Annotated in this window: 65 protein-coding genes and 1 tRNA gene; 41 read left to right on the top strand and 25 right to left on the bottom strand. The window is 43.6% G+C overall.

Annotated elements, in window-relative coordinates; translation table 11 throughout:
- The 5 genes from NCI00_RS25605 to NCI00_RS25585 all read right to left on the bottom strand — a co-directional run.
- On the bottom strand, nt 1-591 hold a 591-nt coding region (locus tag NCI00_RS25605), incomplete at its 3' end, for an efflux RND transporter permease subunit (RefSeq protein WP_253532407.1).
- Nucleotides 588-1874, bottom strand: a complete 1287-nt coding sequence (locus NCI00_RS25600; protein WP_253532406.1) for an efflux RND transporter permease subunit — start codon at nt 1872-1874, stop codon at nt 588-590. The genes NCI00_RS25600 and NCI00_RS25605, both read right to left, overlap by 4 nt.
- A gap of 7 nt (nt 1875-1881) precedes the next feature.
- On the bottom strand, nt 1882-3369 hold the full coding sequence (locus NCI00_RS25595; RefSeq protein ID WP_253532405.1) for a multicopper oxidase family protein: 1488 nt from the start codon (nt 3367-3369) through the stop codon (nt 1882-1884).
- A gap of 35 nt (nt 3370-3404) precedes the next feature.
- Complete coding sequence (locus tag NCI00_RS25590) at nt 3405-3968, bottom strand: helix-turn-helix domain-containing protein (protein ID WP_253532404.1); 564 nt, start codon at nt 3966-3968, stop codon at nt 3405-3407.
- 120 nt (nt 3969-4088) lie between these two features.
- Nucleotides 4089-4529: an HYC_CC_PP family protein gene (locus NCI00_RS25585; protein WP_253532403.1), complete on the bottom strand. Its 441-nt coding sequence runs from the start codon at nt 4527-4529 to the stop codon at nt 4089-4091.
- Between the two features lie 432 nt (nt 4530-4961).
- Here NCI00_RS25585 and NCI00_RS25580 point away from each other — a divergent pair, with 432 nt between their 5' ends.
- The 3 genes from NCI00_RS25580 (at nt 4962) to NCI00_RS25570 (ending at nt 6593) form a co-directional block, all read left to right on the top strand.
- Complete coding sequence (locus NCI00_RS25580) at nt 4962-5390, top strand: hypothetical protein (RefSeq protein ID WP_253532401.1); 429 nt, start codon at nt 4962-4964, stop codon at nt 5388-5390.
- A 69-nt stretch (nt 5391-5459) separates the two neighbouring features.
- Nucleotides 5460-5954, top strand: a complete 495-nt coding sequence (locus NCI00_RS25575; protein WP_253532399.1) for a TlpA family protein disulfide reductase — start codon at nt 5460-5462, stop codon at nt 5952-5954.
- Nucleotides 5955-5975: 21 nt separating this feature from the next.
- Entirely contained in the window at nt 5976-6593 is a 618-nt protein-coding gene (locus NCI00_RS25570) for a thioredoxin family protein (protein ID WP_253532397.1), read from the top strand.
- A gap of 53 nt (nt 6594-6646) precedes the next feature.
- Here the strand turns inward: NCI00_RS25570 and NCI00_RS25565 are convergent, their stop codons facing one another.
- Together NCI00_RS25565 and NCI00_RS25560 are read right to left on the bottom strand one after the other, a co-directional pair.
- Nucleotides 6647-6976 carry a YnfA family protein gene (locus NCI00_RS25565; RefSeq protein WP_256498315.1) on the bottom strand — a complete coding sequence of 110 codons (330 nt, stop codon included), beginning with the start codon at nt 6974-6976 and terminating at the stop codon, nt 6647-6649.
- A complete protein-coding gene (locus NCI00_RS25560) occupies nt 6973-7260 on the bottom strand; it encodes a hypothetical protein (protein WP_253532395.1) in 288 nt (95 codons plus the stop codon). Before NCI00_RS25560 ends, NCI00_RS25565 begins: the two co-directional genes overlap by 4 nt.
- Nucleotides 7261-7352: 92 nt before the next feature.
- On the opposite strand from NCI00_RS25560, the gene NCI00_RS25555 reads away from it, so the two are divergent.
- On the top strand, nt 7353-7757 hold the full coding sequence (locus tag NCI00_RS25555) for a MerR family transcriptional regulator (protein ID WP_253532393.1): 405 nt from the start codon (nt 7353-7355) through the stop codon (nt 7755-7757).
- A 100-nt stretch (nt 7758-7857) separates the two neighbouring features.
- Here the strand turns inward: NCI00_RS25555 and NCI00_RS25550 are convergent, their stop codons facing one another.
- The 6 genes from NCI00_RS25550 to NCI00_RS25525 all read right to left on the bottom strand — a co-directional run bounded on the left by NCI00_RS25550 (nt 7858) and on the right by NCI00_RS25525 (nt 14762).
- Complete coding sequence (locus NCI00_RS25550) at nt 7858-9090, bottom strand: porin (protein WP_253532390.1); 1233 nt, start codon at nt 9088-9090, stop codon at nt 7858-7860.
- 4 nt (nt 9091-9094) lie between these two features.
- Nucleotides 9095-9535 carry a QcrA and Rieske domain-containing protein gene (locus NCI00_RS25545; protein WP_253532388.1) on the bottom strand — a complete coding sequence of 147 codons (441 nt, stop codon included), beginning with the start codon at nt 9533-9535 and terminating at the stop codon, nt 9095-9097.
- A 1-nt stretch (nt 9536) separates the two neighbouring features.
- On the bottom strand, nt 9537-10730 hold the full coding sequence (locus NCI00_RS25540) for a di-heme oxidoredictase family protein (protein WP_253532386.1): 1194 nt from the start codon (nt 10728-10730) through the stop codon (nt 9537-9539).
- 119 nt (nt 10731-10849) lie between these two features.
- Nucleotides 10850-11218, bottom strand: a complete 369-nt coding sequence (locus tag NCI00_RS25535) for a DUF8478 family putative metalloprotein (RefSeq protein ID WP_253532384.1) — start codon at nt 11216-11218, stop codon at nt 10850-10852.
- Nucleotides 11219-11897: 679 nt separating this feature from the next.
- A complete protein-coding gene (locus NCI00_RS25530) occupies nt 11898-12503 on the bottom strand; it encodes a methyltransferase family protein (protein ID WP_253532382.1) in 606 nt (201 codons plus the stop codon).
- Between the two features lie 75 nt (nt 12504-12578).
- On the bottom strand, nt 12579-14762 hold the full coding sequence (locus NCI00_RS25525) for a TonB-dependent receptor (protein ID WP_253532380.1): 2184 nt from the start codon (nt 14760-14762) through the stop codon (nt 12579-12581).
- Between the two features lie 812 nt (nt 14763-15574).
- On the opposite strand from NCI00_RS25525, the gene NCI00_RS25520 reads away from it, so the two are divergent.
- From NCI00_RS25520 to hsdR, 18 genes are all read left to right on the top strand, one after another.
- Complete coding sequence (locus NCI00_RS25520) at nt 15575-16021, top strand: hypothetical protein (RefSeq protein ID WP_253532379.1); 447 nt, start codon at nt 15575-15577, stop codon at nt 16019-16021.
- 91 nt (nt 16022-16112) lie between these two features.
- The gene (locus NCI00_RS25515) at nt 16113-17282 is read left to right on the top strand and encodes a TolC family protein (protein WP_253532378.1); all 1170 of its coding nucleotides are present in this window, start codon (nt 16113-16115) and stop codon (nt 17280-17282) included.
- Entirely contained in the window at nt 17279-19009 is a 1731-nt protein-coding gene (locus NCI00_RS25510) for an efflux RND transporter periplasmic adaptor subunit (protein WP_253532377.1), read from the top strand. Before NCI00_RS25515 ends, NCI00_RS25510 begins: the two co-directional genes overlap by 4 nt.
- A gap of 13 nt (nt 19010-19022) precedes the next feature.
- Nucleotides 19023-19934, top strand: coding sequence for a DUF8832 domain-containing protein (locus NCI00_RS25505; RefSeq protein ID WP_253532376.1), 912 nt, complete (start codon nt 19023-19025; stop codon nt 19932-19934).
- 6 nt (nt 19935-19940) lie between these two features.
- Complete coding sequence (locus tag NCI00_RS25500; protein ID WP_253532375.1) at nt 19941-23102, top strand: efflux RND transporter permease subunit; 3162 nt, start codon at nt 19941-19943, stop codon at nt 23100-23102.
- 162 nt (nt 23103-23264) lie between these two features.
- Nucleotides 23265-23540 carry a methyltransferase family protein gene (locus NCI00_RS25495; protein WP_253532374.1) on the top strand — a complete coding sequence of 92 codons (276 nt, stop codon included), beginning with the start codon at nt 23265-23267 and terminating at the stop codon, nt 23538-23540.
- 1 nt (nt 23541) lies between these two features.
- Nucleotides 23542-25587, top strand: coding sequence for a heavy metal translocating P-type ATPase (locus NCI00_RS25490; RefSeq protein WP_253532373.1), 2046 nt, complete (start codon nt 23542-23544; stop codon nt 25585-25587).
- 306 nt (nt 25588-25893) lie between these two features.
- Entirely contained in the window at nt 25894-26472 is a 579-nt protein-coding gene (locus tag NCI00_RS25485; protein ID WP_253532371.1) for a hypothetical protein, read from the top strand.
- A 125-nt stretch (nt 26473-26597) separates the two neighbouring features.
- Nucleotides 26598-26966 carry a DUF3703 domain-containing protein gene (locus NCI00_RS25480; RefSeq protein ID WP_253532369.1) on the top strand — a complete coding sequence of 123 codons (369 nt, stop codon included), beginning with the start codon at nt 26598-26600 and terminating at the stop codon, nt 26964-26966.
- Nucleotides 26967-27446: 480 nt separating this feature from the next.
- Nucleotides 27447-27851 carry a hypothetical protein gene (locus NCI00_RS25475; protein ID WP_253532366.1) on the top strand — a complete coding sequence of 135 codons (405 nt, stop codon included), beginning with the start codon at nt 27447-27449 and terminating at the stop codon, nt 27849-27851.
- The gene (locus NCI00_RS25470) at nt 27848-28747 is read left to right on the top strand and encodes an IS3 family transposase (protein ID WP_253532364.1); all 900 of its coding nucleotides are present in this window, start codon (nt 27848-27850) and stop codon (nt 28745-28747) included. The genes NCI00_RS25475 and NCI00_RS25470 overlap by 4 nt, the downstream gene beginning before the upstream one ends.
- Nucleotides 28748-28851: 104 nt before the next feature.
- Nucleotides 28852-29229 (top strand): transposase, encoded by a 378-nt coding sequence (locus NCI00_RS25465; RefSeq protein ID WP_253532362.1) that lies wholly within the window; start codon nt 28852-28854, stop codon nt 29227-29229.
- 17 nt (nt 29230-29246) lie between these two features.
- The gene (locus NCI00_RS25460; protein ID WP_310586791.1) at nt 29247-30152 is read left to right on the top strand and encodes an IS3 family transposase; all 906 of its coding nucleotides are present in this window, start codon (nt 29247-29249) and stop codon (nt 30150-30152) included.
- Nucleotides 30153-30749: 597 nt separating this feature from the next.
- Nucleotides 30750-32222, top strand: a complete 1473-nt coding sequence (locus tag NCI00_RS25455) for a class I SAM-dependent DNA methyltransferase (protein ID WP_253532360.1) — start codon at nt 30750-30752, stop codon at nt 32220-32222.
- Nucleotides 32219-33487, top strand: a complete 1269-nt coding sequence (locus NCI00_RS25450; protein WP_253532359.1) for a restriction endonuclease subunit S — start codon at nt 32219-32221, stop codon at nt 33485-33487. The genes NCI00_RS25455 and NCI00_RS25450 overlap by 4 nt, the downstream gene beginning before the upstream one ends.
- Before the next feature lies 1 nt (nt 33488).
- Nucleotides 33489-35135: an ATP-binding protein gene (locus NCI00_RS25445; RefSeq protein ID WP_253532358.1), complete on the top strand. Its 1647-nt coding sequence runs from the start codon at nt 33489-33491 to the stop codon at nt 35133-35135.
- A gap of 70 nt (nt 35136-35205) precedes the next feature.
- Entirely contained in the window at nt 35206-35460 is a 255-nt protein-coding gene (locus NCI00_RS25440; protein WP_253532357.1) for a hypothetical protein, read from the top strand.
- Nucleotides 35457-37829: an EcoAI/FtnUII family type I restriction enzme subunit R gene (hsdR, locus tag NCI00_RS25435; protein WP_253532356.1), complete on the top strand. Its 2373-nt coding sequence runs from the start codon at nt 35457-35459 to the stop codon at nt 37827-37829. The genes NCI00_RS25440 and hsdR overlap by 4 nt, the downstream gene beginning before the upstream one ends.
- A gap of 138 nt (nt 37830-37967) precedes the next feature.
- On the opposite strand, the gene NCI00_RS25430 is transcribed toward hsdR, so the two are convergent.
- The 5 genes from NCI00_RS25430 to NCI00_RS25410 form a co-directional block, all read right to left on the bottom strand.
- A complete protein-coding gene (locus NCI00_RS25430; protein ID WP_253532355.1) occupies nt 37968-39299 on the bottom strand; it encodes a tyrosine-type recombinase/integrase in 1332 nt (443 codons plus the stop codon).
- A 251-nt stretch (nt 39300-39550) separates the two neighbouring features.
- Nucleotides 39551-39624: transfer RNA gene (locus NCI00_RS25425), tRNA-Asn, on the bottom strand.
- 184 nt (nt 39625-39808) lie between these two features.
- A complete protein-coding gene (locus tag NCI00_RS25420; RefSeq protein ID WP_114067371.1) occupies nt 39809-40084 on the bottom strand; it encodes a hypothetical protein in 276 nt (91 codons plus the stop codon).
- 33 nt (nt 40085-40117) lie between these two features.
- The gene (rsmG, locus tag NCI00_RS25415) at nt 40118-40741 is read right to left on the bottom strand and encodes a 16S rRNA (guanine(527)-N(7))-methyltransferase RsmG (RefSeq protein ID WP_253532354.1); all 624 of its coding nucleotides are present in this window, start codon (nt 40739-40741) and stop codon (nt 40118-40120) included.
- 32 nt (nt 40742-40773) lie between these two features.
- Nucleotides 40774-41946 (bottom strand): glycosyltransferase, encoded by a 1173-nt coding sequence (locus tag NCI00_RS25410; RefSeq protein WP_253532353.1) that lies wholly within the window; start codon nt 41944-41946, stop codon nt 40774-40776.
- A gap of 113 nt (nt 41947-42059) precedes the next feature.
- Here NCI00_RS25410 and tgt point away from each other — a divergent pair, with 113 nt between their 5' ends.
- The 4 genes from tgt (at nt 42060) to glf (ending at nt 47459) form a co-directional block, all read left to right on the top strand.
- On the top strand, nt 42060-43193 hold the full coding sequence (gene tgt, locus NCI00_RS25405; protein WP_253532352.1) for a tRNA guanosine(34) transglycosylase Tgt: 1134 nt from the start codon (nt 42060-42062) through the stop codon (nt 43191-43193).
- Nucleotides 43194-43358: 165 nt separating this feature from the next.
- Nucleotides 43359-44870 carry an OmpA family protein gene (locus tag NCI00_RS25400; RefSeq protein ID WP_166561657.1) on the top strand — a complete coding sequence of 504 codons (1512 nt, stop codon included), beginning with the start codon at nt 43359-43361 and terminating at the stop codon, nt 44868-44870.
- Between the two features lie 105 nt (nt 44871-44975).
- Nucleotides 44976-46265: a nucleotide sugar dehydrogenase gene (locus NCI00_RS25395; RefSeq protein WP_253532350.1), complete on the top strand. Its 1290-nt coding sequence runs from the start codon at nt 44976-44978 to the stop codon at nt 46263-46265.
- Between the two features lie 93 nt (nt 46266-46358).
- Nucleotides 46359-47459, top strand: a complete 1101-nt coding sequence (gene glf, locus NCI00_RS25390) for a UDP-galactopyranose mutase (RefSeq protein ID WP_166561659.1) — start codon at nt 46359-46361, stop codon at nt 47457-47459.
- Between the two features lie 301 nt (nt 47460-47760).
- Here glf and NCI00_RS25385 read toward each other — a convergent pair whose 3' ends face one another.
- Both NCI00_RS25385 and NCI00_RS25380 read right to left on the bottom strand, forming a co-directional pair.
- Nucleotides 47761-48081, bottom strand: coding sequence for a DUF3784 domain-containing protein (locus NCI00_RS25385; RefSeq protein WP_253532348.1), 321 nt, complete (start codon nt 48079-48081; stop codon nt 47761-47763).
- A complete protein-coding gene (locus tag NCI00_RS25380) occupies nt 48081-49415 on the bottom strand; it encodes a 4Fe-4S dicluster domain-containing protein (protein WP_253532346.1) in 1335 nt (444 codons plus the stop codon). The genes NCI00_RS25385 and NCI00_RS25380 overlap by 1 nt, the downstream gene beginning before the upstream one ends.
- Nucleotides 49416-49621: 206 nt before the next feature.
- On the opposite strand from NCI00_RS25380, the gene NCI00_RS25375 reads away from it, so the two are divergent.
- Nucleotides 49622-51136: a P-loop NTPase family protein gene (locus NCI00_RS25375; protein WP_114460214.1), complete on the top strand. Its 1515-nt coding sequence runs from the start codon at nt 49622-49624 to the stop codon at nt 51134-51136.
- A 58-nt stretch (nt 51137-51194) separates the two neighbouring features.
- Here NCI00_RS25375 and NCI00_RS25370 read toward each other — a convergent pair whose 3' ends face one another.
- Complete coding sequence (locus NCI00_RS25370; RefSeq protein ID WP_253532344.1) at nt 51195-52199, bottom strand: hypothetical protein; 1005 nt, start codon at nt 52197-52199, stop codon at nt 51195-51197.
- A 279-nt stretch (nt 52200-52478) separates the two neighbouring features.
- Here NCI00_RS25370 and NCI00_RS25365 point away from each other — a divergent pair, with 279 nt between their 5' ends.
- Nucleotides 52479-53561 (top strand): tetratricopeptide repeat protein, encoded by a 1083-nt coding sequence (locus NCI00_RS25365; protein ID WP_253532342.1) that lies wholly within the window; start codon nt 52479-52481, stop codon nt 53559-53561.
- A gap of 55 nt (nt 53562-53616) precedes the next feature.
- On the top strand, nt 53617-54483 hold the full coding sequence (locus NCI00_RS25360; protein WP_253532340.1) for a DMT family transporter: 867 nt from the start codon (nt 53617-53619) through the stop codon (nt 54481-54483).
- Between the two features lie 5 nt (nt 54484-54488).
- Here NCI00_RS25360 and NCI00_RS25355 read toward each other — a convergent pair whose 3' ends face one another.
- The gene (locus NCI00_RS25355; protein WP_253532338.1) at nt 54489-55049 is read right to left on the bottom strand and encodes a hypothetical protein; all 561 of its coding nucleotides are present in this window, start codon (nt 55047-55049) and stop codon (nt 54489-54491) included.
- A gap of 466 nt (nt 55050-55515) precedes the next feature.
- On the opposite strand from NCI00_RS25355, the gene NCI00_RS25350 reads away from it, so the two are divergent.
- The 5 genes from NCI00_RS25350 (at nt 55516) to NCI00_RS25330 (ending at nt 62794) form a co-directional block, all read left to right on the top strand.
- A complete protein-coding gene (locus tag NCI00_RS25350) occupies nt 55516-58011 on the top strand; it encodes a YbcC family protein (RefSeq protein WP_253532337.1) in 2496 nt (831 codons plus the stop codon).
- An 8-nt stretch (nt 58012-58019) separates the two neighbouring features.
- Nucleotides 58020-59888, top strand: coding sequence for a proton-conducting transporter transmembrane domain-containing protein (locus NCI00_RS25345; protein WP_253532336.1), 1869 nt, complete (start codon nt 58020-58022; stop codon nt 59886-59888).
- Nucleotides 59889-60067: 179 nt separating this feature from the next.
- A complete protein-coding gene (locus NCI00_RS25340) occupies nt 60068-60856 on the top strand; it encodes an endonuclease/exonuclease/phosphatase family protein (RefSeq protein ID WP_253532335.1) in 789 nt (262 codons plus the stop codon).
- Entirely contained in the window at nt 60853-61716 is an 864-nt protein-coding gene (locus tag NCI00_RS25335) for an AraC family transcriptional regulator (RefSeq protein WP_253532334.1), read from the top strand. The genes NCI00_RS25340 and NCI00_RS25335 overlap by 4 nt, the downstream gene beginning before the upstream one ends.
- Before the next feature lie 172 nt (nt 61717-61888).
- On the top strand, nt 61889-62794 hold the full coding sequence (locus NCI00_RS25330; RefSeq protein ID WP_253532333.1) for a dihydrodipicolinate synthase family protein: 906 nt from the start codon (nt 61889-61891) through the stop codon (nt 62792-62794).
- A gap of 659 nt (nt 62795-63453) precedes the next feature.
- Here NCI00_RS25330 and NCI00_RS25325 read toward each other — a convergent pair.
- The 3 genes from NCI00_RS25325 to NCI00_RS25315 form a co-directional block, all read right to left on the bottom strand.
- Complete coding sequence (locus tag NCI00_RS25325) at nt 63454-64008, bottom strand: helix-turn-helix domain-containing protein (protein WP_253532408.1); 555 nt, start codon at nt 64006-64008, stop codon at nt 63454-63456.
- 2 nt (nt 64009-64010) lie between these two features.
- Nucleotides 64011-64565 (bottom strand): helix-turn-helix transcriptional regulator, encoded by a 555-nt coding sequence (locus NCI00_RS29525; RefSeq protein ID WP_253532332.1) that lies wholly within the window; start codon nt 64563-64565, stop codon nt 64011-64013.
- Nucleotides 64566-64964: 399 nt separating this feature from the next.
- Nucleotides 64965-65702: a LytR/AlgR family response regulator transcription factor gene (locus NCI00_RS25315; protein ID WP_253532329.1), complete on the bottom strand. Its 738-nt coding sequence runs from the start codon at nt 65700-65702 to the stop codon at nt 64965-64967.
- Nucleotides 65703-66965: 1263 nt separating this feature from the next.
- Here NCI00_RS25315 and NCI00_RS25310 point away from each other — a divergent pair.
- From NCI00_RS25310 to NCI00_RS25280, 7 genes are all read left to right on the top strand, one after another.
- The gene (locus NCI00_RS25310; protein WP_253532327.1) at nt 66966-68690 is read left to right on the top strand and encodes a sensor histidine kinase; all 1725 of its coding nucleotides are present in this window, start codon (nt 66966-66968) and stop codon (nt 68688-68690) included.
- Nucleotides 68691-68734: 44 nt separating this feature from the next.
- Nucleotides 68735-70795, top strand: coding sequence for an ATP-binding protein (locus tag NCI00_RS25305; protein ID WP_253532325.1), 2061 nt, complete (start codon nt 68735-68737; stop codon nt 70793-70795).
- 185 nt (nt 70796-70980) lie between these two features.
- Entirely contained in the window at nt 70981-72171 is a 1191-nt protein-coding gene (locus NCI00_RS25300; protein ID WP_253532323.1) for a hypothetical protein, read from the top strand.
- A gap of 466 nt (nt 72172-72637) precedes the next feature.
- Nucleotides 72638-75178: a SprB repeat-containing protein gene (locus tag NCI00_RS25295; RefSeq protein WP_253532320.1), complete on the top strand. Its 2541-nt coding sequence runs from the start codon at nt 72638-72640 to the stop codon at nt 75176-75178.
- A gap of 122 nt (nt 75179-75300) precedes the next feature.
- Nucleotides 75301-76941 (top strand): spermidine synthase, encoded by a 1641-nt coding sequence (locus tag NCI00_RS25290; RefSeq protein ID WP_253532316.1) that lies wholly within the window; start codon nt 75301-75303, stop codon nt 76939-76941.
- Between the two features lie 46 nt (nt 76942-76987).
- On the top strand, nt 76988-84910 hold the full coding sequence (locus tag NCI00_RS25285) for an Ig-like domain-containing protein (RefSeq protein WP_253532313.1): 7923 nt from the start codon (nt 76988-76990) through the stop codon (nt 84908-84910).
- An 86-nt stretch (nt 84911-84996) separates the two neighbouring features.
- Nucleotides 84997-86673, top strand: a 1677-nt coding sequence (locus NCI00_RS25280; protein ID WP_445508847.1) for a CLIPPER-2 domain-containing protein, incomplete at its 3' end; no start/stop codon positions are given.

Below are 86673 nucleotides of genomic sequence, written 5' to 3'. Positions count from 1 at the left end.
GGCCCGACCCGCTTTTCCCATCACATGGCTTACTTCGGGAACGGTTTTTATTAATTTATCCTGAATTTGTAACAAACGTTTTACTTCCGAATTGGACACGTCGGGCAGCGTGACGGGCATGAAGAGCAGCGAACCCTCATCGAGCGGTGGCATGAATTCGGTCCCGACATGGAGCATCATCGGCACGCTGACGGCCAGCGCCAACAGATTAATACCAATCGTTGTTTTGCGGTACTTCAGGCACCATTTGAGAATGGGCGTGTAGATTTTTTCCAGAAAACGGTTGATAGGATTTGCACTTTCGGGTTTTAGTTTTCCCCGCAACAGCAACACAATCAATACTGGAGTGAGGGTGATAGCCAAAAACGCATCCACGAGCAGGATAAACGTTTTGGTCCAAGCCAAAGGCGAAAACAACTTTCCTTCCATGCCTGTCAGCATAAAAACGGGCAGGAATGACGCAATCGTTACAACGGTCGAAAAGAACACCCCAGGGCCCACCTGTTTTGACGATTTTTCGATAATCTCGGCGCGTTCGGCGGGAGTAAGCGGGTCTTTTTTGAGACGAAATATATTTTTAAACCAACTCATAACGATTCATTTTTTTCTTTTTCCAATTGGGCTTCTGAAAGGTGCCGATAGGCATTTTCCACCATCACGATGCCGTCGTCTACTACTACCCCAATGGCCAGGGCAATCCCCGTTAGCGACATGATATTTGATGAAATTCCGAAAGCGTTGAGCAGAATAAAACCGATGGCGACCGAAATCGGCAACTGAATCAGAATAATGACGGCACTGCGCCAGTGAAGCAGAAAAATGATGACCACAATCGACACGGTAATCATTTCTTCAATTAAAGTGCCTTTCACGGACTCAACGGCGGCTTCGATAAGTTCACTTCGGTCATACGAGACCTTAAACTTGACATTTGGCGGCAGGCCTTTTTCGACCTCTTTCATTTTAAGCTTTACGTCTTTGATGACTGCATCGGCATTTTCGCCATAACGCATCACTACGATACCGCCCACCACTTCGCCTTCTCCGTCGACGTCGAAAATACCCAAACGCAATTCTCCGCCCATTTGTACCGATGCTACGTCTTTGATTCGAACAGGAACGGAACCGTAATTGCCGATAGGGATGTCTTCAATATCCTTGGTATTTTTGATGTACCCTAACCCCCGAACGATGTAGGCCATGTCTGACATTTCAAACTTTCGGCCACCTACGTCATTGTTGTTTTTTCGCACCGCGTTGAGTACATCCATGAGCGGTACGTTGAAATAATTCAGCTTGTACGGGTCAATATTAATCTGGTATTGTTTGCCAAAACCACCGAATGATGCCACTTCGCTAACGCCTTTGACCGTTTGCAGCGCAAATTTGACGTACCAATCCTGCAACGCCCGCTGTTCGCCCAAATCCATCCCCGGTGCTTCGAGGTGATACCAAAAGATATGGCCGACGCCCGTTCCGTCGGGTCCTAACGACGGGGTAACGCCCTGAGGCAGCAATCGTTGGGCGTAGTTAAGTCGCTCCATTACCCGCGTTCGGGCCCAATATACGTCTACGTTGTCTTCAAAAATAACGTAGACAAAGCTCATTCCGAACATCGACGTACCGCGCACATTCTTGATTTTGGGAATTCCCTGAAGGTTGGAAACCAACGGATACGTAATCTGATCTTCGATAAGCTGCGGACTACGCCCCATCCATTCGGTAAAGACAATGACCTGATTTTCAGAAAGGTCGGGGATGGCGTCAATGGGGTTGGTCTGGACAGAATATATGCCCCAGCCAAACAAAAAGAACGACAGGGTGAGCACAACAAATTTGTTATGAACCGCAAACTGAATGAGTTTCTCTACCATGATTCTGCTATTTTACTTCAAAATTGAGCATCATTCCGTCGTCCTCGTGTTCGAGATTATGACAGTGAAAGACAAATTTGCCAGCATTCGTAAACTTGATGATGATGCGGACTTTCTCCCCGGGCATGACTAACACGGTATCTTTCAAGCCTTTTTCGGAAGCAATCAAACGACTACGTCCACCCGTGCGACTGACTACCTGAAAGAATGTGCCGTGCAGGTGCATAGGGTGCGGCTCGTCGCCAGCGCTGTTGTTAAATTCCCAAATTTCGGTGCTATTGAGGGGTACAGATTCATCAATTCGCTCACCGCTGTATACTTTTCCGTTGATGGTGTGCATTCCTTTCATCGCCATTGAACCACCATGGCCGCCCGACGTGCCCATGCCGACCCCAATATCAAAGGTTCGGGTTTTGGTGGTTGCAGATGAAGAAATCGGAGCAATCGCCGGGAGCGAAGTCGGTAGTTTGAAACTATCCGTTTCTGCTTTATTGACAACAAATTTTACAATTTTGAAGGCTTGACGACCCTGAGAATTTACCCCCGAAAAAACGTTGCTTAGTAAATATACCTCGCTGTTGAGGGCTGATTTGCTGAAATCGACCAATAAATCAACCCGCTCGCCTGGCGCTAACAAAAGGTCTGTGACGGTTTCAGGGGCAGGGAGTAACCCACCATCGGAGCCAATGACCGTAAAGGCATTTCCGTTGCTCAAGGCCAAATTGTAAATACGTCCATTGGACCCGTTCAGAACGCGCAAACGGTACGTACGAGTGGCCACATTGTGAAAAGGCGACTGAACTCCGTTGACGATAATCGTTTCGCCCATGTAGCCAATCATAACCTCATCCATGGTAGGACTATAATCAATTTCCCCGCTCGTATTCAAGCGTTTATCCTGAATCACCAGCGGCAGTTCGTAAGCTCCTGTGGGTAGATTAAGGGCTTTTTCCTCGGCAGATTCAATAATAAATAAACCCGCCAAACCCATAAAAACCTGCTTTCCCGTTTTTTCGTGCGGGTGCGGGTGGTACCACGACAGGCCCGCGCGTTGGTCAATTTTAAAGGAATAATTAAACGTTTTTCCCGGCATTACCATTTGGTCGGGGTGACCATCCATGGCCGCTGGAACCAACAGGCCGTGCCAGTGAATATTGGTTTCTTCGGTCAATCCATTGGTAAACGGAATCGAAACAGTGCTTCCACTTTGGATACGGAAAGTAGGCCCTAGAATGCCGTTTTTATATCCCCATGCCTGTGTATTTTTTCCCGTAATAGTAGTGATGTTTTGGCTGCCAGCATTAAGGGCGGTACCCGTCAGAGAAGTTTCAGGAAATGGTAAAGAAGTCGTAAAATTCCCTTCCAACACATCGGGAGCTACGGTAGGAGTCATGGTTGCCATGTCGTGGTTCATGCAACTGGATAAAATGGCTCCCCCAGCCAGCGTGCTGACCGTTCCGAAACCAAGTGTTTTCAAAAATGTGCCTCTTTTCATCTTAATTTTGATTTATCCGTGTGAGGAATGCTACACTATAAATTATCTAGCGACTTTCGCTGCTTATCCCGCAACTGTTTAAATTGACTGGGTGTCATGCCAGTCACGGACTTAAACTGGGTTGACAAATACGCCAAACTGCTGTAATTGAGTAGGTCTGCAATTTGGGAAAGCGATAACTCATCGTAGACCAGCAACTCCTTAACACGTTCTGTTTTTTGGTTGATGATAAACTGTTCAATTGTTATACCTTCAACTTCTGTGAAAAGCGTGCTGAGGTAGCGATAATCCCGATTGACTTTTTCGGCGAGGTAGTCGGAGTGTTTTTGTCGACGCAGCCCATCGTTTTGCTGATGCACTAATTCGACAATGGCCGTTTTGACCAGTTCGATAAGTTGTTGTTTTTTATTGCTCAGCAACTCAAAATCGTGCGCAAGCAAACGTTCGGAGATGCTTTCGAGTTGTGCCTCCGTGGCTGGTTTTTTGAGGGTCACTTCCCCCAAATCAACCGTGAGGACTTCGTGTCCGAGGGCTTCAAGTTCTTGGCGGACCACTGTTTTACAGCGACTGCACACCATGTTTTTAATGTACAGTTTCATCCCAACTAAGTGATAAGAATAGTGATAACATTGTGAATCAGGTGATATTGGTGGAAATAAGAAAACACCAACAGGCAACGCAGGTGGTTGCCATTAGCCCGCAACGGAGCTATTACCTAATCAAATCAGAAAAGATTGAATAAAAACGAGCATACTACGCCCGTGAAGCGGAGGCGCCGCACTGTAATAATGCGGAAGACGAAACGAAACCGATGGATTGAACCACGTTGTGGATGAAAAAAAAGCGGGCAATGAAGTCAAAATAGCCCCCATAGATTGACCCACCAAATCCACTGAATGACCATGGGCCGAAGGGGTCTGTACCTTTTGAAGTGACACCTTCTCGGCACAACATTTACTGCGTTGAATCGAGTCGGTGCATCCTTTAGAATGAGGCTTTAAGATTTCATTATGCCGAATGGAGCAGGTTTCTTTATGAACGAGAGAGACCGTTTTGGAGCCTCTCATCAAGCACCAATGTTCATACATCGCAAATCCAGTACTGGCCAGCAGTACCTGAAATGCCATGTAAAAACATAAAATACGCTTGAAGAGTGTCATTTGCGGTTTCGTATTATATACTGCAAATATACAACACTGTAGGCTCAGTCTTCATTACATGTTTACCTGAATCATTTACAGAATTTTCAGATTATGACTGTAACTGATAAAATCAGGCCTAATTTATAAGAATGACGGTTGAGTTTTTGGCAGTTGACAACTGCATTATCTATCACAGCGGATGGGAGTGGCAGTTGTCCAACTCGAATAAACGAGGGGAAAACTCAAATCATTCCTTGTAAACGGGCTTGGATATATTGATTCACACTAAAGATTAAATCTGGGTATAAATACCACCTGTAATGATGAGATAGCATAAATTTTATGTGGAACATCTGAATCAGGTCCCAATGGCTACGTCAATATTCGTTCTTTTTTAACTTTTCTCTTGACCGTGGACTATACTCCACGGTTTATCTTTGCCCTAAAAACATGAAATTGTTCCTTATCATCGGGTTGGCCTTTTTAGGATATGCATCTAGTTGGGCTCAAAATACCTCTACAAAAGCTATGGAAACGCAAAAACGACTAAAAGAAAAAATTGCTTTGGCATGCAAGCTTACCGACAAAGAACAAATCAGTCGCATGAATAATTTGCACCAAACCATTTTCAGAAAAGTAGATAAAACCGTTGAGAGAGCCACCACTTATGAACTGTTTTTTATGCATCCTGACAGCAGACTTACTAAAGAGATTTTTGAATTTATCGGCTTTGAGCAGCTCTGCTGCCCGTGGTTACATTTCCAATTAAGTCTGCAACCTGCCAATGGACCGATTTCCCTCAAAATGGGCAATTCGAAAGAAACAAAAGAAATGGTCAAACTGGTCATGAATCTAGATAAACTACAACAGTCTCACTGAGAACCAACTAACGATTTACCCTTTCCAGAAAAATTTCCCTAATTTTACTAAAGTCAAATCTGTTTCTTTATGAAATTACCTCATAAGTGGTTTTTTATTGGCTTGCTTATTGCAGGCCATTCTCTGTGTTTTGCGCAACAGGTACAGGTAGTAAAATTCCCTGCTTTGCAAAAAATGATGGCTCAGAAAGGCGATACCACTCTTGTCGTTAATTTCTGGGCAACTTGGTGCGGACCGTGCGTGGCGGAATTGCCCTATTTTGAAGCTTTGAATGCCCGCTATGCTCAACACAAGGTCAAAGTGCTTTTAGTCAACCTGGATTTTGTTTCCGAACTAAAAAAGAAGGTAGTTCCTTTTATTACCAAAAGGCGTATGAATTCATCCACCGTTGTTTTATTGGATGAACCCAATTACAATAGCTGGATTGACAAAATAGACCCTGATTGGTCGGGCGCATTGCCTTTTACGGTAATCATCAATACCGCCAAAAATGAGCGGAAAGTATTTGAAAGAGCCTTCACAAAGGCAGAACTTGAAAACGAATTAAAACCATTTATTCAATAAATCATTAAACTTTATTTTGCTATGAAACAATCCGTTTTTGCATTTGTAATGGCTGCAACTCTGTTCACAACTATAGGGTTTATTCAGCCCAAGGCAGGCTATCAGGTCGGGGATAAGGTCATGAATTTTAACCTTAAAAATGTCGATGGCAAAACTGTTTCACTGGATGGTAATTCCTCGGTAAAGGGTTACATCGTGGTTTTTACCTGTAATACCTGTCCTGTCGCTCAGGCGTATGAAGACCGCATCATTGCACTGGATAAAAAATATGCCTCCGAAGGGTATCCTGTCATTGCCATCAATGCCAACGATGCGGCTCTTTCTTCAGGTGACAGTTTTGAAGAAATGAAAAAACGCGCTGCTCGAAAAAGCTACGGATTTGCCTATCTGACGGACGAGACACAGGAGGTAGCTAAAACCTACGGTGCGAGAAATACACCTACGGTATTTGTAGTGAAGCGCTCAGGCAATGATTTTATCTTGGCTTATACAGGAGCTATTGACAACAATACGCAGGATGCCACTTCAGCCACGGAAAAATATGTACAGAACGCAGTAGATGCGCTTTTGAAAGATAAAACGGTATCCGTACCTACGACCAAAGCCATTGGTTGCGGTATTAAGTGGAAAAAAGCCTAAGAGTAATTATTCTGCTTACCCCTGAAATTCAGGGGTAAGCAGAATTTAGGTCTTTAGTTGCGAGGTATAAAGTAGATAATACTCACGCCAATTAGGGCAACGATTGCCCCGATAAAGTCATACCTGTCAGGTTTAAAGCCATCGACTTTCCACGCCCATAATAGGGATAAGGCGATAAAGAACCCTCCGTAGGTGGCGTAAACACGGCCAAAACCAGCAGGCTGTAAAGCGGCAACGATTCCATACAGTGCCAATAACAGCCCCCCTGTGATGCCAAGCCACAGCGGTTTGTTTTCCTTCATCCAAAGCCATATCAGATATCCCCCACCGATTTCACAAAGGCCGGCCAACAAAAACACGATAATTGATTTTACGATTGTCATTTCGAGATAGGAAGCGTTTTACAATCACAATTTACTTCGCATGAATCAGCACAGGATTTTGCCTGATTTCTTTTTCGGTAAAAAGTGTAAATAAAAAGAATTCCGGCCGCTCCCAAAGCAAGAATACCTATTTTTTCGAGATAAGCGGCGATAACGGTTAAGGTGCTGATCCCTGCAATGGCTCCGATGATAGGCAATGAGCAGCATAATCCACACAAACCAATACTAACCCATCCCAATTTTTTGTAGAAGGGCGTTTTGACTTCCAATTGTTGCTTTTCCATATAATTTCAGTGTTTTAAATTTTACTTTTACAAAGAAAAACCGTGGAGTCCGCTCCATTGTCAAGTAAAAAGTGAGAAAAATATAAAAAGCCATGCTAATAGGAGAATTATCAACCAAAACGGGTCTATCCAGAGATACCATCCGTTTCTATGAAAAACAGGGTTTAATAGCGATAGGGCGTAAAGAAAGGCGCTTCAACAACTACAAGGAATATTCTCAGGAAACCTTGGAAAGGCTGTTTACTATTAAGCGTATTAAAAGTTTTGGCTTCACATTGAATGAAACATTAGAGCTTTTGGAGTTAATCACACTAAAGGAGGCCACCTGTGATGCCGTAGTTGAAAAAGTATCCCAAAAAGTAATGATGATTGAAGCAAAAATCAAAGAGTTGGAAGAGGTAAAAAGATTGGTACTGACGGGAATAACAAATTGTCAAAACTGCTGCCCGCCTCAAACCGAGATTTGTCCTATGCTGACGACTGATACAATTTTTTAGGTAAAATAGTTTAGTGTGAATATCCATAGGAACACTATTAAAAAGGAAGGCCTACAAATCAGAAATTCGTAGGCCCTATTGTAAGAACAACCCTTTTCGCTTAGAAATAACTGGAGATACCTAGTTGAATGGCACCCGTACGAGCAGGAGGATTGCCCAAAAGATCCCATTGCCGTTGGATTCGATAACTGAATCTCATGACCGTAGAGGGTATAGGCCTCCAACTTATGGCGGGCATAATTGAAAACAGTTCATCAAAAATTTTATCGTTTGTTTCCGCGAATGTACCTACATTCCAATCTACTCGTTCCACCCGGCAGGCTATATTGAACGTTGAGTTGGGAAAACCCCATAGTGGTTTTTTGAAAACAGGTTGAACAATATCCACAAAACCGCCGCTCTGTTTTTTGCCAAAACTCACCGAATAGGTTTCTGGAACATCAACGTTAATCCATGCCCATTCTGCAGTAATAAAAGTCTTTGTTGGTTTGATAGTGGTATTAAAATCAACAGCAAACACATTGGCTAATCGTTTTTTGTCTAAGACAAAACCGTCATTTTCAAACTTATTATAAACGCCACCCATATACGAAATACCTAATTCACCAATTTTACGGTTACGAATGGCCACTTTCCCAGTAAACATCGGCTGACCGTTGCTGCTTTCCTCAAAACGATCTTTATTAGCTTTGGTTGCGGGGAGTGACGTTCGGCTGTCCTCATTGGCAATGATATTGTCGTTAAAACCATTCGTTAAATAGGCTTCATAGGCAAAAACCCACTGTCTGGTGTATTTCTTACCATAAATTCCCATTCCAACGTTGCTGAATGTAGCAGGGAGCATTTGAGTAGCCGCAATGGGACGATCGCTAAACTCCCATCGCGGTCCATCATGATTTTGATTGAAAGCGCCAATAGGATTCATAATTACACCACCTCGCAAATTGAATAAATTGGCAAACTGAAAATCAATCGCCGCAAACTCAATATTGATTTCTTTGGTACCATCTTCAAATTCAAGTTCCGACATAAATTTGATTTTGCGGTGTAAACTTCCCCCAAAAAACAGCGTCATTCGTCGCATTTGAAAGGAAAGACCTTCGCTTATCCCATCGGTAGCGGCATAGTTGGTATTAAGTTCAGCATAACCTCCGACACCTAATGGGGTACGCCCTACCTGTAAGAACGGTCTATTATATACGGCATCCATGTTCATGCTGACTTTGGCCGAATCAGGCTTAGGGCTTCTTTTGAACAACGTGCTGTCAATCTGGGCTACTGCTTGCGACATGACCCCAAAAATGATTAAGAGAAAAAAGTATATTTTTTTCATTTTTTTAGCTCAAAATAATATAAATGTTTTCCTTATCTGTCTTTACAGCAAAAGTTCTGAGAGGGTCTTCGGCAGGACCTTGCGTAACTTTACCTAGATTATCAAACTCACTACCGTGGCCTTCACATACCAAGTAATTGCCGTTTGGCTGCACTTCGTTGCCTTGGTGAGTACATTCCAGATATACGGCACTGTATTGGTCTTCGGATAAGCGAAAAAGAGCAATCGGGAAGGCCAATTTTTCATACTTGGCAACCACTGCATCGCGCAGTATTTGCTTTTCCTTCTTCATTTCAACAAACTCGCTTTTCTTTACAACTAAGCTATTTTGTTTCAACTCGACCTGTTTGGCGTAATAAGTTGAACTGCAACCCTGTACTACCGCTAAAGCACTTCCGCCGAGACAAGCTAAACAGCCCGTACGGATAAATTCACGTCTTTCCATATTAAAGGCTTTCTAAAAAAGTGATGAGTTGTTGTTTTTCTGAGGAGCTAAGCGCGGCATAATTTTGACGACTTTTCTGAGCTTCTCCTCCGTGTAGTAAAATGGCTTCTTCAATACTTTTAGCTCTGCCATCGTGCATTAAAAATATCCGCCCTCCTTGCGAATCTTTTGATAATCCCAATCCCCAAAGAGGAGTAGTACGCCATTCGGAAGTTTTGGCACTGCCTTCAGTATAGTTATCGTCCAGTTCCTTTCCCATGTCATGCAGGAGTAAGTCGGTATAAGGATAAAATTCTTTGTTGGCTAATGCATTGATAGTTGAGTTACCTGTTTTAAGGCTTGGGCGGTGGCATGATCCACACTGCGCGTTCATAAAAAGTTGTTTTCCTGCCTTCACATCTGCATCTCCTGTGTTGCGTTGAATCGGTGCTTTGAGCGTATGTAAGTAAAAGACTAAGTCCTCTACTTCAATGTTCGGCACCTCAGGGTCCAATTCTTTACGGCTATGCGTGTCGTAAGGAGAATAACCACTGACGACCCCCATATCCTGATTATAGGCGTTAACGGTCTGATTAAGCAGATTATGTGCCCCCGCTTTACGGCCGAAACGGCCAATATACTTTCCGTCTTTAGAAATAGCAGAAGCTAATGGTTTTACAAAGTCAGCCAATTCAATCCAATTAGGTACCCCAGATATTCCATCACCGTCTTTATCATCTGGGTCAGCCATTTTTAAAATATCAGCATCTAATACTGCCTCCAAAAAACCCAATCCAGTGTTGGCAGGAGCCATAAATGTGGAATGGGAAGCTCCCGAAGGAATACTTTCTGGTGTATAACCCGGTACCGCACGATTTTGGAGTTGGGGGCCGCCATGTTCTAAAAATTGGTTGCCTGAAATATCATTCTGTCCAAACCGAATCAAATTAGTTGATGGATGGCCCTTACCATCCCCTGCGTGGCAACTAATACAGGAATTGGAGACAAATAATGGTCCCAAGCCCGTAGCAGGTGAAAATACTTTTGTAAAAGCAGCATCCCCCCTTAAAAATTGAGCAGTTTCGGTGGAGGTAAGCCCTTCGATGGTTCCATCGAGTACCTCATCTTCTTGGGGACCAGAGGGCAACAGTTTTTCGCAAGCTGTTATAGCAAAAGCAATAACACCAAACACAACAAAATAAAATTTTGAGTTCATGTTTTTTTTCGTTTATGATTAAAAAAATACTCATCAAAGAAGCGTATACACAAAAAGCACAAGAAACTATGGAAGGTTTAAACTTCCATGCCCATGCCTATTTTGCTTTTTTAAGCCCCTTAAAAACGAAAATTGGGAGGACCTCGAAGGGAGTAAAATCGAATAAATTGACTATAAGACGGTCGAAGATAAAAATAAGAAGGATTAAAGCTAATTGCTATATTTATGAGAAAAGCAAAGGACAATTCAGTAGTAGAAAGAAAAAGAATATGCGCAAAAGCATCCAGTAAAAACAACTCTTGGTCGCTGTGATTGTTGGGCTGAATTGGACTGTTTCCGACAGGTTTGTAAGGGTGAGCGTGGGTAATAATCTGCCCATTTGATAGCCGGTGCGCATGTCTAAAAACAATGCCATTGAGCAACACCAAGGTAAAAAGTACCAAGATGCCGTTGGCGATTGTTTGGCGGATGCGAGAGCGAAATAACAAGTCCTGAAGAAAAGAGTTTAGTATACGATATACCAAATGTCCACATTAATGTGTTCATTTCCAAATCTTAGCCGCTTTACGGACACTTAAAGTTGGGGCAATAAAAATTTTAGTACTCCATTTATCGGTACTAGAGAGGCGTGTTTGTTTTTTGCCAATTATCCGTCCCGACAATTATCCCATTAATCATGAAATAATACCCGGTTTTCTGCAATACGAATTTTAGTGACATCCTATAAAATCAGTGCCCGTTTACCAAGTAAATGTAAGAAAAAAATCCCGACCTCATGAAGTTCGGGATTGGGAATCATTTACACTGATTTCTCTGAAGAGAAATACAACTACTAATGTATAAAATATTTATAATAAATATTTTAAATCGTTATTTCTCCTATGAGTTTCACGTAGATTTTCTCCCATGTCAATAAGTAATTACCAGAAAATTACACTTCAAATCTGAATCTGTGGGTATATATTTAGCTGTTATTTGGCATGGACCTTTTTGCAGCCATGAGCATAACCGAACTTGCACACTTACTATTCCCATTTTTTACAAACGAACCCTATGGATATTCTCCGTGTATGGCCAGTGTCATATTACTTGCACTTACAGCTTAATGGGGGATGTATAAACTTTGGCACAGCACCCCTGCTTCTTATTAGTTAACTGCCATTTTGCCTAAAGCCATCGACGTGTACTTTTCTTGTAGGCTCTGTAAATATCTCCATGAATTTTAATTAAAAAATCTTCTTCCAAACGTACCTGAATTTGTAAAATAACAAAGCTTACTATCAGAATACAGAAGGAGAGACCATTAGGTGATATAAAAAACAATCCGGTCAATGTAATCAGCATTCCTAAAAAAATCGGATTTCGGGAATAAGCGAAAATTCCTGTACTGACTAATTCTGTTTTGTTTTGCTCATCAATCCCTATACGCCATGATTTATTCATTTGGTACTGTGCAATAATGGTCCAAATGCATGAAAGATGTATTATGACAAGACCGATAACCCGAAAGATTGGGTTATTCAGATAGTTCATTGGCAGAAGATAGTTATGCATAATAGCGGGGAAGAAGCATTGAATCCCTATCTCGATAAAAACTGCCAACAGTAGTACTTTAAAAACTCCTCCTATATAATCATGAGCGTTATCAGATTTGGAAAAAGTGATTGGATTGATACCCGTGGTTTTCCAAACCCTGTAAGTTGGGAGAGCAAAAGCAATCAGAATATATACAATATAAAAAATCGGAATATAGAATTGAAGAAAAGCATCCATTGCGCTATATTTTTTTTGATTCTACAAGCACATTACAGCGTTTTAATGCCTGTCGAATCAGAGATTATCAATGAATTACAAAAAGATTTTTAATCCGCCATTAGCAACAAAACCTTCCAGTGGTGCCCACACTTCCCTAAAAGAAGGGTGAGGCAGCGGTGGTAAAACTACAGGCTGATAACGGTCTTGGCGAATATTCAGAATATTTTCAAAGTTAATAAATATACTCAGATGCTTCCAACGTCGTTCTCCCATAACACCCATTAACCAATAAGGCTGTGAGTTTCCCCCGTTAGAAAGCGGCTTTTGACCAATATAGTACGCTTCGAGACCTAGCCGAAATTTACCTTCCAATTCGTAAACTGCTACCAAATTGACGCGATGCTTGGCCGTGAGCGGAACTGCACTGTTCAAATTCACACCGCTGTAACGGCGGCGGGTATCGACCAGACTGTAACCCGCATAAAATTTAAAATCCTCATAGCCTATCCGTAGATTGGTTTCCAGACCCCGACTGTCAATCGGTCCATCAGCATTAGCGAAACGGTAAATGTCCGTGGTTGGCCCGGGCGTAATAATGGCAGGAACGTCAATGACCAAAGCATGATTAAGTTGAGTATAGAAAAATAGCTGATTGACCGACACGTCCAACACATCGAAAAGCGAGGTGCGATAATTCACATCAAAGTTTGCCCCCAATGATGTTTCTGCCTGCGCGGTTTGTTGGTCAATGGGACGCACATTGCGAAAAGCGACACTTTCGGCCTCTTCAGTAAAGATGGTAGGCGCTTTGTATCCCAAGCCTCCCCCCAATCGGGAAGTCAGCTTTTCAGAGAATTTGAACAATGCTGATACACGCGGTAAAGTAAAAAAACCGTAGCGGTTATGATAATCACCCCGCAGACCCGTTTCCAGTGTTAACCAAGGCTGTATTTCGTAATTGTTTTGGAGAAACGCACCTACCGTGGTGTATTGATAATTACGGCCCTGATTCGGTTTGTCTTCGGTAAATTGTTCAGTCCATAGATTTGCCCCGCCAATCCATTCCGACCGCTCGCCGCTGTGGGTATAACTTGCTTCGGTAAAACTTGCAACCTGATGGCCTCCGAATAAATAGCCGGGTTGGGTAATGGTGCGGTTGAAATAACTGATGCTATTTTTAATGGTCAATATAGAACGCTCGAACCGCTTATCAAATTGGAGTTGCGAGGCTAATCGTTGGGAGCGGTTGCGCTCGTAGTATTGATGGGTGTTATCGGGTTGTCCCTTTATAACCTGCATATCTCCGCCAATGCGGTCTTCCCAATTGCCCATTCCGCCGACTACCAGCGTAGCGGTAGGATTCAGGTAAAAATATAATTTTGGATTGACCGTGTAACGTTCATAATTGGGCAGGGCAGAAAAAGTAGTTTCAGCAGGGTCATATTCCTGTTGAGTATTGCGGGCGGCAAATAATGTTACCCCAACTTTTTTGAACTTCTGCCCCCAAAAGCCGCTTAGATCAAGTCCTTTAGCGGTGGTGCCGTTCATCATAAAACTTAATTCTTGTTTCTCGGTTGGACGTTTGGTAATCAGGTTGACCAATCCCGCAATGGCTCCTCCACCATATAGAGTAGACGCTGAGCCTTTGATAACTTCAACCTGTCGGAGATTCAGCGGCGGTATTTGCAAAATGCTCAATCCCGATGCAAAGCCCGAATAAAGCGGTAAACCATCCTGCAAAATTTGCGTATAGCGACCATCTAACCCTTGAATCCGTATATTGGCATTGGCCGAAACGGGCGAAGTTTGTTGCACCTGAATCCCCGTGCTTTCGTTCAACTGCATACGAATATCGCCGGGACGCATGTTTGATTTTTCGTCCAGCTCTTCGCCCGTAATGGCTTCAATGCGGGTAGGAATATCATCAATGCTGCGGTTGCTGCGAGTTGAAGTGACAACCACCTCTTCCAATTCTTCACCTTCACGGAGTTTCACCGTCAGTGAATCATTTCCCGTCAATGTCAATGAATCGGTATGGTTTTCATAGCCCACAAAGGAACAGGTAATTAAATAGCGCCCTGCGGCAGGCGCTATTAAGGTGGCGCTCCCTATTGCATCGGTTGTAGTGCCGATTTGCCCGGGCATTAAAACGACCGTTGCGCCCGGTAACGATTTTCCTGATTCAGCGTCCTGAACCAGAATCCGTAAAGTGATTTGCCCTTGGGCAATAGTAAGTGTGGAGAGTGTCAGCCAAAGCGACACCAGAAAGATTTTCATAGAATGTAATGGATTAGATTAGTAAAGCGTTAGCGGCCCGATTGAGAAATCAGGGGCAGGACATTTGAAACTAATCTAAACGGGGCGGTTGCCAGATACCGCCTAATACATCAAGTGAGTAAAAAAACTCATACAAAGTAGGCGTACTGACTGAATAAAATGCAACGCTCAGAGGAGAAGCAACAAATGTCTGAGCTTGTGGAATGGTAAAACCGAAGCAGGTGGAGCAAAGAGAAAAAGGGGAACAGCATTCCGTTTTGGATTGTCCATGCGCGTCCTGTTCCTCTGAACAAAAGGCTTCACAGGGTAGAACAGAAAGCAGCACTACATAGATTGCTAACAAAAATTGCAACAGCTTCATGATGCAAAGATATAAAGTAAATTCGGTAATGACCGAAAATCGCTGTACGTAAGAAAAGCAGTCTCAGTAAACGGGCGTTGCTGTTGCATAACCCCCTTTGATGCATTGCTTTTTGATCGTCTGGCTGTAAAAACAGGGATGAACTCTCCTCCACTTTGAGACTTTGTTGAAAGAAGGCATGACAAAACACAAAAAGTGTCTTAAGAAGCCAATGACCACTCCACTTTCAGGGCTCATTACCTCCAAAGTCTTCACCGATACCATCGAAGAAATTATAATTTACGATACTCATTGCAGGTACATTGCGAAGAATCGGAATTGATGTTTAAGAGAGTAAGTTGACCAAGAGTCAAAAGGAAGTTATAGAAAAAGTAACACTATTGTTTGCTATTGTAAGACCTGAAACCTTGTTGCACAATATTTTAACTTACATTTGCTGAAAATAAAAATAATGAAGCAAACCCTCAAACCGTTTCTGGCATTTGCTATGGCCACACTCGTCCTTTGGGCGGGCAATGGTTACGGCGTGCTGGAACATTTGTGCGAGGAACACGGCAAACACCAACACATTCTTTCCAATTGGTTTCAAACTTCTTGCGAACACCAAGATCATCACAAACTGGAATCGCACGAACACCCTCATGCCGGTTCGGATTTTGAGGCTTCTCATTCGGGTGAACAAGTAATTTTTGTTTATTTCTACGCCGATACAGTAACCAAAACTTCGGTTGGCTCGGTAGTAATTTCCTATTTTTTTCAATCTGCTTTACTGCCTGATTTTGATTTTCAAACGATTCATTTTTCTTCTAAAATCCATCCTTATAGCCCCAATTCACCGCCCTTTCGACGAACGTTTGGGCGTTCCCTTTTGGCTTGGGTGCAATCTTTTCTGATTTAGCATTGACTACAATTCATTGATAATCAATGACGATTGGTGTTCTGTGTCTTCCAGAACGCATTTCCCTATTTTATCACTTACCAACTACATCATGCAAAGGAAAATCCTTTGGGGTTTGGCATGGGCATTGATTTCCATACCCACTTTTGCCCAAACTGTCCTCACGGCAGATGAAGCCGTAGCTGCTGCTCTCAAAAATAGCCCTGCTATAAAAGCTTCGGGTTTAGTCGTGCGGCAAAATGAGTTATTAGTACGCTCTGCTCGCAACCTTCCCAATCCAGACCTGACGATTGACAGCCCGTCAGGGACGTTTTACACGCTTGGCGTTCAACAAAACTTTCGATTCCCAACAGTTTACACCCAACAGGCCAAGCTTCAACAACAGCAAATTGTGTTGGCACAAAAAGAGAAAATTGTTACCGAAAATGACCTAAAATACAGGATTCGTACGTTGTATTTGAATGTGCAATATGCAGATACCTACCTCAAACAGCTACAAGGTCAAGATAGTGTATATGCTCAGATTGCGGTTGCCGCCAAGCGTAATTTTGATGTCGGAACAATTGAAAAACTTGCTTTGATTTTTGCCGAAACCCAAGCCGCAGACCTTCGCAATCAAGTAGCGATGGCAACACAGGAACTGGCGGTGAGCAATAGGCAATTGTCATTTTTTACCAACGTACCCAATTTCAGTGTTGTGCCGTTAGTAGTTACTTCCAATGCTGTCCTCAGCACTGATGCTGCTCAAAATCCCCTCATTGAAGCTGCCAGACAAGCAGAGCTCATTAACCAAAAAGCGGTTGAAGTAGAAAAAGCGAATGCACTTCCTGGCTTTATGGTGGGTTATTACAACCAAGGTTCACGAGAAACAAATTTGGGACTTCGATGGCGGTTGGGCGTAAGCATTCCGCTATGGGCAGGGCAATACAAAAGTCGTATTACTGCTGCCCAAACAGGGCAAGAAATTGCCAAACAACGTACTGAAACTCAAATGCAAATACTTTCAGCAGATTTGCAGGCAGCACAGGGCGATTTAAGGAAGTTTCAAAATACACTTAATTTCTACGAAACTATTGCCCTTCGACAAGCTGATGACATTATCATCGCTGCACGGCGTTTTTTTGAAAGTGGGCAGACCGATTACATCAACTTTCTCAGAACCACTAACGATGCTTACGCCATCAAACTTCGCTACATCGAAACCCAGCGAAACTTCAATCAATCTATGCTGACTATCAATTATTTAACAGGAAAATTATGAAAAAAGCCAATTTAAAAAGGCTACTCTTATTCTCCCTTTGGGGGTTAGGGGGCTTTTTTTTCTCGCTTGCTGCATACACTCAGCACACCCATGCTGACGGCTCCACGCACGAAGACCACAGCGCTGCCGAGCCTGCTGGGGTAGAGATCAAAGCAAAGAAATCGGAAGCCGTGTCTGACCGCTACGAACTGGTATTGAAATACGAACACCTCCACGCCGGCGAAGCAGGAAAACTACTGCTCTACGTGGCTGACCCCGCGACAAACCGCCCCATCAACGGAGCGAAAATTACGCTCAGTACCACCTTAGATAGCAAGGCCACTTTTGCCATTAAGCCCAAAGAAGCAGGGGTTTATGAGGTAACATCTCAATTCACTAAGGAACGGACTTTTGCGCTCACTGCCAAAATTGAAGGCAGCAACGGCCCCGATTTAATGATGCTCAAAGGGGTTTTGGTGGGACATGACGAGTCAGAACACGGGCATGAAGATGTTGTCGCTGTCTGGTATCAAAACCCTTATGTATTGGTAATGGGAGGTTTATTGCTGGGCATGTTGCTCATGTTTCTGTTAATGAGGGTACGCAACAAAAAGCTTATGATGGTGCTGTTGATGACAGGTTCAATTTTGCCCACGGCACAATACCAACCAAGCTTTGCGCAACATGAAGGGCACGGCCATGGCGATGAGGGAGGCAATCAAGCGGGGGCGAATTTGAGCAATGAATTTGAAGTTCCGAAAGAAACACAGTTTTTGTTTGAAATCCTGACCCAACCGCTTAATGAGGGAGCTTTCGATGAAACGGCACAACTCTACGGTACGGTGGTGCCGAGTTCGACGGGACAGGCAATAGTTCAAACCCCGCAAACGGGAAGATTAGTCGGGCTAAACGCCCGAGTCGGACAACGGGTCAATAAAGGACAAACGTTGGCAACGTTGGAACAAACCCTCGACGCCACGTCCCAAGTATCGCTGCAAACTGAGCGTAACAATTTCGAGGCTGAATTGACTGCTGCCCGTAAAGAATTCGAACGCCTGAAAAAAATCGAAGACATCGCTGCAAAACGCGACATTTCGGAAGCAGAGGCGCGTTTGCAAAAAGCTGAAGAAAATCTTAAAGTGTTTAATGGAATTGCCAAAGGCAACAAAGGAAATTCCCGGATGGTAGCACTCACCGCACCTATTTCGGGCGTGATTGCGCCTTTCAGCGTGGCCATTGGCTCAACAGTTGGCATAGGAGAAACCATTTTCACCATTACCAATTTATCCACCGTTTACGTAGAAGCACAAGCCTTTGGCCCTGATGCACAACGACTCAAATCGGGCTCAAAATTGGATGTTATCAGCAAGGCAGACGGTATGGAAAAACAGAGTGACCGTATTCGCCTGCTTTCTTCGGCACAGGTGGTCAACGCCAATCAATCGCAGAAATTATTGTTTGAATTGAATAACGCTGACGGGGCGTTTAAAATCGGCGAGTTTGTGACGGTTCGCTTGCAAACGGGTCAGGCAGGCCGCACTTTGTCGTTGCCCAATTCTGCTATCGGTCAGGTAAACGGTAAACCGGCAGTGTTTATCAAAGAAAGCCCGGAGACGTTTCGAGTGGCATATGTGGCCACAGGTGTCAATAACGGCGACCGTACGACCATTATTAAAGGCTTGGAAACGGGTGAAAAAGTCGTGGTTAGCTCGGCCTATCAGTTGAAAATGATGTTTATGAACCAATAAAATTTCTAACACAATGAAAAAGACATTTAAATTTATTTTCACTCTTTCGCTGTCGGTCGCTACGGCGGCATTTTTGGGCTCCTGCGGTAATTCTTCCGACAAAAAAAACGAAACTGAACACCACGAAGGTGACGGACATGACCATGCAAAAGAAGGACACGACCACGCTGAGGGCGAGGAACATCACCACGGCTCCGACGAAAACTACTCGACCCAATTAAAAACGGCTCCTGAAAGTCCACAGGCAGGGCAAGAGGTGATGCTTTTGCTGACGCCCAAATTGAAAAAAGATGAAAAAGCCGAGGTGCCGCTTGAAGTGAACCACGAAAAAAAAATGCACCTGATTGCGGTAAGCGAAGATCTAAGCACTTTTCAGCATTTACACCCTGAATACCAGGCATCAGGAAGTTACGATGTGAAAGCCACCTTCCCAACGGGGGGAAAGTATTTGCTTTTTGCCGATTATAAGCCCTCCGAAGGCGGCGAGGTGGCCGATAAATTACCCATAATCGTAGGTGGAAAAGCGAATGCAACGACCTCGTATTCAGCCGAAAAACTGACATGGACAAATAATGGGCTCTCACTTACCCTTCAAACCAAAAGCGGAAAATTTGTAACGGGAAAAGAACAGCACATTAACGGGCTCCTGACCCAAGACGGCAGGACCTTAAAAGTCGAAACCCTCGAAAATTATCTGGGTGCAAAAGCCCATGTCGTAATGATTGAAATGGCTGATAAAGACTACGTTCATGTTCACCCGGGTACTGAAAATGGCAATTTTCACCTGCACGTGACATTTGAACACGCAGGTATGTACCGGGCTTGGATTCAGTTTGTGGTAAATGGCAAAGTACAGGTAGCCGATTTTGTACTCAACGTAGTCAAAAGCGACGGCAAAACCGATTCCGCTGAACATAAGCACTAAAAAAACATGCTTGACAGATTAATTAAATTTGCGCTCCACAATCGCTTGTTGATTGTGGCAGCATCGGCGTTGTTGGTGGTATACGGGGTGTTTACCGCCACTCAACTGCCCATTGATGTACTGCCTGACTTAAACCGCCCTCGGGTTACTATATTTTTGGAATCCAACGGGTTAGCCCCCGAAGAAATTGAAACGCAGGTGGTATTACCTGTTGAAACCGCGCTGAATGGTGCACCGGGCGTAGAAGTCGTTCGCAGTTCGTCTGCGATTGGTTTAGGTATGGTTTTCGTTGAATTTGACTGGAATACCGAGATTTACAAAGCCCGTCAGTTGGTGGCCGAGAAACTGCAAACGGTTATACTTCCCAACGGAATTGTGCCGATTATGGGGCCGATTTCGTCGGTCATGGGCCAAATTATGTACGTGGGCGTATCGGCAGATACGACCAGTCCCGCTGAACTGCGCACGCTGGCCGATTTTAACATCCGCCGTAGATTGCTCAGTATCAAGGGTGTATCACAGGTGATTCCCATTGGGGGCGACCGCTTACAGTATCAAGTACAGATTTCGAGCGAAAGGCTCAAACAGTTCGGCCTGTCGGTGGACGATGTGGACAAGGCGTTGGGACAAACCACCCAAAACACGACGGGAAATTTTTACAACGATTACGGAACGGAAGTCTTGATTCGGAACGTGGGACGGGCCGAAACCTTAGACGATTTGGCCCGCACGGTGGTGTCCAATCGCAACGGTGTTCCCGTCTTGCTGTCGCAGGTGGCCGAGGTGCAGTTTGGAGCGGCCCTCAAACGAGGCGACGCGAGTATCAACGGAAAACCTGCGGTGATTTTGGCCATAGAAAAACAACCCGGAGCCAATACGGTGGGCTTGACAGATGAAATTGAAAAAGCCTGCGCCGATTTACAGACTTCGTTGCCGAAAGACATTAAGCTGAATCCCAAGATTTTTCAGCAAAAGTCGTTCATTACCAATTCCTTAAACAACGTCATCGAAGCCCTGAGAGACGGATTTATTTTGGTGATTATCGTCTTGTTTTTGTTTTTGATGAACCTCAGAACAACTGTCATTACCCTCACCGCTATCCCACTTTCGTTGGTCATTACAGCCATTATTTTCAAGGCATTTGATATTTCAATTAATACACTGACGCTGGGCGGTTTGGCCATTGCCATTGGTGAATTAGTGGACGATGCCATTGTGGATGTAGAAAACGTCTATCGAAGATTACGGGAAAACCGCAATTTGCCCCAACCCAAGCCGACCCTGCAAGTCGTGTATCAAGCCAGTTCGGAAGTACGAAATTCGATTGTGTATGCCACGGTTATTGTGGTGCTGGTGTTTTTGCCACTGTTTTACATGCAGGGCATCGAAGGGCGTATTTTTGCTCCCCTTGGCATTGCGTATATTACATCCATTTTGGCTTCATTGGTCGTTTCGCTCACACTTACTCCTGTGTTATGCAGTTATTTACTCAAAATAGAAGGCCGACAGCAAAACAAAAAACCTAAAAATTGGTGGCAAAAATTCATTTCTGCCGATTCGCACGAAGAAGATACAAGTTTGGTTAAATGGCTGAAAAACAAGGACACGCGGGTATTAAATTGGTCATTGAATCGCTCTAAATCAATCATTGTCGTGGCGGCCGGATTGATTGTGGTTTCAATGGGAATGATTCCTTTTTTCGGTACCGAGTTTTTGCCGCCCTTCAACGAAGGCTCGTTTACGGTCAATTTGGTTGCCCCACCAGGCACTTCGCTCGAAGAGTCGAATAAATTGGGAACACTCGCCGAAAAACTGATGCTGCAAGTACCCGAAGTGGAATACGTCAGCCGCCGAACAGGGCGCGCAGAATTGGACGAACATGTCGAACCCGTCAGCCGCTCCGAAATTGAGGTAGAGATTCGGGCGGGAGCAAAGCGAGGACGGGCCGAGATCATTGCCGATTTACGCCAAAAATTAGACGTACTGAAAGGCGTTTCGGTGAGTATCGGGCAGCCTATTTCGCACCGCATTGAACACTTGCTTTCAGGGGTGCAAGCGCAAATCGCCCTCAAACTCTATGGTGATGACCTAACCGAGCTGCGCAGCACCGCCGGGCGGATTCAGGGCGTGATGCAATATATAACGGGCGTCACCGATTTACAAATTGAACGCCAAACCATGATTCCACAGTTGCTGATTCGAGTACGGCGAGATGCCCTGCAACGCTTTGGCTTACAGGCGGGTAAGGTGGCCGAAGACCTCGAAATCTTCTACAACGGTAAGGTAACAGGCAAGATATATGATGGTCAGAAATCGTTTGATATTTTGCTCAGAACCACCAACCGAGAGCGGAGTAATCTGCAAGCCATTCGTAACACCCAAATCAGTACCCCCGACGGGCAGTTAATTCCCTTGTATCAAATTGCCGATATTGAACTGACGAGTATGGTCAATCAGGTGATGCACGAAAATACCCAGCGTCGTATGGTCATTTCAGCTAACGTACAGGGACGGGATTTGGGAAGTACAGTAGCCGAAATCAAAGAGCGATTAGCTAAAGAAGTACCACTCCCCGCAGGTTATTTTATTGTGTATTCGGGACTCATTGAAAGTCAGGAATCAGCCACTTCAATGATTGGCTTTTTGGCATTGTTTTCATTGGTTGGCATTTTTTTGGTGTTATACAGCCACTTCAAATCCAGCCGTTTAACGCTTCAAATTATGTTGAATGTGCCGTTAGCACTCATTGGCAGTGTGGTAGCGGTAATGCTCACAGGCGGTACGTTTTCGGTGGCGACGTTGGTAGGTTTCATCACCCTGACGGGCATTGCGAGTCGCAACGGCATCATGATGATTTCACACTACATCCACTTGGTCGAGCACGAAGGCGAAGTGTTTGGAAAACCGATGATTATCAAGGGCTCACTCGAACGGCTTGTTCCGGTTTTAATGACAGCATTGGTAGCCGCCTTAGCCTTGATTCCGCTTACCCTCGATCCACAAGCCGCCGGGAAAGAAATACTTTATCCAGTAGCAACGGTGATTTTGGGAGGCCTGATTTCCAGTACGTTATTGGATATTATCGTTACACCTGTGGTGTTTTATACTTTTGGCGAAAAGGCATTAAAAACCTACTTTGAGACAAAGAAGAAAAAAGAAGCGTTTTAGAATTGATACAAAAATAAAAAGACTCAAAAGAAATTTGAGTCTTTTTAAATAAATCTTTAAACGATTTCACAAAATGAAAAATGACCTTTTGAAACTATACCTACCCATCTACTTATTGCTGTACCTAGGGGTAGCCTTTGTGATTCCATAGCACAATACCAAATGAGCACAAGCTGGCGAATTGGTATAGATGAACAAAATAAAACGGAACTAAAAACCAAAGGTATTTTTGGCCTAAGCCTAAATCCGATTTTCCTCGGAATGATTTTGAGTGTTTTGGGCTTGTTTTTGATAACGCCCAATGCCGTCACATTTTTTTCGGCATTGACCACCTATTTCATCATTCAAATTCAGGTGAGATTAGAGGAAGATTTTTTGGCTAAAGAACACGGCTCCCTTTATGTTAATTATCGAAAATCAGTAAAAAGGTTTATTTAAAATGGAACATCAACACCAATACGATGCCGACGGCAAACAACTTTGCTGCACGCAGGAAGAAAAAATTTACACCCAGGCCGGCGCAAAAGCCTTATTAAAGAAAGGTCATACCGACGATGACGGGCACGATCACGGCCAGGAAGAACATGCCGATGAGGATGGGCATGACCATTCGGGCGGCAGCGACAGCACATTCAAAATGTTTGTGCCGGCTATTATCAGTTTAGTGTTATTGCTTGTTGCCATTGCTTTAGACAGCTACCTAAAACCCGAATGGTTCACCGGTTGGGTACGCATCGCTTGGTACGTAGTTGCTTACATACCCGTTGGATTTCCTGTACTGAAAGAAGCCGTCCAAAGCGTGGCAAAAGGCGAAGTGTTTTCGGAGTTTTTATTGATGGGCATTGCCACCATCGGGGCTTTTGCCATTGGCGAATATCCCGAAGGCGTGGCCGTGATGCTGTTTTATGCCGTTGGCGAAGTATTCCAAACATTGGCCGTAAAAAGAGCCAAAGCCAATATCAAGTCCCTGCTCGACCAGCGGCCGGATGAAGTAACCATTCTGCAAAACAACGAAGCCACAACCATTAAAGCCGACGCGGCAAAAATCGGCGATATTATCCAGTTAAAATCAGGAGAAAAGTTGGGGTTGGATGGCGAACTGATTTCTGAAACGGCCTCCTTCAATACCGCCGCACTAACGGGTGAAAGCAAGCCCGATACCAAAGCCAAAGGCGAAGTTGTACTGGCAGGCATGATTAACCTGAACACCGTGGCACAGGTAAAAGTGACCACGGCTTATACCGATAGCAAGTTGAGTAAAATTTTGGAACTGGTACAAAATGCCACTGCTCAGAAAGCCCCTACTGAACTGTTTATCAGAAAGTTTGCAAAAATATACACGCCTATTGTAGTGTTGCTGGCGGTTGCCATTTGCTTTTTGCCTTACTTTTTTGTAGCTGATTATGTGTTCAATCAATGGTTGTACAGAGCGTTAATATTCCTGGTTATTTCCTGTCCCTGTGCTTTGGTTATCAGTATTCCGTTGGGTTATTTCGGCGGCATTGGAGCGGCCAGTAAAAACGGCATTTTGTTTAAAGGCAGTAATTTTCTTGACATCATTGCAGAAATAAAAAATGTGGTCATGGACAAAACAGGCACCATGACCGAAGGCGTTTTTAAGGTGCAGGAAGTAATCATAAAGCCGGAATTTAATAAAGACGAACTACTGCAAATGGCGAATGCGTTGGAAAGCCGCAGTACCCACCCGGTGGCTACTGCCATTCATCAGTTTGTAGGAAAACCAGACAGTAATATTGAACTGAAAAATGTAGAAGAAATATCGGGACACGGATTAAAAGCCGATATAAAAGGCAAAGAACTGCTGGTAGGTAATTTTAAATTGATGGATAAATTTTCCATTAAATACGATATTGACCCCAATACGATTGTTTATACAGTAATAGCCGTTGCTTACGACAAAAAGTTTGCGGGTTATATCACCATTGCCGACAGCATCAAAGAAGATGCTCAGGAAACGGTTAATAAACTGAAAGCATTGGGGGTGAAAATCACGATGCTCAGTGGCGATAAAAGTACGGTAGTAAAATTTGTCGCCGACAAACTGAACATTGCCAATGCCTTCGGCGATTTATTGCCCGAAGACAAAGTGAACAAGGTAAAAGAAATAAAAGCCCGTAACGAAAGCGTAGCCTTTGTGGGCGATGGGGTGAACGATGCTCCCGTAGTGGCCATCAGCGATGTGGGTATTGCCATGGGCGGCTTAGGCAGCGATGCCACCATAGAAACTGCCGATGTCGTGATTCAGGACGACAGGCCCTCTAAAATACCGATGGCAATCAACATTGGCAAACAGACCAAAAGAATAGTATGGCAAAATATTACGCTGGCTTTTGTGGTAAAAGGCATCGTGTTACTGTTAGGTGCTGGCGGACTTGCTACGATGTGGGAAGCCGTTTTTGCCGATGTGGGGGTGGCTTTATTGGCAATTTTGAACGCCGTCAGGATACAACGAATGAAGTTTTGAATCTACTGTGAGAATAATTGAATCGATGTATTTCATCACATTACCCTTTCAATCTTTATGAAACTTTATTGGAAAATGCCAGTATCATTGCGGCAGGAACTGCAACAAAAGCAAATGGCTTTGTTGCACGGATATTTAATAGCAAAAAAGTACAATTATAAATAATATTTGTACAATATAAAAAAGAGTTAAATCCCGAAAAACAGGGTAATTTGACAGGTAAAAGCTCAGTTTTTACATATGTATCTGCATTAATCTCTTTTAAATGCGAACCATGCAACAAAGCCAAAGCAAATTCAAAAAACAATGAGTAGGCTAAAAGTAGTAGTGTTATTAATAGGAAATTTACTGGTGTCAATCTCCTGTATTTCTAATAAGGGTTTGACTTCGAAGGTAGAGCGAATACAAATTACTTATAAAAACAGAGTAGTAACTGCTCGAAAACTGACAGTAGTTTCTCAAATTCCCATTAGTATTGATACTGCTTGGAAAAAAGTTCAGACAAGTGCTTTACTAAACTTCGTGGCGGCGGGTAAAGTAAAGTTTAAGCCAACAGAGGGCCATTTTCCTCAAATTTGGCAAGAAGGCGATACGGTTTCGACAAAAATGCTCATCTATGGTTTTCTTCCTTTTGGCGGAATCCATTCACTTTATTTCGAGAAAATAGATACTGTGAATAAAGTTTTACAGACAAAAGAGTGGGATAAATCTGCCAAGATTTGGAATCACAAGATTTCTTTGAAAAAATTAAGTGAGAAAAATATAATGTACGAAGATGAAATAATTATTTATGGCGGAGTTATGACAGGTTTTATAACATACTGGGCAAAATCATTTTATAAACACCGCCAGAAAAGATGGCAATTAGTTTCAGAAGGTATTTAAAAGATAAACTTACTGACTCTATGCTAAGAGGTCGTATTTTGAGCCAAACAACTTTCTGTATATCAATGTTTTGTAAATCACAAATCGAAAAAAGTATAAACTTTCTCATTAACCATTAAATTTCTATGAAACTTTACTGGACAATGCCTGTATCATTGCGGCAGCACTACCAGCAGGAACTGCAACATTACCAAAACGCTTTTGCAGCGGGGCATTTATCAGAAGCGTGGGGTCATCTTGAAAGGGCGCATATTCTGGGGCAAGCCTGGCCACTCGAACATTCCTACGTGCATTGGTTGATGCTCAAATTTGGCATTCATATCAAAAGTACCAAAGAAGTCTTAGGACAAATTCCGAGGCTATTGGTAGGGGGGGTCAAATCATTCGTAGGCCATGTTCCCATTGGCAATACGGGTGGGACCAACGTTCCGCCACTTCGCCCTATGGATATACCGCACGACTTGAAGCAAATTTTAGAATCCAATCCGTCTTAAAGTGGTTGTATCAAATTATTTGATCAAAATCACTTACGAAACTAATAAGTATAGTGATTCTATAGATACGCTACAGCGATAAGCCTGAGAAAATTGTATAAAACTATGATTTTGCTCTTTTCTTCAAAGAGATCATTTTTTTATCCTGTTCATAAGCCTGTTCTCTAATCCGTTCTTTTTGTGGGTCATATTTAGCAACCACATCTTCCCAAAATGGTACTTCTGCTGACTTTTCGGCTGCTGCCTGAGCAGGTATTTTTCCATTTGAAGAACTATGAGAACGTTGATAATTATAATAGAACTGCTATTTTTCCAGTCGTTCATTGAGTTGTGGATCTTTTAAATCTGCTGTTTGATAAAATTCCTGGAAAGATCATTACATTAGGATACCTGCTGAAACAGTAACTTTCCAAACCTGCCGGATTTTTCAGGACGGGTCATTGTGTTGTCCTAAAATAGATTGACCATCTACACAAGCAGATGGGACACATTTTTTTGCTTCGCAAACAGGCACACGAACTACGGATGCGCCAGATGGTTGAAGAAATCAACCTGAACCGATTAACCATTGAACAGGGCATGGCCAAGTACAAGGTTCTTACCCGTCAGACCGTTACTAAATGGCTGGAACGAGTCCGACAGGAGGAAAAACAACGTACTGATCCCATGAAACAAGCTACCAAGGAACCACCCCCGACTATCGTTGAACAGATCGCACTCAAGGCCGATGAGTTAGCGGGGCGAGTGAAACAACTTGAGAAGGAGTTGGAACAGTCTGAGCTCCAAATTCTTTATTATAAGACCGTAATTCGGGTTGCCGAGCAGGAGCTGGGCATCGCCATCGAAAAAAAGTCCGATACCAAACAGTCCTCTTGCTTCGAATGAGTCATCCTCATTTTCATATTAGGCAGATAAGCGGGTTGTTTGGTTTTAGCCGTCAGGCATTCTATCAGCATAAAAACAGGCAGTTAACCACCGAAGAATGTGACCAACAGGTCTTAGCTTTAATTGAACAAATTCGAAAGGATCATCCTCGTTTAGGGGGAAAAAAATTATACGAGCTCCTCAAAAAAGAGCTCATAGAAAGGGGAATAAAAATGGGCAGAGACGCTTTATTTGACCTGCTGGCCGCTAATAATCTGTTAATCAGGAAACGTAAGCGTAGAATGATTACCACTTTTTCACGGCATCGATTTCGCAAGTATCCCAACCTAATTAAAGAGCTGACTATTCTGCGGCCCAATCAGGTCTGGGTAGCTGACATCACCTATTGGCTGACTGAGACAGGTTATCTCTATATTTCCTTATTGACGGATGCCTATTCGCGCCGGATCATGGGTTTTGCTTTAGCTGACAATCTGGAAGCCGTCAACTCCCGGCTAGCCCTGGAAATGGCCCTCAAGCAGATCACCAAACGGATCGGCCGTCAGTTGATTCATCATAGTGATCGAGGTATTCAGTATTGCAGCTCGGAGTATGTCCGGACTGTGGAAAGCTATAATATTCGCATCAGTATGACCGAAAACTCAGATCCTTTAGAGAACTCGATTGCTGAACGGATAAATGGTATTCTCAAAGATGAATATCTGAGTCATCAACCCGTTCGAAGCTTTGAAGAAGCATATGCATTATTGGAGAAGGGGGTCTTTCTTTACAATTACAAACGTCCGCATCTAAGCTGTAATATGCTCAGTCCAAATGAAGCATATAATGAATTCGGTCCTCTGGAACGTCGTTGGAAAAACTATTACGATCCTACCAAATCGAAGAAGAAAAAATAGACTAAATTCGGACTAAGAAAAAAACGGTAAATTTATTTCAGGACTAACTTAAAAACTGTCTTATACTGAAATAGATTGTCAATTTTACCTTAAAATTTACATCTATGCAAGACCACATTCGAGACCTGCTTAATCGCTTTCAGTATAGCGAGCAACTTAAAGAGAGCGCCGTTTTCCGAATCCTTTTCGGAGGTGAAGAACCCAGCCAGGTTATGGCTGATTTGGAAATTCATAATAGTTATACGCTTCGTAACTGGGTACTTTTGTATCAGCGAAAGATTCAAACTGGTTTAGTAACTTTACCTGCTATGAAAAAGGCACAGACACAAGACATTACGGACTTAAAACAACGGATTGAGGAATTGGAATATGCCCTTAATCAGGCTAATTTGTTGATTTTAGCTTTGAACACGATGATCGAGGTTGCTGAGAACGAGTTAAATGTGCCTATTCGAAAAAAGTCTGGCACCAAACGGTCTTAAAGCTTCGTGACAACGAAATCGCAAAGGTTAGTGTCGGAAACCTTTGCCGGCTGTTTGGTGTAAGTCGACAAGCATTTTACGGAAGAGAAGAACGCTCACAGCAGTTTTTTAGCCATTCTATGCTGATATTAGATATGGTATCGGCATTGCGGAGAGAGATTCCTGGTCTGGGTACCCGGAAGTTGCATCTGTTACTAAATGAGCCATTAGCTATTAGTGGAATCAAATTAGGTCGTGATAAACTGCATAAACTTTTGCAGAACCATGATCTGGTTCTTCGTCAACGCCGAAAAGTTCCACAAACAACCAATTCTAACCATAGATTAAAAATGTACCCTAACTTGCTTATAGACAAGGTTATATTGCAGCCCAGACAGGTATGGGTATGTGATATTACTTACATTTGTATTGGTCTTGGGTTCGGCTATCTGTCATTGGTCACTGATGCCTATTCAAAACTGATTGTTGGTTATTGCCTGTATCCATTTTTAACGGCAGAAGGTAGTCTGAAGGCCTTGGAAATGGCTTTATTAACCAATTGGGAAAAAGGAAATGGACTGATTCATCATTCTGATCGAGGCAGCCAATATTGCAGCTTCGAATATGTACGTCGTCTTAAAAGAGCAGGGATATCAATCAGCATGACCCAGAGCGGTGATCCTTATGAAAATGCAATCGCCGAAAGGATAAACGGGATATTAAAAACAGATTTTCGTTTAAATCGAGTGTTTACTACATTTGAAGAAGCAGCAAAGGCCGTTTCTAAGAGTATATATAATTATAATAATTTACGGCCTCATATGAGTTGCGATTATTTGACACCATCAGTCGCACATGAGTCCAAACTACCTTTAAAAAAACACTGGAAGCCTAAAGTTTATAAACATTCAAAAGATACTCGAGATCAAGGTTCAACAACCTGAAAAAAACAATTTTGTAAAATTGTCAACCTCATACCAGGATTATATTTGAACAATAATTATTCACTTAAAAACTGACAACTTAATTTCAGGATCAGACAAACGGTCAACATTTTTTAGGACAATACACATACATGTCTTGTCCTGTACAAACAAACGCGGGTTTATTAGTACTTTTTGCCTTCTCTCCGTCAGCTCCAAAAACTAGCTATACAAATCCATTTTAGTCAAAAAAACTTGTATAGCAATCAAAGTATAATCATTGTTAAAATTGATTGATTAAACCTATACAAATACTGATTGAACATGCTCAGGGCTCCACGGCAATGCCCGACCGTCGAATGTCCTAATTTAGAACTTCATTAGGATGCCCCCACCAATGTGTCGTATTCTCCAATGTAATAGGTAGTCGCCTCCCTTCGAATAGCTTAAATCCCTTCAGCAGTACTGGAGGCCCGACGCCTTTTGACAACAAAAACACCATAAAGCCCGCCCTTGGGTAGCATGAGCCAATTATATTTTCAATATTTGTAACTAAGCAAGTAGCGACACACTGAGCCTCACTTGTAGATTAATAACGTTAAATCATACCAATACAGAATGTTTGAACAGACCTTTAAAAATATTGACGATATACTGCACAAAGATGCTGGTTGTGGGAGTGAGTTGGATTATGTAGAGCAAACCTCGTGGGTGTTGTTTCTGAAATACCTCGACGATTTGGAAAAAGACAAAGCCACGGCGGCCGAGCTGTCGGGCAAGGAATACCAAAGCATCATTGCGCCCGAATACCAGTGGAGTACGTGGGCCATGCCCAAAAAACTAAAGAATGGCCTATTTGTAGAATACGAACTCGACTACCACAAAGCCCTGACGGGCGATGATTTGGTCGATTTTGTGAATATTGAGTTGTTTCCTTACCTCAAAAAGTTTAAAGCCTCGGCCGAAAGCGCCGATACCATCGAGTACAAAATCGGGGAGATTTTTAGCGAACTCAAAAACCGCATCCAAAGCGGCTACAACCTGCGGGAAGTGATTAACCTCATCGACCAACTGCGCTTCAGGACCCACGCCGAAAAGCACGAAATGAGCCACCTGTACGAATCGAAGATTCAGAACATGGGCAATGCCGGGCGCAACGGCGGGGAGTATTACACACCCCGACCGCTGATTACGACGATTGTGAAAGTGGTGGCGCCCAAGATTGGCGATAGAATTTTTGACGGAGCGGTGGGCAGCGCGGGCTTCTTGTGCGAAGCCTTCGACTACCTGCGCAACGGCAAAAGCCTGACCACCAACGAGGCCGAAATTTTGCAAAAACGCACGTTTTACGGCAAAGAAAAAAAATCGTTGGCCTACATCATTGGCACAATGAACATGATTTTGCACGGCATCGAAGCGCCCAACATCGTGCATACCAACACCCTCGCCGAAAACATTGCCGACATCCAAGAGAAAGACCGCTACGATGTGATACTGGCCAACCCGCCCTTTGGGGGCAAGGAACGCGCCGAAGTGCAGCAAAACTTCCCCATCAAAACGGGCGAAACGGCCTCGCTGTTTATGCAGCATTTTATCAAAATCCTGAAAGCAGGCGGACGGGCGGGAATAGTGATTAAAAACACCTTTTTGAGCAATACCGACAATGCTTCTATCAGCCTGCGGAAACTCCTACTCGAAACCTGCAACCTCCACACCGTGCTCGATTTGCCAGGGGGCACGTTTACGGGTGCGGGCGTAAAAACCGTGGTGCTGTTTTTTGAGAAAGGCGCACCGACCCAAAAAGTGTGGTTTTATCAACTCAATCTCGACCGCAACCTCGGCAAAACCAACCCCCTCAACGAGCGCGACTTGGCCGACTTTGTGGCCCTCCAAAAGACTTTTGCCGACAGCGAAAACTCTTGGACGCTCGACGTGGCGGCCATTGACACTGCCACCTACGATCTGAGCGCCAAAAACCCCAACAAAAAAGAAGAAACCGCCTTGCGCGCTCCGCAGGAAATACTGGAAGAAATGAGGGCCTTGGACGAAGAAAGTGCGGAAATATTAAACTCAATTTTGGAACTAATATGAAACAAGGCAATGCATTAAGCCTGGCTACTGAGCATAGTCGAAGTATGCCAAAAGGTTGGGAAATGAAGAAATTGGGAGAAGTTGCCAAAGCAATTTATGGTTACACAGAGAAAGCATCTTTTGAAGAAATTGGACCAAGATTCTTGCGTATTACGGATATTCAAGACGAAGGAGTTAATTGGGAGACGGTTCCCTTTTGTAAAATAACTGATACAGATTTTAACAAATATAAATTGATTGATGGGGATATTGTTTTTGCAAGAACAGGTGCAACAACAGGTAAAAGCTATCTTGTAAATAATCCACCAAAATCTGTTTTTGCTTCATACTTAATTAAAGTTCACATAAATAGTGGAGGGCTTTTACCTGAATATTTGTTTCTGTTTTTTCAAACAAAAACTTATTGGGATAGCATAAATGAAGGTATTTCAGGTTCTGCACAAGGCGGTTTTAATGCAACGAAGCTTTCTGACCTCTATATCCCCCTCCCCCCCCTCCCCGAACAACAACGCATCGTAGCCATTTTAGATGAAGCCTTTGCGGGCATTGCGAAGGCCAAAGCCAATGCTGAACAAAACCTCAAAAATGCCAAAGAGCTGTTTGAGAGTTATTTGCAAGGGGTGTTTAAAAGTAAAATAGAAGGAGACGATAGTTCCACTTTAGATAGTTTATGTGAATTAATTGTTGACTGCGAACACAAAACAGCACCTACTCAAGAAACAGGTTATCCCTCAATCAGAACCCCGAATATTGGAAAGGGTGAATTGATTTTAGAAAATGTAAATAGAGTTTCATACGAAACCTATGTACAATGGACAAGGCGTGCTATTCCTAAAGCTGGCGATTTGATTTTAGCACGAGAAGCACCAGCAGGAAATATTGCGGTTATTCCAGAAAACATAGAAGTCTGTTTAGGTCAAAGAACTGTTTTAATAAGGCCAAAAAAAGATAAGCTCGTTTCAAAATATTTGGCGTATCTGATTTTGTCAAAAGATGTTCAAGAGAAACTTTTATCTCATTCTACGGGGGCAACAGTGGAACACGTTAACATGAAAGATATTAGAGCATTTAAAATCTACAATCTTTCAAATATTACAGAACAACAAGCCATTGTCCGCAAACTTGACACACTTTCTGCCGAAACCAAACGGTTAGAGGCCATTTATCAGCAAAAAATCAATGATTTGGAGGAGTTGAAAAAGAGTGTGTTGCAAAAGGCATTTAGTGGGGAGTTGAAAACAGAAAAAGCCGAAGTGACTCTATAATATGGAAGAAGGGAAAAACATAGATAAAAAATCACTACGTTTTCTAAAAGGCAAACAAACTGATTGGGATGAACTGGCAAAAGACTGTGTTGCTTTTGCCAACGCTCAGGGAGGCTTTGTGTATATTGGCATTGAAGACAATGAAAGCCGCCCTCCTCAAGGCCAAACCATCAGCGATAAAAACCTGCCCGATAGTATTCAAAAAAACATTGTTCATCGTACCGTAAATGTAGGTGTTGTAATTACAGTCGAAACCGCAGAAAATAATGCGGAATATATCAAAGTTCAAATTTTCAGAAACGCCCAAACCATCGCTTCAACAACCGACGGCAAATACTACATCCGAGTATCGGACGAATGCAGGCCGATTCCTCCCGATGAAATGGCGCGATTAGCGGCTGAAAAAAATGCTTTTATATGGGAAGTACAAACCTCCAAAAGGGTCAGTAGTGTAAACGTAGATGAGAAAAAGAAGACGGTTCTGCTGGATGATTTACGAAAATCACAACGGGTAAGTTCTTTTGTCAAAGAAATGTCGGATGATGAGATTCTGGAATACTATTTTCTAAAGAAAGGCGAGTTTCTGACCAATTTGGGTATTTTGTGGATAGGTCCCAGAAATGAGCGCGCATCTCTACTATACCCGCCCGCCATTCAAATAATTCGTTATAATGAGCAGGATGAAAAAGTCTGGAAACTGTTGTTGGATGACTACTTTTTAAATCCACAAGAGTTGCTTGAAAAAGTATTGAATGATGTACCCGATTGGCAGGAAAGTATGGAAATCTCCGAAGGGTTGTTCAGAAAAAACATTCCATTTTTCCCGATTGAAGTAGTAAGAGAGTTAGTGGTGAATGCCTTGGTTCATCGTACCTATACTACACGAGGAGACATTTTTATCAACATCTTCCCTGACAGATTAGAGATTCACAGCCCCGGCCGATTGCCCTACGGCGTAACCCCCAAAAACATTTTGAGCCAGTCAATAAGGAGAAATGAACAACTCTCGAAAGTTTTTTATGATTTAGGCTTAATGGAAAAAGAAGGGAGCGGCTATGACTTGGTTTATGCCAAATTATTAGGGTCTGGAAAACCCCTTCCTGTGGTGAGAGAGACCGACGATAGAGTCACAGTAATCATAAAAAAACAATTTGTCAGTAAAGAGGTGGTGCGCTTAATGGACAAAGCTGGTTCAGAATTTAATCTTAAACAAAAGGAGATAATTTCCCTTGGCTTGCTTGCGCAGCAACAATCGTACAGCGCAACCGAAGTAGCGCAAATCCTAAACCAAAATGAAGAGCAAGGCTTACGAAATTGGTTAGGTAGATTATTGGATTATGAATTAATTACAAAAACAGGCAAAGGAAAAGGGACACAATACGCGGTAAATGCGGAATTTATAAGGAAGATTAATTTCAAAGGGAAAACTACTTTGAAAAATATCGAAGATTATCGTCTGGAGGAGTTGATTTTCAAAGATGTCAGTACTTACCCCAAGAGCTCGTTTGGTGACATTCATAAAAGAATAGGTGAAGAAATTAATAAGCACAAGGTGAGACGGTTACTAAAAGAAATGGTTAATGAGAAGAAACTAAATGTAGAGGGCATAAATAGATGGGCAAGATATTCTATTGAGCAAAACCTGTAAGAAAAGTAATAAATGCTCAATAGAAACGCAATAGAAATGTAATAGAAAAAAATAAGATTAGGGTAAATTAATGGCATTAAATAAGACCAAAATACTCTTTATCGGCAGTATAACTCAAGGAAATATGCCAGTTATATACCCATTTGGGCATAAAATCTTATGTGATGGTTATGTGATAGGTGCTGAGGATACTTATTGTAATACACTGAAAATCAAAGGTTTTTTATGTGATGGTTATGTGATGAAGTTGGGCAGCCCTATTGCTAAGTGGCTAATAATCAACGTATTTTTATTTGATGGTCATTTGATGGATTTAGAAAAATGAATGAAGCAGAAACCCGAGCCGAACTCATAGACCCCAAGCTGCGGGCGTGTGGTTGGGGCGTAGTAGAAGGCTCAAAAGTCCTTCGTGAAAGGCAAGCCCAAATTACCAATGGTAAAATAAACGTGGGTGGTGTCAGAAGTAAGCCAATGAAGGCCGATTATATATTGGTGTACAAAGGCATCAAGCTGGCCGTAGTTGAAGCCAAAAGCGATGAATTGAGCGTAGGCGAAGGCGTAGCCCAAGCCAAACAATACGCCGAAAAACTCAAACTAGAAACCACCTACGCCACCAACGGCAAGGAGATTTATCAAATCTGCCTCAAAACGGGCGCAGAAGGTTTGGTAGCCCACTACCTCACGCCCGACGAACTTTGGAATAAAACCTTTCCCCCCGCCGAATTTGGGAGAGACATCATTAATGAATGGCGCGAGAAATTCAGCAGCATTCCGTTTGAAGACATCAACAAAACCAAACCACCTCGGTTTTACCAAGAGATTGCCATCAATCACGTACTCGAAGCCGTCGCTACTGGCAAAAACCGCATTCTGTTAACGCTCGCCACGGGTACTGGAAAAACCACCATTGCGTTCCAAATTGCGTGGAAATTGTTTCAGGCACGGTGGAATCTGCGGTGGGATGGTGTCCGAAGACCGCGTATTTTGTTTTTAGCCGACCGAAACGGGTTGGCCAATCAGGCATTTGGGGAATTTACGACCTATTCAGCCTTTTCGGAAGATGCCTTGGTGCGCATCAGTCCCGGAGAAATCAAAAAGAAAGGAAGCGTACCCACCAATGGCAGCGTCTTTTTTACCATTTTCCAAACCTTCATGAGCGGTACCGACAAGGAGGGGAACCCGTCTGCCTATTTTGGGGCCTACCCTGCCGATTACTTTGACTTTATCATTATCGACGAGTGCCACCGTGGCGGAGCCAACGACGAAGGCAGCTGGCGAGCCATTTTGGAATACTTTTCGCCCGCCGTTCAACTCGGACTGACCGCCACGCCCAAACGCAAACTCAACGTCGATACCTATAAGTATTTTGGAGAACCCATGTACACCTATTCCCTCAAGGAAGGCATCAACGACGGTTTCTTGACCCCGTTCAAAGTAAAACGCATCAAAACCACGCTGGATGATTACATCTATACGCCCGATGACCAAATCATTGAAGGGCAAGTAGAAGAGGGAAAACTCTACCAAGAGCCCGACTTCAACAAAATCATCGAAATCAAAGAACGAGAAGCAAAGCGGGTTCAGATTTACATGGATGAGGCCAATCAGGATGAGAAAGCCATTATCTTCTGCGCTACCCAAGACCACGCCGCCGCCGTGCGGGATTTGGTCAATCAATACAAAAAAAGCAAAAACCCCAATTATTGTGTCCGCGTCACGGCCAACGACGGAGAGATAGGCGAGCAGTTTTTGCGGGAATTTCAGGACAACGAAAAGACCATCCCGACCATTCTGACCACCTCACAAAAGCTCTCAACGGGCGTGGATGCCCGCAATATCCGCAATATTGTGTTGTTGCGTCCCGTCAATTCCATGATTGAGTTCAAACAGATTGTGGGGAGAGGCACCCGTTTGTTTGACGGCAAAGAATTTTTTACCATTTACGATTTTGTAGATGCCTATCATCATTTTGCCGACCCCGAATGGGATGGTGAGCCTTTGGAACCCGAGCCACCAGGCGTTGTTAGCGATCCTAAAGAGCCCTATACGCCCAAAAAGAAAGAAGAATCGAATGAGGGCGGCAAAGAAGACGGAGAAGTCCGTAAACGCATCAAAATAAAACTGCGCGACGGCAAAGAACGGGATATTCAGCACATGATTTCCACGTCGTTTTGGAGCGCCGACGGTCGCCCGATTTCGGCGGAAGAGTTCATGGGAAACCTGTTCGGGAAACTGCCTGAATTGTTTCAAAGTGAAGAAGAACTGAGAATCATCTGGAGCAATCCCCTGACCCGCCGAACGCTGTTGGAGAAATTGGCCGAAGCAGGTTTTGGCAAAGCCGAGCTGAGCATTCTACAAAAACTCATCGACGCCGAAAAAAGTGATTTGTTCGACGTACTGGAATACGTCTTTAACAGCGACATCAAACCCATGACCCGAGAAGCGCGGGTGGCAGCAGCACAGGCCAGCATTTTTGCCCTGCTCAACGATAAACAAAAAGAGTTTATCGCATTTGTATTGAGCAAGTACATCGAATCGGGCGTAGAGGAACTTGACCAAGAGAAACTGCCTCTGCTATTAACCAATAAGTACCAGTCGTTGGAAGACGCCAAACGTATACTTGGCGAAGTCTCCAACATACGTCAATTGTTTATGGAATTCCAAAAGCACTTGTACGAACAAAAAGCGGCTTAGAGCCTAGGACTAGCCAAAAGAAAATTATATCACAACATCAACCGTTAGTGGGATTGACACAACTTGGGGCATAACAGTATAAATTTTACCATCAAAAAATGCGTTGAGTAGCTCATGAACTACTCAACGCATTAGCATTTACCCGATTAATAAATGTCTAAACTCATTGATAATCGTCTCAGGATAGACTATTGTGTAAATTTTTTCAGTAATAGCTATCGTCTCGTGCCCCATCACATCTCGAACTACCTCCATCCTTACACCTTTATTGAGCAGATATGTCCCGCAAGTCTTCCGAAGGTTCTTCATCGAAATATTTTTCGTGACTCGAATCATGCTCATGATTTGCCTCACTTGGTCAAGGATGGTATTGTATTTTATTTTCGGTAAGTAACCATTATATTTATCTAATACAGCCATTGCTTCGGGCAATATCGGAATCTCCACAGGCTCTGGACGATAACCTTTCCTGCACATCTTTTGCCGTACCATTCGAATGATTTTTACATTATCAATTGTAATAATGTGTCGATCAGCATCAAAGTTCATATAATCACAATGGTCAAGTCCCGTAAAACACATGAAAATAGCAGCATCGGCCGACTGTTGGAGCCAAATGTCTTTGGCTCTGAAATCAATCAATCGTTGGAGTTCCAGTAATGTAAGTGGCTCTGGTTTCTTAGGCCGACTACGTGGAAGTTCTACGTCATAAATAGGATTATTTGGGACCTCTCCGTCTTTCTTAGCTTCCTGAAAGACTGTACGCAGATAACTCAAATTTCGACTTGTATGATCTTTGCCAAACTTATACTTCTTCACCATGAATTTCCTGTACTTTTCTGCTAGTGGAAGGGTGAAGTGAATAACTGGCAAATTTTCCATTTTTATCGATTTCAGAAACTCTTCAACTAACTCCTTTGAACGGTCCCACTTCTCCATGCTCTTTTCCTTTAAAGCTTCCTCTTTATCATAGGGATTTCGAATCGTTTCAAGATGGTTGTCAAAAGCTTTTGAGACAGTAAGTCGTTTTTGTTTCTTTCCCACATAAACATCTACAATATGTTGAGAAGTTACAACATCCATTGTAGCGGATAGTTCCTGTTCTAAAGCGTCCAAATCGGATTTAATTCGCTTCAGACGACGGTTTTTGTGCTGCACTTCATCTGAAGAGCCGTTAATTTTTTGGGCAGTGCTATCCCAATCGTCTTTTAGAACTTTCATCCCAGTCGTGCGGGGCGTAGAAAGCACGCCGTCGACATTTACAACAAAGTAAATAGCCGCAGGCAGGGAATAGTTAGGCGTTTTATTTTTGCCTCGACGCGGATAACGAAGTTGAAAATGGACATCAAACATGGTTCTTTTTTCATAAAAAATGGATTTGAAAAGTGAAACGTTTAAAATTTGTCCTCTGCTTTCAAATCCTGTTCCAAACTGCCAAAAAAGTGCCTCGTGCAAGAAAATAGTTATCAAACGGATATTTTTGCCAAATTATTTACCTTTTCGGTATATTTTATTTTTTTGAAAACATAATTTCAAAAATCAAATAAGGTATCTGACAAAAAATCGGTGTATATAAGCCAAAAAGGAAGTGTATATAAAAGTGTACAAAGTTTCGAATGGCCGCTGGGTGAGTCAGGGGACCATTTAATGATGCGAGAGTGCGTTTAAACGCAAAAAACCGCGATGATTCGCGGTTTTTTAGCTTGTTTATAAATGCTTAGCTCCCGAGGCTGGGCTCGAACCAGCGACCCTCTGATTAACAGTCAGATGCTCTAACCGACTGAGCTACTCGGGAATTGGGACACCTACGTCGTTTCCGATTTTGGTGGTGCAAAAGTAAGTAGTTCAGTATTTCAATGCAAGAACTTTTTGAAAAAACTTTACTCCTTTTTCGCTTATTGCCTGACATTCTATGGGTTAAACCTACCAAAAATGACACATAAATTAATCACCAGTCGGTAGAAAAGGGACAAAACTTCCTAAACTCGCTCCAAAATAAGCGCCTTAATACGTTGCGCATCACTTTTTGTGAAATTTTCAATGACAATTTCGGGCCTTGCGCGAGGAATAACGCGGATGGTAGCGAAGAACATGCCACTGTCAATCTCTACGCCAGAAATATCACTGTAAAACACAAATTGCTCGGTACCACCGATGAGTTTTCTCATTTTAAAACTTACACCTTTGTCGGTCAACTGAACCTCATTCGGCCTAACGGGGTCTTTTATACTGCTTGATTTGAATACTTCGTTCATGAGTTTAAAATTTAACGTATAATAGATAGGATACTATCCTATGGGTACATAAACTATTTTTTTTGTCTCAAAAAATTCTTCCTCAAAGAAATCTTGAAGCTCAAAGATACGGCTTTTGCGCTTTAATTCGGCCAACTCTTCATCCAAATCGCCTCCCTTCAGTGCTAAAATACCGTTTGTGATGGGGTGAACATGATTACGGCTGATTTTACTCCGCACCCAACTATACAGCGGAGCAATGCGCGTCACTGCCCGCGTAACCACAAAGTCGTAGTCTCCATCGGCCTGTTCGGCCCGGCAATGTTCGGCTCGAACATTTTTTAAGTCAAGGGCATTGGCGATTTCTTGCACAACTTTGATTTTTTTCCCGATGCTATCCACCAAATGGAACTCCGACTCAGGGAATAGAATTGCCAACGGAATCCCAGGAAATCCGCCACCAGTACCTACATCTAAAATATTGGCAAACTCTCTGAATTTTACCACTTTGGCAATGCTCAGCGAGTGTAGTACGTGGCGCTCATAAAGATTCTCTACGTCTTGCCGCGAAATAACATTAATCTGTGCGTTCCAGAAGGCATACAGCTCTTGCAGTTGCCCAAACTGGGCTTTTTGCTGAGGCGATAACTTGGGGAAATATTTTTCTACTATCTGCATATCATTCATGTTTTTACTGATTCATTTGGGTATTACCTCCATCTTACTTTTTTACGTCGATTGTACCACATCACAAACGACATTGCAAAATAATAGACAAAGAGCGTCACGTCCATCAACGGAATCACAAACCAACCTACTGATTTGAAAAGTTTGCGGGAGGCAAGGCCCAGTACAATCCATTGTGACACAAGACGTATACTAAAAAGTACGCCTATGATGATGATATAAGCAAGCAAAGCCTGATAATTCCATAAGCAGCCTAAAAGCAATCCTAAAAATAACATCCACGACAGTACATGCGTACCTGACAATACCGCTAAACGAACTTTATTGCCAGTTTTATAATATTTGCTAACTGATAAATGTCGTTTCTTCTGCCGATACCAATCTTTCCATGTTGTTTTGGGGATTGAAACCATAAATGCATCGGCGTTTAGGCAAACGGCCGTATTGTGCCCAGTGGCAATTTCATTCATCAACAAATCGTCATCGCCACCCACAACCCGTAAATGCGTATAAAAGCCTTTGTTTTGGGTAAAAAGCGACTTGCTGTACATTAAATTCCTACCTACTGCCATGTAAGGCTTTCCTGCCAAGGCTAAAGATAGATATTGAATAGCCACATAAAATGTTTCAAAACGAATCAAGCGATTGAGAAAGCCGTCGAGTTTTTGGTAAGGGGAAAATCCAATAACTATCTGCTTCTCCTCCGTAAGACAGGCCGCCATCCCTTTAATCCACTGGTCGGTTGTTGGCCGACAATCTGCATCGGTCAATAATATTACGTCATGCTTCGCGCCTCGCACTGCGGTTGTAACAGCGTACTTTTTGGGCGTAACGTGGTCGTATTCTTGCCTGATATGTACAAAACGAACCTTGTTCCAGGCGGTTGCTTCCTCTTCGGCAAATTCTTCAGTTCCGTCCCACGAACGATCATTCATCACAACCACCTCATAGTTAGGATAGTCTTGCTCGTTGAGCATGGGCAACAACTCCCGTAAATTTTCCAGTTCATTGTGCGCACAAACCACAACCGTTACCGCAGGCCATCGTTCTTTCTCAAGCGGAGGCTGTTGAAAAAGAAGTTTCGCAAATACGAACAGGATATAATACAATTGAACTAAGACAATTACGACAAACAGGCCTAGTAAAATGTTTAAGAAAGGATAAAGGAACCAATTGGTCGAGTAGAATATATCCATGCGGTAGTAAAAAGTTCGCAAATATAACAGGGGTTGGGCAGATGCTAAAGACCTGATGATAGATTAAATCATATAGTATTCTAATTTTGTGCCTCAAAAGTTAATTCACTTTCATGAAATTCGATATTATTCATAAAGATTCTGGTACCAAGGCCAGAGCTGGAGTGATTCAGACCGACCATGGCACCATTCAAACTCCCATTTTTATGCCCGTTGGTACCGCTGGTACTGTCAAGGCGGTGCACCAGCGTGAATTAAGGGATGATATAAAAGCACAGATTATTTTAGGCAATACCTACCATCTGTATTTACGCCCAGGGTTGGATATTTTAGAAAAGGCGGGCGGACTACACCGCTTTAACGGATGGGACAGACCTATTTTAACCGATAGCGGCGGTTATCAGGTCTATTCATTGGCAAAAACAGGACGTAAAATCAGCGAAGAGGGCGTAAAATTCAAATCACATATCGACGGGTCTACCCACTTTTTTACTCCCGAGTGCGTCATGGATATTCAACGCCGAATCGGTGCGGACATTATTATGGCTTTTGACGAATGTACGCCTTACCCATGTGACTTTTCCTACGCAAGGACGTCTATGGATATGACACACCGTTGGTTGAAGCGCTGTTGCGACCGTTTTGACAATACACAGTCTATTTATGGCTACCAACAAACGCTATTCCCTATTGTTCAAGGGAGCGTTTACAAGGACCTAAGAATACAATCAGCGGAGTTTATTGCCAGCATGGAGCGAGAAGGCAATGCTATTGGAGGATTATCAGTGGGTGAACCCGCCGAAGATATGTACGAAATGACTGAGTTGGTTTGTGGTATTTTACCCGCAAATAAGCCCCGTTACCTGATGGGCGTAGGCACCCCAGAAAATATTTTGGAGAGCATTGCATTAGGTATCGACATGTTTGACTGTGTTATGCCTACCCGGAACGCCCGGCATGGTATTTTATACACCACAGAAGGAGTAATAAATATTAAAAATGAGAAGTGGAAAGATGATTTTAGTCCTATTGATGAGCGTTTAGGGGGCTACGTAAGCACTTCTTACACAAAAGGCTATTTAAGGCACCTCATCAAATCAGAAGAAATCCTTGGGGCACAGATTGCAAGTGTACATAATTTAAGTTTTTATTTATGGCTTGTAGGGCAGGCGCGGGAGCAAATTATTGCGGGAACATTCCCTCTTTGGAAGGCTGAGGTTTTGAGAAAATTAACGTGCAGGCTTTGAAAGCTGGTAAAAAAGAATTTTCTTTAGAGTATCAAAATATTTTTTGAAATAAAAATTGAATCCATACTTTTGTTGGCGAATCTGGTCAGGAAAGACTATTTTTGCGATAGTAGAATTTATAGGTATAGTGAAACGTATCCCCCTTATTCAACAAAAAGGTTTATTATGAAAAAAGTATCTCTGCTTGTCACATTCGTATTGTTGGGATTCTGTTTGCTTGAAACTCAAGCGCAGTACAATCCAAAGGCTCCTTACGAAGGCCCCTACAAGCTGAACACTTGGTCTTTAAGTGCTTATCTTGGTCCAAGTCAATTTTACGGCGATTTACGTGAATATGACTTCTTCCCAGTAGGTACTAACAATTTTGACAGCCGTTCAGAACGTGGAACCATGCATTTTGGTGTATCTCTTGGAAAACAACTCACCTACCTCTTTGGGGCAAGATTGGACGTTGGTGCAGGAAATTTGAAAGGGATGAAACGCCGTATCTACCAATCTTACTTTAATGCCAATTATTTCCAAGCCGACCTCTCAGCCACTGTAAACATTAAAGGTCTTCTTTTTGGACCCACAAAATTGAAACGCTGGAAAATGGATGTGTATGCTGGTGCTGGTCAAGTTTGGTTCAAATCTACCGCTTATCAGTTAGGCTCTGGACGCTTGCAGCGCCGCTCTGATGATTCACCTACACTGCGTAACAATACGACTGAACTCAATAAGAAGGCCTCTTCTTATACTCAGGAATGGGTTATCCCTGTTGGATTCAGTACTTCTTACGAACTAACAAAATCGCTTGATTTAGGTCTTGATTTTCGTTTGAACAACGTAAATACTGAAAAATTGGATGCAACCGTAGGTGGTGACGCTTCCTCTATTTATGATGGCCCAACGGGTGGTCGCTTGTATGAAGGTGGCGATGCCAACAACTTCCTAGGAACCCCTAAAGGAAGTTCTGCCCTCGATAAATATGGCTACCTTGCCGTAACATTGACTTACAAACTAGGTAAAAACCCACTACGTGTAGAGAAGAAAAACGGCAAATGGGCGTATGACTTTAACGCACTTGATGCTGGCAAAGGTTTTTACCACTTGCGTTATACCGATCCTAAGTTGCTCGTAAAACCACCAAGAATTCTTTCATTGGCTGAAATTGATTCAATTGCGAAAGCCAATAAACCGAAAGAAATTGATCCTCGTTTGTTGCAAGATACCGATAACGACGGTGTTTCTGACTACTTCGATAAAGAGCCTAACACTCCAGCAGGAAGTATCGTAACGGGTGCTGGTCAGAAAATCGACTTTGATAAATATGTAAGAGACGCCCTTCCTGGTATGGCTTGCAATGAAATATTTGCCAACATATTGTTCGATACCGATAAAGCCATCATCAAACCAGAGTTTTATGACTTGCTCAATAAAGTGGTTGAGTTGATGAATAAAACCCAATGCCGCTTGCAAATGGCTGGCCACGCTGACCGTCGTGCTTCAGACCGCTACAACGTAGCTCTTTCTGAACGCCGTGTGAATGCCGTAAAACAATACCTCGCGCAAGCAGGATTGAAAGATCCAAACCGCATTGTTGTTGACGCTTACGGTTCATTTAAGCCAATTGCTGACAACGGAACAGTAGACGGATTGAAGAAAAACCGTCGCGTAGAATTGAAATTAATGCCTTAATATCTAAAGGCCCCCAAATGAAAAGACCTTGGCAAACGTCAAGGTCTTTTCATTTGGTACTAACCATACACGTATTGTATCTTTACGGTCAGATTAATAAACAAAATGTATCAGCAACTCCTCCAGAAAGAGAAACAAATAGCAATTATTGGCCTTGGATATGTAGGACTTCCCATTGCTTTAGAATTTGCCAAATATTTCCGAGTCATTGGATTTGATATTAATCAACATCGTATTGATATGATGAGGGCTGGCCAAGACCCTTCCAACGAATTGGATTCAACCATTTTTGAAGGTAAAGACATCTTCTTTACGGCCAATCCCGATGATTTGCAACAGGCTCATTTTTTTATTGTAGCCGTTCCTACCCCCGTTGATGACTACAAAGTACCCGATTTGAAGCCACTTATCGGGGCGTCGCACGCGATTGGGAAAGCCCTAAAAAAAGGAGATTACGTGATTTATGAGTCAACCGTCTATCCGGGCTGTACGGAAGAAGATTGTTTGCCAATTTTGGAAGCCGAATCTGGGCTGACATTAGGGGAAGATTTCAAAATCGGATACTCCCCAGAACGAATCAATCCTGGTGACAAAGAACGCACCATTGATAAAATCCTGAAAATAGTCTCTGGAAGTGACGCCGAAGCGTTGGAAGAAATTGCCCAAGTCTATGGCAAAATCATCACCGCAGGCATATACAAAGCCCCTACCATCAAAGTAGCCGAAGCCGCCAAAGTAATCGAAAACACCCAACGCGACCTCAATATCTCATTGATGAATGAGTTGGCCATTATTTTTGACATGATGGGAATTGATACCAAAGATGTGATTGAAGCAGCGGGGACCAAATGGAATTTTATTAAACTATACCCTGGCTTAGTAGGAGGGCATTGCATCGGCGTTGACCCCTATTATCTGCTCTATAAAGCTAAAAAATTAGGCTACGACCCGCAAGTAATCCACAGTGGACGACGTATCAATGACGGTATGCCTGGGTTTATCGCTAAACGATTGGTACAGATGTTGATTCAAAAGGGAAAAAGCCCCCAGAATGCCAAAGTACTGATGATGGGGATTACATTTAAGGAAAATGTGTCGGATATTCGCAATTCAAAAGTGGCCGATTTGGTCAAAGAACTGATGAGTTTCTCCATCAATGTGCACCTTGTTGACCCGTATGCGTCCCCCAATGAAGTCGCCCATGAATATGGATTGACGCTCATTGATAAGCCGTCCAAAGACTATGATGCAGTCATTGTTTCGGTAGGACACGACGGATATAAAACACTGGATATTAACTATTTCAAGTCTATTATGAATACTGAGCCGATTTTGATGGACTTGAAAGGAATGTATAAAAATACGGAAGAAAATATAACGTATTGGAGGTTATAACCATTACTTGTAAACAATCATTCTCCGCCTGAAATAAATTTTTAGATAGCCCCAAAACGAAAGGCTATACTATTGGGCCATAAACAAAAAAATATGTACGATTATCTTATTGTGGGTGCAGGGCTATTTGGAAATGTGTGGGCACACGAAGCCACCAAAAGAGGAAAAAAATGCTTAGTGGTAGACCGCCGGAACCACATTGGCGGAAATACATACTGCGAAAATGTAGAAGGAATTAACGTTCACTACTACGGTGCGCATATTTTTCATACCAATGACAAAGACATTTGGGATTATGTCAACTCATTTGTAGAATTTAACCGTTATACCAATTCGCCCGTCGCAAATTATTACGGTGAACTCTACAATTTGCCCTTCAATATGAATACTTTCTACCAAATGTGGAAGGTACGTACTCCTGAAGAAGCAAAAGCAAAAATTCAGGAGCAAATTGAAGCTGCCAATATCAAAGAGCCTAAAAATCTGGAAGAACAGGCCATCTCATTGGTAGGAACCGACATCTACGAAAAACTCATTAAAAGCTACACCGAAAAACAATGGGGACGTAAATGTGTAGATTTGCCAGCTTTTATTATCAAGCGTCTGCCAGTCCGGTTTACGTTTGATAACAACTATTTTAACGACCGTTATCAGGGGATTCCGATTGGTGGCTATAATAAACTCAACGAAGCCTTGTTGGAAGGAATTGATGTGCGTTTAGGCGTAGATTACTTTAAAAACCGGGCGGAATTGGATGCATCGGCCAAGCAAATTGTATATACGGGCCAATTGGATGAGTATTTTGATTTTAAACTTGGCTATCTGGAATACCGTAGCCTGCGTTTTGAACATCAAACGTTGGATACCCCCAACCATCAAGGTAATGCCGTAGTTAACTACACCGACGGCGAAACAGCTTATACGCGAATCATTGAACACAAACATTTTGAGTTTGGGACGCAAGACAAAACGGTCATTACACACGAATATCCGCAAGAGTGGACGCCAGGTCAGGAACCTTATTATCCTGTAAATGACGATAAAAACGATAAGCTATTACGTGAATACCGTAAACTAGTCGACGCAGAAACAAATGTGATTTTTGGCGGGCGCTTGGCAGAATACCGTTATTATGACATGCACCAAGTGATTGGGTCGGCCCTTGCAAAAGTTCGAAAACATTTTGGAGAATAAAAAAAAAGAATTATATTCGTATAGTTCTTTGGGTGAGTGTTTCTTTTCGTTCAGTGCTTTTATTTTTGGAATTAGGAAATAAAACAGTGAGTAAGAAACGCCAAAAGCGTCTCAAATGCTGAAAAGCAGTCACAAAGTGGTTTAAGCAAGTTAAAAATCAGGATTCAAGTGAATGATTGATGATTAGTTTCCTTAAAAATTTTGGTGAACTAAGGTGCAAACAAGAAACTTACTCAAAAAACTAAAAAAAACGGGGCAGGCAACTGTCCCGTTTTTGCGTTTTATAGGTCCAAGTGTTTTGTCATTTACTTTTTACAAACCGCTGGCCACCAATCAGGTAAGTTATGGTGAGTAAAAATGTGGTAATCAAAAGAAATACGATAGTGAGCAACTCATATTTTGTTCCTTTCAGCCACATAGCTAAACCTCCTGAAATAAAAAAAATCAGCCCTATAAAAATGATAAAAATCCCAGCCCAGCGAGCTAAACCTTTCGGGTCGGTAAGTTCGTTTGGATCACGCGGAAAATTCGACAGCAAATAAATGGCCTGTTTTTTCCAAATGAACACCCCTAAGCCAATCAAAATGCTACCAGTAATTCCGAGAATGTATATTTCTGTCATTAGCTTTTGAGATTATCAGCCCAATTGAAACGGTCATCGGGAGAGAATTTCCACGGAGCTTGGTTGGTTTCAAGGTTATTGAACATAGCATTCCATGAGCCCGGCGCTTGGGCTTCATCCATGATTTTGTAGCGGCGCAATTGTAGAATAATTTCCAAAGGATTGATTAGCACCGGGCATTCTTGCACGCAAGCGTTACAGGTAGTACACGCCAAAATTTCTTCTTCTGAAATATAATCCCCAAGCAGGCTTTTACCATCATCTTTAAACTCACCCCCGTTGGCCAGCATGTTTTTACCGACATCTTCCAAGCGGTCGCGGGTATCCATCATGATTTTGCGCGGAGAAAGTTTTTTGCCCGTTATGTTTGCTGGACAAGCCGACGTACATCGGCCACACTCCGTGCAAGAGTACGCATCCATGAGGTTTTTCCAACTTAAATCAGCCACATCTTTGGCCCCAAAACGCCCAATTTCGGCGGGCACTTCGTTGGCATCAGGTTGTTCAAGTCCCAACATGATTTTGACTTCTTTGGTAATATCTGGCATGTTTAACATTTCACCTTTGGGAGTCAAATTGGTAAAATAGGTATTGGGGAACGCCAAAAAAATGTGCAAATGCTTGGAATAAGTTACGTACAGCGCAAAGCCAAAAATGCCCAAAATGTGCGCCCACCACGCGACGCGTTCCACTGCTACCAAAGCGCCATCCGAAAGATTGGTAAAGATAGGTTGTAAGAAGCCGCTGAAAATGAAGCCTCCTACCAATGGATAATGCTCCGCACCGCGTTCTTGTAATAAGCTGTCGGCAGCATTCATGCTCAAAATTGCTAGCATCAGCACAATTTCAATGCCTAAAATGGTATTGGCATCCAGGGCAGGCCAGCCGTTCAGCTCACGGTGGCGAGTGGGTTGAAGTCGCTCTACTTTGGTGATATTGCGCCTAATCAGAAAAATGACGCAGACGGCAAGTACGCCTAAGGCCAAAAACTCAAAGAAATTGATGAGGATTGGGTAAAAATCGCCCAATAACGGGGCAAACAACCGGTGAGTGCCCAATACCCCGTCCAAGACGATTTCGAGCACTTCAACATTGATGAGCAAAAAGCCCGCGTAAATCACAAAGTGCATTAGACCCACAATGGGGCGGTCAAACATCTTCTTTTGCGCAAAAGCCACCCGTAGCATGGTAGACAATCGTTCGGCAGGGCGGTCGGTTCGATCGACGGCTTTGCCGAGTTGAATCGTCTTTTTAATAATTCCGATGCGTTTGCTGATCAGCCAAGACGTGAGGCCGAGTGCTGCGACAAAAAGAAGTTGTTGAACAATTTGCATAATGGTTCTCAATGGTTGATTTATTCTGCAAGCAGAGTATGAACAAATATCGGAAAAATGAAATAGGTTGCAAATGAACTGGATAAAAAACTGCTTGGCAATCTCTAAACTTACTTAAAGTTGTTAACTTTCGGGAAGCTATGCAAAACTATTCTATCCTTTGGGCTGTTACACACACATACCCAAACTAACCAATTTTCGACAATATGACCTATCGTGAGTTGAAGTCTAAACAGCTTCTCAAAATCCACACGCTTGGAGAGTTAAAAGCGGCGGGTTATCAGCCAAAATCCATTAAACAGGAATTAAGAGATAATCTTATTGAAAAATTACGGGCCAAAGAATCGGTTTTCCCGGGTATTTGGGGATATGAAGATACCGTTATTCCTGATGTGGAACGGGCGATTTTGTCAATGCACCACATCAATCTATTGGGACTGAGAGGGCAAGCCAAAACACGTATTGCACGATTAATGGTCAATTTGTTGGATGAGTACATCCCAGTTGTGGCTGGCTCAGACCTGAACGACGACCCTTTGGAGCCACTTTCGCGTTTTGCCCGGGATATCATCCATGAAAAAGGAGATGATACCCCAATTGGGTGGATGCACCGCGACGATCGCTACGCCGAAAAGCTCGCCACGCCCGATGTTTCCATCGCTGACTTAATTGGGGATGTTGACCCCATCAAAGCGGCTACGCTCAAGCTTCCTTATTCGGATGAGCGCGTTATCCACTTTGGGCTTATTCCGCGTTCGCACCGTTGTATTTTTGTCATCAACGAGTTACCCGATTTACAGGCACGTATTCAGGTTTCTTTGTTCAATATTTTGCAAGAAGGAGATATTCAGATTCGCGGTTTTAAGCTACGTTTACCGCTGGATATTCAATTTGTATTTACGGCCAATCCTGAAGACTATACCAATCGCGGGAGCATTGTGACTCCTCTGAAAGACCGGATTGACAGTCAAATTGTTACGCACTATCCTAAGTCACTTGAAATTGGCCGCAAGATTACGCAGCAAGAGGCGATTGTCAAAACAGAACAAAAGGGCATGATTAAGACCAATGAAATCATCAAAGATTTGATTGAGCAGATTGCCTTTGAAGCCCGCGAAAGCGAGTACGTAGATTCTAAAAGCGGGGTATCGGCTCGCCTAACGATTGCGGCTTACGAAAACCTACTTTCGGCGGCGGAGCGACGCGTGCTTCTCAACGGTGAAAAAGAAACCTACGTACGTATTTCTGACCTTTATGGCGTCGTGCCCGCTATCTGTGGAAAGGTAGAGCTGGTCTATGAAGGTGAAGTAGAAGGGCCCGTAATTGTGGCCCAAAACCTGATTGGCAAAGCTATTCGTACCCAATTCCTGAATTATTTCATTAATCCCGAATCATTAAAGAAGAAAAAAGGGGCTAAAAATCCTTTCCAAAAAATTCAGGATTGGTTTGGTGAAAATGAAATGGATATTTTGAGCGACCTCACCAACCGCGAATACGAAGCACGTTTGCGTACCATTGAAGGTCTGGACGATTTGGTGGATGATTTCCACCGGGGATTAGGTCGCGAAGAAAAACTGTTTTTAATGGAATTTGCCCTGCACGGAATGGCAGAATACTCGCTCGTGGGCAAGCAAGCGATGGACAATGGGCTTCATTTTAAAGATTTACTCAGCAGTATGTTTTCGGGTCCCGATGCTGATGACGACGACGACGTGTTTTAGTTTTATATACAACAGCGCCTAACGCAAACGCCCAGCCAATTCTGGCTGGGCGTTTGCGTTAGGCCGCCAGTCGTCGATTGGGGCGGAGCGAATCCAATAACGGTCGAGTGTTTAGTTCTAATCGCTGTTTTACAAATCCATCGCGCAAATAAGCGGGAAGCGCATCAATCCACTGCGAATATTGGTCTATTCCTACCGCTTTTGCTATGTAACATTCATGGACAAAATTGAGGTACTTCACGATGTTGAGCAACGAATGGTGAAATTGAGAAATATCAATGTCGGCTTCAACAAACCGCTCTAATTCGCGCTGACTGCCCGATACTTTTAGTCTTGCCATAATATCGAAATAGGTCGTAACACCCATACTCTTGGCAATTTGTTCCCAATTTCGTACCCCAAACTTCGTCAATATCTTTCCCGTCTTGGTACGGAGTGCCTTTTCAGGATTGGCCTGTAAACGCTGCCGAAACGCCCGCGCCGATAAGTTACGCGTGGTTTTCAGAAATTGAGCCACGTGTGCTTCTGCCTGCTTAGGCGTTTGGATGGGTAATAAAAGGGCTTGCTCATCACTATCAAGCAAATGATGAAGGGTATAGTGCCCAACGGGCCCCTCCGCGTAAAAACTCACCGATTTTGGATACCAGCCTTTGACCACGTACCCATTGATAATCTGCCTGATAATGGCTTCGGAATTCACATTAATCCCTTGAATGGATAGAAAAGCCTTGGCGCTATACAACACGCTATAATACGCCTGCGGAAAGGTGGCGTGAAGGGCATATTTGAGAAAATTCTCGTCAGGATTGGCGGCGGTGGTTCTCAATGTAAACTCAGCATTCCACGCGTTGAGAAGCCATTTTTTTGTGACATTCAAGCGTTCAGCTTCCTGCTTTGGGCGGAACCTGCGCAACCCTGTCAAATGCCCGATTTTGTTAGAACCTGCCAAGTGACGAATGTGATAATCAATCCCTCTAAAGTGATTTAAAAACACCTGCGCAGGGATGGATTTTTGCCATTGCTCATCGGCATTTATTAATTGATTTTCTGGCTGCTTTATCATTATTTTTGGTATTATTTCAATAAATCATCATTGTAAATAAATAACGAAAAAGCACCCTTAAAAGTTCCTCTTAAAATCGCCCCATACTATAGTATATTTGCCTAATTAGCAGATAGTTAATTGATTTATTTTGCGCCTAAAATTAGTTGCTTTTTAGCCTCTAAAAGGATAGCTTTTTTCGTATGACTTTTCCAATAAAAGAGGTTGTAATTAAAAAAAACAGTTTCGGTAAAACCTCCGAGTAAGGCATTATCTTTGTGACTTCAATATCGATTGTTTATGGCCACATTTTTCTTCAAAAAAGCACCCACCCAAAAAACCTTCATCCAATTCGTTTTTTCGGGTTACGTTATCATTTTGTCATTGTTTACATTGGTTCTCACGGCTTGTTCTGACCAAAATCAGAGTGAAGCAGCGCAATTTTTTTTAAAGGGAAATCTTGCCTTGGAACAAAAAGAATACGCCAATGCCATTCGCTACTACAACGAAGCCTTGGAGAAAAAGAAGGATTTTGCGGATGTTCACAGCAATCGCGGGATTGCTTATTTGCGGATAGGCGAGTGGGACAAGGCGCTGGAGGATTTTAATCAAGCCCTTGAGATTGATAAAGACTTTGCCGAAGCCTATTTCAATCGAGCAGGTGTATTGATTGATAAAAATGAGTTTTCGATGGCGGCGGCCGATTTAGAGCAGATTCGTAAAGTGTACCAAGATTCCTCCAATTATTACTTAAAATGGGGCGATTTAAAATCCCAACAAGGTTTTTATGAACAGGCGCTTTCGGAATACGACCGTGCGCTTGCTTTGCAGGCGGGAAACGTGCAGGCGCGGGTCAACCGAGGGGTTGTTTATTTTGCCAAGAAAAATTTTAAAGAAGCACAAGACGATTTCGAAAGCGCCCTTAAGCTTAATCCACAACAGGACTTGGCTTATAATAATTTAGCCCTGATTTTTGCCCGTAATAACCAACCCGAGAAAGCCCTGCAATTCATTAATCGCGCCTTAGATTTTGACGTTGTCAACCCGATTTATTTAAACAACAAGGGTTACGTACTGCTGCTGCAAAATCAATTGGAAGAAGCCAAAAAGCTGATTGACCAGTCGCTGGCCAAATCGCCCAAAAACAGTTATGCGCACCGCAACTCAGGTCTATATTTTCTCCGTAAAGGACAAAAAGCCGAGGCTTTGGAAGCACTCCAAAAGGCGTATAATCTCGACCCTTCCACCGACCAGATTCACGCTTGGCTCGGCGAAGCACTTTTGTTAAACAATCAAAAAGAAAAAGCCTGTAAAATGTGGCGACAAGGACAATCTTTGGGCGACGAAGTGTCTTATACCAAATACAATCAACACTGTAAATAATACTTTTACGATTTAAATACACCTTTTGCTCACTTTATAACCCACCTTTACTTTCTTGAAAAATATTATCATTGGCTTATTTTTTGCGGCTTTGTGGGCATCGGCTTCGGTAGCTACTAAATTTGGCATTAGATCGGCCGACCCGCTTATTTTGGCTAATGTGCGTTTTTTGATTGCGGGCAGTTTGATGCTCGGCTTCGCTTATGTGGTGCAAGGGCGTAAAAACCCACTACCCAAGGGCAAAGAATGGGGCCAGCTTCTCATTTTTGCTTTTCTCAATACAACGCTGTATTTGAGTGCCTTTGTGATTTCAATGCGCGAGGTAGCGGCAGGTATCGGCAGTCTTTCAACGGCCACAGGCCCACTTTTTGTGATTATCATTTCGGCGTTTTGGCTCCAGCGTCGATTGCGCTGGTACGAGGCCGTCGGCGTAGCACTTGGCCTGTCGGGGGCAGCCATGGCCACTTGGCCTTTGCTTCAAAACAGCTACGCCAGCGCAAGAGGATTATCCATTCTGATGGCGGGGATTGTGGCAGTATCGGCGGCAAGCGTTTATTATTCCAAAGTAAAATGGCAGTTGTCTAACCTGTTGATTAACGGTTGGCAAGTAATGCTCGGTGGACTGATGCTGTTGCCATTTACCCTCTATTTTGCCGATTGGCAACGTGCCCAATGGGATATTCAATTTTGGGCTTCCGTGGCGTGGCTAATTATTCCAGTGTCGGTTATTTCGCTGCAACTTTGGTTTTATTTGTTGCGTCTTGATGCGGTAAAGGCTTCGCTTTGGCTGTTTTTGTGCCCCATTTTTGGATTTACCTATTCCAACCTCCTGCTCAATGAGCCGCTCTCTTGGCATACTTTTGCTGGAACAGCCTTGGTGATTTCGGGTCTCTACGTAGCACAACGCGATAAATTTTCGTAAATTTATTAGAATACCTTCTTCAAACTAAGGCCAAACGCCACCGCGTTGTTGGGTAAGGGTTCGGCCGAAAGCCCAAGGCGTGGCCGGCCCAAACGCGAATTGTAGGTATTGACAGCTCGCCGAAGTTGAGCGTTTGCGACGAGATTGGAAGTCAACGAAACACCGATAGCCCCAAAATACGTAATCCAGAACGTTTGACGACTCACGCCTCTTCCACCCACCGAACGCGACGTAACCAAGAAATAGATACCCGGCAACGCCGATATTACGGAGCCAACCGCGCGTATGGTACGCGCCCGGGTAAAATAACGATTCACCTCTGGGTCATCCATTTCACCAAAAGGAATTTCAAGCGAATATTGGTTACGGAGGCGTTGTCCACCGTAATAATACCGTCCGTTGCTGCCGATAATAATGGGTTTTAAATGAACATTTTCCAGCAGAGGTTGAAAAAAAGCAGTATCTCTCCTCGGACTCGGGGGTTGCTGTGCGAGCAGCGATGAAGCTGCAAAACACAAAATAAAAGTGGCGATGAGTGGTCGGTTATTCAGTTTATTATTCTTCATTCTAACGTATGTTAAAAACAAATGGGCGGTTGAAAGCAATGGATTGAAAACGATTGAGAGGGCATAAGATACTATAAAAATGCTCACCTCCCTCTGAATTTTCAGAGATGCCGCTGGAAAATCTCAAAAATATTGAAAATCAATACATTAAAATAGGATTAAAAAAAGATGGGATAGCTCTAAATTTTAAGACTATTTATCTATTGTCAAAATCAAAATGATGATATTAATCATTTAATAATCAAATATTTAAATATAAATTGATTTTATTTTTAGCGCCAATAAAGCAAAGCCTCTGTTGTTGAAAAATAAAGTACTATTTCTATTTTAATGGCAAATTAATCTCTCGAAATTCTTCTCGACGTAGATTTGAATATTCATTTGCAAAAAACGGCCATGCCCGATTGCTCAACTGCCGTTACTCAATCCGTCTACTGAGTTCATAGTAAACACCATAGTTAAGTACATGAAAACACATGATTCATTGTTCGATGAGCACGAAGTACTCCATGATTTGAAGCACTTCTTACCCGCTCAAGCACCACTCAAAGACTTTATCCACCACAATACGCTGCACGCATTTCAGACGGACAAATTCTACGAAGCTACACAAAGAGCCTCTGAATTGTTTGGATACAAAGTCTCGCTTTCGCTGGATGAATTTCGTGAATTATATAAGTCGGGGCGCCTCAAAAAAGAGGTGCTTGACAAAATCATTGTCGAAAAGAAAGGGACGAAAGCCCTTAAGGAATGGCAAAATAACCTTATTTCCAAAAAATACGCTTCTGCGGCCCTACCTAGGGTTGGAGCATTGCGAGCCAACTGGAAAAAGCATTACCGCATTGATTTGGATTCTCTCGTGCATCCGATTCTTTTCAGAGTGCTTTGCAGTTATCTTGACCAAGGGATTTCGATTTGGAATTTTCCCATTAAAGACAAAACCTTTCTTGCTTCCATGCGGGAGCTTGAAAAAAATAGTTTTTCCAGCATTTTTAGGTCTTCCCGCGCCAAAGATTTGCTTTTAAACGGCAAGTGTGAAATCAGCTCGTTGCTGAAAATTCTGGTAGGCAAAAAAGAATTATATCAACAATACCTCTACGATCAGCAATTCGCGCATCAGGGATGGTCGGGGATGGTATCGGCCATTGAAGACCAACCGCAAACATTGCTCGACCGCCGCAAAATATCACTCCATGATGTGATTGTGTTTGAACTTTTATTGGAAATCGATGTCCTCGACTTTCACTGTGGTGGAGATTGGCAACCGTTAAAAGAGCGCATGATTCAGGCACCAACACCGCTTTTTGCTCCCGTCGAAAAAACCGAACTGAACGAAGTGCTTTCGCTGTGGCAGGAGGCTTTTGAATGGAGTTATTACGACCAAGTACTGACGGGAATTCAAAGTAAAAAGAAGGAGAGCGTTGATACCTCTCGCAAAAGCTTTCAGGCCATGTTTTGTATCGACGACCGTGAATGCTCCCTGCGCCGCTATCTGGAAGAATTTGACCCCGCCTGCGAAACCTTTGGCACGCCAGGTTTTTTTGGGGTAGAGTTCTTTTACCAACCCGAAGACGGAAAATTTTATACCAAAGTTTGCCCCGCTCCCGTCACGCCCAAATACTTAATTAAAGAAATTGGCAATAAACACCGCCGCAAAAAAGATGTGCATTTCAGCAAACACTCCCACTCTTTTTACGGAGGTTGGCTGATTTCACAAACACTCGGATTTTGGTCGGCTGCGAAGCTGTTTATCAGCATCTTTCGGCCTTCGATGAGTCCCGCTACGGCCTCTTCTTTCAAACACATGGACCGGTTTTCGACGCTTACCATCGAAAACAAACACGCCAATCACCACGAAAACGACCTTCAAATTGGGTTCACGATTGACGAAATGGCCGTTCGTGTCGAAAACGTGCTAAAAAGCATTGGTTTGGTAGATAATTTTGCCCCCATTGTGTATGTGATTGGACACGGAGCAAGCAGCGTAAACAACCCTCACTACGCCGCTTACGACTGTGGTGCCTGCGCGGGGCGGGCTGGCTCGGTCAACTCGCGAGTGATTTCTTTTATGGCTAACCACCCCAAAGTCAGGGCTATTTTGAGCAACCGAGGCATCGTGATTCCTGCCGATACCCAGTTTATAGGTGGCCTTCATGATACCACCCGCGACGAAATAGTGTACTTTGACGAAAACGCGCTCTCGCCCCAAAATCAGGAAAGACACAAAAAGAATGAAGCAACTTTTGAGAAAGCGTTGGATTATAACGCCAAAGAACGCTCTCGGAGATTTGAATCCATTGATACCACACTGAGCCCTCAAAAAATCCACGAAAAAATCAGAATCCGCTCAGTGTCGTTGTTTGAGCCTCGGCCAGAGCTCAACCACGCCACCAACGCCCTTTGTATCATTGGCCGACGGAGCTTATCGAAAGATGTTTTTCTGGACAGACGAGCGTTTTTAAATTCGTTTGACTACCAAGTAGACCCCGAAGGAAAGTACCTACTCAATATTCTCAATGCCGCCGCGCCCGTATGCGGAGGCATTAATCTGGAGTACTTTTTTTCGCGGGTAGATAATCAAAAATTGGGGGCAGGAACCAAATTGCCGCACAATGTGATGGGGCTTTTTGGCGTTGCCAACGGAATCGACGGCGATTTGCGCCCCGGACTGCCGAGCCAAATGATTGAGGTACACGACCCAGTACGCCTTCTGATGATTGTGGAACACTTTCCAGAAGTGGTCTTGAAAACGATTCAAAAAAATCCCGCAACCTACGAATGGTTTATCAATGAATGGGTCAATTTGGCCGTGATAAACCCCGAGACACAGGAAATTTCAGTGTTTAGAAACGGTGATTTTGTGCCATATAATCCTTTGGTAAATCACGTAGACACGGTCAACAACATTACGCCTTTGTTGGAAACTCACAACGAAAACCTTCCCGTTTACTCACTTAGCTAGTTATTGCCATGACCTTGTTCCTTCATATTTTTATTCTGCTCCCTGTTCTTGGATTCATCATCAGTTTATTGGTGCCTGCGCCCAAAGAAGGTATTATTTCGGGCGTTGCTTTTGGCACGGTGGGCCTGCATTTGGCTTCCACTATTGGCTTTATTGGGTATTGGTTATTGAATGGCCGCCCCATTCTGAACATCAAAGACATTGTGCTTTTTAAAGCCAAGGGGTACGAGTTTTTTATTGATTTTTGTTTTGACGAAATCGGCGCTACCTACCTTTTTGTTGGCTCGTTTTTGACTTTCTTGGTCACCATCTACAGTCGGTATTATCTCCACCGCGAAAGTGGCTACAAGCGGTTTTTCAATACGATTCTGTTCTTTTATGTAGGCTACAACATTATCATTCTCTCTGGCAATCTCGAAACTCTTTTTGTGGGCTGGGAGATTTTGGGAATTTCCTCATTTCTGTTAATTGCCTTTTATAGAGACCGTTACCTGCCCGTCAAAAATGCTGTCAAGGTATTTTCCATTTATCGAATTGGCGATGTGGGCCTGATATTGGCCATGTGGATGAGCCACCATTTGTTTCATGAAAACATTACTTTTCTGAAATTAAATAATTATGAACTCGTCCACGAACACCTCCAAAGCCATACGTGGATTGGGGTTTTTATCTCGATTATGATCTTGATTTCGGCGGCGGCAAAATCAGCTCAGCTCCCCTTTTCATCGTGGCTACCCCGCGCCATGGAAGGGCCTACGCCCTCGACGGCCATTTTTTACGGCTCACTTTCGGTGCATTTGGGCGTGTTTTTGTTATTGAGAACCTATCCTTTTTGGGAACACCAGCTCTCGGTTCGGATTCTGATTGCGGTATTGGGGCTACTTACAGCGGTGATTACGACGGGAATTGCCCGGGTTCAATCGTCGGTAAAAAGTCAAATTGCGTACGCATCTATTGCGCAAATCGGGTTGATTTTTATTGAAGTGGCAGCGGGTTTGGAAATACTGGCGATGTTTCACTTTGCCGGAAACGCTTTCTTGAGAACGTATCAGCTGCTGGTTTCACCGTCGGTGGTAAGTTATTTGATTCGCGAACAATTCTACAACTTCTCCCCTCGTGCCCGTTCAATCGAACATTTCTTCCCCAAAAAACTAGAATATACGCTCTATCTATTGAGCATTAAGGAGTGGAACCTAGATTCGTTGATGTACCGTTATTTATGGAATCCATTAAAATGGGCGGGTAACAAAATGAATTTCCTGACCGTCAATCGGCTACTGATTTTCTTTATTCCTACCTACGTCATTGGATTGGTTTGTCTTTACAATGAAGAGCTGATTCCCACGAATATCCACGCCTATCTACCAATTTTCTTTTCGTTGATTGGGCTGTTGATGGTATTGAAATCCTTTACAGAACGCCGAAAAGCGCCGATGAGTTGGATATTGGTCATCATGAACCACTTTTGGATTGCGCTGGCGGTTTCGTTCAACGAGCATTTCAAAAACGACCAGACAATCTTGTACCTCAGTGGCATTATTGCGTCGGGAGTTTTAGGCTATTTCTGTCTTACAAAACTTAAATCCATCGAAGGTAACATTGACCTAGACCAATTCCATGGGCATTCGTCCAAACACCCCAAGCTGGCGTTTATTTTCCTAATGGCATGTTTGGGGGTTTCGGGTTTTCCCATTACCCCGACTTTTATTGGGGAGGACTTGATTTTCAGTCATATCCACGAAAATCAGGCTATTTTGGCATTGTCGGTTTCTTTGAGTTTTATCATTGACGGACTGGCTATCATCCGGATTTATGCCCGGATTTTCTTAGGGCCACACGTAAAATCAGTGTACGAAACCGCCTATCGTTCCTCATAAATTCAACATTGTCTGTAGTTTATTTGTTTAGTGTTAGTAGTGATACCGAAAGAGGCTGTCTATGAAGGCAGTCTCTTTTTTATATACCTTAAAAGAGAATGAATGGGGACATTTCTCGGATTTGAATTGATGATTCGATTATCTTTGTTTGCAATTGTTTCCTTTAACTCCGTTGGACTGTGCGCATTTTTAACTACTTTTTATTGTTATTTCTGGGGTGTTATGCTGGAATTTCTGCCAATGGACAGAAGTCAAAACCTGCCCCAATCAAGTTGAAAGTGATGACCTTCAACATTCACCACGGCGAAAATAACTTGGGCAAAACCAACCTGACCCGCGTGGCAGATTTAATCAAAAAACACAAGCCCGACTTTGTGGCGTTGCAAGAAATTGACAGCGGAGCCACGCGCTCGGGGAAGTTGAACCAAATGCGAATTTTATCGCTGTTGACGGGCTATGAGCAGGCCTTTGGCAAAACCATTGATTTACAGGGCGGAAAATACGGCCTTGGCATCTTGTCGACCCGCCCGATAGAGGCCGTTCAGCGGCTCAAACTCCCCAATCCAGATTCCACCGAGCCGCGCTTGCTGATGTGCGCTTTGGTGGATCTCGGCGTTAACAAATACGTTCGGTTTTGCACTACACACCTCGACCATCGGTCGCCGCTGAATCGAGGCCTGCAAGCGGCGGTCATTAACGAAAACTTACAGAATAGTCTATATCCAGTCATTGTAGGTGGGGATTTTAACGCCACCGCCGACGAGCATACCCTTGAAGCAATGACCAAATACTGGAACGACGCGGGCGCAAACACCGAAGGGGCCACGTACCCGGGCAACGGTAAGCGCATTGATTACTTTTGGACGCACAAAGAAAGCCCGTTTAAGGTGCTCGATTATCGCGTCTTGTACGAGCCTACCACCTCCGATCACCTTCCCGTGGTTGTTACTTACTCATTCGGAAAATGAAAGCACTGCTTTTTCGCGTCCCCACCGTTGATGACCGCTCGTTTCGGGTGCAGGTAGATCACGACAAACACTTTTACCAGCGTCTTCATTTTCACCCTGAATTTCAGTTGACATTGATTAAGGAAGGTACTGGAACATTGGTGGTTGGTGACCGCATTGACCGTTTTCAGCCTTATGATTTAGTGCTGTTGGGGGCCAATGTGCCGCACGTGATGCTCAACGATGCCGACTATTTTCAACCAGATTCGCCGCGGCAGGTCATGGCGTATTCATTCTTTTTTAAAGAATCTATTCTGGGAGATATTTTCATCACATCACCCGAATTGATGCACATTGCTGAATTGCTGCGAGAAGCCACGCACGGGGTACGGATTCGATTTTCGGGACCTAATTCGCTCACGGATAGGCTAGAAAAAATAAATGAACTGCGTCCTTTTGAGCAATTAATGCTGCTGCTAAACACGCTTGACACCCTCACACTCACGCCCGACTGTGAACGCCTATCGGGAACATCCTACAAAAATCCGAACAAACCCGTTGACCATCAGCGGTTAGAAAACGTTTTTAACTTTATTCTGACCAATTATGCCAACGCCATTACCCTCGACGACATTGCGGGTGTGGCCAATTTGACGCCTCATGCATTTTGTCGGTTTTTGCGGGTTCATACCCGTAAAACCTTCTCTCAACTCCTCAATGAAGTGCGGATTGAGCACGCTTGCCGGTTGTTGAAAGACTCCACGCAAAGTGTCAGTCAGATTGCTTTTTCGTGCGGGTATGCCAATTTATCCAATTTCAATCGACAGTTTAAACAGGTAACCGGTATGCCGCCACGCGACTACCTAAAAAGAACCAATTAGGGAAAAGTGATAGTTCTTTATCCATTTAGAAGGGGTAAAATGTAGTTTTTGAATAAAATTCTATTAGAATCAGTCAACCGGCGAAAAGTTTGGCAAACTCCAGCACGTTAATTTTGTAGCGTACAAATTAGTTAACATTTACGTTTCTGCATAATCTCAAAACTTTCCTCATATGAAGCCCAATTGGATAGGCGTATATCCCGCCGTGACGACAAAATTTTTTGAAGACGAAACCCTCGATCTCAAAACCTTTTCCTACAACATTGACGAACAAATCAAAGCTGGCGTACACGGCATCATCATTTGTGGTTCGCTGGGCGAAAACAGTACGTTGACCTACGCCGAAAAGCTGGAGCTTTTGACGGCGGCCCGTGAGACCATCGCCGACCGCGTACCGTTGATTATTGGCATTGCAGAAAACATCACCCGCATGGCGGTTTCGTTCGTGAAAGAAGCGGCTGGTGCGGGCGCAGACGGCTTTATGCTGTTGCCCCCCATGCGCTACCCCTCCGATGAGCGTGAAACGTTGCATTATATGCACACCGTAGCGGATGCAACTGATTTGCCGGTGATGATTTACAATAATCCAGTGGCTTACAAGACCTTGGTCACCATTCCGATGTTCAAAGATTTGGCCCAAAATGCCCACTTTGAATCCATGAAAGAGTCGACGGGCGATATTCGGTACATGACCGACATCATCAACGAACTCGGCGGTCGTTTTAAAATCCTTTCGGGCGTGGATGATATGGCGTTGGAGAGTCTCCTCATGGGAGCCGACGGCTGGATTGCTGGTTTGGTAGACGCGTTCCCGCGCGAAACGGTCGTGATTTATGAATTGGCCAAGCAGGGCCGAATTGAAGAAGCCCGCGAAATATACCGTTGGTTCTACCCGCTGCTGCACTTAGACGTATCGACCAAGTTTGTGCAAAACATCAAATTGGCCGAAGTGGCTACGGGCTTAGGAACAGAATACGTGCGTCAGCCGCGTCTGCCGTTGATTGGCGCCGAGCGTGAGCACGTGCTAAAAGTTATCAATGATTCATTGGCGAAACGTCCAGTTTTGCCTGCGATATAAAAGCTCTCAACCGCAAAGTTCGCAAAGAACACGAAGACAACTCTTTGCGAACTTTGCGGTTAAATTCTTTAACTAAGCTTCACCCTTCTCTATCTCTTCATACTGCTTTGCACCCGCACTGAGCCGCTGTTGGTGCGCGCTCGGTACTTATCCAAATCTTCACTTTCTTGACCCACAACGTCGGACTGACCGTTACCCCAATCATATTTTTGTAAAACTCTTCCAGTACATGTTTTTCATTGCAACGGTACTGCACAGACCAAGTTCAAAATTTGTGGAGAGCGTTAGATTTTTTTAGGACTATGTTCTAATCAAACCTATCTGTTTTGGAAAGTTTCCAATCTATAGTAGAATACCTCTTACCTGATTTCATTCTAACCTATTTTAAGTTGATGCGTGTGGAGAAAATGGCTAATGTGCTCCATGTTTATCTTCTGGAAGAGAAGAATTATCCAGACTCATCTCCGTAGAAGAAGAACTCACTTTCAAAAGATTTTCTGCCCGAAACTACGATTCGGGATAAGAAAGTCTTCTTACACATCAAGCGCCGTCGCTGGTTGAGCACTAAAACGGGTAAGGCTGAGCAATGAGATTTTATGTCCTTAATGCAACCACCTCCACAACTTTTGGTTTGACTATGTATCAAAGATTGCCCCAAATTACAGAGGACCAGGCTGGCTTTTTTTCTGTAGATTATGACTGTCCTGATATTTTTTAGGCGTTACCCCGACATATTTCAGGAAAACTTTGTTGAATTTGATGTTTTGCGAATACCCGAATCGTTGGGATATTTCAACCGCTTTAAAACCCTGCAAGAGTAACGTTTTGGCATACTCTATTCGTTTCTCCATGAATAATTGGTAAAAGGTTTTTCCATAAACAGCCTTAAATCCATTTTTAAACGACCCGATAGAAATCCCTACTTCAGCCGCAATTTCATCCGCTTTGGGAGGAAACTGCTCTATATTACTTGTAAGGTATTTTAAACAAATAGATTCAAATGCATCCACCTTCGAGTTAACAGAGACAAAAGTACTGTCGGTTTTTGTATCCTGCTCCGTTTCGGAGGATGAGCCAATTGTTTGGGGTGAGTCTTGGCTATAAGTTGAAGAGTTTAGAGTAAAAGTTATCTTGTTGGAAATCAGTAGCGTGACCACCGTTTGGGCGTTTTCGGCTGGAATCACAAATTCAACAGTCGAAGGGTGTTGGATCATATTCACGATTTTTCAAAATAAGAAGTATTGGGTGAATAATTGAATTTTTGCTTGAACACACGCGTAAAACCTGATGGATGGTGATACCCAACTTGATAGGCTACCTGCGTAATAGAATATTTTCCTGTTTGAAGCAAGCCCTGGGCATACATCATTTTTTTATCCAAAATGTGCTGATGGGGGCTAGTACTAAACAATTCAGAAAATAAATTCTTGAATTTACTCACACTCATTCCGGCCATTTTTGCCATTTCGTTGATTGAAGGAGTAGATTTTTTAAAATCATACGTTATTTGCGCCTCCACCTCTTTAATCCTTCGTAAATCAATTTCCCTGAAATTCTTCGCGGTTTTGCTTAAAATTTGTGTGTAAAGATCATCTATAAAAAGAAGGATAAACTGAAAAAAGTAGCTTTTTGCCAGCAAGTCAGGATTGACAGCCTGCTGATATTCTTTGTGGAATAGTGAGTATCTCAAAGTGAATAAACTGTATTGATTGTTCCAGTTACTTAGCACTTTAGGGATAATATCATCTAAGTCTGAGGAGAGATTTCCCACCTGATTAATAAGCCAATCTGTGCGAATTCCCACCACAAAAGGTCGTCCTTGGTCATAAATGATACTTATTAAACAGTAGTCACCTTCAATGATATTTTGAAGTGAATCAGTTAAGGCACGTAAATCTTTGTTGTTTTCGGGTAATATTGAAAAAAAATAGGTGTAGTCCGACCCAAAATCGAACAATTTAAGGTTGTTTTTGACCCTAGCTCCGCTGGGTTCATCAAAGGGTTTTCTTTTGAAGTACGTTAAGCAAAAATCTAACTTTAAACTGGCCATAAGGTAATGCACTGTATGTGTACAAAACCAAAAATGGTATATTTTTATATTCCATTTAGAACAAAATAGTCAGAAATATGGTAAATGGTATATTTTTGGTGGTAACTGGATAATTTTGGATTATATATGCCGTTTTAGCAAGCTGTTCAGCTCTTTTCTAAAACTCTTACCCACAGGAAGCACCACTAGCCCTGCCAGTTTAAGTGTATTGGCTTCCGATTGCTGAATATGTATCCTGTTGACCGCAAATTTGTGATGGATACGAATAAAATGTCCGTTTAAATCTTCACCCAACAGCTTAGTTAATGACTTTTTTAGCACGTACCTTTTAGAGAAAGTATGTATGTAACAGTGGCTGTCGTCGGCTTCAATATAGACAATTTCAGTAAACCAAACCTGCTCCTGATGACCTGACTTGCTGCTCAAGTACAGGTACTTTTTGTCAATAAAATTATATTGTTTACTTCTTTTTTGCGCTTCTAAAGTGTTTTCGATGGCTGATTGAAGCGTAATGGCATGAAAAGGTTTAATCAGATACTGAACGCTGAGGTTTTTTTGTGCCTCTAAAAATAGCTTTTGGTCTTGGGAGGTGGTCATTAGTACAACGGGGACGAGAGTATCCCTAAGTATTTTTAGAAGCTCTATCCCAATAGGTTTGTTTTCAATCATAATATCTGATAGAACCAAGTCAACTTTGTGGTTATTGAGATACTTAACCAGGTCTTCTAATTGCGTATAAGTGCCCCCTAAGTGGTACTTATATTGAGAAGAAATGAGTTCGGAAAGCATAATTTCTATTTTAATCTGGTCAATTGGGTCATCTTCCAGCATAGCAATTACAATATCACTGATCGGCATATTTTCTGTATTTTGTGTACCGATTCAAACTATTTATTATGCATTATGTTTAAATAATATCCAATTTAGCCAAGGCTTTTGAGGTATAAAAATAAAGCCGTGGGCTGTTTGAAACCATGGCGATGATAAAAATGCCATTTTGGGTAAGTCAAAAAACGTTTTGGCTAATTTGCCAGCAACTTTGAATTAAAAATAAACAACTAATTTTAATTCGAAATTATGGCATTCCTTTATATAGCTCACCCTCAGGGGTAAACGTTGGAATACTCATCGCAGCACTACTATGCTTCACCTTGAACGTTATGGTATAATTATCTGCTTCTACTTGCCTCATACATCATTGATGATACCTTTGTGGGCTGTAATTCTCTCGCCTCATCCATGATCCAGAGAATGTTTTTAACAAAAATGACTTTGGACAGTATTTTTTTAGCTGGAAATATTCTTATTCACCAATGCGCATAAGAATGAAAAGCTCTTTCCTACCCAGAAATTAAAAAATTATGTCACTGTATATTATAAGATTTTATAAAGGCCTAATGACCGGCTTTTTATTGTTTTTGAATTTCCTCTTTCTATATTCTGCTCGAAGACAAGACAACGGCATCTACAACTTTTTCAGGGATTATTATTTGTTGACAGCCCCCCTGAAGCCTTAGAAAATATTATTTACGCTCATGGAAACAATTCAATACAGTTTTCTTCACAAACGGATATGACTTCAATACAGTCGGTAGGGGGTAAGTGCCCAATTTGGGTAATATTTCGAAACCATAAAAAGCCTCTACACTCAATAACAGTCTGCTATTTGCTTTTTGGTACTGTGCAGTCAGTTAGTGAGTTATAAAACCCCAAAGCGTTGGCCGAAGCCAAAAGAACAGTGATGTCCCTACAAATACCCGACGTGTTAGAACTCAGGGCTGATCCTAACATTTGTTGCAGTTCTACGAAACATGCTTGATACTACCAGAAAATACCCCGCAAGTATTTTGGGAAAATGCAGTAAAACAATGCCAGCCTACATATAATCAACGAAGTAGATATAAGACCATGTTTTCGTTTGGTTTTGGGGGCTAAAAAAATGATGATTTTATGAAATACCCTATTTTTTTTGTCTTTATGATTTGGTTTGTCGGGGTAGGATATACCCAAAATAAATCCTTTAAAACCTTTCGTGACTATCTCCTGCCAGCGTCCAGTCTGGATAGCTTAAAAAAAACTGGAGGCAACATCAACCCTATTTCAAGCCAATACCTGCATTTGTTGATTGCCATTGAGTTGAGAAAACAAAATGCTTATGATACGATTAAAAAGGAAAAAGTAAAGCAAATCATACAGCTTGCTTCAAAACAGAAATCACCGCTTGGTTTAGCAATGGCCTATTATATACTTGGAAGAGAATATACCATTGACCAAGACGACTCTCTTTCTTATAGTTATTTAACAAAGGCAGAAAAAATTTTTACAGCAAACAATGATACTACGGGAATCATTCATTGTTCCAAACTCTTGCGCTCCCATACAAGAAGAGCAGACAAAAATTTGCCAAAATTTTACTTTGATAGGGTCGTGGCACTTGGCCAAAAATCCAAGTATCCCATTGACAATTACATGTACTACTTACTTATTATGGCGTGCGATCCTTATTTTAAGCCTCAGCCAACCGAAAGTCAGATGGCAGAGACCCTGAATAAAACACTTAAGATGATCGATACTTACCCTCATTTTGAGTACATCCGCGCCAATGTTTATAAGAATATTCAGGAAGGGTATTTACGTAAGCAAAGGCATGACAAAGTGCTTGAATTTGCCCTTAAGGTGATGCACCATACAAACAAAAAAATAGATTTTATGGATTATCAATACCTGGGCAATGCCTATTTGTCAGTAAAAAAATATGACCTAGCCATAGCAGCTCTGGAAGAAGCAGCAAAGCGAATTAAAATTGAAAGGCCAATGGCGCTCATGCGGCAAAGAAATATATATTTTTTTTTAAAAAGAGCTTATTATGAGGCAGGAAAGCTGAAAGCAAGCATTCAGGCAGATGAAACCTATGACAGCCTGGTCAGTGTCATTAGAGACAACGACCGTAGCGTAGCGCTGTTTCACTTGCGGGAAAAATACTCATTTGCCGATAAGGAAGCGGAGCTCAAAAGACTTGCTTTGGAAAAGGAAATAGCAGACTCACAAAAAAGCCTCTTGTTTGGGGGGTTAATTATGACCCTCGTATTGGTTGGAATCGTACTTTTTTTCACAATAAGGCTTCGTAAAACCAACGTTGAATTGTTACGCCTTCAGCAAGCCCGTGATAAATTCTATACCATCATTGCCCACGACCTGCGCTCGCCCATAAACAGCCTTAATGATATGGGGGCATTGCTGCTTCATCTTATCAGAGAGGGGAAAAAACAGGAATTGGATAAAGTCATCCAACAAATGGAAAACATGAGGCAACAAACGCATCTGCTCCTTAATAACCTCTTTGAATGGGGGGAAAGCCAATATTTTATCAATGAATCCCTAACACAGCCTAAGGCATTTGATGCTGCCGCATCTTTACAAACGTTATGTAATCATTATCTTCCTTTTGCCGAAGCAAAGGGGGTGGCGTTAGCATTGGTATTGCCTTCTTCTTTGCTCCTGAAAGCCGATCAAAAAGAATTCGAAATAGCCGTCCGTAATCTACTCGACAATGCCCTGAAACATACCCCCACCGGAGGGAAAATTACGGTAAGCGGCCGTAGCAGTGAAGCAGGCACCCCCAATCATTCCATCATGATTGCCGACACCGGCGAAGGGATTGCTCCTGAGCAACTAAGGTATTTACAACAAGTGTATTCGGGAAAAATCAAACCCGAAGTAGGGGTAAACGGACTGGGGCTGGGCATGATATTGGTTTATAATTTTACCCAAAAAAATAAGGTTAATCTTCACATAAAGAGTGAATTAGGTGTGGGCTCCAGTTTCAGCATCTTTTGGAAACCTTAAACTAAAGACAAAAGTGTATTCACCCTTCATTCGGCATTCAACGTATGAAATACTTTATCCTTTTCATTCTTTCAGTTTGGGTCGTTAGGTTGGGGCATACCCAAAATAAATCCTTTACGACTTTTCACGATTACCTTATTGCCGCATCCAATCCGGTCAGTTTAAAAAACACAGAAGGAAGCATCAGTCCTGGAGCCCTGCATGTATTGATTGCGGCTGTGTTGAGAAAACAAAACTGGGATGAACCCATAGATATTCAGAATACCAAGCAAATCGTACAGATGGCGGCTAAACAAAAATTGCAAATTGGTTTAGCTATGACCTATTTTATACTGGGGCGGCATTATTCTTACGAGAAGGAAGATTCACTTGCTTACTATTATTTGGTAAAAGCAGAAAAGATTTTTACTAAAAATAAGGATACCACAGGCATGCTCTATTGCTATCGTCAATTACGATTAACTGTTTGGGAAGAAATCTATACGGACTTAACAAAACAATATTTCAACAAACTGATTACTCTCTCCACAAAATCAAGCAATCCCATAGACAAATACTTCTATTATGTATCAGTCGTGTCGGCTGACCCTTATTTTGAGAAACAACCCTCCGAATCTCAACTGTCGGATGCTTTCAACAAAGCCATTGAAATGATTGACAAATACCCTTACTGTGAGTCTATGCGGCGTGATATTTATCATAACTATCACCAAGGGTATGTAAATCTGAATAAATATGATAAGGCACTTACTGTTGCCTTGCAGACCATCCAGCATCCTAAAATTAAGGCAAACTATAGGGATTACCAAAACTTAGGCAGGGCTTATATTCGGGTAAAAAAATATGACGATGCGATAGTGGTTTTAGAAAAAGCAAATAAAGAGATTAAGACGTACGCTCCTACCAATTTGAGGAGACAACGCAACATCAACAAGTTATTGAAGACCGCTTATTATAATGTCGGCAACTGGGAAGCAGGAGTAAAAGCCGATGAGGAGTATGACCGATTGAATGAAATTATTTTTGAAAGTGATCGGAGTTTGGCCATGTTTCACCTCAAAGAGAAATATTCTTTTACCGAAAAAGAAGCCGAACTCAAACGGATTTCCTTAGAAAAACAGGTAGCCGAAAGCCGAAATAAACTGCTCAAAGCACAATATGATGCCGAAAAACGCGAGGCCACTTTAAGAAACCTTGCCTTAGAAAACCAAGCCAATGAAAGCAAAACCAAACTGCTCCAAAGTCAGATAGAAGTTCAAAAAAAAGAACGTATCCTCCAAATGGCCGAATCTCAAAAACAACTTTTGTTTGGCGGTTTGCTGGTGGCTTTAGGGCTGATTGGAACCATTCTCTTTATTTCCATAAAACTTCGGAAAACAAATACCAAACTGTTGGAGCTGCAACAGGGTCGTGATAAATTCTACACCATCATTGCCCACGATTTGCGCTCGCCTATGAACAACCTCAATGACATGGGGGTATTGTTGCATCATCTCATCAGCGAAGGGAAAAAACAGGAATTGGATAAAGTCATCCAGCAAATAGAGCGCATGAGACAAAAAAACCAACTGCTCCTTAACAACCTGTTTGAATGGGGGAAGAGTCAGTATTTTACGCAGGGTGTGGACGAACCCCAACAAAAAATGGATGTAGTCCCCCTTTTCCAAGAGTTGTACCAGAATTACTTCCCTTTTGCGGAAGCAAAAAAAATCACATTGACAACAGAACTGCCTGCCCATCTATGGCTCACGACGGCGCCTGGTGGTTTGATGATGGTGGTGCGTAATCTACTCGACAACGCCCTCAAAAACACGCCCGCCGAGGGTACGATTACATTACGTATCGGCCCCCCGTCGGTAGCCAATCATGAATCATCTTTTAAGCCAACACTCATCGTCGCCGATACTGGCAATGGCATTGCCCCCGACCAGCTGCGCTATCTACAACAAGTGTTTGCGGGGAAAATCAAACCCGAAGTAGGAATACACGGATTGGGGCTGGGCATGATATTGATTCATCATTTTGTGCAGAAACAAAAGGCCCGTTTGACCATCGAGAGCGAAGTCGGCAAAGGCACTTGTTTTAAATTGATTTTGGAGGCTTAAGTCGGTGTTTCAGTGTATCTCGTTTTCAACTTGCTAAACCCTCACTTCTGAAGCAGAAAACCCAAAACGATAAATAGTATGACAATTTGGCTAAATCATCGGAGTAATTCTTGTCAGAGAACGACTAAGGAGTTTCTGTTTATCCTAACCAATTGCATCGAAACGAGAATACTAACGGTAAACGCATGAAATACGTATTGACGCTTTTGGGGGCTTTGTTTATGGCCCTATCCCTCCATGCCCAAAAACTGCACGTATTGTTTGTGATCGAAAACGAAGATAGTAAATTTGGCTTACCACAACTGCGCAACGAAGCAGATATGCTTCAAATTTTAGACATCGTAAAGTGGGGGTTGGACTATAAAATGGAGGTAATGCACCTATCAAAGCAAAAATTTACCGCCATTGACCTTCAACAAGCTATTGATTCCCTTCCGACTGGCGCAAAAGACATCGTAGTGGTGTATTATGCGGGTTATGGACTCCCCCCTTCCAATAATAAGGGCTTTTTTGCCAACTGGAAACTACGAGACAACCCTGCCCAAGGGCTTTCGGTAGATGAAGTGGCGGGGTGGTTGGAAACCAAACAAAAAGCCCAAAAACTGCATTTGGGTTTGATTTTATCGGAATATAGTGCGCAAAGCATTCATTCGTCACAACGAGTACCTGACACGCTGGGGACTTCGATAGCGTATCGTCAGCAGGTAGTTCAAAAACTGTTTTTAGGGCAATGTGGCATCGTTAAAATGGGAAGTTCGCTACCTTATGAGCCTTCTTGGGTCAATAAAAACCACAGTGCGTCTTTGTTTACCGAGTCGCTTGTGCGGGCTTTTGAGCGGATGCTCATGCCGCTGGATTCGACTGCTTTGAAGCATGTTTCTTTTCAGCAGTTTCATGCTTACTCGTCTTCCTATTTAAATAGGTACTTCAACAATATACCGATTAGCCAAACGCCCGTTTTGGAAATTAGATCTTGCAAAGACAGTACTTCCAGCATTATAATAGAATCGCAGCCTGATTCTGTGGCAGCTCCTATAAAAATAGTAGGAGGACTACTCAACTCGTTGGCTCAAAACAAAGATACGCTCCTACGCCACCAAATTAAGCAACAGCTTGCTGCGTATTTTGCCCCCAACGCCACCGTCAGGGTCGTTCGATTGTACGGTATGAACCGAATCCTAAAACCAAAAGAATATGCTTTAGAAACGTACTTTGATACAATACAACTGCCGAGTAAAAACCCGGGGACCCAAGAAGTAATACCCAACATGATGTACCTGCACATTGGCAAAATAGAGACCGACAATCCCCATTCCAAACAACCACTCATCAAGCAGCTATCGGTTTCCGAAACATGGGGCAATGTTTCTCATTGATGTTTTCTTAGCTTACTTCACTTAATGGTTTTCTTCCTGCGATTTTGAAAATTTGCTATCGCTATCAGGTTTTAGATGCCCATTGTTTTCAATATGGCATGAAAATTGTGCAAGGGTACGCGGCTTTTTTCTGCCGCCATTCTCCCACTTTTGCCTTCAAAAAGGGAGAGCATCCTTTCTTTTGGCGCTGTTTTGTCTTTTGATAACCTGTTCCAAGGCCGAAAATTAGGCACTTTTACCTTTGCCTTTTTTCCCCTCGTCGGAATAAGCTTCTCCGTGTATTACAAAAAAACAAAACCGGTAAACAGTATAACGATTTGGCTAAATCGTCGGATTAGTTCTTGTTACAGAATGGCTAAGTAGCTCTTAGTTTATCCGAACAAATTTATTCTCAAATTGTATGGTTGTTTTTTACCGCTTCCGTCTCTCTAAATATTTATTGACAACAATCCTCTCTTTGTTGTGTATGCTGACGGGAATATTAAGGTCTTATGCACAGACCGAAACCTTCCCTGCGGGCTCGTACATCATCAACATGGGGATTACCCCGCAAACTCAAGCCAACGCTCTGAGGCCCTACGGGTTGATATACGATTTGTTGAAGAACAACAAAATTCCTGTCAAATGGGTCATCAGCCAAACTAAAGGCATTGACGGTGTGGACTTTACCCACCAAGGAGTTCAGTATAGAGGTGGGACGTTCATCATCTCGGCCCCCTTTCGGGACGCATCGGTAAACGGCAAAATCAGCAGCTATGGCGTCACGGGCGCGACTACGACGAGCCCTTTGACGGTGGACGTAACTTATACGCTCACGTCAGCACCCCGCTGGACGTTGGACGACCAGAATGGAGGAATTGCCCAAGGCTTTTTTAGTCAGGCGGGGATTCCATCTTCAGCTTACAACTTTAAAGACCCTCAATCATTGGGCGGTTGCGACGATATTTTTGTGATGCCCCACGCCGATCCCGTATGGAGTACTCACAGCAATCTGTACAACTGGAACCGTACGCAGTTTGGAGCGATTTGGGCGGGCTGCAAAGCCGTTTCGGAATTGGAGAACATGAACAATGGCAGTTTGCAAACTAACTTTTTGGCCACCAACGTAGGCCCCATTGGCAATGCCTTGGTATTTTCTGGTTCACACAGTGATGGAAGCCCTCCTTACACTCGTCTTAACCCAAGTAGTCCTGCTTCGCAATACATGGGTTCGACAGACGCAGCCCATCCCGGAGGTGCCGAACAAATCTATCTGCCCAAAGCAGGGGGAGGCTGGCGGCCTTCGACCCAAGTTATCGCTTTCGACCCTAGCCAATCCAATGTACCGGGGTTGTCGCCTGGGCCTGCAGCTGTTATTGTTTTCGGCCGTGGTTTTGGCCTGAACACTTCAGGCTGGGTGATGTACGAAGCAGGCCACGACATCAAAAAAGCAGGCGGTACGGCCAGCGTAGCCGCTATTCGTGCCTTTTTTAATTTCAGCCTTTTATCTTCTGTAGATAAAGTACCCTTTATCAGTGTCACAAATGTTCCTGTAACCATGTCAATAGGTGTTGGCTATGCAGTTAGTATGACGGCTACCTCGCCTGTATCTTCCCCGCTTACTTATCAATGGACGAGTAGCTGCGGTGGTACTTTTGCCAATCCCAACGCTGCCAGTACTACATTTACCCCTCCCAATGTGAGTGGTATTACCTCTTGTGTGATTACTGGCACAGTGACCGATGCCTGCGGCAGGCAAACCTTTTCTGCTAAGACTATCACCATTCAACCCTGTAATCAATCGGTCACTTCTGCCGTAACCCCAGTATGCTCGGGTGCTGTTAATACAGGAGTCATTGATATGACTGTTACGGGCGGCACTGCACCATATACCTATACATGGACCCGCGCCGGCGGTGGCTCCGGCTCAGGGGCTGGCACTACTATATCTGGCCTTGCTGTTGGTACCTATACCGTTACGGTTACCTCTTCTAATGGATGTGCCAATACTTTTACCGTTACCGTAGGTACTTATCCTGCCATTGTCATTACGCCTACGCCCGTTGCGGTGGTTTGCAATGGCGGTGCCACGGGGTCCATCAGCCTGTCGGTTTCGGGCGGTACGCCGGGCTATACCTACAATTGGGGCGGAGGCATAACCACCCAAAACCGTAGTGGTTTGTCGGCTGGCAACTACAGCGTAACTGTCACCGACTCCAAGGGGTGTACCGCTACCGCAAACAGCATCAGCGTAACCCAACCCGCAGTAATAGCAGGTATACCAACAGTAACAAATGCACCTTGCTTCGGGCAGTCTTCGGGTTCTATCACACTTGCAGTGAGCGGTGGGACTGCCCCTTATACGTATCAATGGAACGATGGGGCATCCACAAAAGACCGTACGAATATCCCTGCAGGAACGTACAGTGTAACCATTACTGACTCACAAAATTGCACCCAAACAGTAAACAATATTTCAGTTACACAGCCGTCAGCAGCGCTTACCGCTACTTTATCAAAAACAGATCCGAGCTGCGGAGCAATCAACGGGAGTGTTACGGCTTCGGTATCGGGTGGCACCGCCCCCTATTCCTACGACTGGAACGGTACACCAACCGGCGACGGAACCGCTACCATTACTGGTTTGGCCTTAGGCAATTATCAGGTAACGATAACAGATGCCAAAAACTGTACTGTAATTGTTTCCATCACCTTAGTAGCACCTGAAACAATTGTATTGATTACCAATATTACGCCTCCTACTTGTCCACCGGGCTCCAATGCACCTTTGGGTGAAAACGGGGTAATTGACTTGGTGGTGAATGGTGGAACAGCGCCGTTTACCTACAATTGGACAACCCCAAATGGGGCAGGCCTTACGCCAACAACTCAAGACCAATCAGGCCTTTCTGCTGGAACTTATAACGTAACCGTAACAGATGCTGGGGGTTGCACGGCCAGTACTTCAACTACACTTACCGCAATAAATCCTTCACCGGTCAAGCCAGTAACAATAAATAATAACTAACATTTTGAACGGCTCGAATGAGACAAAGGCATTCCAAAAAGAGGTGCCCACAAGGACACCGATGGATTGTCTGCCACCGGGTTTAACTAGGTAGAAAGGAAAAAAATTAAAAAATATTTCTAATGAAAGACAAACTGAATATTAAATCCAGTATTGCACATAAAGATAATGTGCTACCTCCTGGCCAAAGGAATCTATTCTTGATAGTATCTTTTGTGGAGGGGGCAGCTGTTATGATTATAGAGTTACTGGGTGCAAAGATTGTAGCCCCATTTTACGGAACCTCGATGTATGTTTGGGCGTCTGTATTGGGTGTTACGCTCATTGCTCTTTCCAGCGGATATTTTATTGGAGGTAGTGTTTCTAATAAATATAAAGATAAAAGCCCACTCTTTGTTGTACTTGCTGTTGGGGCAATATTAACAATAATTGCCCCCCGAATTGCGCCAACTATCATGATGGCTACAACTGACTTTGGGGTGCGTATCGGCTCACTGATTTCGGTTTCAATCTACTTGTTGCCTCCCATTTTTTGCATGGGGATGGTTTCTCCCATCATCATACAGCTCATTAATCAATCTCAGGAAAATGCTGGGCAAACAGCTGGTACAATCTACGCCATTTCTACAGTCGGGGGCATACTTGCTACGTTTCTTGCGGGGTTTGTGTTAATCCCCGAACTAGGCATTCAAACCACAGCAACTTTTACAGGACTCGTGCTGATAATCATTTCGGCAATCGGTATGTTAAGTCGAAAACAAAAAACGCAAGCCGCTCTCACCTTTGGTCTTTTTGTTCTTTTCGTTCCGTTCGTTTATAGCAAACCTACCAGTGACCCCGCTATCACAATACAGTATCAGTCAAGCGGTATATTGGGAGAGTGGACTGTTGTAGACCACAAAGGTTTTGCACGAGACGGCCGACAAGTTAACACACGGCAGTTGCTGCTTAATGGAGTAGACCAAACTTTTACTAATGTGGGCATCCAGCCATTTTCAGTATGGAGATACCCCCATAAAGTGACGGCTTTGGCGGGGATAAAACCGGCTAAAAGTAAGGCTTTGCTATTGGGAATGGGTGGTGGAAGTATTGCTTATAACTTGATTAAACTGGGTTTTGAACTCGATATTGTGGAATTGGACGAACGGATTCCGTTTATCGCTGAGCAATGGTTTGGATATGACCCAACCTCTTCTAATCTAATCATTGATGACGCACGTCATTACATTCGAAATACAGCTCAGAAATACGATGTAGTCATATTAGATATTGTAAACGGGGAAGTACAGCCCTCCCATATGTTTACCCAAGAAGGCTTAAAGGAGCTAAAGACTGCATTAAATGACGATGCTTTGGTGATTGTGAATTTTCAGGGTCAACTAGATACAGATGACCCTACACTGTCACGTGCTCCTCGTTCGGTTATCAAAACATTTGAATCCATTGGTTACAAAATGTTTGCTGTTAGGAATGAAAGTAAATCAATATCTGCGGATTTACTGATCTACGGAACCCCGGGTACACTAAATATCAAAGAGGCTCTCAGCCAAAACTTAAGATACAATGAGCTGTTATCGAACGATCACTTTTCAGCGGCAGATTATGCCCCAATAACAGGGTATGAATTAGGAGATGTTGATGTGTTGACTGATGACAAACCCAACTTAGAACTACTGAATACTCCAACTGTTCTGAATTGGAGAAAAAATAAGATTGAATACACAGTAAATGGACTCATCAAAAAAGGGGTGCCCATTTACTGATCAACAATAAAGCAGTTTATGTTTTAATCGAATTAAAAAAAATAATATGGAAGCGATATGTACCTACGTAACTAAACAAATAAAAGGTAAGTCTTCGAGGATTTATTGTTATTTGTCGCGTATCACAGTTGTTTTATGCCTGTTTTGGGGCGGTGTAGCGGTTGTCCATGCCCAGACTGCGACCATTCCTTCAACCAAATCAACCCTGGTTTACAAAGGGGCTAATACCAGAAACTACGGCTCATGTCAGGGAATTGGTCCAGATAATGCTTCCAATTACCAGCAAAATGTCCTCCTTGAGTTTGATTTGTCGACTATTCCTGCTGGGGCAACCATCTCCTCAGCATCCCTCAGAATGGTACACGCCCCAAATGGTACAGGATGGGATAACGAGGCAGGTTCAGCGTTCACGTCAATCATCAGAAGGGTTACCACTCCTTGGGTAGAAGGTACAGCCTGTAATGCAGCTCAGTCAGGGTCATCCACTTGGAATAGTCCCGGAACAGGCAGCTGGACTGGAGGAAATTACGCAGCCACCAACTATGGCACACTAACGGCTGGTGCGCCTGATGCTGCGGGTACAGTTTATAATATCACCATTACAACGTTAGTTCAGGAGTGGTACAATGGTACATCTCCGAATAATGGTTTGGGTATAGTACCTGCTAGTCTTGTAGGTGACAAAGAAGAATCATGGTACTACATGTACAGCGACGATGCAGCTGATGCGAATAACCGTCCTCAACTTATTGTAAACTATTCGCTTCCACCAGTAGGTGGAACGGCCAGTAAAACGGATGCCTGTATTGGGGTTGCCAATGGTTCAATAACAGTAACTAACCCAACCGGAGGAAGTGGTACGTACCAATACAGAATTAACTCCGGCGCTTGGCAGAACAGTAATGTATTTAGTGGGCTTACTGCTGGAACCTATACCGTAGAGATACGAGACGCTAATAATATAACGAACCAAACGACGCTCTCCTCCCAAAGCATAGGCAATTTACCCGACTCCGACGGCGATAATATTTCGGACGCGTGCGATTTAGACGATGACAACGACGGCATATTGGACACAGTGGAGGGGTCTGGCAACATAGACGGTGATGGCCTGATTAATTCATTGGATAATGATTCTGACGGAGATGGATGCTTCGATGCCATTGAAGGCGGGGGAGCTTTTACAAGTGTAGATGCCAATGGCCGACTGACCGGAGGAGTAGGTTCAAACGGAGTTCCCACAATTGCGGGTGGCGGTCAAACGGTTGGAGGTAGTCAGGTAGCTACGCGGGTTGTTATTTTGACCAACCCTAGCAATCAATCGGTGGCTGCGGCTGCACCGGCCACCTTCAGTATTTCTGCTCGCGGTGACAACGCCACCTCCTACAGTAGCGGTACGCCCAGCTACGGTACTGCAGGCAACTCCAACGCTGGCTTACTTTACCAATGGTATTTGGGTGACCCTGATGCTGGTGGAACGGCGCTGACAAACACGGGAGTGTATAGCGGAGTAACAACGGCTACGCTCAATATAACAAACAGTACGGGACTATACGGAAGTACTTATTACGTGGTAGTCACGCATAGTTCTAATGATTGCGCTCGATTCAAACGCTCAGCGGCGCTAACGTTGTTTTGTGGCAGTATCACTGCCTCTGTGGTATCACAAACTAATATAAATTGCTTTGGTGGGTCAACCGGTGCTGTAACCGTTGCAGGCTCAAATGGTCTTGCGCCATACACTTACAAATTAGGAAGTGGAGCTTTTGGGGGTTCTGGTACGTTTTCCAACTTAACAGCTGGCACTTATATCATAACTGTTCGTGATAATGGCGGTTGTGAGGAGACCGTTAATTTTACAATTACGCAGCCTTCGGCAGCTTTGGCAGTTAGCCAATCGACCGTACAACCACAATGTTTTGCCGCAGGAAGCATAACCCCTACGGTAACTGGAGGAACAGCCCCTTATATCTATGACTGGGCGGACTTAGCTGGAACCAATAATACCAGTAACCGAACAGGTTTAACTGCTGGTACGTATAATCTGACCGTTATCGACTCGAAGGGCTGTACGGTTTCGAGTGGAAATATTGTTTTGAATACTCCCAGCAATTGCGACCCGATTGATATTTGTCGCAGTAGTGTCGCTGAGGTTTTCTCAGTTGCTCCTAACCCCGCCAATATATCCTACACTTGGACGGTTCCTCCTGGGGCAGTCATAACATCAGGACAAGGTACGCCGGAAATCACGGTTAATTGGACGGGGGTCACGCCTGGAACTTACCAAGTGTGTGTTGTGGCGGTGAATGATTGTAACGAAAGTGCCCAGACCTGCATCGATGTTGATGTAATTCAACCAACCGCGCAGGCTTTTGTTGTACTGCCCGTTTGTAAAGACAGAACCATCAGTTTGCAGGCTACGGGTGGGGTTTCATATTCTTGGACGGGGCCAAGCGGTTTTACGTCATCCAGCCCGAACCCCACCATACTAAATGCCAATGCCGCAACCCACAATGGTACTTACACAGTTGTCGTTACGGATGCTTCGGGCTGTCAGGCTACGGCTACCGTCAACGTTACGGTAGAAGATAACCCAGTCCTGACCACTGCGTCGGTTACGAATGCTACCTGTAACCAATCAAACGGAGCAATTAACATTACAGTGACTGGCGGAACGCCCGCTTATGATTTCGATTGGAATAATGGAGCCACAACCGAAGACCTCACCAATTTGAGCAGCGGTAGCTATACCCTAATTGTCACGGATTCAAAAGGTTGCTTTCAGACTTCAACCGTTGCTGTCATAAGTACAGACGGCCCGGCTGTGACAAACAGCAAGACAGATGTGACATGTAACGGTACAAGCACGGGAACTATAACCCTGACTGTAATAGGCGGTACGGCTCCTTATACCTACTTGTGGGCCGATGGAGCTACTACCAAAGATAGAACGGGATTAGCTGCCGGAACGTACAGTGTAACCGTAACGGATGCCACTGGATGTGTAAGTGCGACAACTGCTACCATAACGCAGCCTGCGGGGATTGTGCTTGATAATGTTAAAACGGATGTTGCTTGCTTCGGAGGTTTAACAGGAAGTATAAACTTAAGCGTATCGGGTGGTAATGCACCTTACAATTACGTATGGACTCGTAACTCAATTCCTTTTTCGGGTAATATCCAAGACCAGTCCTCGATAGGAGCGGGTACTTATCAAGTAACGGTTACCGACGCCAACAACTGTACCGCCACGCAAACCATCGTAATCACTCAGCCAAGTGCGGCTTTAAGCGCAACCCGAGCTATTTCCAATGTAAGTTGTCGAAATGGCACAAATGGTCAAATTATATTGACCGTAATCGGGGGTACAGCTCCTTATACATACGCTTGGACGGGCCCCAATAGCTTCACAGCAACTACAAAAGATATTATTAATCGCCCAGCGGGTACGTACAATGTTACCATTACTGATGCCAAGGGCTGTACGTTCCCATTGGTAAACATGGTGATTACCCAGCCGTCCTCTTTGATTGCGGTAGCTCCTGTTTCCATAACCAATGTGTTGTGTTTTGGGGATGGAAATGGCAGTATAGATGTCAACGCTACTGGCGGTACTCCACCTTATACTTATGGGTGGAACAACGGTGCCACTACCCAAGATATCAGTGGACTAAATCCTGGGAATTATAATGTAGTGGTCACGGATGCCAATGGCTGTTCGGTTACCTCAAACGTATTTACTATTTCTGGGCCCACTGCCCCAATATCTGCGACCATAACGCCTACTGATGCGGATTGTTTTGGTGCATCCACCGGCGAGATTTCTATTACAAACGGTGGCGGCACACCTACTTACACCTATCTGTGGAGTAATGGTTCGACAAGCCAAAACCTGTTTAATTTGCCAGCAGGAGATTATTCGGTGACAGTTACCGATGCAAACTCATGTAAGCAAGTATTCACAACTTCAGTGGGTGAACCTACCCAAATTATCATAACGGGGGCAATCACCAATGCCCTTTGTTCTGGAAGTGCAACTGGCGCTATAACGGTATCAGTAACTGGTGGCTCTTCTCCTTACACCTACAAATGGTTAGATGGGCCGACTTCAAAAGATCGTACCAATTTAATAGCGGGTAACTATACCTTAGAAGTGACAGATAATACTGGATGTAAAGTTTCTAAAACCTTTACCGTCAACAATACCTCTAATCTTTCGCTTTCGTCGATAACTACTTCTATCAGTTGTTTTGGTAACAACAACGGTAGAGTAAACCTCATCGTTACTGGTGGCGTTGCACCCGTTACGTTTAGCTGGTCAAATGGTGCTACTACAGAAGACATTTCGGGCTTGTCAGCAGGGACTTATTCAGTTACTGTTTCGGATGCTATTGGTTGTGTAAAAACATTAACGGCAAGCCCCGTTGTTCAACCTACGCTTTTAACTGCCTCGGCTGCACAAACAAAAAGCGTAAGCTGTAAAGGGGGAAGCGACGGTGAAGCAACCGTTACGGCTAGTGGCGGAACGGCCCCTTACACGTATAATTGGTCCAATGGAGCGATGTCGGCGACCGCTACGGGATTACAGGCCGGCACATATAATGTATTCGTTACAGACGCCAATGGGTGTACGGCTACCGCCTCTGTTGTTATCACTGAGCCTGCAAATGAAATTGAGCTGTTTGCCAACGTCACAAATAACTCTTCGTGCAGTGTCAATAAGGGTTCAATAGATTTAATTATTCAAAATGGTGTTGCTCCATTCTCTTACGTCTGGACTGGCCCAACCGCTATCGGAAACGTCCAAGATCCATCTAACTTAGCACCAGGCACATATAATGTCGTAGTGACTGACGCCCTAGGTTGTAGCAGAAGCATATCTGCTACCGTTGGTAGTGCTCCTGCGCTCACGGTTAGCGTATTAGTTGAAAATCAAAGTTGCCAGGCAATTGATGGTAAGGCATTTTCAGTAGTGACAGGCGGGGTAGGGCCATACACCTACTCATGGTCTCCCGGCGGTATTACAACCAAAGATTTAAGCGGCTTGTCATCAGGGACTTACACAGTAACCGTAACCGATGCCAATAATTGTACAGCCACCGCCTCTGGTACTTTGACTATACCGAATTGCCAGCCGCCAGTAGCCGTTGATGACAACTATACGACTCCTTTCAATACGCCCGTCAGCGGTACGGTCGCCACCAATGATTCTGACCCTGACAATACGTTGGCCGAGTTATCATTTGACCCTTTGGCGGCACCTTTGGTTACTCAAGGGGTTATCGTGTGGGACACGACAGGCAATGGTTCATTTACCTTTACCCCGGCTTTAAATTTTGTAGGGGTTGTTACTATTCCTTACAGAGTTTGTGACCCTACGGGTTTGTGTGATGATGGCTTGTTAACTATCAGAGTAGCCGCACTTCCTCCAGTAGCCACCAACGATTTCAACAATACGCCAATCAACACCCCAGTATCGGGCAACGTGTTGACCAATGACGATGACCCGCAAGGATTACCGTTGACAGTCAACCCAGTTATTCCGGTCATCTGTCCTCCGCAACATGGCACAGTGGTGATGCAGACCAACGGTAACTATGTCTACACCCCAACGACCAACTTCGTAGGAACGGATACCTTCTGCTACATAGTTTGCAGCAGCATAGGCTTGTGCGATACCGCCACAGTAAGGATAGACATCATACCTTTGGTAACAAAGAATAGCGTAGTAGCCAATGACGATGCAACTCAGACCCAAGTAGGTGTACCAGTGAAAGTACGGGTGTTGGGCAATGACTTTGACCCTCAAGGCGACAAGTTTGCTTCGGTGACCAGAATCACTAATCCGACCAACGGTACGGTGGTTTACAACCCATCCGACAGCAGTTTCACTTACACGCCAACGGGTGCATTTGTAGGCAAGGACAGCTTTAAGTATGTATTGTGCGACGTGAAGGGGGCTTGCGACACGGCGACGGTGACGATAGATGTGTTGCCTGTTATAACTGGAAACGACCCGCCAGTGGCCATTGACGATGCCAACGTTACGAAGGTGAATGTACCAGTGAGTGGAACGGTAGCCCCGAACGACAGCGACCCTAACAATGACCCGCTTGTGTTCACCAAACTGACCAACCCGGCCCACGGTACGGTGGTGTTTAACCCCAACGGGACTTATACCTACACGCCGGCGACCAACTACGCAGGTCCTGACCAGTTTATTTACAAAGTCTGCGACAACGGTACGCCTAATCTGTGTGATACCGCCACGGTTTATATCACGATTTTGGTAGCTCCTCCAGTAGCCACCAACGACATCAACAATACGCCAATCAACACCCCAGTATCGGGCAACGTGTTGACCAATGACGACGACCCGCAAGGATTACCGTTGACAGTCAACCCAGTTATTCCGGTCATCTGTCCTCCGCAACATGGCACAGTGGTGATGCAGACCAACGGTAACTATGTCTACACCCCAACGACCAACTTCGTAGGAACGGATACCTTCTGCTACGTAGTTTGCAACAGCGCAGGCTTGTGCGATACGGCCATTGTGACCATTGACATATTGCCTCCAATCACGACCAATAGCGTGGTAGCCAATGACGATGCAACTCAGACCCAAGTAGGTGTACCAGTGAAAATACGGGTGTTGGGCAATGACTTTGACCCTCAAGGCGACAAGTTTGCTTCGGTGACCAGAATCACTAATCCGACCAACGGTACGGTGGTTTACAATCCATCCGACAGCAGCTTCACTTACACGCCAACGGGTGCATTTGTAGGCAAGGACAGCTTCAAGTATGTGTTGTGTGACGTGAAAGGCGCTTGCGACACGGCGACGGTGACGATAGATGTGTTGCCTGTTATAACCGGAAACGACCCGCCAGTGGCCATTGACGATGCCAACGTTACCCAAGTCAATGTACCAGTAAGCGGAACGGTAGCCCCGAACGACAGCGACCCTAACAATGACCCGCTTGTGTTCACCAAACTGACCAATCCGGCCCATGGTACGGTGGTGTTCAACCCCAACGGGACTTATACCTACACGCCGGCGACCAACTACGTAGGGCCTGACCAGTTTATTTACAAAGTCTGCGACAACGGTACGCCTAGTCTGTGTGATACCGCCACGGTCTATATCACGATTTTGCAAGTCAGTAAGGTAACACTCCTGCCAAAAGTTTACTTACAAGGCTCGTTGTTTGGGGTGTTCTCAGGTAATTTGATGCGCGATGATTTGCGGGTGAAAAACCTGATTCCAAGAAAATCACCTTACGCAGCCTTGAATCCGATTACTCCCGCCGATACCATTACTTCAAACACAGTGTTGACAGTCACCGGACAAGATGCCATTGTGGATTGGGTATTTGTAGAACTACGCAGTGCAACAGACTCTACTAAGATTATCGATAGCCGATCAGCGCTTGTACAACGAGATGGCGATATTGTAGATGTAGATGGTACTTCATCTATTGTTTTCACCACCGCAATTCCGGCAAGCTACTTTGTGGTCGTCAAACATCGTAATCACTTGGGTGTCATGACAAAAAATGCCCTTCCATTAACACATATTGGTACAGTGGTCGATTTTAGATTAACAACGACGCCAACCTATGTTTTCTCCAACTCGCCGATTCATCAGTCGCAAGTAAATGTGGCACAAGGGAAGGCACTTTGGGCAGGCAATGCACTTTATGATGACCAAGTAACTTATCAGGGAACGGCCAACGACGTCAATGTTGTCTATCAGCAAGTCATCGGGGCGACTGGTAATGTGATTGGCCTGCCTTTCTTTATTCTTCAGGGTTATTACACAGGGGATATTAATATGGACGGGGAAGTGATTTTCCAAGGTACATCAAACGATATAGAGTACATCTACCAAAACGTCATCAATAACCATCCTGGTAATAGTCTCAAACAAAACTTCTATATCATTCAGCAGCAATTGCCTAAGTAAAATGCAAAACCAATCGTGGAGGAGATAAACCCCTCCTCCACGATAAGAACTAAATGAAAAATCAACTACTTGACAAGTAACTCACGATGAAAAATAAATTACTCTCTTTCACTTGGATTGGACTTGTATGGCTCTTTGCAGTACTTCCGGCAATAGCGCAACTGTCGACAAATCAAGTCAATTATCAATTGACGTATAATTCTACAACACAAATTTACACGGTATGGGTAGTGCCTCAATACTCCACGCCTAACGCTAACAATCCGAATACCAATGAATTTGGAGCCACAGCGCAAGTATCTCTGAAAGTGCCCAAAGACTTTGTCATTCAAAATATTACCGACATCAGGGGTACTTGGGAGAAAAACCCGGTAAAGTTAGGGAGTCAACCAGTATTTACACCTGCCGGTTTAGACCCGAATTATCTCTATTATGTGATTGGGAAAACCTCAACGGAAGCTGACTATGGCCCTTTTAGCAGCGGCACTCCCGTTCCACTTTTCACTTTCCAAGGCAATGCGTGTTTTGGAGCAGTAGGAGTTTTGGCCAAAGCTGACCCTTTTGTGGATGCGGCCAAAACGCTGGCTTCGCTCAATACCGCCTGTAGTTTTTATTCACGCTCTGGACAGGCTACAAGTGGAAACGTAATTCCCTTAGAGCAGTTTGTCGAAAAATTAGGCCCTGACGTAGACTGTAGTGCTCCTTCGATTAAACTGATTAAGAGTATTGCTTCTATCACCGACAACGCACCTATGGGGCGTGGGGTAGGGGATGTCATCAATTATACTTTCACCGTTACTAACACGGGCAACGTTTCGCTTTCTGGGATTGCTTTGACCGACGCTAAACTCAGTTTGACGAACGTACCCGTCAGCCCAAGTACGCTCGCCCCTGGGGCAACGGGCACTGCCACAGCCACTTACACCATCACCCAAGCCGATGTCAATGCGGGCGGAATTGAAAACACCGCCACCGTCACTGGTACGCCTTCAAGTGGACCTGTTTCAACTGTCACCGACGTTTCTGATGCAGGAACCAACAACAACGCTGTGTCCATCGCTAACCCCGATGTTACCGAATCGCCTAAGTTGAACGGTACGACCGATGCTGACCCCACCAACGACCCAACGGTATTGCTGATTACTCCGGCACCTTTGATTAAGTTAATCAAAAGCATTGCCTCCATCACCGACAACGCACCGACAGGTCGCGGAGTGGGCGATGTCATAAACTATACTTTCACCGTTACCAACACGGGGAATGTTACCCTGACAGGCGTGGCTTTAACGGATGCTAAACTCAGTTTGAGCAACGCACCCGTGAGTCCAGCAACTTTATTGCCGGGTGCCACTGGCACCGCCACGGCCACTTACACCATCACCCAAGCCGATGTCAACGCAGGTGGAATTGAAAACACCGCCACTGTTACAGGCACACCGCCAAACTTACCCAACGGTAATCCGGCCACTCCCGTAACGGACATTTCGGATGCAGGTACGGACAACAACGCTGTGGCCATCTCCAATCCCGATGTTACAGAATCGCCAAAACTCAACGGTACGACCGATGCTGACCCCACCAACGACCCAACGGTGTTGGTGATTACTCTGGCACCCCAAGTACGCTTAGTGAAACTGGCGGCGGTGGGCGGTAGTGGTGCGGTTGGTGATGTGATAACTTATACTTTCACCGTGACCAACACGGGCAACGTGACGCTGACGAATCTTTCGATTGATGATGCGAAATTGAGTCTGACGGACTTG

It is taken from the genome of Runella salmonicolor (genome assembly GCF_024158025.1).
GTDB classification, from domain to species: domain Bacteria; phylum Bacteroidota; class Bacteroidia; order Cytophagales; family Spirosomataceae; genus Runella; species Runella salmonicolor.
The sequence above is the reverse complement of the archived record's forward strand: the minus strand, read 5'-3'. Positions and strand labels throughout refer to the sequence as shown.

Excerpts from the sequence above, each read along its gene's own strand:
- NCI00_RS25600 (WP_253532406.1), bottom strand. The coding sequence starts at position 1,874 with ATGGTAGAGAAACTCATTCAGTTTGCGGTTCATAACAAATTTGTTGTG.
- NCI00_RS25595 (WP_253532405.1), bottom strand. The coding sequence starts at position 3,369 with ATGAAAAGAGGCACATTTTTGAAAACACTTGGTTTCGGAACGGTCAGC.
- NCI00_RS25590 (WP_253532404.1), bottom strand. The coding sequence starts at position 3,968 with ATGAAACTGTACATTAAAAACATGGTGTGCAGTCGCTGTAAAACAGTG.
- NCI00_RS25585 (WP_253532403.1), bottom strand. The coding sequence starts at position 4,529 with ATGACACTCTTCAAGCGTATTTTATGTTTTTACATGGCATTTCAGGTA.
- NCI00_RS25580 (WP_253532401.1), top strand. The coding sequence starts at position 4,962 with ATGAAATTGTTCCTTATCATCGGGTTGGCCTTTTTAGGATATGCATCT.
- NCI00_RS25575 (WP_253532399.1), top strand. The coding sequence starts at position 5,460 with ATGAAATTACCTCATAAGTGGTTTTTTATTGGCTTGCTTATTGCAGGC.
- NCI00_RS25570 (WP_253532397.1), top strand. The coding sequence starts at position 5,976 with ATGAAACAATCCGTTTTTGCATTTGTAATGGCTGCAACTCTGTTCACA.
- NCI00_RS25565 (WP_256498315.1), bottom strand. The coding sequence starts at position 6,976 with ATGACAATCGTAAAATCAATTATCGTGTTTTTGTTGGCCGGCCTTTGT.
- NCI00_RS25560 (WP_253532395.1), bottom strand. The coding sequence starts at position 7,260 with ATGGAAAAGCAACAATTGGAAGTCAAAACGCCCTTCTACAAAAAATTG.
- NCI00_RS25555 (WP_253532393.1), top strand. The coding sequence starts at position 7,353 with ATGCTAATAGGAGAATTATCAACCAAAACGGGTCTATCCAGAGATACC.
- NCI00_RS25550 (WP_253532390.1), bottom strand. The coding sequence starts at position 9,090 with ATGAAAAAAATATACTTTTTTCTCTTAATCATTTTTGGGGTCATGTCG.
- NCI00_RS25545 (WP_253532388.1), bottom strand. The coding sequence starts at position 9,535 with ATGGAAAGACGTGAATTTATCCGTACGGGCTGTTTAGCTTGTCTCGGC.
- NCI00_RS25540 (WP_253532386.1), bottom strand. The coding sequence starts at position 10,730 with ATGAACTCAAAATTTTATTTTGTTGTGTTTGGTGTTATTGCTTTTGCT.
- NCI00_RS25530 (WP_253532382.1), bottom strand. The coding sequence starts at position 12,503 with ATGGATGCTTTTCTTCAATTCTATATTCCGATTTTTTATATTGTATAT.
- NCI00_RS25525 (WP_253532380.1), bottom strand. The coding sequence starts at position 14,762 with ATGAAAATCTTTCTGGTGTCGCTTTGGCTGACACTCTCCACACTTACT.
- NCI00_RS25520 (WP_253532379.1), top strand. The coding sequence starts at position 15,575 with ATGAAGCAAACCCTCAAACCGTTTCTGGCATTTGCTATGGCCACACTC.
- NCI00_RS25515 (WP_253532378.1), top strand. The coding sequence starts at position 16,113 with ATGCAAAGGAAAATCCTTTGGGGTTTGGCATGGGCATTGATTTCCATA.
- NCI00_RS25510 (WP_253532377.1), top strand. The coding sequence starts at position 17,279 with ATGAAAAAAGCCAATTTAAAAAGGCTACTCTTATTCTCCCTTTGGGGG.
- NCI00_RS25505 (WP_253532376.1), top strand. The coding sequence starts at position 19,023 with ATGAAAAAGACATTTAAATTTATTTTCACTCTTTCGCTGTCGGTCGCT.
- NCI00_RS25500 (WP_253532375.1), top strand. The coding sequence starts at position 19,941 with ATGCTTGACAGATTAATTAAATTTGCGCTCCACAATCGCTTGTTGATT.
- NCI00_RS25495 (WP_253532374.1), top strand. The coding sequence starts at position 23,265 with ATGAGCACAAGCTGGCGAATTGGTATAGATGAACAAAATAAAACGGAA.
- NCI00_RS25490 (WP_253532373.1), top strand. The coding sequence starts at position 23,542 with ATGGAACATCAACACCAATACGATGCCGACGGCAAACAACTTTGCTGC.
- NCI00_RS25485 (WP_253532371.1), top strand. The coding sequence starts at position 25,894 with ATGAGTAGGCTAAAAGTAGTAGTGTTATTAATAGGAAATTTACTGGTG.
- NCI00_RS25480 (WP_253532369.1), top strand. The coding sequence starts at position 26,598 with ATGAAACTTTACTGGACAATGCCTGTATCATTGCGGCAGCACTACCAG.
- NCI00_RS25475 (WP_253532366.1), top strand. The coding sequence starts at position 27,447 with ATGGGACACATTTTTTTGCTTCGCAAACAGGCACACGAACTACGGATG.
- NCI00_RS25470 (WP_253532364.1), top strand. The coding sequence starts at position 27,848 with ATGAGTCATCCTCATTTTCATATTAGGCAGATAAGCGGGTTGTTTGGT.
- NCI00_RS25465 (WP_253532362.1), top strand. The coding sequence starts at position 28,852 with ATGCAAGACCACATTCGAGACCTGCTTAATCGCTTTCAGTATAGCGAG.
- NCI00_RS25455 (WP_253532360.1), top strand. The coding sequence starts at position 30,750 with ATGTTTGAACAGACCTTTAAAAATATTGACGATATACTGCACAAAGAT.
- NCI00_RS25450 (WP_253532359.1), top strand. The coding sequence starts at position 32,219 with ATGAAACAAGGCAATGCATTAAGCCTGGCTACTGAGCATAGTCGAAGT.
- NCI00_RS25445 (WP_253532358.1), top strand. The coding sequence starts at position 33,489 with ATGGAAGAAGGGAAAAACATAGATAAAAAATCACTACGTTTTCTAAAA.
- NCI00_RS25440 (WP_253532357.1), top strand. The coding sequence starts at position 35,206 with ATGGCATTAAATAAGACCAAAATACTCTTTATCGGCAGTATAACTCAA.
- hsdR (WP_253532356.1), top strand. The coding sequence starts at position 35,457 with ATGAATGAAGCAGAAACCCGAGCCGAACTCATAGACCCCAAGCTGCGG.
- NCI00_RS25420 (WP_114067371.1), bottom strand. The coding sequence starts at position 40,084 with ATGAACGAAGTATTCAAATCAAGCAGTATAAAAGACCCCGTTAGGCCG.
- rsmG (WP_253532354.1), bottom strand. The coding sequence starts at position 40,741 with ATGCAGATAGTAGAAAAATATTTCCCCAAGTTATCGCCTCAGCAAAAA.
- NCI00_RS25410 (WP_253532353.1), bottom strand. The coding sequence starts at position 41,946 with ATGGATATATTCTACTCGACCAATTGGTTCCTTTATCCTTTCTTAAAC.
- tgt (WP_253532352.1), top strand. The coding sequence starts at position 42,060 with ATGAAATTCGATATTATTCATAAAGATTCTGGTACCAAGGCCAGAGCT.
- NCI00_RS25400 (WP_166561657.1), top strand. The coding sequence starts at position 43,359 with ATGAAAAAAGTATCTCTGCTTGTCACATTCGTATTGTTGGGATTCTGT.
- NCI00_RS25395 (WP_253532350.1), top strand. The coding sequence starts at position 44,976 with ATGTATCAGCAACTCCTCCAGAAAGAGAAACAAATAGCAATTATTGGC.
- glf (WP_166561659.1), top strand. The coding sequence starts at position 46,359 with ATGTACGATTATCTTATTGTGGGTGCAGGGCTATTTGGAAATGTGTGG.
- NCI00_RS25385 (WP_253532348.1), bottom strand. The coding sequence starts at position 48,081 with ATGACAGAAATATACATTCTCGGAATTACTGGTAGCATTTTGATTGGC.
- NCI00_RS25380 (WP_253532346.1), bottom strand. The coding sequence starts at position 49,415 with ATGCAAATTGTTCAACAACTTCTTTTTGTCGCAGCACTCGGCCTCACG.
- NCI00_RS25375 (WP_114460214.1), top strand. The coding sequence starts at position 49,622 with ATGACCTATCGTGAGTTGAAGTCTAAACAGCTTCTCAAAATCCACACG.
- NCI00_RS25370 (WP_253532344.1), bottom strand. The coding sequence starts at position 52,199 with ATGATAAAGCAGCCAGAAAATCAATTAATAAATGCCGATGAGCAATGG.
- NCI00_RS25365 (WP_253532342.1), top strand. The coding sequence starts at position 52,479 with ATGGCCACATTTTTCTTCAAAAAAGCACCCACCCAAAAAACCTTCATC.
- NCI00_RS25355 (WP_253532338.1), bottom strand. The coding sequence starts at position 55,049 with ATGAAGAATAATAAACTGAATAACCGACCACTCATCGCCACTTTTATT.
- NCI00_RS25350 (WP_253532337.1), top strand. The coding sequence starts at position 55,516 with ATGAAAACACATGATTCATTGTTCGATGAGCACGAAGTACTCCATGAT.
- NCI00_RS25345 (WP_253532336.1), top strand. The coding sequence starts at position 58,020 with ATGACCTTGTTCCTTCATATTTTTATTCTGCTCCCTGTTCTTGGATTC.
- NCI00_RS25335 (WP_253532334.1), top strand. The coding sequence starts at position 60,853 with ATGAAAGCACTGCTTTTTCGCGTCCCCACCGTTGATGACCGCTCGTTT.
- NCI00_RS25330 (WP_253532333.1), top strand. The coding sequence starts at position 61,889 with ATGAAGCCCAATTGGATAGGCGTATATCCCGCCGTGACGACAAAATTT.
- NCI00_RS25325 (WP_253532408.1), bottom strand. The coding sequence starts at position 64,008 with ATGATCCAACACCCTTCGACTGTTGAATTTGTGATTCCAGCCGAAAAC.
- NCI00_RS25315 (WP_253532329.1), bottom strand. The coding sequence starts at position 65,702 with ATGCCGATCAGTGATATTGTAATTGCTATGCTGGAAGATGACCCAATT.
- NCI00_RS25305 (WP_253532325.1), top strand. The coding sequence starts at position 68,735 with ATGAAATACTTTATCCTTTTCATTCTTTCAGTTTGGGTCGTTAGGTTG.
- NCI00_RS25300 (WP_253532323.1), top strand. The coding sequence starts at position 70,981 with ATGAAATACGTATTGACGCTTTTGGGGGCTTTGTTTATGGCCCTATCC.
- NCI00_RS25295 (WP_253532320.1), top strand. The coding sequence starts at position 72,638 with ATGCTGACGGGAATATTAAGGTCTTATGCACAGACCGAAACCTTCCCT.
- NCI00_RS25290 (WP_253532316.1), top strand. The coding sequence starts at position 75,301 with ATGAAAGACAAACTGAATATTAAATCCAGTATTGCACATAAAGATAAT.
- NCI00_RS25285 (WP_253532313.1), top strand. The coding sequence starts at position 76,988 with ATGGAAGCGATATGTACCTACGTAACTAAACAAATAAAAGGTAAGTCT.